The sequence below is a fragment of the Sphingobium olei genome (assembly GCF_042678845.1).
In the GTDB taxonomy this organism is placed as follows: Bacteria; Pseudomonadota; Alphaproteobacteria; order Sphingomonadales; family Sphingomonadaceae; genus Sphingobium; species Sphingobium olei.
This window is the reverse complement of record NZ_JBHTLS010000129.1, coordinates 1-107,777: the sequence shown is the minus strand read 5'-3', so window position 1 is coordinate 107,777 and position 107,777 is coordinate 1. Positions and strand designations below refer to the sequence as shown.

The window sequence follows — 107,777 nt, the reverse complement described above, 5'->3', positions numbered from 1 at the left end:
TGGTGCCAGACTAAAAGCGATTACCCCTCAGAAGTCCAGTTCCGCGCGCCAGCCGAGCACATCCACGCTATAATCGCGCCGCCCGCCTGCGGTGATCGCCGCGTCGGTATAGGCCAGATGCGCGTAGTTGAGGTTGAACCGTACATATTCGATCGGCGTCCACACCAGCGCCGCGATCACGCCATTCTGCGTTCCGCCCACGATCCCCTTGTCGTTGAGGCTGAGATAATCGTAGCGGACCGTCGCCTGCAACGCGCCCCATCCGCCGGAACCCACAGGGCTGTCCGGCTTCACCACGCCGAAAATGCCGTTTTTGTAACCGCGGCTTTCGCCGGTGAACACATAGCCGACCTCGCCATAGCCGCCGAAAAAGGTCGGATCGGACAGGCCCGGCCGCACCGCGCGCAGCCAGTGCGCCTCGCCCACCCACCAGAGCGGCCCGCGCTCGCCGGCGAACTCCAGACCGTAGCTCGTTTCGCGTTCGGCCAGGATGGGCGGCGTCGACAGGAACCGGCTGTTGGCGCTGTGCAGATAGGCACGCTGGCGATAGCGCTGCGGCGCCTCGCCCAGCCGCTGCAGGTCGCGCCAATGACCCGACGCGGCAAAATGCAGCTGCGTCTCTCCCAGCTTGGGCGCGAGCACGACCCGGCCGTCGACGCTGAAGCTGTTATTCTCGTCCCCGCCATTCGCGCCGTCGCTGGCGTTGGTCAGCGAATCGGCGCTGTCCGAAAAGACGCCCGCCTGCGCCAGCAGGATGCCGGATCGATATTGCGCCGACAGGCCCAGCCGCCGCTCGAAACCGAATGCGTCGGTAAATGCCGCCCGCTCCATCACCGCGCCGCCGGTGTCGCTTATCAGTTCGTCGAGCGACTGGAAGCTGTTGTGATTGCCCAGCGTCACCAGCCATGGCCCCTTCTCGTAAGTTATGAAGGTATCGACCAGTTCCACGCTGTTGTCCGACAGCTCCAGTTCCAGCTTATAGCCAAAGCCCGCTCCAAGTTTGCCTTCTCCGCCCAGCCGCAGCCGGCGCAGTTCGTTGGAATAGCCCTTCGCCCGGTCATTGACCCCGGCCGGCGTCATCAGCAGGCCCGCATCATATTGGATGCGGCCCTTCACATGGAAACTGGCGTCGCCGCGCGTGAAGACCGGCCCGCCCTTCCAGCCGATCGATGTGGACTGCTCGGCCTTCGGGGAGCTTGCCGCGGCGACCGCCATCGGCGTCGTTGCAGCCGGCGGCATCGGCGCTGCGGTCGGCGTTGTCGTGCCGGCGCCGTTCAGCCGCGCCTCCAGCCGGTCCACCTGTGCCTTCAGGGCCGCGATCTGCGCGCGCATCGCCGCGGCTTCCGTCGCGTCGATCGTCTGCGCCATGGCCGAAGCCGGAAGGATGGCGAGCGCCAACGCGGTGCCTTTGGCCAGTCGTGAACGGAGCGTCATCTGCTTTCCCTTTGCTGCTCCGCGCCGCCAATATGAATCTTTAGTTACGCCTAAGCGTCTTTTATATGTCTATTTTGTTACAACGCGCTGGATGCGATCGACGGTTGGCGCGCGCGCGATCGCGGGCTAATCCTGACGCTGGAATGACCATTTCCTCTCTTCTCCGCGTCCCACGCCGCCTGACAAGGATCGGGGCGCTGATCGCGCTTCTGGTGGGCGGCTGCTCGGACGAGGGGCGCGGGCCGGTCGCCGTCAGCGTGATCGGCGATCGTGACGACCTCGCGCGCCCCCTCCAGAATCTGCCCGATCCCGCCGCCAAGCTGATGCTGGAAGCGACGGCGCAGGGCCTCGTCGCGTTCGACGCCAGCGGCGACATCCTGCCCGCACTCGCCCAGCGCTGGATCGTGGAGGATGACGGGCGCAGCTACATCTTTCGCCTGCGCCGCGCCTTCTGGGCGGACGGAACCCGCGTCACGGCGCCGGATGTCGCGCGGATGCTGATGGCGCGGATCGTAATGCTGCGGCGGCTCGATCCCAACGGGCCGTTCGACGCGGTCGAGGCCGTGGTCCCGATGACGGGCGAAGTGGTGGAGGTCCGGCTCGCGGCTTCCCGCCCCTATGTGCTGCAGATGCTGGCCCAGCCGCAAATGGCGCTGCTGTCGCGCGAAGGCGGCACTGGCCCCTATCGTCCCGTCACGCAGGGCAACCGCCTGGTCCTGACGCCGGTCGACCGCAGCAGCGGCGACGATGGCGGCAACGACCAGCCGGTGCCCGAATGGCAGACCCGTCTGCTGCGCGCGGAAAGGCCGGCGCTCGCCATCATCCGCTTCCGCGAAGGCGACGCCGCGCTGGTGCTGGGCGGCCGCTATTCCGACCTTCCTTTCCTGGTCCCGGCTGGCATCGACCGCGACGATGTGCGGGTCGATCCGGTACGCGGTCTTCTGGGGCTCGCGATCACCGGCTCGGGCAAGCTGCTGGACGACGACAATGTGCGCGCGGCGATCAACATGGCGATCGACCGCAGCCAGTTGCCCGCCGTATTCCCTCTGGGCGGCTGGGCCACCAGCGAGCGCATCCTGCCCGACCAGATGGACCTTCCGCGCCCGCCGACCGATCCGGCCTGGTCCGCCCTCCCGCTGGAGGACCGGCAGGCGCAGGCGCGCGCCAGTATCACCCGCTGGCGCGCGGACAATGGCGATCCGCCGCCGCTCCGCATCGCGCTCCCGCAAGGCCCCGGATCGACCCTGCTCTTCGGCCTGCTGGCGCGCGACCTGGGCATGATTGGCCTTACCATCGAGCGAGTAAGCATGCGGGCAGCGGCGGACCTGAGGCTGGTGGACGAAGTCGCCGCCTATGACAGCGTCGTCTGGTATCTCGGGCGGGTCGGCTGCGCGCGAAAGGTGCATTGCAGCGATCTTGCCGACGCTCAGCTTCAGGCGGCCAGCCTCGCCAGCAACGCGGGCGAGCGCATGGCGCGCATCGCCGAGGCGGAGGCGCTGATGGTGGCGCATAATGGCTATATCCCGCTGGGCGCGCCGGTGCGCTGGTCGCTTGTGTCCAAGCGCCTCAGCGGCTTTCAGCCTTCCCCGCGTGCGCGGCACCCATTGAACCATCTCTTCCGCAGCACCAACTAACTGTCTCAAGGAGACAGATGGATGGCGATTTCGCAGGATCAGTTCGACCGCATCGTGCGCGACATGCCGGGCTTCGGCCGCGATCCCGCTTCGGTGCGCCGCCGGATCGAGGCGATGGAGCAGATGCTGGAGGGGCTGTTCGTCATTCCCGGCACCACGCGGCGCGTCGGGCTCGACAGCCTCGTTGGCCTCGTCCCCGTTGTCGGCGATATCGCGACAGCGGCCATGGGCGCGTGGATCGTATGGGAAGCCCGCAACCTCGGCATGTCGAAATGGCAGATCACCCGCATGGCCGCCAATGTCGGCTTCGACACGCTGATCGGCGCCATCCCGTTCGCGGGTGACGCCTTCGACTTCTTCTTCAAGTCGAACAGCAAGAATCTGCGCATCATCCGCAAGCATCTCGACCGCCACCATCCTTCGACGGTGACGATCGACGCCTAGCCCTTCGGCACGATCCGTATGCGGGTGGCGTCGTTGACCCCGCCCTGATGCGCCGGGCAGCGACTGTAGCGCAGCTTGCGGTCCATGCAGACCCACACTTCGCTCAGCGTCCCTTCGCGCGAGACGTTGAGGCGCATCATGTCGGCGCTCATGCCCTTGTTCGCAGCCGCGAAGGCCGTGGCGAACTCGCGCGCGGACAGCGTCGGCCGCGCCGCCAGTTCCTGCATGTCGGGGTAACGTAGCGCCTGATACAGCTTGCGCGACAAGGCGAGGAATTTGGTCGGCGTCGTCGGCAGGCAGGTGCCGTGCTTCACCCATTCATGCTGGATGAGCTGGACGGACGGCACGGCGCACAGATGATCGCGCACCACCTTGCGCGGCAGCACCGGAGCGGGCTTGCAATATTGCGGCCAGTCCTTGCCATAGCCGTCGGGCCAGAGGCCGTGCAGCGTGAAGCCGAAAACATTGCCCGACCGGCACTGGAAATCATCCTTCGCCCCGCCCTTCGACCGCGCGCAATAGTCGGGCGACCAGCTGACCGCGAGCGTATAGCTGCCGATGGGCAGGACGCGCTTGGGCTCCTGCTCGGTCGGTCCTTCCACCACGGGCCGGGGGATGACGCCCGGCAGACGGCACTGGCCCGCCTGCGCCAGGGCGGCGTTCGGCGCCGCCTGCGCCAGCACGGGCAGCAAGATCTTAAGCATAGGCGAAATCCAGTCCGATGTCAGCGGCGGGCGCCGATTGGGTGAGGCGTCCGACGCTGATATAGGTCACGCCCGTTTCCGCCTTCGCGCGGATCGTCTCCAGCGTCACGCCGCCCGAAGCCTCGGTCGGCACGCGTCCGCCGACCAGCGTCACCGCGCCGCGCAAAGCCGGTGCGTCCATATTGTCGAGCAGCAGGTGGGTGGCTCCGGCGGCGAGCGCGGGTTCGATCTGGTCGATCCGGTCGACCTCGACGATGATCCGCTCCACCCCGGCGGCAACGGCGCGGCGCACCGCTTCCTCGACGGAGCCCGCGACCGCGACATGATTGTCCTTGATCATCGCCGCGTCCCACAGGCCCATGCGATGGTTGGTCGCCCCGCCCATACGCGTCGCATATTTCTCCAGTATGCGGAGTCCGGGGATGGTCTTGCGCGTGTCCAGCAGGGTCGCGCCCGTTCCCAGAATCGCGTCTACATAGGCGCGGGTCATGGTGGCGATGCCCGTCAGATGCTGCACCGTGTTGAGCGCCGACCGCTCCGCCGTCAGCATTGCCCGCGCCCGGCCACGGATGCGCATCAGGTCGGTCCCCGCCTCCACCCTCTCGCCGTCCCGATGCAACTGCTCGATCTCCACCTGCGGATCGAGTGCGCGAAAAAAGGCGATGGCGATCGGCAAGCCCGCCAGCGTCACTGCGTCGCGGCTGTCCATCACCCCTTCGAACATCGCGTCGGCGGGAATCACCGCCTCGCTGGTCACGTCCCGGCCATCCGGGCCAAGATCTTCGGCGAGCGTAGCGGCGACGAAGGCGTCGATGTCGAACCCGGAAAGCGTGAACGTCACCGGATCAGGTCCGCGCGCCAACGTCGCCCTGTCCCACAGTTCCGCTCGCCATTTCCAGCATCCGGTCGAGGCTCTTCTTCGCCTGCAACCGCAGCCCTTCTTCCATTTCGATCCGCGGCTGCAGGTCGCGCAAGGCGAGATACAGCTTCTCCATCGTGTTGAGCGCCATATAGGGGCAGATATTGCAGTTGCAGTTGCCGTCCGCGCCGGGCGCGCCGATGAACTGCTTGTGCGGCACGCTTTTACGCATCTGGTGGATGATGTGCGGTTCGGTCGCGACGATCAGCGTGTCGCCCGGCATCGTCTTGGCGAAGTCCAGGATGCCGCTGGTCGACCCGACATAATCGGCATGATCGACGATATAGGGCGGACATTCGGGATGCGCTGCCACGGGCGCGCCGGGATGCTGCGCCTTCAGCTTCAGCAGCTCGGTCTCACTGAACGCCTCATGGACGATGCACACGCCCGGCCACAACAGCATGTCGCGATCGAACTTGCGCTTCAAATATCCGCCCAGATGCTTGTCGGGGCCGAAGATGATCTTCTGGTCCTTTGGGATTTGCGCGAGGATCTTTTCCGCCGAAGAGGACGTGACGATGATGTCACTGAGCGCCTTCACTTCGGCCGAGCAGTTGATGTAGCTCAAGGCGATATGATCGGGATGCGCCTCGCGGAACGCCTTGAACTGCGCGGGCGGGCAGCTGTCCTCAAGGCTGCAGCCCGCGTCCATGTCCGGCAGCACCACGATCTTTTCGGGCGACAATATCTTTGCCGTCTCCGCCATGAAGCGCACGCCGCAAAAGGCGATGACGTCCGCGTCCGTTTCCGCCGCCTTGCGCGACAGCTCCAGGGAGTCGCCCACGAAATCGGACAGATCCTGAATCTCGGGCGTCTGATAATAATGGCCCAGGATCACGGCGTTGCGCTCCTTGCGCAGCCGGTCGATCTCCGCGCGCAGGTCCAACCCCTGCAACGATCCGCCTATGCCGCCGCGTGCGTCCACCCTGTCGTCTCCGTCTCGCTTCTTGTGATCGCGCAGATAGGCCGGAGCGCTCCCAGGATCAAGGAGACACGATCAAGGAGACACGATCAAGGACGCAGGATCAAGGCTGTTGGGGCCAATAGCCATGGAGCGGCCGCGCCGCACCCGGCGTCCCGCCAGTCACGGCGTCACCGATGGCCCTGCCCACCGGACTGAAGGCAATGCCTTCCGCGGCCAGCTGGCCGCCGACCAGCAGGCCCAGGCCCCATTTATAGGCGGGATGGACGCGGCCAATCCGGCGCTTGTCACGGCGCATCCCGGCAAGGATGAACAGGGACGGAAAGATCACCGCCGCAGTCCACCAGGCGACCGGCATCAGCAGCGGCATCGGTAGCAGCCGGCCGAACCCCGGCCCGGTGATCGACGCCATGGCGCAGAACATCAGCCGATTGTGCCAGTCCGTGCTCCGGCGCAGGCTGATCGCCCAGAAAACGATGCCGGCGAAGGTCAGTATCCCAACCGGATTGCCGATCAGGAATTCGTCGCGGGCGAAGAAGAAGGGGCCGCCACTGGCCCGGATGGAAAAGAGGGTGATCGCCGTGCCCAGCCCCACCATCGCCGGCACCCACGCCAGCGCCAACCAGCCCAGCCGCTTGTGCAGCGCTCTCGATCCCGTCGCGGCGAGGCCAGTCTGCAACAGGTACAGCACCACCCAGCCGAAGAAGGTCACGGCATGGACATGAAAGAGGATCGGCGAATTGAAACTGGAGCGATGGAAGAGGATGTTGGTCGAAAATCCTGCCACCAGCACCAGCGCCATGATGCAGGCACTGGTGAAGAAGAAACGATGTTCCCGGTTAAAGGCGACTTCCGCCGCCGATGCCTGCGTCGCCATGATGTCCCCCGCGCGCTTTCCTGCTGGGTGGACGGATATCATCGTTGGCGGTGCAGCGTCAATTTGACGCCACCCTCTGCCTATTTATGCTTTTCCAGCACTTCGTTGATCGGCGTCGTCACGTCCCATCGCTCGCGATTATCCCCGCGCCGCTCGGGCGGAAAAGTCACCAGCACGCGCGCGTCGCCATAGCCCATGGCACCCAGCGGCGCGGCCATGATCTTCGCCACGGCGGCGCGACCATATTCGCGCGCCTGCGCCATGCGTTCGGGCGAGGTGGCGGACGCCTGCGCCCGCGCCTGCGCATGAGCGGACGCGCGCCGGCTCAGTTCCTCGCCCGCCTGGCGGGTGACGAACACCCCGTTGGTGCGCACCAGCGTCCGCCGGCTTTCATCGACATTGGGCTTGCCCGGCTTCACATCCGGCGCGTTGACGATCAGCGTCTGCGTTTGCGCATTCCATTCCAGATCGCGTGCCGTCAGGCCCGACAGATCGACGAAATAGTCGACCGAATAGGGCATTTTCACCACCTGATCCGATTTCAGCAGGCCGAAACCGCGTACATCCTGCGCCGTGCTCTGGATCGTTCCGCTGAGTTGCGACACGCGCAGGCTGCTCGTACCGCCGATCTTCTCGGCAATGATCTTCGTCACCGCCGACCCGTCATCCTCGACGCTCACCACATAGTCGCGATTGTAGCGCTGCCACCCGACCAGCATCGCCCCGCCTATGCTAAGGATCAGCAGCGCCGCCAGGATCGGCCCGGCATAGCGTTTCAGCGCATCCGCCATTGCCCGTCCCCGGCGGTCGTGACCACACCCCGGCCATTGAGGTCGATGAGGTGTGCCAACACCGACCGGCCGGCCGCGCCATGCAGGCGGGGATCGACGCCCTTGTACATCTCCGCGACCATGTCGGGGATCGCGCCTTCGCCGTTCCGCTCCAGGAAGCGCAAAATCTGGCCCTCGCGCTGCTTGCGATGGCCCATCATGCCGCGGACCAGCCGCTGCGGATTGTCGATCGGATCGCCATGGGCGGGATAGTAGATCGCATCCTCCCTATCCAACAGCCGCTGCATCGACGCCATATAGTCGGTCATGTCGCCGTCGGGCGGCGATATCACGCTGGTCGACCAGCCCATCACATGATCGCCGGTGAACAGCGCCCGCTCCTGCCGCAATGCGAAGCAGAGATGATTGGACGTATGGCCCGGCGTCGCCACCGCCTCCAGCGTCCAGCCCGACCCGGCCACCGTTTCCCCGTCGCCCAGCACGCGATCTGGACGATAATCAGCGTCGAAGGCGGCATCGGCGCGCGGGCCGTCATCCTCCAGCGTCAACGGCGCGCAACCCACGACCGGCGCACCCGTGGCCTTGCTCAAGGAACGTGCGGCGGGACTATGGTCGCGATGGGTGTGGGTGCAGAGGATCGCGACCACCCGCCGCCCGGCTATGGCAGCACTTAGCGCCGCCAGATGATCCGCATCGTCCGGGCCGGGATCGATGACGGCCAGATCGTCCGTCCCCACCAGATAGGTCTGCGTGCCGGTGTAGGTGAAGGGCGACGGGTTCGGGGCCAGCACGCGATGAACGAGGGGAGAGAGCGACGTCAGGATGCCGGTCGGCAGATCGGCCGGATCGAAGGGTGTTGCCATGCGTCCCATGTGCCCATTTGGCCGCGAAATTCAAGATGAAGGGTTAGCAGTGGCAGGCCGTGGCGCAGCGCTTTTGCTATTCTGCGCCGCCTGTGCTACATAATGCGGGCTATAGTCGCAAATCGACGGTCTTCGGCGCTTTGCTGCTCCCTCTTCCTTCTTTCCCTGCCCCTTTAGCGAACCGGCGCGTCCACACGGGATGCGTCGCGCAGAAAGAAAGGACGCTCATCATGAGCAGCATTACCGGCACCGTCAAATTCTTCAACGCGGACAAGGGCTATGGATTCATCGCCCCCGACAATGGCGGCTCCGACGCCTTCGTGCATATCAGCGCGGTGGAACGCGCCGGCCTCGCCACCCTGCGGGAAAAGGACCGCGTGTCCTATGACCTGGAACAGGACAAGCGCGGCAAGATGGCGGCCGTCAACATCGCCCACGCCGAATAATCGCGCTGGCGGCCGGCTTTGCAGCCGGTCGCCCTCGCCCACCCTATCGGCACAGGAGGCCACGCTGGCTAATCCCGACTACCGGGCGCTCGCCGCCCAGGCCCATAGCGACGCGGAATCCGCGACGCTCGACAATGTGCGCGACCGTTTCCTCCGCGCGGAATCCGCCTGGCTGACGATGGCGCGGCGGCAGGACGCGACCGACGCCGCCCGCGCCCGCCGTGACGCGGAAACGCACGCCCGCAATCCCACCGTCCCCGAAGAGGGCTGATCCGCTTCGCCCTGTCCTAGTAGCGCCCGGCTTGCTAGGCTCCGGCCCATGCTCGCCCGCGACCCCTCGTCCTTCCGCCTGTGTGCCTTTCGCACCAATATTTCCTACCGGCGCATCAAAAAGTCGATTTCTACGAGAAATATGCGAAGTTAAGCGCACGATGTCCTACAATGCCCCCGCCCTAATCGAACGCTGGCGCGCGCATCTGGCGCTGGACCGGCGGCGATCGACCCACACGGTCCGCGCCTATGTCGCGACAGCGGAGCGGCTGATCGCCTTTCTCGAAGAGCATCGCGGCGAACCCATGACCGACGCGCTGCTCGCCACGCTCGACCAAGCCGATCTGCGCGCTTTCCTCACGCGCCGGCGGCTGGACGGGATCGGCAACCTGTCCGCCGCCCGCGAGCTTTCGGCCGTGCGCGGCTTCCTGAAATTCACAGGTGGCGAGGACGCCCGCGTTCCGCAGTTGAAGGGGCCACGCGTCAAGCGCGGCCTTCCCCGCCCCGTCTCGCCCGACGAAGCCGTCGCGCTGGCCGGGGACATTGCGGAAACCGCGCGCGAAGGGTGGATAGGCGCGCGCGATTGGGCGGTGCTGCTGCTGCTCTACGGCGCGGGCCTGCGCATTGGCGAGGCGATGGGCCTTACCGGCGAGGTGCTGCCGCTCGGCGACACACTGCGCGTCACGGGCAAGCGCAACAAGACGCGCATCGTGCCCCTGCTCCCGCAGGTGCGCGCAGCGGTCGAGGCCTATGTCGACCAATGTCCTTGGCCCACGGCCCGCGACGAACCGCTCTTCCGCGGCGCGCGGGGCGGCCCTTTGTCCCCCGCCCTCATCCGCCGCGCGGTGCAGGGTGCGCGCGGCCGCCTTGGCCTCTCCGAACGCACCACGCCTCATGCGCTCCGCCATAGCTTCGCCACGCATCTGCTGGCGCGCGGCGCGGACCTGCGCTCGCTCCAGGAACTGCTGGGCCATGCCAGCTTGTCCTCGACCCAGATCTATACGCAGGTCGACGCCGCGCACCTGCTCGACATCTACCGCAACGCCCATCCCCGCGCCTGATCAACGTTCAGGCTTGGCCTCGCCGCGCGGCTTCCATGTCGCCAGCCGCCACAGATAGAGAATCACTGCGGCAACGACGCAGATGGTCGCCGCCGGTCCCACATATCTGTCGATCTCGCTGAAATTACGACCCAACAAATAGCCGGCATAAGCCAGGACGATGTTCCAGATCAGCGCCCCTCCGGCCGTCCACAGCAAGAAGCGGAGATGCCCCATACGAAACAGCCCGGCGGGCAGCGAGATCATCGTCCGGAATGCCGGCAGAAATCGAAAGACGAACACGACGATCTGTCCATATTTGCCGAACAGCCGGTCCAGCGCCTGCACGTCCCGCCACTCCAGCGTCGCCCAGCGGCCGTAGCGCTCCACCAGTGGCTTCAACCGCTCGAAGCCCAGCAGATGCCCTACCAGATACCAGAAATAATTGCCGATGGTGGTCCCCACCGTCCCCGCGAGCAGCAGCCATTCCATCGCCATCCGCCCCTGGCCGACGCGAATGCCGCCGATCCCCATGATGAGTTCGGACGGAATGGGCGGAAAGACGTTTTCCAGCACCATCAGCAGCCCGATGCCCCAATAGCCGCCGGCGTCGATCAGGCGCAGCACCCAGTCGGTCATGCTTTATGGCTCACTGGCAGAAGGGAATGGAGGCGATCACGCGACAACAACGCGCAACCGCCCGCTCCGTTCAGTCGGCTGCCCGTTCCGCCAGCCGCGCATCGATCGCGTCCCAGATCATGCCGCCCGTGTCCGTCCCGTCGAAGGCGTCGATCGACACGATCCCGGTGGGCGACGTCACGTTGATCTCCGTCAGCCACTCGCCGCCGATCACGTCGATGCCCACGAACAGCAACCCGCGGCGCTTGAGTTCCGGTCCCAGCGCAGCGCAAATCTCGCGCTCCTTGTCGGTCAGCTCGGTCTTCGCTGCCGATCCGCCCACCGCCAGGTTGGACCGGATTTCCCCCTTGCCAGGGATGCGATTGACCGCACCCGCGACCTCCCCGTCCACCAGCACGATCCGCTTGTCGCCTTCCGCGACGCCCGGAATGAAGGCCTGCACCATGAAGGGTTCGACCCAGCTCGCCTTGAACAGTTCGACCAGCGAGGCCAGGTTGGCGCCATTGCGACCGACATGGAACACCGCCACGCCGCCATTGCCATAGAGCGGCTTCACCACGATCTCGCCATGCTGCTCCAGGAAGCTCCGCACTTGCGAGAGGTCGCGGGTGATCATCGTCGGCGGCATGAACCGGGCATAGTCCAGCACGAACAGCTTTTCGGGCGCGTTGCGTACGCTCGCCGGATCGTTCACCACCAGCGTCTCGGACTGCACCCGCTCCAGCAGATGGGTGGCCGTGATATAGCTGAGGTCGAAGGGCGGATCCTGCCGCATCAGCACCACGTCCACATCGCGGCCCAGGTCCAGCATCTCTTCCGGGCCGAAGGCAAAATGATCGCCTACCACCTTCTGCACCTTCACCGGACGCGCCTTTGCCAGCACGCGGCTGTCGCGGAAGGTGAGATCGGGCGCGAGATAATGGTACAGCCTGTGCCCCCGCGCCTGCCCCGCCAGCATGATGTGAAAGGTGGAATCGCCTGCGATCTTGATCCCTTCCATCGGGTCCATCTGCACAGCGACGGTCAGCGGGTTGAATGTGGTCATGCGCTCGGCATCCTTCCTTATCCGTTCCGGAAATGTTGGGATCACCCCCCATGCCAGACGTTCGCCAGATGGCGCGGCGGGCGGCCGGGTGCAAGGAGGATCACGTCAATCCGCATGTCATCACCCGCTTTAGCAAGGTCGTGCCAGAGGATTTCGGCCGCGGCGGCGACCCGCGCCAGCCGCCGCTCATCGATGGCGAGGTCAAGCTCCGCCGCGCTACCCCGCGCCTTCACCTCGACGAAAGCCAGCATCGTGCCCTTTCGCGCGACCAGATCGACCTCTCCGGCAGGTGTGCGCAGCCGCCGCCCCACGATCTGCCAGCCCTTGAGGCGCAACCACCAGGCGGCGATGCGTTCGGCCTGCCGCCCGCGCTTTTCCGCCGCCTGCTTCTTCATCCCTTCAGTTCCATCGCCCGGTCATACAGGGCGCGGCGATCGAGCCCGAGCTTCTTTGCCACCTCGCCGGCCGCCTTCGAAACCGGCAGCCGGGTCAGCGCCTCGCGCAGCGCCGCGTCGGCATCCTCGGCGCTGGCCGGCGGCGCGTCTCCTGGCGGGCCGACCGTCACCACGATCTCGCCCTTTGGCGGAGCGTCGGCATAGCGCGCCGACAGCTGCAACAGCGTCCCCGTCGCCGTTTCCTCGAACGCCTTGCTGATCTCCCGGCTGACGGCCGCATCCCGGTCGCCCAGATGCGCCGCCATGGCCGACAGGCTTTCCGACAAGCGCGGCCCGCTTTCGTAAAAGACCAGCGTGGCGCGCAGCGCGGCGACTTCGTCCAGCGCATCGCCGCGCGCCTTTGCCTTGGCCGGCAGGAATCCCATGAACAGGAAACGATCGGTAGGAAGCCCCGACAGCGTCAGCGCCGCGATCGCCGCGCTGGGGCCGGGCAGCGTCGTCACCCTGCGCCCTGCCGCCCTTGCATCGCGCACCAGCTTGTAGCCGGGATCGGAAATCAGCGGAGTGCCGGCATCCGAAAGCAGCGCGACCGATTCGCCCACCATTCGATCGATCAGGCGCTGGCGCACCGCTTCGGCACTATGGTCGTGATAAGGGACCATCGGCCGGTCCGACCCGGCATGGCGCAGCAGCCGCGCGCTGACCCGCGTATCTTCGACCGCCACCACGTCCGCCCGGCGCAATATGTCGGCCGCGCGGGGCGTCAGGTCTCCAAGGTTGCCGATCGGCCCCGCGACGATGTAAAGCCCCGGCTCAAGAGGTTCTATTTCCATAAGGACGCCAGATGACAGAGACGGATGCCCCCCGGCAAGCAGATGTGTTCGCTTGGGCGAAGCGAAGCGCGCGCATCGCCTTCGCCGCCAGCGCGCTGGCGCTCGCCGCCTGTCAGTCCATCGTGCCAAAGGGACAGGCGCCGACCGCCCCCACTGCGCCCACCCGACCCAGTGGCCCGGAGGTGGTGCAGGGCCTTCCGACCGACACGGCGCGGCATCGTGTCGCGCTGCTGGTGCCGACCACCGGCCCCAATGCGGGCGTGGGCCAGTCGATCGCCAACGCCACCACGCTGGCCCTGATGGATACCAAGACCGACAAGGTGCGCATCACCACCTACGACACCGCCACCGGCGCAGCCGCTGCCGCGTCGCGCGCGCTGGCCGACGGCAACCGCCTGATCCTCGGCCCGCTGCTGGCGGAAGATGCGCGGATCGTCGGACCGATCGCCGCGCGCGCCAATGTACCGGTCATCAGCTTCTCCAACGACGCCAGCATCGCGGGCGAAGGCGTCTATGCGATGGGCTATAATCCCGGCCAGTCGATCGAGCGGGTGGTCAGCTTCGCCCGGGAAAAAGGGTTGAGCCGCTTCGGCGCGCTGGTGCCGCGCGGCGTCTATGGCGAACGGTCGGGCAACGCCCTGCTGCGCGCCGTCGAGCAGGCCGGAGGAACGGTCGTGTCGTTGCAGACATTCGACCGCAGCCCTGCGTCCATCACCGCCGCGGTCAAGAAGTTGCAGGCATCCTCCAGCTACGACGCTCTGCTGATTGCCGACAGCGGTCGCGTGGCGATCCAGATCGCGCCTATCGTCCGGAAGAATGGCGGAGCAAGCGCGCGGTTGCTGGGCACCGAATTGTGGAATGCCGACACCTCGCTCGCGGCGAGCCCAGTGCTGCGCGGCGCATGGTTCGCCAGCGTGTCAGATGGTCTCTACCGGCAGCTCGCGACCAAATATCGCGCCCGCTACGGCACCGCGCCGTTCCGGTTGTCGTCGCTGGGCTATGATTCGGTGCTGCTGACGGTTCGGATCGCGCAGGACTGGCGGCCCGGAACCCCCTTCCCCGTCGCCCGACTGCGGGACGCGGGCGGCTTTTCCGGCATCGACGGGGCGTTCCGCTTCGGCCGCAGCGGCGTCGCGGAACGTGCGCTGGAAGTGAACGAAGTGGGCGCCGGCACCTTCAGCATCGTCGATCCCGCGCCGCGCGGCTTCGGCGAGTGAGTTAAGGCCGGGCAGGCTGAACGCCCGCCCGACCCTTTCGATCAGAAGCGAACGCGCACCCCGCCATAGGCGGACCGGCCGTAGGTGCTGTAGCCAAAGGCCGTCGCATAATCCTCATCGAACAGATTATCGATCCGGCCATAAACTTCCAGATGCTCGCCGATCGGCAGCGACGCACGGATGCCTGCCAGCGCATAGCCATCGAGTCGGCGGGTATTGGCGGCATTGTCGAAACTGTCGCCGACCATGGTGATCGTCGCGCCAGTCGACAGGCCGAAGGACCAGACATAGTCGGCCGACACGCTCACCTGATTGACGGCGCGACGGGCGAGCCGGTTGCCAAAGGTCGCCGATCCCGCCGAACGATCGCGGGCGTCGATATAGCTGTAGCTGCCCGTCACCGTCAGCGCGTCCACAGGCCGCAGCGCTATCGACGCTTCCACGCCCTTGGCGCGCGTACGGTCGATATTGCCATAGGTGAAGGTGGCGTTGTCGTAATTGATCTGATCGCGCGTGTCCCGGCGGAAGGCAGTGAGCGATACGGTCGCGCGACCGCCGTCCAGGCTCTGATCGAACCCGATGTCATAGCTTTTGGACCGTTCGGGGCGCAGCGCCGCATTGCCGCTGAACGTGTCGTAAAGCTGGTAGAGCGACGGCGCCTTGAACCCTTCGCCATAGCTCAGGCGGACATTGGTCGCACCCGCATTCGGCGTATAATTGGCGTTGGTGCCGAACGTGGTCGCGCCGCCGAACTGGCTGTGATCGTCATGACGCACACCGCCGGTTATCGCGAGGCCCGCGAAGGGCTTCAGGATCGCAAGGCCATAGACGCTGTCGATGTTGATCCGTGCGGCGTCGGCCGATCCGAAGCCGAAAAAGTCATAATCGGGCCGTTCATGCTCATAGCCGACGATGAACCGCGCCGCATCGACGGGAGCGTAGACCCCCTCATATTCGAAGCGCAGGTTCGTGCCCTTATAGCCATAGTCCGGATCGGTCCCACGCACGAAATAATAGTCGCGGTCGTTGCGCAGATAGGTGACGGCGGCGCGATTGGTCAGCTTGCCGTCCAGCAGGGCAAGGTTCAGCCCGGCATAACCCACATATTGATCCAGCTTCGACACGTCGCTGCTGTCGGCCGGCGCGCCGAAGAAGCTGTCATAATCAAGGTCGGCATGGATGTAGTAGCCGCGCAGGTCCAGGCTCAGCGCGTCGCTGAATTTCAGCTTCAACCTGGCGTTGGTGGCGATATTCTCATAACCGTCGCGCTCGGTCCCGCCGGCGGCAGACGAGATGCCGTCCGTGCGGAAATAGGCCGCGCCGACGCCGCCGGAGGCGATCCCGCTGGTTGCCGATACGTCCGCCTTTGCGTTGACGGTGTCGCTATAGCCATATTCGGCGGACGCATTCGCCCCAAAGCCTTCCAACGGCGCGCCGGTCATGATGTTGACCACGCCGCCGATCGCCTGGCTGCCATAGACCACCGAATTCGATCCGCGCAGCACCTCGATCCGGCGGATATTGCCGGTCAGTAGCGGACCGAAATCATAGCCATCGCCAATACCGCTGGGATCATTGACCTTCACGCCGTCGATCAGCACCAGCGTCTGGGTCGTTTCCGCCCCGCGCAGCGACACGCCGGTCGCGCTGCCGACAGAGCCTGTCCGGTTGAAGCGGACGCCCGGCGTCGTAGCCAGCAGATCCACGACGTCGATCGCCTGCCGCGTCTTGATCGTATCGGCGTCGATGACGGTGATCGCTTGGCCCACTTCGTCGCGCGGCTGTTCTATGCCGGAAGCCGTCACGACAATCTCGTCATCCTGCGCCAATGCAGGCGCCGCGATGAGCAGCGCTGCGAGTGAAATTCCCCATTTTATCATGTTCATTGCCCTGAGCGTCAAAGCGACTGGTCAAGGCCGGAGCGTCCGCGCGAGCGGTCATGCCAGGCGAAGGGCGACGCCTCATGTCCCCGCGCGCGTCACGATGCGGCTCCGGCCGCATGGCGTCGCTCGACGGAAAACCACCGTGCCCCGGCCATCCCCTGGACCAGAGCAAGAGCGACCATGCGCCGGCAGGTCTCCTGGCTTGCGGGTCGTCGCGATGATGCTGCGGCCTTCCCGAACCGAAAGGTCCAGTGGCCAGCCCGTAAGGGGCCATGGCGCATCATGCTCGCCGCTCACAGTTGCAGGGACAGCCGTGGAATAGGGGACAAACGCCCCTCACCACATTCCCGTTTTCAGCCCTCGATGGGGCACCGGCGCGAGTCAGCGCGGCAGCTCAAAGCCGCCGCGTCCGCGCCCTTAGGCGAATGGGTGCTCAAAGCCAAGTGTCTCAACGCAGGTCGGCGCCCCGCGCGAGCATGGCGTCTGCCCGCGCCAGCACAACCAATGGCAGGCCCGCCTGTTCCGCACGCTCCACGGCGAGGCGGGTCGGCGCTGAGATGGTGACGAGCATCGGACAGTCGGCCAGCGCGGCCTTTTCGACCAGCTCGTAGGAGCAGCGCGACGACAGCAAAGCAAATCCACCATTCCACCCGACGCCGGCTGCGCGCATGGCGCCGATCAGCTTGTCGAAGGCATTATGTCGGCCGACATCCTCCCGCACCAGCCGGATGGCGCCCTGAGCATCGACCAGCGCGGCGGCATGGGCAGCGCCCGTCGCACGCCCGAGCGGCTGATGATCGTCTAGCGCGCCGAGAGCTCGAAAAATAGCGGCGCGATCCGCGCGGCTGCGGTTCGTCACCCGCGGCAGCGGCCGCATCGCCTGCTCCAGATTTTCGATGCCACACAAGCCGCAGGACGAATCCGTGGCGCGATGCCGCACGCGTTCCAGCAGTGTCGGAGTGCGTTCCGGCGACAGGGTGGCGCGTGCCACCACACCGCCCGCCACGGGATGCAGATCGACGTCCAAAAGCCGCTCCTCCGGTCCGGCCAGCCGTTCGGACAGCGCGAAGCCATTCACCAGGTCGGCAAGATCGGCAGGCGTTGCCATCAGTACGGCATATCCGACGCCATTAAACTCGATCGCGACCGGTCTTTCCTCGGCCAGGGGGCGGTCGACCGGCTCGGTCCCGCCGTCCGGCGTCAGCCGCTCCAGTCGCAACAGCGCAAAGGCATCGTCGGGCTTGTGCATCGCCCCCGCTATAGGCAGGGACGGAGGACAGGGACAGGGGTCGGAACGAGACGGATGCGGATATTGGGCGCGATCCTCGCTGGCGGGCGGTCCAGCCGCTTCGGCAGCGACAAGGCGGCGGCTTTGATGCCGGATGGCCGTACCCTGATTGCCCACGCCATCGCCTCTCTGCAACCCCATGTGGAAGCGGTCGTGATCTGCGGTCGCACGGGTGGTCTGCCAGATCGTCCCATGCCCGACATGGGGCCGCTGGGTGGGCTCAACGCAGCCCTCCATCACGCCTGGAAGAATGGGTTTGAGGGCGTGCTGACGACCGGATGCGACATGCCGGTCTATCCTGCGCACCTGCTCGATGCGCTTGTCGGCGATCGCGCGGCCATCGTCGACGGGCAACCCCTGATCGGCTGGTGGCCGGCCTCTCTGGCGCCTGTGCTGGACCGGCATCTGGCGGACGAAAACAGCCGGTCGATCCGGGGCTGGCTGGGACGGATCGACGGCCGGCTGGTCGACGCGCCGGGTCTGTCCCTGCCCAACATCAACCGGCCAGAGGATCTGAAGCGCATCTGACGGTTCGGCGGGGGTGACCGCCTCCGCCCTAGTGCGCTGCTGAGGTGTCTACGTCCGAGCGCGGCTTGGGAGCGATCCACACGATCACGGCGGCCGCGAACAGGATGATCGCCGACAGAAAGAACACATGGTCGACCGCAATGACGATCGCTTCCTGCTCGACCAGGTTGGATATGGTCTGCCGCGCCTGGTCGACCGACAGGCCCATGCCCGTCAGAACCGATTGCGTCTGGTCAGGCTGCAACACGCTTGCCATTTCGTTGCGGGACACGCGCTGGGAATCGCCCCATTCGGTCAAGACGAGGGATGTCGCGATTGCCGTCGCCATCGTCCTGACGAAATTCTGGAGGCCCGCTGCCGATGCGGTCTCGCTCGGCAACACCGATCCCAAGGTCAGCGTGGTCAACGGAATGAAGAAGAAAGGCAGGGCGAAACCCTGGACAAACTGCGGGATCGCCATCGTCCCGAAATCGATACCGCTGGTCCAGTGCGCGCGCACCAGTGACATGAGGCCGATCCAGGCAACGGCGCAAGAAATGAGCAGGCGAGGATCGACCTTGGTCATCATGCGGGCCGCGATGGGCGCTGTGAAAAGCGCCGCCATCGCCGTCAGCGCCGTGACGATGCCTGCCCATGTCGCGGTATAGCCCATCGACATCTGCAACCATTGCGGGATGACGACGATGCTGGCGAAGTAGGAGCCGAAGCAAAGCGACAGCGTGAAAAGGCCGGAACTGAAGCCGACATGGCGGAAGACGCGCAGATCGACGACCGGATGCTCCTCCGTCAATTCCCAGATGATGAAGACAAGGAAACCGATGAACGACATGACCGCGAGCGCCACGATCATCGGGTCGGCGAACCAGTCATGATCGCGCCCGATGTCCAGTACGATCTGGAGACAGCCGATCCAGAAGACCAGCAGGAAAAGGCCCACGCGGTCGATCGGCACCTTGGCAGTCTCGGTTTCGACCGGCCTCAGCAGCGCCTGCGCAGCAAAGACGCACAACGCCGCTATCGGCAGGTTGATGAAGAAGATCCAATGCCAGCTCCAATTATCGCTGATATAGCCGCCGACGATGGGTCCGAGCGCAGGCCCCATCAACGTCGTCATCGCCCACATGCCCATGGCCCTTCCCCGCGTTTCCGGCGGAAAGATGCGCATCAGCAGCGTTTGCGACATCGGCATTATCGGGCCGCCGCAAATGCCCTGACCGATGCGGCAGGCAACCAGCATGCCCAGGGTAGGTGACAGTCCGCACAGCAGCGAGAAGAGGCCGAAACCCGTCATCGCCAGGGTGAAGACGCGTACGACTCCGAACCGCTGCGCAAGCCAGCCGGTAAGCGGAACGCAGATCGCCTCCGCCACCGCGTAGGAAGTGATGATCCACGTCCCCTGATCAGGCGAGATGCCAAGGTTGCCGGCGATATGCGGGACCGACACGTTGGCGATGGTCAAATCCAGCACGACCATCAGGTTGCTGAGCGCCAGGACCAGCCCCGCCAAGGTGCGAGAACGCGGCGAAAGCCGGGAGAAGATGTCGTCATCGCCGCTCATGCTCAGGCGTCCTTATTCGGAAAGGTCGAGTTCGACTTCCATCGAAAGACCGACACGGAGCGGATGGGCGGCCAGTTCCTTGGGATCCAGCGCGATGCGCAGCGGCAGGCGCTGAACCACCTTGATCCAGTTGCCCGTAGCATTCTGCGCGGGGATCAGCGACATGGACGACCCGGTCCCACCCGCAAAGCCGACCACCTTGCCATGATAGACGACGTCGCTGCCATAGAGGTCAGAGGTAACCGTCGCCGGCATGCCGATCCGGACGCGGCGCAACTGCCGTTCCTTAAAGTTGGCGTCGACATAGACCTGCTGCAGCGGCACGATGGTCATTATGGCATTACCCTGCGCCACGCGCTGCCCGATCTGGACCTGCCTCCTCGTCACCACACCGTCGATCGGCGCGCGGATGATGGTGCGCTTCAGGTCAAGCTGCGCCGATTCCAGCCTGGCCTTGGCAGCCATGACCGCCGGATCGGTGTCGACGGTCGATCCGCGCACCAGGGCGTCGTTCGCCTGCAATTGACCGGTCGCGGCGCTGCGGGTCGCTTCGGCGGTGCGGACGCCTGCATTCGCCACGTCCAGCGCAGCGCGCGCGTTGGCGTAGGCCCTGCGAGCGGCCGTTAGCTCGTCGCCGGAGACGGCTCCGTCATTCACCAGCGCCTCCCTCCGTTGAAGATCGACGCGCGCCTTTTCAACGTCAGCCCGGGCGCTTGCCTGCTGCGCCCGCGCCTGCACGATGTCCGCCCCCCGCGCTTGAACCTGGGCGGACAGCGATTCGCTGGTGGCCGAGGTCTGGCGGAAACGTCGCCGCGCTTCGGCAAGGTCAGCCTCAGCCTGCGAGACGGCGATCTGCGCGTTTGTGGGATCCAGCCGAACGAGCAGATCGCCCTTCCGCACCGGCTGGGTGTCCGATACGCGCACGTCGATGACCTGCGCGGAAATGAGCGGCGTCACCTGCGCCATTTCCGCATTCACATAAGCATTGTCTGTGCTGACATGGTTGCGCCCGACGAGCAGATACCACAGGCCCCAGATCAGGCCCACAACCAGGACGGCGATCCCGAGCCGGATCAGCCACGTCCTGCGCGCGCCATTGCGCTTCTCCTGCGTCGCGTCCGGTGCGGCGTCATTGGTTTCAAGGGCGGCGTCAGCCATGCGGTTGATCCTTGAGAAGGGTGTCGCTGACGGCGAAGCCGCCGCCGAGCGCGCGGATGAGAGCAACGTCGGTAGAGAAGGCACTTGCCTCCAGCCCAGCAAGCGACTGGCGGGCGGCAAGCAACTGATCTTCGACATTCAACACGTCGAGGAAGGTGGAGAGGCCACCCTGATAGCGTTTCTGCGCGATCTGGTACGCGTCTTCCGAAGCCGCGACCGCAGCCCGCGCATCGGCCAGCCGCTGATCCAGCGTCCGGCGCGTCGTCACGGCGTCAGCGACCTCTTGATAGGCGTCGAGCACCGTCCGGTCATAACTGGCAACCGCTTCGTCATAGGTTGCCCGCGCGCCGCGATACTGGCCTTGCAGTGCCCCGCCATGGAAGATCGGCAGGCTGATCGCGGGCCCGACGGTCCCGAAAATCGAGTCCTTCTCGAACAGGTTGCTCAGGAACGACTGGGACGACCCGGCAGCGCTGCCGGAATTGAAGACCGTATTATAGCCCAACGACTGGACGCCGACGAGGGCGCTGAGGCGGATCGCCGGGAAGAAGTCAGCGCGCGCGACCTTGATGCGCTTGGCTGCGGCCTCCGTCCGCGCGAGGGCCGCGGCGATATCAGGCCGGCGGGCGACCAGATTGGTGGTGATGTCTGCCGGAAGGCCGAGCGGCGCCAATTGTCCGATATGCGGGCGGGTGATCGAAAGGCCGCGATCCGGCCCGGCGCCGATCAGCGCGGCAAGCTGATGCTGCCGCAGTTCGATCGCCATGCGCGCGCCCGCCAGCTGGGCGCGCGCCGAAGCGACGGTCGCGTCCGCCTGCCGCACGCTGCCGCGCGTCTCAAGGCCGTTCTGACGCCGTTCGGCGACCAGCTTTTGACTGGCGAGACGTATGTCCAAGGTACGCTGCGCGATCTCTGCCTCATCGTGGAGACGCGCGAGGTCTGCATAGGCGCTGGCGATGCCGGTCGTAAGCGCCAGCCTTGCCTGCTGCATGTCAATTTCCGCCGCGCGCGCCTCAGACGTTGCCGCTGCCAGCGCGGCGCGGTTGCGGCCCCAGAGGTCAAGGTCGAAGCCGAGGTCCAGCGCGACACGACCCGTGCCTAGCCAACCCTGGGGCACGAACTCCTTAGGCAGGCCCATATTATAGCTTTGCTTGGTGGCGGCAGCGCTTGCGTCCAGATCGGCCGATGGGAGAAGCGCCGCGCCTGCCTGCTGCGCCATGCCGGCCGCGCGGCGGAACCGCGCGCCAGCGGCTGCAACGTCGGGAGAGGCGCGCAGGCCTTCCTCGATCAACTGATTCAGTTGCGGATCGCCATAGGCGCGCCACCAGCCATCGCCCGGCCATGCTGCAGCTTGTGCGGCGAAGCTGCGCGAGGCCTCAACGCTGTCGGGCGATCGAACGACCGGCTGCGGCCCGAGCTTGGGCACGGCCGCGCAGGCGGCAAGGAGCAGGATGGAAGAGACCATGCCCCCTGTCCGGGCAGCAAAGGCGATGCGACTCAGCGACATATCTAACTGTACCACCTAGTATGGAAAGCGGCATTGCCGCTTGCGCAATAGCTTGTCAACAAATTTAGCGTACTATATGGTACGTTTTTATGACCAACGCCACCTGCTCTCCTTTCAGCCGACGCGAAGCCCGTCGTCAGGGCCGGCGGGACGCCATGCTGGCAGTGGCGCAGGACTATTTCCTTGCGCACGGCTATGCTGGCACCAGCATGTCCGAAATCGCAGCCAAGCTCGGCGGATCCAAGGGGACGCTGTGGAGCTATTTCCCCTCGAAGGAGGCTTTGTTCACCGCGGTTCTGGAAAAGGCGGTGAAAGCCTATCAGGCGCAGTTGAACGAAATTCTTCATCCAGACGGCAATATTCGAGACACGTTGCTACGCGCCTGCATCAATTTGATGGGCAAGATCAATTCGGCAGAGGCGATTGCGCTGCAACGGCTCATCATCGCAGAAGGTCGCCGCTTTCCCGAGTTGTCGCGCATCTTTTTCGACCTGGCACCCCACAGTACCCAGAAGCTTCTGGCGAGCTTCCTGAAGGGGGCAATGGACAGTGGGCAACTGAGGCAAGCCGATCCGGCTGATGCGGCGAGCGTTCTGACCGCCTTGGTTCGCTCCGGCCTGCACCACCAACTGTTGTTAGGCCGGATAGACACGCTGGACCTGACTCAGGTGGAGCGGGAAGCGGAGTTAATCGTCGATATCATACTGCGCGCCTACGCGCCTGAAACCACACCGGCCTCTCCCCGCGGACACAGTGCATAACCGCGTCCCTTGACTCTATGTAGCAAGGTAACGGGAAAGCCGCGGTCCACCTTGGCGCGCAATCAAGACATATGCACTTCCACGCTGTTGGTGCCGGATCGAAATCCAGCCCCGCAATCGAAACCGCAGGTGTAGTGGGATCCAGATCGGGGATGTCGTCGATATTCAGCTGCGTGATCTGTTCCGTCATCTGCTTGCCCTCTCGTCGGTGGGTGGAGGAGCAGGCTATGGTGGTCCACAATGGCGGGCCAACTAAATCACATTAACCGGCGAAACCGGAGTTAACCATTTGTTTGGACGGCAATCCTACCCTTTGTTGTAGGAAGGTAGAACATCATGCAGTTCTTCAAGCGGGTGCTGAGCCGCGACGCGAACGGCGGTTCCAGGACGAACGAATTCCCGCAGCGGCGATTACGCGTGCTGCTGGTGGACGAGAACAAGACGGCGCGGGCGGTGATCGCCCGGCGCCTGTCCCATCGCAACTATGATGTGGCGCTTGCGGATAGCGGCTTTGCGGCTCTCTCCACGCTTGTCACCCGGCCCGTGGATATCGTGCTGATCGATATGGATCTCACCATCCTGTCCGCCATCGCGACCATGCAGAAGATCCGAGCCGCGAACGTTGCGGGCACTGCCTGCTTCGTGATGATCGCCGGGCAGCACCAGTCCACGGTCGATGTGCTGGATGCCGGGGCGGACGACCACATCGTCAAGCCGTTCGACTTCGACGTTCTGGATGCGCGCTTGCGGCATTTGTGCCACCGTGCCGAGCAGATCGGTGCCCTGTCGCGATACAATGCCGAACTCGACGCCCGCATTGCCAGACGCGCGGTAGAACTGGGCGAGACGCGCGAGGAACTGCGCGAGATGCAGGCGGATCGCGCTCGGCTGGTGTCGTCGATCCAGGCGCTGCACGACAAGATCGAACGGCTGCAATCAGCCCAGACATAGCCAGAGGCAAAGGCCCTTCGCCGGGAGTGCGGGTGGAGCATCGGCCACGGTGCGGGTCGCGTCCGCCCGCGCCCGGTCGAGGATCGTGGCCGGCACGTCTGCGGCGTGATAGATATGATCCGCCTCCCCCAGCAGCCGTGCCCATCGCAACGTCAGGTCGTCCGGATCGGGTGAGGCTAGGCGGATTACCACCAGCCTGCTCTCACGATCGACGGTCCCCTCCAGCCATGCGGGCACCGCGCCGGCAGCATCGTCCTTCATCGGATCAATGATCCCCCCCGGCCTCAGCCCGGCGTCGATCGCGCGGCGGCGATCGCTGGCATCAGGCCAACGCGCGCGGATCGCCGCCCGACCGGCGAACAACGCCTGCGCGAGCGCTCCCAACCCGGCGGGCAGGATCGCTTCGAGTCGCTGGCGCAGCGCCTTGGCGAGGCCGGCCGACGCGCCGCCAGTGCCGATGGCGATCAGCACGGGATCGCGATCCACGATGGCCGGCAGGGTGAAGTCGCACAGCGCGGGATTGTCGGTCGCGTTGACCAGCACGCCCCGCGCCCGCAACCGCCCGGCAGTCGCTTCATCCCCGTCCGACACGATGGCGATGCGCGATTCGGGATCATCCTCGCACACGATCCGCGCGCCCGCTCGCTCCAGCAGGCGGCGCTTGGCCTCGGCCGCATCCCCATTGCCCGTCAGGATGACCGCCCGCCCCTCCAGACGGAGAAAGACGGGCAGGCTGTGCATCAGGCCGCAAGCCAGTCGGGAATGACGTCGCCGTCGATCAGCGCCTGGATCGGTGGCCTCTCCCGCACCACCGCCCATTTGTCGCCCGACACCAGAACTTCGGGCGTCAGCGGACGGCTGTTGTAGGTGCCCGCCATCGTCGCGCCGTAGGCGCCGGCAGTCATGAAGGTGACGAGATCGCCCGCCTCCACGACATCCATGTCCCGGTGCATGGCGAAGGTGTCTCCGGTTTCGCACACCGGGCCGACGACATTGGCGACAGCATAACTGCCCGTCGGCTTCACCGCGCGGATGTCGTGCCACGCGTCATATAGGCTGGGCCGCAACAGGTCGTTCATCGCTGCGTCGACGATGACGAAGGGGGCCTGCGCGCCCTGCTTCACCCGGACCACGCGCGACAGCAGCGCACCCGCGTTGCCCACGATCACGCGGCCAGGCTCGAACAGCAGGCGGACATTCCAGCCCTGCGTGACGCGCGTCACCATCGCGCCATAAGCGGCGGGGCTGGGCGGAACAGGTTGCGACGGATCATAGGGAACCCCAAGCCCGCCACCCAGGTCAGCGGTGCGGATGGCGTGACCGTCCGCGCGAAGTGCCTCCACCAGCGCGCCGACCTTGACGAAAGCCGCTTCCAGCGGCCTGAGATCGGTCAGTTGGCTGCCGATATGAACGGCGACGCCCTGCACGTCGAGGCCAGGGAGCGCCCGCGCGGCGCGATAGCTTTCGAGCGCGCGGTCATAAGGAATACCGAATTTATTCTCCGACTTACCGGTCGAGATCTTGGCGTGGGTGCCCGCATCAACATCGGGGTTGATGCGATAGGCAACCGGCGCCTTCTTCCCGATGGACAGCGCGACCTCGGACAGCATCTCCGCTTCCGGCTCGCTTTCCAGGTTGAACTGGTAGATGCCCTGCTCCAGGCCGATGCGCATTTCTTCCGCCGTCTTGCCGACGCCCGAAAACACGATGCGGTCGGCCGGAATGCCTGCCGCGATCGCCCGCAACAATTCGCCGCCAGACACCACATCCGCCCCGAGCCCCAGCCGGGCCAGCGTGGCGAGAACCGCAGCGTTGGGGTTCGATTTGACCGCAAAGGCGATCAGCGGATCGTCAAGTTGCGACAAGCCGTCACGGAACACGCCCACATGGCGTTCCAGCGTGGCGGTAGAATAGACATAGACGGGCGTGCCGACCGCCTGTGCGATCGCTTCCATCGGCACCTGCTCCACCTGCATGGCGCCGTCGACATAAGTGAAATGGTCCAAGGCGGCTTCCTGTGCGTTATTCGGGCTGTGCGTTGGGCGGCAGGTCGAATTCGTCGTTCCCGCGTTTTCGCGACTGGGTCAGCAGTTCAACATTGCGTCCTGGCCGCGCCTGGATCGACGGCTGCATCAGGTCCGCGGCGACAGGTGCCGTCGCCGCACCTTTCGGAATGGCGGGCAGCTTCTGCCCGGCCACCGGCTTCAGCGATTCCCGTCCGCCGCAGGCACTCAGAGCGAGCGAGGTCAGCGCCAGACAGCCAAGAGTTCTTGCCGCTCTCATCCCAGTTCCTCCTTCGCCTGCGCGATCCGGGCGCGCACCTGATCGGGCGCGGTGCCGCCATGGCTCTTGCGGCTGGCGACAGAGGCATCAACCGTCAGCACGGCATAGACCCGATCGTCGATCCGCGCGTCAATGGCGGTCAACGTCTCCAGCGGCAACCGGTCCAGCGGAACGCCGGCCGCCTCGGCCGCCGCGACGGCGCGACCAGTGATATGGTGCGCTTCCCGAAAGGGGATGCCGCCTTCGCGCACGAGCCAGTCCGCCAGGTCAGTGGCGGTGGCAAAGCCGCTTTCGGCAAGGCCGCGCATCCGGTCGGTACGAAACGTCACCGTCTCCACCATGCCGGTCATCGCTGCGATCGAGAGGCCGAGCAGGTCGTGCGCTTCGAAGACGGGCGGCTTGTCGTCCTGCATGTCCTTCGAATAGGCGAGCGGCAGCCCCTTCATCGTGACGCAGAGCGCATTCATGCATCCCAGGATCCGCCCGGCGTGACCGCGCACCAGTTCGGCGGCGTCCGGATTGCGCTTCTGCGGCATGATCGAGCTGCCGGTAGAGTAGGCGTCGGGCAGCTTGACGAAGCCGAAGGGCTGGCTTGCCCAGATGATGAATTCCTCCGCCAGCCTGGACAGGTGCAGCGAAGCCTGCGTTGCCGACATCAGATAATCGAGCGCGAAGTCGCGATCACTGACGCTGTCGAGGCTGTTGTCTGTCGGTTTGGCGAAGCCGAGCGCCGTCGCGGTCATATGACGGTCGGTCGGAAATCCGGTGCCCGCGAGCGCCGCTGCGCCCAGCGGACATTCATTGAGGCGGGCGCGGGCGTCGGCAAAGCGGCTGCGGTCCCGGCGGATCATCTCATAATAGGCCATGAGATGATGGCCGAGCGTCACCGGCTGAGCGGACTGGAGATGGGTGAAGCCCGGCATCACGGCATCTGCATGCTCCTCCGCCCGCGCCACCAGCGCGCGCTGAAGGCCGAGCAGTCCAACCTCCACCTCGTCGATGGCGTCGCGCACCCACAGGCGAAAGTCGGTGGCGACCTGATCGTTCCGGCTGCGCGCCGTATGCAGGCGGCCAGCGGCGGGGCCGATGAGTTCGGCCAGGCGCGACTCCGTGACCATATGGATGTCTTCCAGGTCGAGGTTCACCGGGACGCCATGCGCCTCATATTCCTTGGCGATTTGCTCAAGCCCTGCCCCGATCGCGTCCGCGTCGGTCTGGCTGACGATGCCCTGTTTCGCCAGCATCGCGACATGCGCGAGGGAGCCGGCGATGTCCTGCTTCCACAATCGCTTGTCGAACGGGATGGAGGCATTTATTTCGCGCATGATCGATGCCGGGCCGGCCGCGAACCGGCCACCCCACATGCTGTTGGAGCCTGCTTCCATGCTATCGTCGTCCCGCGCGCTAATGATATTGCTCCTGCTTGGCCCGTTGGCGGCTTGCGATAGGCAATCGCAGCCCAAGGAGCAAGCCAATGCGAGCGCCAGCGGCGAGGTCGCGGCGACGTCCGGCGAAGCCTCAGGCGGGACCAAAGCGCCCGAAGCGTTCAGTTACAAGCTAGACAAGAGCAAGGCGGGGACGCCGGCACCCGATTTCGCCTTCATGGACCCCGACGGCGGCGAGAAGACGCTGGCCGATTTCGCCGGTCGTCCCGTGCTCGTCAACCTCTGGGCGACGTGGTGTACGCCCTGCGTCGCGGAGATGCCGACGCTCGACCGGGTCGCGTCGGCGCACGGTGCCAAGGGGCTGGCCGTCCTCACCATTTCCCAGGACACGCAGGGCCTCAGTGCCGCCAAAGCCTTTTTCGCGAAACAGAAGCTCCCCCATCTCAAGGCCTATGCCGACCCGGAGAACAGGTTCGGATTCGCCTACGCGACGGGCTCGCTGCCGACCAGCGTCCTTTATGACGCCCAGGGCAAGGAGATGGTGCGCGTGATCGGAGCGATGGATTGGGAGGGCAAGGAGGCGAAGGCGCTGATCGACGCGGCTTTGCAATCCTGATTGTTCGCGGACGCACAATGTCGACACATATCGCAAGTGTTGGAAAAACCACCTGTTCCCAGCCATAAAATGTCGGAAATACGGCAGCAACATTAGCCAATATTGCGAATTTTGTGCGCCGCAGTAGCGGCTCTGCATCCCTGGTTCGTTCCCTTCTTCTGTCATCAAACGATCGCAGAACAGGGGGCATGAATGACACGCTTATCCGCACTCAAACTTTCTCTGGTCCTGGCCTCGTCCTGGTCCGCCTGCGCCATGGCGCAGGATATGCCGCAGGAGCCGCAGGCTGACGAAGGCGCCGCCATCATCGTCACGGGAACGCGCGCCGTTGGGGTCGAGGCCGCCGAATCCGCAGCACCCATCCAGGTCATTGGCGAAGAAGCGCTGACCAGGATCGGTCAACCCAACCTCAATCAGGCGCTGACCCAGCTGACGCCCTCCTTCCAGGCGCAGACCCAGGGCACCGACATGGCAAGCTTCTCGCTGAGCGCGCGCCTGCGCGGCCTTTCGCCCAATCACACGCTGGTGATGGTAAATGGCAAGCGCCGTCACGGTAACTCCATTCTTCAGGTCATCAATGGCGCGTTCGGCGGCTCCGCCGCCCCCAGCATCGACCTCATTCCGCCGGACATGGTCAAGCGGATCGAAATCCTTCAGGACGGCGCAGCCGCTCAATATGGCTCCGATGCGATCGCCGGCGTCATCAACATCATCCTGAAGGACGAGCGGGAGGGAGGCGCCATTCGCCTCAACGCCGGCGAATATTATGACGGCGAAGGTACGACCTACAGCGCCAGCGGCAATTTCGGCATGCCGCTGGGCGAGGATGGCTTCCTAGACATCTCGCTGTTTCACCGCAGAAACGATTATACCACGGTCGGCGATGGCCAGATGTCGGTGAAAAACTATAACGGTACGACCGTCACCAACGTTTCGGCCGCGTTCAAGCCTTTCCTGGACGCCTGCAATGCCGTCAATTGCACCGCCAACGTCAATGGTGGCCAGCCCAAGTCCAAGCTGACGCTGGGCTTCTACAATATGGGCTATGATTTCGGCGGGGTCGAACTCTACTCATTCGGCGACATTTCCTACCGGCACGGCGACGCGCTCCAGGGCTATCGCCACCCGACCCGTCTTTGCCGCACGCAGAACGCGCAGGGTGTCTGGGTCGCGACCACCACCGATCCAACAAATTGTTTCGGCACTTCCCGCCAGACCGGTTTGATCCCGCATATCGAGGTGAAACAGAATGAATTTTCCTTCACCGGCGGGCTGAAGGGCGAGCTTGGCGACGGATGGAACTGGGATCTGGCCGCCAGCTATTCGGAGGACGTGGCGAAGGTCTATACGACCCATTCGGTCAACGCCTCGTTGTTCGTCAACACGGGCCAGTCGCCCAGCGACTTCTACGACGGTAAGTTCCAGTTCAACCAATATGTGGGCACGCTGGACATCCGGAAGGAGTTCGACGTCGGCTTCGACGATCCGCTGACCCTGGCGTTCGGTGTCGAATATCGCCGGGAAAGCTATGAGATCGGTCAGGGCGATCCGCTTTCGCTCTATATCGAGGGCGGTCAATCCTTCCCCGGCTACGCCGCCAGCGACGCCGGCACAACGCGGCGCAACGCCAAGTCGATCTATGTCGATGTCGCCTTCAACCCCGTCCCGGAATGGACGGTCGATCTGGCCGGCCGCTACGAGGATTATAGCGACTTCGGCGATACGCAGATCGGCAAGCTCACGACGCGTTACGATTTCTCCGACGCGTTCGCGCTCCGCGCCACGGCCAGCACCGGCTTCCGCGCGCCGTCGCTCCAGGAATCGGGCTATTCGTCGACCAACGTCGGGCCGACCTCTGCGACCCTGCAACTCGCGCCCAGTTCGCCCGGTTCGGCGAGCGCTGGCTTCGGCGCGCTCGGCCCGGAAAAGTCGGTCAATCTGTCCGCCGGCCTCGTGTTCCGCCCGGTGCCCAAGCTGGCGATCACGCTCGACGGCTACTATATCAAGATCAAGGACCGGATCGTGTCTTCAGGCACCATTACCGGACAGCGCTTCAACTCGCTGACGACGCCGCCCACGCGTGTCCTGACGCCGCTGATCAATGGCCTTACGCCTTATGATCTGGTACGCGCGGCGATCGCGGCGAGCGGCAAGGCCCTCGACCCGACCGTGCTCAGCAACGGCGCGCTCGGCATTCAGACCTTCACCAACGGCATCGATACGGTGACGAAGGGGATTGAATTTGCCGCGCGCTATCCGGTCCAGCTCGACTTCGGCAAGCTCGACCTGACGGTCGGCGCCAACTACAACGTCACCAAGGTCACGAAGAACAAGCTGGGAACACTGTTCAGCCCGACGTCCGAACAGACGATCGAGGCGGCCAGCCCCAAATTCAAGGGCAATTTCAACGCGACCTTCACCAGCGGGCGGTTCGGCGCCAATGCCCGCGTCAACTATTACAGCAGCGTCTTCCAATATTCGCAGCCGAACGCCGCCTGCTCTGCCGGCTGCCAAGGCCCCGGATCAGGGCTGCCCGCTCCGATCCTGCTGTCGAACGGCCAATCTTATTACAATGCCGAAGTGAAGCCGGCGGCGATCGTCGATCTCGAACTCGACTATGACATCACCGATTTCGCCAACATCGCGATCGGCGCGAACAACCTGTTCGACAAGAAGCCGGAAATCCCGCCGCTGGTCGCCAATTATAATCCGGCGACCTGGCCGACCAACGGATCGTCGCCCTACATCAACAATTCGGGCACGATCAACGCGCCCTACGGGCACGGCGCCTATGGCACCAACGGCGGCTATTATTACGCGCGCGCCACAATCAAGTTCTGACCATCGGGACATGAAAGGGCCGGTCCGGTTAAGGACCGGCCCTTTTTCTTGGGAAAGCGAGGTCATGACGTTAGCCCGGACCATCAGCAAACGAACGATGATGCTGCCGGCTCGGTGCCGATTCGAGAAGATCGCTGCCCTGCCGCGGGCCTGACTTTTTTGGGAGAGAGTTATGAAGCGCTTGATCGCCTCCGCCCTGCTGCTGGCCGCCGGGCCGCTTGCCGCGCAGCCTGCACCCGCACCGCAGGCGATGCCGGCGAAACCGCCTTTCTCCCCCGCCGTGCGGGTGGGCGACATCCTCTACATGTCGGGCCAGATCGGACAGGTGCCCGCCGGCATGGACAGGCACAAGGAGGGGTTTGACGCAGCCGTGCGCAACGCGATGGATTCGATCGGCCGGATATTGAAGGACAACGGCGTGGGCTTCGAGCATGTCGTCAAATGCACGGTGATGCTGAATGACATGGCGGACTGGCCGCGCTTCAACGCCGCCTATGTCCCTTACTTCGAGGGCAAGCGCCTGCCGGCGCGCAGCGCCTTCGGCACGACCGGGCTGGCGCTCGGTGCTCCGCTGGAGGTGGAGTGCATCGCCGCGTTCAAATAGAGGTCAGAGCGGGACAGCCTCACGCGCCAGCAGCACCGGCACGCCGTCCCGCACCGGAAAGGCGAGACCAGCCGCATCGGAAACCAGTGCCTGACGCTCCGCGTCCCAGCGCAAGGGCGTGCGAGTGAGCGGACACACCAGTTTTTCGAGCAGCCAGGGATCGACGGGCGGCGCGACGTTCATTGCATGGTCGCGCCGCCGTCCCGCTCTATCCGGCCGACGATCTGCATCAACTGAATGATGCGATCCGCCCGTTCGGACAGCGTGTCGGCCTCCAGCAGCGTCTGCTTGGCGGCGGGATCGAAGGGCGCGATCTGCGCGATGCCGTTGACCAGCGCCAGATCATCGAGCCGCGACACCGCCGTCCAGTCGACGACATAGCCGAGCGAATCGGCGAAGCGGCGCGATTCCTGTTCCAGCGCGGCCCGCTCCACGGCCGCGAGTATGTCGTCGTCCTGCGGCGCCTGCTCCACCTCCGCCTCGACCTGGCGGAACTGGGTGGAGACAGCCAGTTCCCGCACCACGCGGAAGCGGGCAAGGCCGGTCAGGATGATGTTGAAGCGTCCATCCTCCAGCGCTTCGATATGGCTGACATGGCCCAGGCACCCCATGTCGAACAAGGGCGGCACGGCCCCTGCCCCGCGCGGCTGGATCATGCCGATCCGGCGGTCGCGCGCCATCGCATCATGGATGAGCGCCCGGTATCGCGGCTCGAAGATGTGCAACGGCAGTTCCATGCCCGGCAGCAGCAGCGCGCCGGACAAGGGGAAGATCGAGACGCGCGCCAGCGGCATCGCGGTTACGAGAAGAGGATTTGCGACAGCTTGCGACGCTGCCCGGCGACCCATGGGTCTTCCAGCCCGACCGCCTCGAAAATTTTGAGCAACTGCGCCTTGGCCGCGCCGTCCTTCCATTCACGGTCTCGTCGGACGATCTCCAGCAGCGCGTCGGCCGCCCCGTCGCGGTCGCCATTGGCCATCAGGCCGCCAGCCAGTTCGAACCGCGCGTCATGATCGTCGGGATCGGCGGCGACCTTCGCCTCTATGCCCGACAGGTCGGCCACGGGCTTTGCATCGCGGGCGAGCGCGATGGCGGCACGCGCCTGATCGACCGACGCATGTTTCGCGGCATCCATTGGTAGCGCCGCAAGCACGGCTTCGGCTGCGTCCAGTTGGCCCAGCGCGACCAGCGCGCGTGCCTGTCCCGACACGACTTCGGCATTGTCGGGGTCCATGTCCGCAATCTGCGAGAAGACGGACAGCGCGCGATCCGCCTCACCCCCGGCCAGCAGATCCTCGCCCATAGTGATCAGCGGGGCGACCTCCTCCGCCAGCGCCTTTTCGTCCGACTGGATCGGAAGCTGGGCAAGGATCTGATCAAGATACTGTTTGAGCTGCCCTTCGGTGCGTGCCTGGCTCAGGTCCGCGACGGGCTGGCCCTGAAAGACGGCATAGACGGTCGGGATGGACTGGACACGGAACTGGCTTGCGATGAAGCCGCTTTCGTCGACATTGACCTTGACCAGCTTGACGCCCTTGGGCGCATATTCGGCGCACACCTTCTCGATCACCGGGGCAAGCTGCTTGCAGGGGCCACACCATTCCGCCCAGAAATCGACGATCACCAGACTGGTGCGCGACGGATCCACCACATCGCGACGAAACGCCTCCACCGCCGCCTTTTCGGTGTCGCTCAGTCCAAGGGTCGCCACGCTTCAATCTCCTGCCGTTCATGCGGGTTCGCCCGCCCATAGACCGCAATATGGGGCGCGTCACCCCATGGGCGCAAGGGAAGGGTCCGTCGGATCGCCCGACCCGTCAGAGGAAATATTTGAGCCGCACATCCTGTTCCACGGCCGACCCTGCGACGGAGAAACTGGCCGCCTTGAAGCTGGGCGCGCCGAAGCGCAGGACCGGGTTGCGCGAGAAGCCGACACCTTCGCGCGGGATACCGGCAAAGGTGTCGAGTCGGCCGTTGCCATTTTCATCATGGATGATCGCGATCGCGTATTTACCCGGCGTAAGGGATCCGAGGCCGATGTCTCCCGCCTTGGCCGGCACGGAAAAATAGCGCCGGTCGGGATCCGCGCGGCAGTCGGGAAAATGATCGGGCCGGCGGGTGACGCAAACCAGCACCTTGCCCCGTTCCGACCGGAGGCCGAGCAGGTCCATGCTGAGCGGCTGCGGCAGATCGATGGGGGCGGCCCCGGTCAACGCCATCATCGCCGCGATCAGCGCCGCCCTGCCCGCCTTCATGCCTTCACCCCTTCAAAATTCCCCAGTCCCCGGTCGGTGCCGCATAGCCGATCCCAGACCCGGAAGTAGAGGCCGTAATTGCAGCGATACTGGTCATGATGCCGCTGATGATGGCTGGCGGTGATGAGCCAGCCGCCGATCGGCCCGCGCACCAGCCAGCGCGGAAACATCTCCCACCCCATATGATTGCTGACGCCCATGACCGTCATGATCGTCAGCACCATTCCAAGCGCGCCGACATGGATGGGGATGAGGAAGACGAGCGCCGGGATGACCACCGCGCCGGTCAGCGCCTCCCAGGGATGGAAGCTCATCGCCGCCCAGGCAGTGGGCGGGCGGCTGGCGTGGTGGACGGCGTGGGCGATGCGGAACAGGCGGGGCCGGTGCATCCAGCGATGCGTCCAGTAGAACCAGGTGTCGTGTGCCAAAAGATAAAGCAGGACGGAGACGGGCAGCCACCAGAGCGGATAGTCGCTCACCTGCGTGTAAATGCGGGTCCATCCCCGCGCCTGCCAGCCCCAGGCCACCACGCCCGCCGGAACGCCGTAGATCAGCGCGGAGAGCAAAGACCAGGCAACCTCCCGCCCCATTTGCCGCTCAAGACCGCGATAGAGGCCCGGCTGCCGGATCCGGGTCGCCAACGCGAAGCCGCCGCTCGCCAGCAGATAGCGCACGCCGACGATGACGCTCATGGTAAGGGCAGACAGGAGGATGGCGGCGACCATCGTCATTCTATAGCCCGGCCGCCGCGACGCGTCACGCTCAAGTGCGCGGACGGGCCTGTCGGTAGCTGCCGAGCTGACGAACCCATTTGGTGTGAAATTCCAGCTCTGCCAGGGCGCGATCGACCGCCGGATCACCCGGCATCCCTTCGATATCGCAGAAGAATTCCGTTGCCGCAAAGCTCGCGCCGCGCTGGTAGCTTTCCAGCTTGGTCATATTGACGCCATTCGTCGCGAAACCGCCCATCGCCTTGTAGAGGGCGGCGGGAATATTCTTCACCTCGAACAGGAAGGTGGTCATAACCGGGCCAACGTTCGCCTGTGGCATCCTGGGCTCGCGCGCCAGCACCAGGAAGCGCGTCATATTGTCGTCGCTGTCCTCGATATTCTCCGCGACGAGACGCAGCCCGTACAGTTCGGCGGCGAGGTAGGGCGCGATCGCCCCTTCGCCAGCAATGCGCGTTTCCGCGACCAGCGCCGCGGCGCCCGCCGTGTCGGCATAGGCGACAGGCTGAATGCCGCGCTCACGCAGATAATGGCGGCACTGGCCCAGCGCTTGCGGGTGGCTGATGGCGCTCTTCACAGGCGTCGTGTCCGGAGCCATCAGGCAATGGCGGATGCGCAGGAAATATTCGTCGACGATTCTGAGACCCGATTCGGGCAGCAGGAAATGCATGTCCGCCACGCGCCCGTGCAGGCTGTTTTCGATCGGGATGATGGCGCGCGCCGCCTGCCCCGTCCGCACGGCGTCGATCGCATCCTCGAACGCGAAGCAGGGCAGCGGCACGCAATCGGGCGCATAGCCGAGCGCGGCCAGATGCGAATTGGCACCGGGCGCGCCCTGATAGGCGACGGCGCGCGACGGATCGGCAGCGGCCTTTGCAGCGAGGTCCGCGACGATGGCGCGGGCGGGAGCGGGATAATTTTCCATGGGCGCCGGTGCGCTTAAGGTTTCCGCCGGGCCAGCGCAAGCAAGGCTGAACGCAAAGGGCGCAACGCGGCTTGCGCGCTCGCGTGTCCGCCATTATGGCAACCGGCAAGAGGGGGCACGACTGACAGCCGCCGACGAAAAGGTAAGGGAAGTCAATCGAGATGGGCGATCGTTTCAATACCGTGGCGGGCTGGGCTTTGTTTGCGGGGATCATCGCCCTGGGCGGTGGGATCGTCAGTTCCAAATATTTCGACGGACATCGGCCCGAAAAGATGGGCTATACGATCGAAGGCGTGGAAGCCGAAGGCGCAGGGGCTGCGAGCGGCCCGGGCCTCAACACGCTGCTGGCCAGCGCCGATGTCGCGGCGGGCGAGAAGGTCTTCGCCAAGTGCGCCGCATGCCATACCGTGAACCAGGGCGGCGCGAACGGCATCGGCCCGAATCTGTACGCCACGGTCGGCGAGCCGATCGGCCAGGGCAAGGGCGGCTTCGCCTTCTCCGACGCGCTCAAGAGCAAGGGCGGCGCCTGGACCTTCGAGAATCTGGATCACTGGCTGACCAGTCCGCGCGAATTCGCGCCCGGCACCAAGATGACCTTCGCTGGTCTGGGTAATCCGGCCGACCGCGCCAACCTGATCGCCTGGCTCAACACCCAGGGTTCCAACCTGCCGCTGCCCGCCGCCGACGCCGCTCCGGCCGATGCGAGCGCGAGCGCCGAGGAAGCCGCTGGCAATTCGACCAACGCGGCCGAAAGCGTCAACGGCACCGCGGCCGCCAACGCCGCGCCCGCTGGCGGTCCGGCCGCCCCCAAGAGCGAATGAGCGACACGCGTCGCCGGCGGCATCGGGTTGATTCTGCGGGCATCGTTGCGGGGCGGCCATGACGCCTGAAACACTGCTCGTCTCCACCTGCGCACCGATGTTGCGCACCCTGTCCGGCTGGCTCGACAAGGCGGGAGCGCAGGAGGGCATCGATGGCGACGCGCTGTCCGCCGCCCGCCTGGCGCCCGACATGTTCCCGCTGGCGACGCAGGTCCGCTTCGCCTGCGTCCAGGCGCGCGAGGGGATGCATCGGCTGAAGGGCGAGGATTTTCCCGCGTCGCTGACCGACCTGCTGAACGAAGGCCGCAATGCCGGCGAGCAGCCCGGCACGCTGGCGGACGCGCAGGCGCGGATCGCGCAGACGCTGGCGCTGCTGGACGGGTTCGAGCCGGGCGACGGCGATCCGCAGCGGCCGATCGCGCATGCGTTGCCCATCGGCATGACGTTCGACTTCACCGCCGATCAATATGTGCGCGACTGGGTGCTGGCCCAATTCTATTTCCATGTGATGATTGCCTACGCCATCCTGCGCGCACAGGGCGTGGTGCTGGGCAAGGGCGACTATGTCGCGCATATGCTGCCCTTCCTCCGCCCGACGGCCACGCAGGAGAGGTGAGCGGCAGTCCGCCCCTTCCCCCGTCGGACAAATCCCGATAAGGCCCGGCGATGACTTCGACGCCCGCGCCCATCAGCCGCTCGCTCTTCTTCTTCTCGATTTTCTATGGCGGCATGGTCTGCATCGCGGGCGTGCTGGGCAACAAGCAGGTCGCGCTTGGCCCCTTGTCCGGGATCGGCCCGATAGTCGGGCTCGGGCCGCTTGCGGTGGAGGCAGGCATCTTCGCCTTCCTGCTGCTGGTCACGATTTCCAGCGCGGTGGCGGAATTGCATGGGCGCGCGGTCGCCAATCGCCTGGTGCAGATCGGATTCCTGCCGCTGATCGCATCGATCCTGCTGTCGATTATCGTGCTGGCCGCCCCACCCGCAGGCGACATGGACCCGAAGCGCGCGGAAGCCTTTGCCATGATGATGGGAGGCACGCCGCGCATCTGGCTGGGCGGGATCATCGCCTACGGCATTTCCCAGACGCTGAACGTCACGCTGTTCGCTGCGCTCAAGGGGCGCGAAGGCGGGCGGCTGCTGTGGTTCCGGGCAGCGCTGGCCAGCATCCTGTCGCAGATCGTCGATACGCTGCTGTTCGTCAGCATCGCCTTTTACGGGGTATTCCCGATCGGCGAATTGCTGTTGGGGCAGATGCTGGCGAAGGTTGTGCTGTCGGCGCTGCTCGTGCCGCCGGTCATTTACCTGCTGGTGGCGTTGGGCAGGCGGCTAGATGCGCAGGCCGTTTAAAGAGACAACGAAGTAGACAGCCAAACGGCCCCACATATCATTAGATAGCTAACTAACGATATTTTTCTCTTTAAAAATAACATTTTATGCCATGGCTGTTGAAAGCCATATGCGGCCGAAACCGCGAATTTGCGTGTTACAGGCGCGGAAAGTCATCGCTGTCGATGCCAATTCCGTCTCTAATGGGGTCCGCGTCAACCTTGCGGCCATGCCCATATGGTCCTATCGCGCGCGCATGATCAGCAAGCACGCCCCCGATCCCGCGCTCCTCGCCAAGGCCGAAGTCCTGGTCGAGGCCCTGCCCTATATGCAGCGCTATGCGGGCAAGACCTTCGTCGTCAAATATGGCGGCCATGCGATGGGCGACCCGGAAGCGGCGCGCGACTTTGCCGAGGATGTCGTGCTGATGAAGGCAGTGGGCATCAATGTCGTGGTCGTCCATGGCGGTGGGCCGCAGATCGGCGCGATGCTCAAGAAACTGGGCGTCGAATCGCAGTTCGTGGGCGGCCTGCGCGTGACCGACGCCGAAACCGCGAAGATCGCGGAGATGGTGCTGGCGGGATCGATCAACAAGGAAATCGTCGGCTGGATCGCGGGCGCGGGCGGCCGGGCGGTCGGCATCTCCGGCAAGGATGGGGGACTCGTCCTCTGCGAGAAGGTGCTGGGCAAGCGCGAGGCCGATCCCAACAGCGGGATCGAGCGCAATGTCGATCTGGGCTTCGTGGGCGATCCCGTTTCGGTCGACCGGTCCATCCTCGACACGCTGACGCAGAGCGGGATCATCCCGGTGGTGGCTCCGGTGGGCATCGGCGCGGACGGCCATACCTATAATGTGAACGCCGATACCATGGCCGGCGCGATCGCGGCGGAGCTGAAGGCTTCTCGATTCTTCCTGCTGACCGACGTGGCCGGCGTGCTGGACAAGCAGGGGCAGCTGATGACCGACCTGGACCCCGCGGGCATCCATGAACTGGAAGCGGACGGCACGATCAGCGGTGGCATGATCCCGAAGCTGGAAACCTGCGTGCGCGCGGTGGAAGGCGGCGTGGACGCCGCCGTCATCCTGGACGGGCGGGTGCCGCACGCCATGCTGCTGGAAATCTTCACCGATCGCGGCGCGGGGACGTTGGTGCGGAAATAAAGGCTGCCGGTCGGATCAGCGCAGCAGCGCGGCCGGATCAGCCCAATGGATGCGCTTTTCGGGATAGGCCCGCCCGTCCGGTCCGGCTTTCTCGACATCCTCCACCTCCACGCCGCCGCGATGCGCGTAGAAGCCGCGCGCCGCGTGGTTTTCGGCGTAGCACCAGAGATAGACGCCCGCGCCCGGCCATCCGTCCAGCGCCCATTGCGCGGCGAGCGCCAGCAGCGCCGAGCCGATCCCGGTGCCGCGCGCTGCGGGCAAAGCGTGGAGATTGTCGACCAGCGTACCCCAGCGCGGATCGTCGCCGCCGGCCACGCAGACGAAGCCTAGGGGCGCGCCGTCCCGTTCCGCTAGGATGACCCGGCGATCCGGCCTCGGCGAGGTCAGCCGCGCGGTCCAGAGCGCAAGCCGTTCCGCCTCGATCGGGCCGCCGAGCCAGGCAGGGTCAAGGATGTGGGCATAGGCGCGCCGCCAGCTTTCGACATGCATGGCGGCAACGAGCGGCGCGTCGGCGGCGGAGGCGTCCCGGAAGTGCATGGCCCCTGCTATAGTCTCCGCATCCGCCAGCGCCATCCCCGCTCGCCGATTTTCCATGTCGCTGGTGGAAGAAGCGGCGCTCAACGCTTGTGGCGGGGGGGCGGCCTCGGCTAGAGCGGCACGACGTGCTTATCGGAGATCGCCGTGGCCTACGCGCTGTACCAGATTATCGACATCCTGCTGACCGTCCTGCTGTGGATCATCATCGCGCACGGGATCATGAGCTGGCTGGTGGGCTTCAACGTCGTCAACCTGTCCAACGATTTCGTCCGCGCGGTGTGGACGGCGCTCGACCGGATCACCGCGCCCATCTATGCGCCGATCCGCCGCATCATGCCGGACCTGGGCGCGCTGGACCTGTCGCCCATGGTCGTGCTGATCGGCATCCTCATCATCCGCCGCGCGATCCTGCCGCCGCTGTTCCTGATGTGACCGCCTGGCGCATCGCCGGGAACGACATGCTGGTCGGCATCCGCCTGACGCCCGGATCGGCGCGCGAGAGCCTGGGCGGCCACTGGACCGACGAGGCGGGCGCATGCTGGCTGGCCGCCCGCGTCCGCGCGGTGCCGGAAAAGGGCAAGGCCAACGCCGCGCTCATCGCCCTTCTGGCTGGCGCGCTGGATTGGCCCAAGGGGGCGATTTCGCTGGAATCGGGCGACACCAACCGGCTAAAGCGGTTGCGGATCGCGGGCGCGGCCCGCGATGCAGCGCGTCTCTCGCCACTCCTCCAGACCTGGGTAGACATGACATGACCATCGGCAAGATCATCGACGGCAAGGCGTTCGCGGCCGGGCTGCGCGACAAGGTGGCCGAGGGCGTTTCCGCCTTCGTCGAGCAGACGGGCCGCAAGCCCGGCCTGGCGGTCGTGCTGGTGGGCGAAGACCCGGCGAGCAGCGTCTATGTCCGCTCCAAGGGCAAGATGACCGTTGCGGTCGGCATGGAGAGCTTCGAGTTCAAGCGGCCCGACAGCATCGGTGAGGACGACCTGCTCGACCTGATCGAGGAACTGAACCAGGACGAACGGGTGGACGGCATCCTGGTTCAGTTGCCGCTGCCCCGGCATATCGACGAGGCGGCGGTGATCGGCGCGATCGACCCCGCCAAGGATGTCGACGGGTTCCATGTGGTGAACGCCGGCCGGCTGGCGACGGGGCAGGAAGCGCTGGTCCCCTGCACGCCGATGGGGTGCATCATGCTGTTGAAGGACGAGCTGGGGGACTTGAGCGGCAAGGAAGCGGTGGTCGTCGGCCGGTCCAACATCGTGGGCAAGCCGATGGCGCAGCTGCTGCTGGCGGAAAATGCCACCGTCACGATCGCGCACAGCCGCACCCATGACCTCGCCAGTGTGGTCCACCGCGCGGATATCGTCGTGGCGGCGGTCGGCCGGGCGGAGATGGTGCGGGGCGAATGGATCAAGCCGGGCGCGACGGTGATCGACGTCGGCATCAACCGCGTGGCGGATCCCGACGATGCGACGAAGAGCCGGATCGTGGGCGACGTCGCCACGGCCGAGGCGCTGGCCCATGTCCGCGCGATCACGCCCGTTCCTGGCGGGGTGGGTCCGATGACCATCGCGGTGCTGCTGCGCAATACGCTGGTCGCGGCGCATGCGCGGGCGGGCCTTGCCAAGCCGGAGGGGCTGTGACCCGCGCCCGACTTGCCCTGCTGGCGGTCGGAGCGGTAGCGCTGGTCGCGGCCAAGCCGCCGCTGCGCTTCTCGCCCGATCCCAGCAGCGTGATCGCGGCGGAGATCGCCTTCAACCGGCTGGCGCAGCAGAAGGGGCAATGGACCGCCTTTCGGGAGACGGCGGCGGACGACGCGGTGATGTTCGTGCCGCAGAAGGTGGTGGCGCGCGATTGGCTGAAGAAGAAAGCCGATCCGCCGGCTTCGGTCACATGGTCGCCCTCCATCGTCTATGTGTCGTGCGGCGGCAGCCTGGCGGCGAGTACGGGCAACTGGAAGCGGCCGGACGGGTCGGTCGGCTATTTCACCACCATCTGGCGGCGCGACAGGAAGGGCGCGTGGAAATGGGTGCTGGACCATGGCGACACGCTGAGCGCCGCGCGGCCCGTCCCCGATTTCCTGACCGGCAAGGTCGCGACCTGCAAGCGCGGCACGCCCCCTCCCCCGCCGCCGCCTGGAACCAAGCCCGGCGACATGCCGCCCCCACCTGACGAGAGCCTTGTCTGGTCGGCCGATGTCGCGGCGGACAACAGCCGGCGCGTGACGGTGAAGATGTGGACCGGCGAGGCTTATGAAACCGTGATCGACGACAAGGTTGCGGCGTCATGATGGCGCTGTTCCTGTCCGCCTTCGTCACCCTGTTCGTGGTGATCGATCCGCCCGGCTGCGCGCCCATCTACGCCAGTCTGACGACCGGGGCGAGCCAGGCGCAGCGGCGTGCGATGGCGATCCGAGCGGTCGGCATCGCGACGGCGATCCTGCTGATCTTCGCGCTGTGGGGGAAACAGCTGCTGGGCGTGCTAGGCATCCAGCTCGACAGTTTCCGCATCGCGGGCGGCGTGATGCTGTTCATCATCGCGATGGACATGGTGTTCGAGAAGCGGACGCAGCGGCGCGAGGACCGCGCTCAGAAGATCGCCGAGACGCCCGAGGTGGAGGATGTCTCCGTCTTCCCCATGGCGATGCCGATGATCGCGGGGCCGGGATCGATCGCGACCGTCATGCTGCTGATGTCGCGCGCCGACGGCTTTGCCGAACGCGGCGCGGTGCTGGGCGCGGTGATGCTGACGCTGGTGCTGATGCTGGGATCCCTGCTGGCGGCCGGACCGATCATGGCGCTGCTGGGCGCTAAGATCGAGGCGGTCATCACGCGGTTGCTGGGCGTGCTGCTGGCGGCGCTAGCCGCGCAGTTCGTGATCGACGGGATCAAGGCGAGCTTTTGATAGAAGCGGGGCGAGCCGCACCGGCCCGCCCCTCGATGCCCTTCAGCCGCGCACGTCGCCTTCGGTGACGGGCGCGATCTTGATTTCGACGCGGCGGTTGGCGGCCTTGCCTTCCTCCGTCGCGTTGGACGCGATCGGCTGGGTCTCGCCAAAGCCGCGCGTCGCGATGCGGGCGGACTGAACACCCTTGCCCACCAGATAGTCGGCAACCGACTGAGCGCGCCGTTCGGACAGCGTCTGGTTGTAGGCGTCCGACCCGTCGCTGTCGGTGTGGCCATAGACGTCGATATAGGTCTTGGGATATTGCGACAGGACCGACGCGACGTCGTTCAGCGTCGGCTGGAACTGCGGCTGCACGTCCGCCTTGTCATAGGCGAAGGTGATGCCGGAGGGCATGCGCAGGAGGAGGTTGTCACCGTCGCGGATCACGTCCACGCCGGTGCCGGCGGTTTCCTCCCGCAGCTTGCGTTCCTGCGCGTCCATATAGGCGCCGATGCCAGCGCCAGCGACCGCGCCGATGCCCGCGCCCAGGATCTTTTCGGTCCGGTCGCGCCGGCCGCCAACCAGATCGCCGAGCAGATAGCCGCCCAGCGCGCCGCCGATGCCGCCGATCGCCGCCTTCGACACGCGTCGCTCGCCCGTGTTGGGATCGGTGGTGCAGGCGGCGGTGGTGGCAAGCATGGCGGCCAGGCCAGCCGCGCCGATGATGCGATGAGAAATCTTCATGATGCGTGTCCCTTGTTATCGCGCTGCCGTCAAAAAGGCCGAGCGAGCGGCTTTGTTCCACCCCCGAACTGAACTCTTGCTGATGGCGATGTTGTGAAATTGAAAGAATAGCGGTTATAGCGAGTCGCTGACCGCCATGGCCACGATCCCCCCTTCCCCCCTGACGCCCTTTCCGTGGGGTGACCTGCTCATCATCCTCGTGCTGGTGGCGCTGAACGGCGTGTTCGCCATGTCGGAGCTCGCCGTGGTATCAGCGCGGCGACCACGATTGCAGGCTCTGGAGAAGGCGGGACGCAAGGGCGCGGGTGCGGCGCTGTCGCTGGCGGCGGACCCCGGCAAATTCCTGTCCACCGTCCAGATCGGCATCACCCTGATCGGCATCGGCACGGGCGCCTATTCGGGCGCGAGCCTGGGCGGGCCGGTGGGCGAGCGGATCGCGGCACTGGGCGTCGCGCCGAATTTGGCGGAAAATATCGGGTTTGCGGTGGTCATCGGCCTCACTACCTATGCCTCGCTGATCGTCGGCGAGCTTGTCCCCAAGCAGTTCGCGTTGCGCGCGCCCGAGCCGATCGCTCTGGTCGTCGCCCGGCCCATGATGGGCCTTGCCAAGGTCACTGCCCCCATCGTGTGGGTACTGGACGCGTCGAGCAGCCTCATCTTCAAGGCGCTGGGGCTGGCGCGAGAATCGGAAAGCCATGTGACGGCCGAGGAATTGCACCTGATCGTGGCGGAAGCCAGCCGATCGGGCGTGATCGAGGAAAGCGAGCGGGCGATCATATCGGGCGTCGTGCGGCTGGCCGACCGGCCGGTGCGCGAGGTGATGACGCAGCGGATGGACGTGGACTGGATCGACATCGGCGCGGACGAGGAGACGATCCGCGCCAAGTTGCTGGCCACGCCGCACACCCGCCTGCCGGTGGGCCGAGGGTCGGTCGAGGACATTATCGGCATCGTGCAGGCGCGCGACATCATGACGGCGCTGTTCCGGGGCGAGCCGCTGGTGATGGACACGCTGATGCGGCGGGCGGAGATCGTGCCCGATCAGGTGGATGCGATGGACGCGCTGGAAGTGCTGCGCAAATCCGACGTGCCGATGGTGATGGTGCATGACGAATATGGTCATTTCGAGGGGATCGTGACCCCCGCCGACCTGCTGTCCGCGATCGCCGGCCACTTCGCCTCCGACCGCGACGCCTATGACGAGCCGGATGTGGTCGAGCGGGAGGATGGCAGCCTGCTGGTGTCGGGCCAGATGCCGATCGACCAGCTGGCCGAACGGATCGAGATATCTCTGCCCGAGGATCGCGACTATGCGACGGTGGCGGGCCATGTGCTGTGGTTGCTCAAGCGCCTGCCCGAGGTCGGCGATTTTGCCGAGGACCAGGGATGGCGGTTCGAGATCGTCGACATGGACGGGCGCAAGATCGACAAGCTGCTGGTAGCGGCGCGCTGATCATGGCGACATCGGCCGCGCTTGAGGCCGTGGTGGCGCTGGCGGGGCGGCTGGTGGCGCCAGGCGCGAGGCTGGCGGTGCTGGGCATCGCGGGGGCGCAGGGCAGCGGCAAATCGACGGTTGCCCAGGGGATCAAGGCGCGGATGGATGCCAGAGGGGTGCCATGCGCGCTGCTCTCTATCGACGATCTTTACCTGCCCCTTGCTGAGCGCGAACGGCTGGCGGCGGAGGTGCATCCGCTGCTGCGCACACGCGGGGTGCCCGGAACGCATGACGTGGCGCTGGGGCTGGCGGTGATCGACGCGCTGACGCGGGGCGAGCCGGCGCCCCTGCCTCGCTTCGACAAGGCAAGGGACGATCGTGTGACGGAGGCCAATTGGCCGCGCGCGCCCGGGGCTACGAGGCTGTTGATCCTGGAAGGCTGGTGCGTCGGCGCGCGGCCGCAGGCGGAGGAGGATTTGGCCGCGCCCGTCAACCGGCTGGAGGCGGAGGAGGATGCGGACGGGCGCTGGCGGGCTTATGCGAATGCGGCGCTTGCGGGGGATTATCAGGCGCTGTTCGGACGGATCGATGCGCTTGCCTTCCTGGCCGCGCCCGATTTCGCAGTCGTGGAACGGTGGCGCGGCGAGCAGGAAGCGGCGCTGCGGCGGCAGAGCGGCGATGGTGCGGGCGTAATGGACGCGGCGCAACTGTCGCGCTTCATCCAGCATTATGACCGGATTACGCGACACATGCTGGCGGAGACGCCGGCACGGGCGGATGTGGTGGTGAGATTGCGCGAGGATCGGTCGGTGGCGGGCGTCGCAGATCGGGGATCTCGAGATAGAGTTCCAACTGACCCACAGAGATAAGCCGTCACCCCGGACTTGATCCGGGATCCCGCTCCCTTGCCGATACAAGCGCTTAAAGAAAAAGCCGGACCCCGGGTCAGGCCCGGGGTGACGAGAAAATAGGATTCTTCATTCCAGCGGCACAAAAAAGGCGGCCCGAACCGGACCGCCCTTCCCTGTCTCGCAATGGCCGATCAGTTCGCGGCGGCGACGCCCTGGTCGGTCATCAGCTGCTGCAGTTCGCCGGCTTCGTACATTTCCATCATGATGTCGCTGCCGCCGACAAATTCGCCCTTCACATAGAGCTGCGGGATGGTCGGCCAGTCGGAATAGGCCTTGATCCCCTGACGGATGCCCTGGTCCTGCAGCACGTCGACCGTGTCATAGGCGACGCCCAGATGGTCGAGGATGGCGATGGCGCGGCTGGAAAAGCCGCACTGCGGGAAAAGCGGGGTGCCCTTCATGAAGAGCACGACATCATTGCCGTTGACGATGTCGGCGATCCGCTGCTGCACGGCGTCGGTCATGTTTCTGGTCCAATCTGTCTGGCGCGCCTGCCGGCCACGCGGAAATGTCTGTGGCCGGTTAGTTGGGAACGGCGGTGGTCAGTTGCAAGGCGTGGAGCACGCCCCCCATGCGTCCGCCGAGCGCGGCATAGACAGCGCGCTGCTGCGCGACACGGCTCAGCCCTCGAAAGCTTTCCGCCACGACGCGCGCGGCATAGTGATCGCCGTCGCCCGCAAGGTCGGTGATCTCAACCTCCGCATCGGGAATGGCGGCGCGGATCATGTCCGCTATGTCGTCTGCTGCCATCGGCATGGGATGCGTCCTATTCGATGAACATGCGGCGCGCGATCACCGCCTGCTCTTCCAGCGCGGCGCGCACGCCCGCTTCGTCGATGTCGATGCCGGCCTGGGTCATGTCACCCACCAGCTTGCGGATCACATCCTCGTCGCCCGCTTCCTCGAAATCGGCCTGCACCACAGCCTTGGCATAGGCGTCGGTTTCCTCGGGCGTCAGGCCCATCTTCACCGCGGCCCATTCGCCCAGCAGGCGGTTGCGGCGCGCCTGGATGCGGAATTCCATTTCCTGATCGTGGGCGAACATATTTTCGAACGCCTTTTCGCGATCGTCAAAAGTGGTCATGCGTGTCGAGCCCTGTCTGATGCGGTGCCGTTATCCTGTGATAGGAACTACGGACGCATTACGCAACGGCGGCGGGGACGATCCAGGGCTGTTCCTGTGCCTGTCGCGCTTCGTAGCGGTCGATCACATCGACTTCGCCCAGCGTCAGGCCGATCTCGTCCAGCCCGCCCAGCAGGCAATGCTTGCGGAACGGGTCGATATCGAACGAGAAACGGTCCTGGAACTGGGTGGTGACGGTCTGCGCTTCCAGATCGACATGGATCGGATCGGTCCTGGCGACCTCCAGCAGCCGGTCCACTGCTTCCTGCGGCAGGACCACGGTGAGGATGCCGTTCTTGAACGCGTTGCCCGAGAAGATGTCGGAAAAGCTGGGGGCGATCACGACCTTGATGCCGAGGTCGGCAAGCGCCCAGGCGGCATGTTCGCGGCTGGAGCCGCAGCCGAAATTGTCGCCCGCGATCAGGATCGGGCTGCCGGCATAGCGCGGATCGTCGAAGACGTTGCCCGGCTCCTTGCGCAGCACTTCGAACGCGCCCTTGCCCAGGCCCGATCGCGAGATGGTCTTGAGCCAATGAGCGGGGATGACGATGTCGGTATCGACATTCTTCATCCCGAACGGATAGGCCCCGCCTTCGACGACAGTCAGCTTGTCCATCAATGCGCCTTCTTCGCCTGCGCCTGCGGCGAGTCTTCGGCACGGCCGAGCGTCGCGGCCATCGCCGCGCTGGCGAGCGCGCCCAATGTCAGCAGCCAGAATATCTTTTTCATCGCGATCCCCTCCCTTATTATGACAGCAATTCACGCACGTCGGTCAGCCGGCCGGTGATGGCGGCGGCGGCGGCCATGGCGGGCGACACCAGATGGGTGCGCGATCCGGGGCCTTGACGGCCCATGAAATTGCGGTTGCTGGTCGATGCGCAACGCTCGCCCGCCGGCACCTTGTCCGGGTTCATGCCCAGGCACGCGGAGCAGCCCGGCTCGCGCCATTCGAAACCGGCGTCGAGGAAGATGCGGTCCAGCCCCTCCTCTTCCGCCTGAGCCTTCACCAGGCCGGAGCCGGGGACGACCATGGCGTGCTTGACGCCCGGCGCGATGTGGCGGCCCTTCAGCAGCGCGGCGGCGGCGCGCAGATCCTCGATCCGGCTGTTGGTGCAGCTGCCGATGAAGATATGTTCGATGGCGACATCCTGCATCCGCTGCCCGGCGGTGAGACCCATATAGTCGAGCGACTTACGCGCGGCGGCCTGCTTGGAGGGATCGGCAAAGCTCTCCGGATCGGGAACGACGCCTGTCACCGGCACGACATCCTCGGGGCTGGTGCCCCAGGTGACGCTGGGCACGATATCGGCGGCGTCGATGACGACGGTCTTGTCGAAGATCGCGCCTTCGTCGCTGTGCAGCGTCTTCCAATAGGCGACCGCCGCGTCCCACTCCGCGCCCTTGGGAGCCATCGGGCGACCCTTGAGGTAAGCGAAAGTCTTCTCGTCGGGCGCGAACAGCCCGGACCGGGCACCCGCCTCGATCGACATGTTGGCGACGGTCAGCCGCCCTTCGACCGACATGTCGCGGAATACGGAGCCGCGATATTCCATGACATGGCCGGTGCCACCCGCCGTGCCGATGCGGCCGCAGATGGCGAGCGCCACATCCTTGGGCGTGACGCCGGGCGCCAGTTCGCCCTCGACCACGACTTCCATCGTCTTCGATTGTTTGAGCAGCAGCGTCTGCGTCGCGAGCACATGCTCCACCTCGCTGGTGCCGATGCCGAAGGCCAGCGCACCCAGAGCGCCGTGCGAGCTGGTATGGCTGTCGCCGCAGACCAGGGTGGTGCCCGGCAGGGTGAAGCCCTGTTCCGGCCCGATCACATGGACAATGCCCTGTTCGGGGTCGGCGTCACCGATCAGTCGGACGCCGAATTCGGGCGCGTTGCGTTCCAGCGCGGCGAGTTGCTGCGCGCTTTCGGGATCGGCAATGGGGATGCGATTGCCCGCAGCGTCCCGCCGCGCGGTGGTGGGCAGGTTGTGATCCGGCACCGCGAGCGTCAGGTCGGGCCGGCGCACCTTGCGCCCCGCCATGCGAAGTCCCTCGAACGCTTGGGGACTCGTCACCTCATGCACGAGGTGGCGGTCGATATAGATGAGGCAGGTTCCGTCCGGGCGGCGCTCCACGACATGCGCGTCCCAGATCTTCTCATAGAGGGTGCGAGGCTTAACCATGATGGATCAGCCCCTAGACCCGTTCGAAGAATCAGGAAAGAGGGCGGGCGAACGATTTGCCCTGTTTTTCCTATCGGCCAGGCAAGAAAGTTACACCGCCCTATAGTCCGCCACGATCCGGCCCGCCGCGCCGATCTCCGCCTCATGGCTGTCTTCCCGCCATGTTTCAGCGAGCGCTTCTGCTTCCCACTGTTTCATGGCGGCATGATCGAGCATGTGATCGACCCACGCTTGCCCCACCGGCCCCACGTCGAGGCCGTAGGTGCGGACGCGGAAGGCGACGGGGGCGTAGAAGGCGTCGATCGCGGTGAAGACCTTCCCCGCCAGGAAGGGGCCGCCAAACCGGTCCAGCCCCTGTTCCCACAGCTCGCGCAGACGCGCGATATCGCGGCCCAGCGCGGGCGAATGCATGTGCGGTTCGACCCGGACGCCGACATTCATGGTGCAGTCGCTGCGCAGCGTGGTGAAGCCGCTGTGCATTTCGGCGGCGGCGCACTGGGCGAAGGCGCGCGCGACCTCATCCGCCGGCCACACACCGGGATGCCGGTCCGCCAGATAGAGGGTGATGCCGAGCGAATCCCAGACGGTGCGGTCGCCGTCCACCAGCGCGGGCACTTGCCCCGTAGGCGAGAAGCTGCGGAAGGCGGCATAGTTGGCGGCTGATGTGAAGGGTTCGATCCGGTCCTCGAACGGGATGTCCAGCGCCTTCATCAGCACCCAGGGGCGGAGCGACCAGCTGCTGTAGTTCCGGTTCGCGGTGATGAGGGTGTAGGTCATGCGTCAGTCCTCCGTGCCTTGCGGGCGCGGCATAGCCGATGGGGCGGCAGCGATACAGGCGCAACGATCGATCAAGCTCACAAGCTGGGCTTATCGATCGGGCAAAGCGCAGGCAGGGTCTAGCCAAGTCCCTGTCTTCACGGCACAAAGGGGCATCCACAGGCGGCGCTTGACGCCCCTTTCCCATGATCATGGAGCCATAGTCGTGAACCGACGCCAGTTTCTCGTCACCAGTGGCGCGTCCGCCATCGCCGCTGCTACTCCCAATGTCTTCGCCCAGGCAAGCGACGCCGATGCCCGGTTCCGCGCGATGCTGGACCAGTTCTTCTACGACCGGCTGGCGGATTCACCCGAAAGCGCGACGCGGCTGGGCCTAGACACCGGACCGCGCGCGGCGTTGCGCGGCAAGCTGAGCGACACCAGCGCGGCGGGCGTGGCGCGCGACCTTGCCCGCACCAAGGCGCAGGCGAAGCAGCTCGCCGCCGTCGACCGCGCGACGCTGAGCGAAGCGAGCCGGATCGACTATGATGTCGTCGCCTACCAGTTCGACCGGGCGATCGGCGGCGAGCAGTTCGGCTATGGCGAGACGGCTGGCCGCTATGCGCCCTATATCCTGTCCCAGCTGACCGGCAGCTATCGGGAGGTGCCCGACTTCCTCGATTCGCAGCATCGGGTGAAGGACGCGGCGGACGCCGACGCCTACCTGTCGCGTCTGGAAGCCTTCCCGGCGGCGATGGACGGGGAACTCGCCCGGCAGCAGGTGGACGCGGGGAAGGGCGTCTTCGCGCCGGACTATATCCTCGACACAACGATGAAGATGCAGGCGGCGCTGCGCGATCAGCCGGCGGGGCAGACGGTGCTGGTCACGTCCTTCGCGAAGAAGCTGGCCGACGCGGGCCTGCCGCCCGAACGCGCCACGCAGGCCGAGCGGATCGTGGCGGAGAAGATCTTCCCCGCCGTCGATCGTCAGCGCGCGCTGGTGCAGCAGCTACGAGCGAAGGCCAGCCATGACGCCGGCGTGTGGCGGCTGCCCGACGGCGAAGCCTTCTACGCCGCCGCCGCCGAAGCCGCGACCACGACCCGGCTGACCGGCGACGAAATCCACCGGATGGGGCTGGACCAGGTGGCGAGCATCTCCGCCCGGATCGACACGATCCTGAAAGGCCAGGGCATGACGCAGGGCAGCGTCGGGGACCGGCTGGTGGAACTCAACAAGCGGCCCGACCAGCTCTTTCCAAACACCGATCCGGGGCGCGAGGCGCTGCTGGCGCAGCTCAACCGCCAGATCGTGGCGATGAGCAAACGCCTGCCCGAAGCCTTCTCAGCCCGCACATTGCCCAAGGCCCCTGTGGAGGTACGCCGCGTGCCGGTCACGATCCAGGCGGGCGCGCCGGGCGGCTATTATCAGAACGCCTCGCTCGACGGATCGCGGCCGGCCATCTACTTCATCAACCTGCGCGACACGTTCGACCGGCCGAAATTCGGACTTGCAACGCTGACCCATCATGAAGCGGTGCCGGGCCATCACCTGCAGGTTTCGGTGGCGCTGGAATCCGATGCCATTCCGATGATCCGGCGGCGGGGCGGCTTTAGCGGCTATACCGAAGGCTGGGCGCTCTATTCCGAACAGCTGGCGGACGAGATGGGAATGTACGACGGCGATCCGCTCGGACAGGTCGGCTATCTCCAGTCGCTGCTGTTCCGCGCCACGCGTCTGGTGGTGGACAGCGGCATGCACGCCAAGCGCTGGAGCCGGGAAAAGGCGACCGATTATCTGATCGCGACCACCGGCATCGCGCGTGGCCGCAGCCAGGGCGAGATCGACCGTTACACCGTCTGGCCGGGCCAGGCGTGCAGCTATAAGATCGGGCACACGGTGTGGAACGACCTGCGCGAAGAGGTGAAGAAGAAGCAGGGCGCGGCCTTCGACCTCAAGAAGTTCCACGAGGTGCTGACGCTGGGCGCGATGCCGCTCGACATATTGAAGCAGACGGCGCGGCAACGGGCGGGCATCGCATAGACCATTAAAAAAAACGGCCCGGCGAGTGTCCCGCCGAGCCGTCAAGTCCTTCCACCCAAGCGCGTGGCGAGTGTCGCAGTCTCCACGCGATGGCCCTGATCGCGGCTCGCCGGCCGCGAAATTCTTTTTGCGCCCCGCCTCCCCGGCGGCATCGGGCTTTCTGCCGGGGAGGCGGGGCGCTCCGCGGTCCGCACACCGCGAAGCCGTTCGTCGGCGTCAGGCTGCGAACTGGTTCATCGTGTTGTGCGCGCCGCCGGCCTTCAGTGCCGCTTCGCCCGCGAAATAATCCTTATGGTCGTCGCCGATGTCGGAGCCGGCCATATTCTGGTGCTTGACGCAGGCGATGCCCTGCCGGATTTCCTCGCGCTGGACCTGTTTGACATAGCCCAGCATCCCTTCCTCACCGAAATAGCGCTTCGCCAGATTGTCCGTGCTGAGCGCGGCGGTGTGATAGGTCGGCAGGGTGATGAGATGGTGGAAGATGCCCGCTTCGCGCGCCGCGTCTTTCTGGAAGGTGCGAATCCGCTCGTCCGCTTCGACGCCAAGCTCGGTACCGTCATAATCGACGCTCATCAGCTTCGCACGATCATAGGCGGAGAGGTCGCGGCCTTCCTTCTCCCACGCGTCGAACACCTGTTGGCGGAAGTTCAGCGTCCAGTTGAAGCTGGGCGAATTATTGTAGACCAGCTTGGCGTTCGGAATGACCTCCCGGATGCGGCTGACCATGCCGCCGATCTGGCCGATATGCGGCTTTTCCGTCTCGATCCACAGCAGGTCCGCGCCGTTCTGAAGCGCGGTGATGCAATCGAGGACGCAGCGGTCCTCGCCGGTGCCGGCGCGGAACTGGTAGAGGTTGCTGGGCAAGCGCTTGGGACGCAGCAACTGGCCGTCGCGGCTGATGAGCACGTCGCCATGACCGATCGCGGCGGGATCGACGGGATCGCAGTCTAGGAAGCCGTTATAGAGGTCGCCAATGTCGCCGGCCTGTCGGGTGTAGGCGATCTGCTTGGTGAGGCCAGCGCCCAGGCTGTCGGTGCGCGCGACGATGATGCCGTCGTCCACGCCGAGTTCCAGGAAGGCGTAGCGGACGGCCCGGATCTTCGCGAGGAAATCCTCATGCGGGACGGTGACCTTGCCGTCCTGATGCCCGCACTGCTTTTCGTCGGACACTTGGTTCTCGATCTGGATGCAGCAGGCGCCCGCCTCGATGAACTTCTTGGCGAGCAGGTAGGTCGCCTCCGCATTGCCGAAGCCCGCGTCGATATCGGCGATGATTGGGACGATATGGGTTTCATATTCGTCGATCTTGTGCAGCAGCCGGTGCGTCGCGACAGCGTCGCCCGCCGCCTTCGCTGCATCCAGCTCGCGGAACAACATGCCCAGTTCGCGCGCGTCAGCCTGACGCAGGAAGGTGTAGAGTTCTTCGATCAGCGCGGCGACGCTGGTCTTTTCATGCATCGACTGGTCCGGGAGCGGCCCGAATTCGCTGCGCAGCGCGGCGACCATCCAGCCCGACAGATAGAGGTAGCGCCCCTTGGTCGTGCCGAAATGCTTCTTGATGCTGATCATCTTCTGCTGGCCGATGAAGCCGTGCCAGCAGCCGAGCGACTGGGTGTAGGCTGCGGGATCGCCGTCATAGGCAGCCATATCGGCGCGCATGATCTGCGCAGTATAGCGTGCGATGTCGAGGCCGGTCTGGAACCGGTTCTGAAGGCGCATGCGGGCGACGGATTCGGCCGCGATGCCGTCCCAGTTGGCTTCGGTGCCGATCCGGTCGCCGGCCGCCGCGATTTCACTGTGATAGGTCATGTCTGCATCCTTGGGTGGTTGGATGGACAGCGAAGTAGACAGCCAGATCGCGCTTGCGCAGGGCTATCGCGGTTCAGTTGTCGATCTTTACAGATTTATGCTGTAAAGTTGTAAATAGATGCACAGGAGGATGTCGTCATGAGCAGGGACCGCCCCGTCTATATGGGTCCGCGTCTGCGGCGGTTGCGCCGCGACCTTGGCCTGACGCAGGCGGACATGGCGGCTGACCTTGAGATTTCAGCTTCCTATGTCGCACTGCTGGAACGCAATCAGAGGCCGTTGACGGCCGACATGCTGCTGCGCCTGGCCCGCACCTACAAGCTCGACATGGCGGAGGTGGCGGGCGACGGCGGAGCGGAGCAGACGGCGCGGCTGCAGGCGGTGCTGCGCGATCCAATGTTTGCCGACATCGACCTGCCGGCGCTGGCGACCGGAGACGTGGCGGTCAACTATCCGGGCATCGCCGAAGCGCTGACGCGGCTCTACACCAGCTATCGCGAAGAGCATCTGGCGCTGGCGGATCGGAATGCCGGCGACGCGCCGCGGGAGGAAGCGGCCGATCCGGTGGCAGAATCGCGCCGCTTCCTCGCCGCCCGGCGGAACTGCTTCCCGGCGCTGGACGATGCGGGGGAAAAGCTGGCGGCGGAGGTGGAGGCGGAAGGCGGCCTGGCTGGCTGGCTGCGTGCGCGGCACGGGCTGCGGGTGCGGCGGCTGCCCGGCGACGTCATGGCCGGGTCGATGCGACGGCTGGATCGGCACCGCGACGCCGTGCTGCTGGACGACGGGCTGGACGGAGCGAGTTCGCAGTTTCAGCTTGCGCTGCAGATTGCCTATCTGGAGATGCGAGCAACATTCGACAATCTGCTGAAAGACGGTCAGTTCGCCAGCGAAAGCGGACGGCGGCTGGCGCGGCGCGCGCTGGCAAGCCATGGCGCGGCGGCGATCCTGATGCCCTATGGCGCCTTTGCGAAGGCGGCGGAGGCGAAGCGATACGATGTGGAGGCGTTGGCGCGGCAGTTCGGCACCAGCTTCGAACAGACGGCGCATCGGCTGACCACGTTGCAGAAGCCGGGTCAGGAGCGCGTCCCCTTCTTCTTCCTGCGCGTCGATCCGGCGGGGAATGTGAGCAAGCGGCTGGATGGCGCGGGTTTCCCCTTCGCGCGGCATGGCGGCTCCTGCCCGCTCTGGTCGGTGCATCGCGTGTTCGAGCGGCCGCGCGAAGTGGTGACGCAGTGGCTCGAGCTGCCCGACGGGCAGCGCTTCTTCTCCATCGCGCGCACGGTGACGGCGGGCGGCGGCGGATGGGGCGCGCCAAAGGTGGAGCGCGCGATCGCGCTCGCCTGCTCGGCGGAACATGCGCACCGACTGGTCTACACGCAGGGACAGGCGCAGGAGGAGCCGACGCCGATCGGCGTCACCTGTCGCCTCTGCCATCGCCCCCGGTGCATGGCCCGCTCCGCGCCGCCCATCGGCCGCGAGATGCTGACCGACGATCATCGGCGGACGCGCGAGCCCTTCGGGTTTGAGGGGTGAGTTTCAGCCCTCGACGAAATCCAGATAGGCGACCACGTCATTGTCGGTGGCGAGGAAGAGGCCTTCCTGGACTTGGGCGGGCTGCTGCTCCGCCGCGAGCAGGGCCTGGCTCAGGGGGCCGTACATGATGGTGGTCGCGCCGCCGTCATCGCCCAGATGGTAGAGGCGGACGGTCGCGCTGTCATAGGTGGTGCGCATTGCGCCATGGTAGCGCAAATGCGCGGCCGAGTCAGCGGCGGTCCTTCACCTTCATCGACGGAGCGAGTTGGTTCGCGCCGATCTTTACCGGATCGTCGGTGAAGTTGGCGACGAAGGTCGATCCGCGCTCCAACCCCGGAACGAAGCCGGCCTTGTTGCCTTCGATCACCAGGCCTGCGCTCGAATGTTCGCGGCCTTCCGGCGCGACGGTGATGAAGGCGGACCAGTTATCCTTGTCCTTGCCCTGCACCATTTCGTTACCGGAAATAACGCCGCTCGCGCCGTTGCTGAGGTCGATCATGTAATTGGTGAGATGGCCGCCGCTGTCGTCGAAGCTGTTGCCGGTGATGGTCACACGCGCCGTGCGGGTCTTGAGATAATGGCCGCCGTCGCCCTGGTCGAAGCGGCTGTTGGTGACGGAAAGGCTGGTGAGACGGCCGATATAGACGCCGTGCGCGCAGTCGAGATCGCGGTCGCACCGGCCTAGCTTGCGGAAGGTGGACTTGTCGATCCGCACCTGACCGCCATCGAAGTCGCCGGTCAATATGCCTTCCTCGCTGTTGCGGAACAGGCTGTTGCCGACGGTCAGGTTGCCGCTTTCCAGCCGGATGCCCGCGCCATTGCCGTCTGGCACGCGGATATTCTGGAAGATGATGCCGTCGACACTGCTTGAGCGGCCGCGCAGCACCAGCGCCGCCTTGCCTTCGCACGGCACGCCGTCGAAGATGACGGTGCCGGACGTCGCGGCGCGGATCGTCACGTCGCCGCCCTGTTGCACGGCGCATTGGCGGTAGGTGCCGGGCGCGACGAGGATCGTGCCGCTGCCGTCGCCGACCGCCGCCAGCGCGTCGCGTAGCGTGGCGAAGGAGCGGCCGGATTCGGCCAGCGTGAAGGGCGCTGGCGTGCCTTGCGCCAACGCGGCGGAAGCAATCGCGGCGGCGGCGAGGAGGCTGGTCGAGAGGATGCGCATGGGCGGCAGGATAGGCGCTGGGGCCATGCCCACCAAGGCGGGAACAGGGTTAATGCGCCGCTGACCCGATATGGGACAGGCGGCGCGCCAATGGCTTAGGCGGGAAAGAGGTCGATCCGCTCCGCCTCGGGCAGAACGGCGTCCAGCAACAGCGAGCGGTGGCAGCCGGAGGGGTCGCGCTCGAAGCAGAGCAAGGCGGTGGGCGTGTCGCGCGCCATGTCTTTGAGCTGTTCCGCCTGCACGATGGCTTCGGGGAGATCGAGCTGGCGCGCGTAGATTTCGGCGAGCCGGGCGTGATTGCCCTTGCGCGCGGCTTCGCGTCCTTCGGCCGGCGTGCCAAGCGCCTTCAACCCGACATAGTCGATCCCTGCTTCCCTGAGGCCGGCGGCGAGGATGTTCTTGGAAAAGCCCGGCCGACGCGACAGCGGCACGGCGCGGACATCCGCGAGCAGGCGCACGCCCGCTTCGCGCAGTGCTTCGATCAAGGCCGCTTGCGTGGTGCCCTCATAGCCTATGGTGAAGATTTTCATGAGGCACAGATAGGAAGCGGACGGCCATTTCCCATGACCGGCGCTGTTATTCCTTGCGCGCCGCAGCGACCATCGCGTCCCAGCTTTCCCAAGGAATCGAGCGGCCGGGATAGGCGACTTTCGCGAAGGGCCAGTCCTTCCCTATCCACTGCACGACCCAATCATATAGTTCGGCGTCGAAGCCGGCGTCATATTCGGCCTTGGTCACCCACAGCCTGGCCACCGCGTCATATCCCGCGACCGTGCCGGGATAGACATAAACGCAGCCACGCTCACGGCGGCCATCGGGAGTCAGCACGGCGTAGGCGAAGGATTCGCGCTTCTTGAACCGCGCCTCTTCGGCCTCCATGTCGCGCATCGCGTCAGCCGATGAAATGCCCGCATGGGGCCAGTCGGTGCTGCGCGTGAACGTCTTCTGCAGATGCTCGATCGACGACATGTAGGCGTCGAAATCAACTTTGACCAAGGCCGGGCCGAGCGGGACCAGCTTGAACGTGGCGGTCCGCACCAGCATCGGAGGGCTAAAATCAGACGGGATGAAGGAAGCCGTCGACGTCTCGGCAGCGTATGGCGCAGTCGCTGCCGCCGAAGGAACCGGACCAGCGGCCAGCATCGTCATGGCGATCGTCAGACATGCACGCGCGGCGTTCCGGTTCTTCATCTTTCGTCCCCAAAGGCCCCTGGCGGCCGCTGCCGCATATCACCGCGCTCAGCGGCGGCGCGTCAATCCAGATTCGGCCGCAGATAGCGCTCCGCCGTGTCGAGATCGATGCCGCGTCGCTGCGCATAATCCTCCAGCTGGTCGCGGCCCACGCGGGCGACGCCGAAATATTCGGCCTGCGCATGGCCGAAATAGAAGCCGCTGACCGCCGCTGTGGGCAGCATCGCGAAACTCTCCGTCAGGCTGATGCCGGTCGCGTGATGGGCGTCCAGCATCTCGAACAGGATGGGCTTGAGGCTATGTTCCGGGCAGGCGGGATAGCCGGGCGCAGGGCGGATGCCGCGATACTGCTCTTTGATAAGTGCTTCGTTGGTGAGCTGCTCGCCCTCCGCATAGCCCCAGAGCGCGGTGCGGACATAATGGTGCAGCCGCTCGGCAAAGGCTTCGGCGAGGCGGTCGGCCAGCGCCTTGAGAAGAATGTCCGAATAATCGTCGATCGCATTCTTGAATCGCGCCAGATGCGGTTCGATGCCGTGGATCGAGACGGCAAAGCCGCCCATCCAGTCGCCGTTGGGGCTGATGAAGTCGGCCAGGCACATATTGGCCCGGCCTTCCCGCTTGGCGATCTGCTGGCGCAGCATGGGCAGGCGATAATGTTTCTCGTCCTCCACATGGACGATAATGTCGTCACCCACTCGGCGGCAGGGCCACAGGCCGGCAACGCCCCGCGCGGTCAGCCACTTGTCCTCGACGATCCGCTCCAGCATTTTCTGGGCGTCGGCGAAGAGGCTGCGCGCGCTTTCGCCCACGACCGCGTCGTCCAGGATCGCGGGATAATTGCCCGCCAATTCCCAGGCGCGGAAGAAGGGGGTCCAGTCGATATAGTTGACCAGATCCTTCAAGTCCCAATCCTTGAAGACATGGACGCCGGGCAGGCGCGGACGCGGGGCTTTGAGGCTCTCGTCCATCTCGAAGCCGTTGGCGCGCGCGTCCTCGATCGACAGGAGCTGGCTCTGCCCCTTGCCCTCGCGCGCGGCGCGGACATGGGCGTAATCGTCCTTTGTCTTCTGCACGAAGTCGGTCTTCTGCGTGTCGCTGACCAGCGCGGTGGCGACGCCGACGGCGCGGCTGGCGTCCAGCACATGGACGACCGGGCCTGTGAAGGCGGGATCGATGCGCAGGGCGGTGTGGACCTTCGACGTCGTCGCGCCGCCGATGAGGAGCGGCATCGTCATGTTGGCGCGCTGCATTTCCGCCGCGACCGTCACCATCTCGTCGAGCGAAGGGGTGATGAGGCCGGAGAGGCCGATCATGTCGGCGTCATTTTCGTTCGCGGCCTTGATGATGTCCTGCCAGGGCACCATCACGCCCATGTCGATGACCTCGAAGCCGTTGCACTGAAGCACGACGCCGACGATATTCTTGCCGATGTCGTGGACGTCGCCCTTGACCGTCGCCATGACGATCTTGCCCTTGCCCTTGGCGCCCGGCTCCTTCGCCGCCTCGATATAGGGGAGAAGATGGGCGACGGCCTTCTTCATGACGCGGGCGGATTTCACCACCTGCGGCAGGAACATCTTGCCCGCGCCGAACAGGTCGCCCACGACGTTCATGCCGTCCATCAGCGGGCCTTCGATCACCTCGATAGGGCGGGCGGCGGCGAGGCGGGCTTCTTCCGTATCCTCGACCACATACATGTCGATGCCCTTGACCAGCGCATGTTCCAGCCGCTTGGCGACCGGCCAGCCGCGCCATTCCTGCGCGGCCTTTTCGGACGCCGCGTCCTTGCCCTTGTAGCTTTCCGCCAGCGCGACGAGGCGGTCGCCGGCTTCGGGGTCGCTGTTCAGCAGCACATCCTCGCACGCCTTGCGCAACGCGGGGTCGATCGCGTCATAGACGTCGAGCTGGCCGGCGTTGACGATCGCCATATCCAGCCCGGCGGGGATGGCGTGGTAGAGGAAGACGCTGTGCATCGCCCGGCGCACGGGTTCGTTGCCGCGGAAGGAAAAGGAGAAGTTAGAGAGGCCTCCCGAGATATGGACGTGCGGGCAGCGGGCCTTGATCTCGCGGCAGGCTTCGATGAAGTCCACGCCGTAATTGTTGTGCTCCTCGATCCCCGTCGCCACCGCGAAGATATTGGGATCGAAGATGATATCCTCGGGCGGGAAGCCGATGGTCATCAGCAGCTTGTAGGCGCGCTCGCAGATTTCGACCTTGCGCGCTTTCGTGTCCGCCTGCCCCGTCTCGTCGAAGGCCATGACGACCACGGCGGCGCCATAGGCCATGCATTTGCGGGCATGTTCCAGAAAGATCGCCTCGCCTTCCTTCATGCTGATCGAATTGACGACCGGCTTGCCGGAGACGCATTTGAGGCCGGCTTCGATCACTTCCCATTGGGAACTGTCGATCATGACGGGCACGCGACTGATGTCCGGTTCCGAAGTCATGAGCTTGAGGAAAGTGGTCATCGCCTCGACCGCGTCGAGCAAGCCTTCGTCCATGTTCACATCGACGATCTGCGCGCCATTCTCCACCTGCTCGCGCGCAATGTCGATCGCGGCGGCATAGTCGCCCGCCATGATGAGCTTCTTGAACTTGGCCGATCCGGTGACGTTGGTGCGCTCGCCGATGTTGACGAAGGTGGCGGTGGAGGTCGTGGTCATTTTCTTACCTTCTCCCCTCCCTTTAGGGAGGGGGCGGGGGAGGGCATGTCGGAGGGCGAGCCTTTACAGGCCCTCCCCTAACCCCTCCCGCAAGCGGGAGGGGAACTAAAGATCAAGCCGCGATGTGCATCGGCTCCAAACCCGCAAGCCGCGTCACGACCGGCAGCTCAGGCACGGCGCGCGGCTTTTCGCCCGTCAGCGCCCGCGCCACCGCGCCGATATGCGCCGGGGTCGTGCCGCAGCAGCCGCCGACCATGTTGACCAGCCCCTCGTCCACCCAGTCGCGGATCAGTTTCGCGGTGGTTTCGGGCAGCTCGTCATATTGGCCAAGCTCGTTGGGCAAGCCGGCATTGGGATAGGCCAGGATCAGCGTGTCGGCATTTTTCGAGAGTTCGGCCAGATAAGGCCGCAGCAGGTCCGCGCCGAAGGCACAGTTCACGCCGATCGTCAGCGGCTTCAGGTGCCGCAGCGAATACCAGAAGGCGTTGATCGTGTGGCCCGACAGGTTGCGGCCGGACATGTCGGTGATGGTGAAGCTGAGCATCAGCGGCACCGGACGGCCTGCCGCAGCTTCCGCTTCGCGCGCGGCCATGCCCGCCGCCTTTGCGTTCAGCGTGTCGAAGCAGGTTTCGACCAGCAGAAAATCGACGCCGCCCGCGATCAGCGCGTCGCACTGTTCGCGATAGTCGGCCTTGAGCGTGTCGTAATCGACCTCGCGATAGGCCGGATCGTTGACGTCGGGCGAGATCGACAGCGTCTTGTTCGTCGGGCCAATGGAGCCGGCGACGAAGCGGGGCTTGCCGTCCTTTGCCGTGGCTTTCTCACAGGCCGACCGGGCGAGCGTCGCGGCGGCGACATTGATGTCCCACACCAGATGTTCGCACCCATAATCTGCCATCGCGATCTTGGTGGACGAGAAGGTGTTGGTCTCCACCATGTCCGCGCCCGCCTCCAGATAGGCGGCGTGGATGCCCTCCACGATGTCGGGCCGGGTGAGGCAGAGAAGGTCGTTATTGCCCTTTTGGTCCTTGGGCAGGTCGAGATCGCCGCGATAGTCGGCTTCGGTCAGGCCATGTTTCTGGATCGACGTGCCATAGCCGCCGTCGAAGATCAGGATCTTCTCGGCGGCAAGTTGGCGGAGTTGGTCTTCGGCGGTCATTTTCTTGTCCCCTCGTCCCGTTCGGTTCGAGCTTGTCGAGAACCCTGCGCGTTAGGGTTCTCGACAAGCTCGAACCGAACGGAAGGGCGGTTTATATTCAGGCGTCTACCGCCTCGGCCTTCACCTTCGAACGCAGGCCGAGCAGATGGCAGATCGCATAGCTCATTTCGGCGCGGTTGAGCGTGTAGAAATGGAAGTCGCGCACGCCGCCCTCGTGCAGCTTGCGGCACAGTTCCGCCGCGATCGTGCTCGACACCAGTTGGCGGGCGGCGGGCAGGTCGTCGAGGCCATCGAACAGCCGGGCCATCCATTGCGGGACATCGGTGTTGCACATGGCGGACATGCGCTGGACAGCGGCAAAATTGCTGACCGGCATGATGCCCGGCACAATGTCCGCGTCGATGCCCTGCCCGCGCACCTTGTCCATGAAGCGGAAATAGGTGGCTGGCTCGAAGAAGAATTGCGTGATGGCGCGGGTGGCACCGGCGTCCAGCTTGCGCTTGAGATTGTCGAGGTCGCCCTGCGCGCTCGCGGCTTCGGGATGCACTTCGGGGTAGGCGGACACGCTGATCTCGAAATCATGGCGCTTCCTGAGCCCCTCCACCAGTTCGGCTGCACCCCTGTAGCCGTCCGGATGCGGCTCGAACCGGCCGCCCGCTTCCGGCGGATCGCCGCGCAGGGCGACGATGTGGCGCACGCCCGCTTCCCAATAGGCGTCGGCTATGTCGTCGATCTCCGCCTTGCTGGCCGCGACGCAGGTCAGGTGCGCAGCGGCGGCCAGTGGCGTTTCCCGCGCAATACGGGCGACGGTATTGTGGGTCCGCTCCCGCGTCGATCCGCCCGCGCCATAGGTGACGGACACGAATTGCGGCCCAAGCGGCGTCAGCGTCTCGATCGCCGACCAGAGCTGCGCCTCCATCTTCTCCGTCTTGGGCGGGAAGAATTCAAAGCTCACGCGGGCGTCGCCGCCCAGGTCCGCAAAATGCGGTACGGCGGGATCGATGTTCGTCATGCGGAAATCCGTCCTTCGATGGGCAGAACCTGCGCGCCCGTGCGCCGGCCCAGCCAGAGTTGTACCGTCAATTCCTGGCCCGGCAGCGTTTCCACCCGTTCCAGCGCAAGGCCCGCTTGCGCAAACCAGCCGGCGATCTGATCGTCGGAAAAGCCGAGGCGCGCATGCTGGTCCCGCGTGCGCAGCTCTTCCCGTTCGTGCGCGGCGAAGTCGGCGATCAGCACCCGGCCGCCCGACGCCATCACCCTCGCCGCTTCCGCAATGACGGTTTCGGGCGCCTGCGCATAGTGCAGCACCTGATGCAGCAGCACCGTATCGACGCTGGCGGGGTCGAGCGGCAAGTCGAGGAAATCGCCCAGCAACAGGGCATATTTGTCGCCCGCATCCTGCGGCAGCTTGGCGCGGGCGAGGCGGAGCATGTCGGGGCTGCGATCCAGCGCCGTCACCGCGTCCGCCTGCCCCCCGAACAGTTCGATCATGCGCCCGGTGCCGGTGCCGATGTCGAGCATACGTCCGATGGGTTCGCGGGCAAGCAGCGCGATCATCGCGGCTTCGACATCGGCTTCCGCGACATGGAGCGAGCGGATCGCGTCCCATTGTTCGGCATGTTCGGCGAAATAGCTCTCCGCCGCGCGGGCGCGATCGGCGCGCACGGCGGCCAGGCGCGCCAGATCGGCCGCCTGCCAAAGCGCTTCGGCCGCGGACGGCTCCAGCCGGTCGAACAGGGTGAGGAAAGGGGCGACGGGCGGCGTGCGGGAGAGGCGCAGGAAAACCCAGTTACCTTCCTTGCGCCGTTCCACCAGCCCGGCTTCGGCCAGTATGCGGACGTGGCGCGACACGCGCGGCTGGCTCTGCCCCACAACCTGCGCGATCTCCCCCACGGCCAGTTCCATGGCACGCAGGAGATGGACGATGCGCAGCCGCGTGGGATCGCCAAGTGCCCGGAAAATGTCGAGTGCCGCGTGCATGGAAGGATCATATAAAGAAATCTTTATATGCGTCAATGGGCAGGTGTTCGGGGTAGCCATGAGGCGGTTTTGTGCCCCCTCTCCCTTTGCGCCACGTTAAAAACGGATTGCGTTGGATCGCCCAACTCATTACGAATCGGCGCGCAGGCGCAATGGGGGGTGAGCTTTTCTCCGAGAGTGGTCTGCAATTTGTTTTTCTCAGAGAGGGGTTTAGCCCATGACCAAGTCGATTGCTCTTTCGTTCGTTCTCGCTGCTTCGCTCGGCCTCGCTGCTTGCTCGGGCGGCCATGAAAACGCCACCAACAACGCCGCGAACGCCGCTGAAAACGCTTCGAACGCTGCCGACAACGCCATGAACGCTGCGCTGAACGCCGCCGACAACGCCGCGAACGCCGCGTCGAACGCGACGAACAACGCCGCGAACGCGATGTAAGTCCCACCGGGGATTTCGAGTTTAGGGAGGGGGTCGCACCGGAAACGGCGCGGCCCCTTTTCCTTTGGCGGGAGGATCAGCGCGATGCGGATGGGATGGGCCATGTCCCTGCTGGCGATGCTGACTGCCTGCGGGTCGGGCGATCAGGACGGCGTCGGCGGCGTTAGCGCCGGCGACGCCAAAGCGCTCAACGAAGCCGCCGCCCGGCTGGACGCGGAACCGCGCGGATCGGCGGATGCCGGCCTCAATCCTGCCGCGACCAGCGCCGCGCGCGCGGATCGCGAGAGACGACCGCCGAAGGGCATTCCGCGCTGAACCGCGAAAAGGCCGCCCCTCTTGTGAGGAGCAGCCTTTCCCTTGGTCGTATAAGACGGGATATCAGCAGTTGCGGTCGATCGCCCGACCGGCCAGCGCGCCTACGCCCGCCCCGACGATCGCGCCGGTGGTGCCATCGCCACGGCGGTAGCCGTACCGGTCACGCCCGCCCTTGCCGATCTCGTTCCCCAGCAGCCCACCGGCGATCGCGCCGATGATGGTGCCGCCCGTGCCATTGTCCCGGCAGCGATAGCCGCCGCGATAGCCACGATAGCCGCCGCGATAATAATCGCCGCGATAGCCACGGTCATAGCCGCGATAATAACCGCCACGGTCGCCGCGATAACCGCGATAGCCGCGGTCGTAACCGCCGCGATAATAGTCGCCCCGTTCATAGCCGCCGCGATAATATTGGGCGCTGGCAGGGGCCGTAGTGGCGACGAAGGACGCAGCGCCCATTGCCAGAGCGGCTCCCATATTCACAAGAAACTTCATCTTCATGGCGTTGCTCCTCCAATAGCCATCCTCTTGGGCGGCGTCCCTGGACAGAACGGGATTGCCCATCGATTGATCCCGTTATGCCCGAGTCGGTTTGAGCCGAGCCTGAATGGCGGTGACAGCGCTCGTTCATGCTGGCGCATCTTGTCACGCAACTGCTGCACCTTGACCGATAATCGCCTATGCCGGGCCGCGATGCAGCGAATCCTGATCGTCCTGGCGCTGGCCGTGCTCCTTCTGCCTGCTCCCCCTGTCAACAAGCCGGCCATTGTTCATGCGGGCGCGCTGCTGGTCCATGCCCACCCCGTAGCGCTGGACAGTGCAGATCCCGAAAGGCGCACCTTGGGCGCGCTTACCTATTTGGGCGGATGGTCGCTGGAAAGCGATGCTCCGGGGTTCGGAGGCATGTCGTCCCTGCTGGTCGACGGAGACGGACAGGTGCTGGGCCTGAGCGATTCCGGCACCCTTACCGGGTTCCATGTGGGGTCCGGCCCGGATCGGCGACGCCCCTTCATCGCGCCGCTGCCGATCCGCCCGCAGGACAGGCATCGCGACTGGTGGATGTGGGATTCGGAATCGATGACCCATGATCCGGAGAGCGACCGCTATTGGGTCGGCTTCGAGATGCTGCAGGCCATCTGTCGCTATAGTCCGGGGTTCGCGCGGGTGGAGGCGTGCCGCACCTGGCCGGAGATCGTCGCCTGGCCGGAGACCGGGTCGATCGAGTCCCTTGCCCGCCTGCCGGACGGGCGCTTCATCGCCATTGGCGAGATGGGGATGACACCGGACGGGCGGCATGACGTGCTCCTCTTCGCACGCGATCCTGCCGAAAAGGACACGCCTGCCCCCATCCATCTGCGCTATGCGCCGCCGCAGGGCTATCGCCCCACCGACGCTGTGGCGCTCGACGCGCGACACCTGCTGGTGCTGAACCGGCGGCTGACGGTGCAGGACCTGTTCAGCGCCACCATCGCCATCGTGGAGTTGCCGAAGCGGATGGAAAGCGGGACGGTGTTGAAGGCGCGCACCCTCGCCCGGCTCGCGCCTCCGCTACTGGCCGACAATTTCGAGGGGATCGCGATCACGCGGGAAAAAGGGCGGTGGGTGATCTGGGTCGTGTCGGACGACAATCACGAATTTTTCCAGCGCACGCTGCTGCTGAAATTCGGGTTGGCGGCGCTGCTTTGAAATGCGCCCCGCGGTGAAGGGAGGAAACGCAAAAAAGCGGCCCGGTGAGGGGCCGCTCCTTATGCCGAAACGAATCGGGGAAGGTCAGGCCGCGACGGCGGCCTTCTTCTTGAGGATGTCGCGCTTCAGGCGACGGGCCTTGAGCGACAGCTTGTCGTCGCTGGTCTTGACCAGCCAGTTGTCCAGGCCGCCATTATGTTCGACCGAACGCAGGCCGTGGGTCGACACGCGCAGCTTGACGGTGGTTTCCAGCGCCTCGGAGATCAGCGAGACATTCTGGAGGTTCGGCAGGAACACACGCTTGGTCTTGTTGTTGGCGTGGGACACATTGTGACCCACCTGGCGGCCCTTGCCGGTCAGCTCGCAGATGCGCGACATAGTCAATCAACCTTTGAATTCGGGTTCGTTCGGAAAGCCGCGCCGATAACGGGATTCGGCCGAGCCGTCAACCCGCAGCAGCCCCTGGCGCGCAACCCTTTCGCGCGCCGCGGCGTTTGTTCTTCCATATACCCGAGGAGGCGACAATGAAAGCCATAGGCGGCGTGCTGATCGTGATTTTGCTGATCCTGGCCGGCGGGATCGCCACCGGCTTCATCGACCTGCAACGCACGCAGGCCGGAAGCCTGCCGGAGGTGCAGGTAAAGCCCGGCGAACTGCCCAAATATGAAGCGAGCGTCGCCAAGGTCGAAGTGGGCACGCGGAACGAGACCGTTCAGGTGCCGACGGTGGATGTGAAGAAGCCCTGAGATTTGCGGCGCGGGCGGACTGTTGTAAGGGCGGGGCATGGCTGCTCCGCCCTTTCCCTTGCCCGCCCCCATGCGTCGCGCGCTCGACCTTGCCCGGGCGGCGGGGGAAGCGGGCGAAGTGCCGATCGGGGCGGTCGTGACGAAGGATGGCGCGATCCTTGGCGAAGGACAGAACCGCAACCGCCGCGACAATGACCCCACCGCCCATGCCGAAATCGTCGCTATGCGCGCGGCAGCGGCGGCGCTCGGCGATTTCCGCCTGACGGGGTGCGACATCTGGGTCACGCTGGAGCCATGCCCGATGTGCGCGGGGGCGATTTCCCATGCGCGGATCGCGCGGCTCTATTATGCCGTGTCCGATCCGAAGGGCGGCGCGATCGAACAGGGGCCGCGCCTCTTCACCCAGCCGCAATGCCTGCATCGGCCTGAGGTCTATGGCGGGCTGGCCGAGGCGGAAGCCTCGGCTCTGCTGCGCGACTTCTTCGCCGTCCGCCGTTAATAGCGGATCCGGTAGAGCTGGTAGGGCAACGTCATGCCCGTCCTGAGCGGCACCGGCTCCAGCCAGTCAGGCCGTTCGCCCCGCATCAGCCCCGCATAGAAGCCCCTCGGGCTGCGCGCCTGATAGATGGTGCCTTCAGGGAAAGCCGGGCAGATCAGCAGATAGGTCGCATGATGCTTCGCCGCGATGGGCCGGAAGGCGCTCGCCGGCCCGTCGAAGGCGTGGTGGATGTCGAGAATCGCGGCGCCATTGCGATGATAGGGGCCGGCGATGGCGCTGTGGTGCGTGGTGGCGATCAGGCGCGGGCCGAGATCGACCATGGTGAAGATGGTGGCGGGCGGCAGCTGGTCCAGCACCTCCAGCGCGGGCAGCGTGCGGCACCGGCCGTTCGCCTTGTTGATCGCATCGGTGCGCGCCTTGGCGGACGGCCGCCAGGGCTTTAGCGTGGTGCCGGTCGCTTGCTGCCAGAGCGCCAGGGCCGGCGCATAGAGGGGCGATGCCGCTGCCGCGAGCGCGATCAGCGCCGCGCCGATGCCCGCCGCGATCCGCGCCCGCTTCGTGCCGGTGAAGAGCGCCGCGACCAGCCGGTGCGCGGCCCAGGCGGCGGGCGGGATCGCCAGCAATTGCGCCGCCGGCCCTGCGCGCAACTGCCAGAAGAGCAGCGCGGTCGAGAAGAGCATCATGAGGCCCACCGTGGCCCAGGCCCAGAGCCGCTCGCTGTCGTGTCGCGAATCCCATAATGCCCAGAGCAGGCCAAGGAGGCCTGCGACCGGCATCGCCATCAACGGCACGACCAGGCTTTGCGCCTGCGCCGTGATCGGTTTTGCCTCACGGATGTTGACCAGCCACAGCCGCTGCAGTTCGGGCGAGATTTGGTAGGGGCTGAGGCATTGGGGCCAGTTCAGGTAGAGAAAGGCCGCGACCGCGCCGCCGACGACAGCGCCCGCCGCCATCCGCATCGGCCATCCGCGCAGGGGCAACAGCGACAACAGCACCATCCCCGCCCCCGCCGCGCCGAACACCGCCACCCATATGGGCGAGATCGCGTCGCAAACCATCGCCCGGTTGGCGTAGCTGGCGAAGAGCAGATAGAGGATGGAGGTCGCGCCCGCCAGGCTGATGCCATAGGGCAGCATCCGCCGCTCCGCGCCCGGTCGGAATACCCAGCGCAGCGCGATCAGCGCGCCGCCCGCCGCCAGATAGACGATCATCTCCATGCCGATGGCGACGGACAGCGCGCTGCTGACCCCCGCCATGATGCCGCCGCGCACCCGTCGCTCGTCGATCACCCCGGCCAGCGTCGTCAATGCGAGCGCCAGTTGCCAGCCATGATGATCGATCCGCATCGGTGCATACATGGCGAGCGCCATCTGCGTCGCGAAGGGTGCCAACACGGCGGGCAGCCAGCCGTTCGGCCCCGCCAGCCGCCGCCCGATGAAACCGAGGCTCAGCATCAGCAGCAGCAGCGGGAACAGCGGCGCAATGCCGCAGGCCAGCCGATCGGCCAGCCCCTGGTCCAAGAAGGCGCGGAAGAACAGCATCAGGCCAGCGATCGGCAGGTCCACCAGCCGCGACCAGTGGATGTTCGCGCCCACAGGCGGGTCCAGCCGATACTGGCGCAGGTCGAACCAGCCTTGCCCTGCCAGCCAGTCCTTCACCTGAAGATAGCGGATATTATCGTCCGTATCGCCCAGCACCAGCCAGTGGATCGCGGGCCAGCGCACGGTCACATAGCCGACAGCCGTGGCGATCCAGATCAGCAGGGTCAGCCATTTCCAGTGGCGCTGCGCCTGGTCCAGCAGGATGCGTGCCCACACAAGGGCGCGGTTTCGCACGCTATGGCCGCTATGCAATGTCATGCCGCTCGATTAGAGGCTCCGCACCAAAGCGCAACGGGGACCGTCATGAAATATCTGTCACCTTTGTCGCCGGAGCATCAGGCGCTGTTCTGGCAGATCCTGCGCTATGGATTGACGGGGCTGTTCGTCACCGCGTGTCAGGCGGCGATCTACTGGGTACTGGCCGCGCTGGCAGGGCTGCATGTGCAGCTTGCCAATTTCATCGGCTATCTGGCGGCGGTCGCGATCGGTTATGTGTCGCACAGCCTGTTCACCTTTCGCGGCCATGGCGGCGAGGCGAACCATGCCGCGCGCGGGCTCCGCTTCGTGGCCGTTTCGGTCATCAGTTATGCGCTCAACGCGCTATGGGTGTTCCTGTGTGTTACGCACCTGCGCTGGCCCGACTGGTCGCCCATTCCCGCCATGATCTTCGTGACGCCCGCGCTGGTGTTCGTGCTCAACCGCCAATGGGTGTTCCGCTGACGGGCTAGATCGCCAGCGCTACCTGTGGCCGGGCGCGCAGGCGGCTGAGGTCGCGCTGGGGCGGCGCGCCAAAGAGGCGGCGATATTCGCGGCTGAATTGGGAGGGGCTGTCATAGCCGACGCGGAAACCCGCCTCCGCCGCGTCAAGCCGGTCGGCCAGCATCAGGCTGCGCGCTTCCTGCAGCCGCAACTGCTTCTGATATTGCAGCGGCGTCATGGCGGTGGCGCGGCGGAAATGGTCGTGGAAGCTCGACACGCTCATGCCGGCAATCTGCGCCAGCATCGGGCCGCTGAAAGGCTCGCGGAAATGCGCTTTCAGCCAGGCGATGGCGCGCGCGATCTGGCCCGTGCGGCTCTCGCCAGCGGCGATGGCGCGGACGATGCCGCCGCTGGGGCCGGTCATCAGGCGCACGAGCAGTTCGCGCTCGATCAGCGGGGCGAGCAGCGGGGCGCTATCCGGCTGCCCCAGGAGCGCGGTCAGGCGCGTCGCGGCATCCAGCAATTCGGGCGTCACCGGTTGCAGGGACATGGCCGGGCCGTCCTGCACCGGGCTTGGCGGCAGCGCGAGCGCGATGTCCGACAGGATCGGCGGGTCGAGATAGAGACAGAAGCAGAGATAAGGCTCCTCCCTGCTCGCCTGCATTACCGTGCCGGTGATCGGCAGGTCGAGCGACGCGACGAGATAGCTTGCCGGTCCATATTCGATAACCGCCTCCCCCATCAGGACGCGCTTGGCACCCTGCGCGATGATGCAAAGCGCGGGGCGCTGGACCATGTGCACTGGCTCGCCCTGGCTGGACCAGCGGACGACGCCGAGGCGCGGAATTTCGGTTTCGAACAGGCCGTCCGTTTCGGCATATCGGGCAATCAGATCGGCCAAGGCCTGATGGGACATGCGGCATCTCCTTGCGCCCTTCCTATACCGCCGCTGCCAGCGCTTTTCCACGCCCAGCCAGTGGATATCGGAAAATCGTGTAATCTTTCCGGACGACCATTCTACCGTCCTTGCCGCCTGTCGCGGCATTTGGGGGTCATCGGATCGAGAGTCGATCCGCCGGACACAGGAGAAGCTATCATGACGATGGAGAACAAGGTCATTGCGATCACCGGCGCCAGCAGCGGCATCGGCGAGGGAACGGCGCGGCTGCTGGCGGCGCGGGGCGCGAAGCTGATGATCGGCGCGCGGCGCACCGACCGGCTGGAGCGACTAGCGGAAGAATTGAACGCGGCGGGCGGATCGGTTGCCTTCCGGTCGCTGGATGTCACCGATCGCGCCGATTTCGAGGCGTTCGTCGCCGCCACCGAAGCCGAATATGACCGCATCGACGTGCTGGTGAACAATGCGGGGCTGATGCCGCTGTCGCGTTTCGACAGCCTGAAGGTCGATGAATGGGACCGGATGATCGACGTCAACATTCGCGGCGTGCTGCACGGCATTGCGGCAGCCCTGCCCCGGTTCAAGGCCCAGGCCAGCGGCCAGTTCGTCAACGTGTCGTCGATCGGGGGCTATGCCGTCTGGCCGACCTGCGGCGTCTATAGCGCGACCAAATATGCGGTGCGCGCCATATCCGAAGCGCTGCGCATGGAGCATGTCGACATCCGCGTCACCATCATCGCGCCGGGCGTGGTGGAGTCGGAACTGGCCGACACGATCACCGACCCGGTCGCAGCGCAGGCGATGGTGGATTTCCGCTCTATCGCCCTGACCCCGGACGCGATCGCCCGCGCCATCGCCTATGCGGTGGAGCAGCCGGCCGATGTCGATGTGGGCACGCTGATCGTGCGGCCGACGCGGTCGACGATCTGACAAGGTCGGGACATAGGCTGTACCTTGACCGTTCGGGCTGAGCCTGTCGAAGCCCTGCTCTTCTGCTCCATCAAAAGAGAAGAGAGCGCTCTTCGACAGGCTCAGGGCGAACGGAGATTTTGAAGCTACCCGGCAACGTTCAATGCACGAAGCGGGCCACCACGTCGCGGTAGGAGCGGCTGACCTTTACCTGGGCGCCGCTTTCCAGAACCAGGAAACATTCGCCGTTGGTGTGGGGCTTTACCTGGCGGACCTGGCTCAAGTTGACGATGGTGGAGCGGTGGACGCGCTGGAAATTGCGCGGGTCGAGGCGCTTTTCCAGATCCTTCATCGTTTCGCGCAGGATCAGCGAATTGTCGGCGGTGTAGATGCACATATAGTCGCCCGCCGCGTCGATCCGCTCGATCGAATCCACGTCGACGCGGAATATCTGCCCGCGATCCTTGATGTTGATGAGTTTTTCGAACCGGTTGGCGGCCGGCGTGTCGTCGTCCGCCGCAAAATCGCTCATCGCCTGGGGGGCGACCTCGGCCAGCACTTCGCGCAGCTTCTCGGCCTCCTGCACCTGCCGTTTTTCGGACAGGCGCTGGCGCACGCGGTCGAGCGCATCGGCGAGCCGGCCATCCTCGACCGGCTTCATGAGATAATCGACCGCCTGCGCCTCGAACGCGCGGATCGCATAGTCGCCATAGGCCGTCACGAAGATGAAGAGCGGCGGCTCGACCTCCATCATGCCCTGGACGACGGAAAAGCCATCGAAACCGGGCATTTGAATGTCAAGGAACACAAGGTCGGGTTTGTGCGTCTTTATGGCGCGGATCGCTTCGCGGCCGTTGGTGCAGGTTTCGATGATTTCGACATCCTCATGCGCTTGGAGACGCAGCTGAAGGCCTTGAATAGCCAGGCTTTCGTCGTCGACGAGGATTGTTCTGATGGTCATGCGGCCACTTTCGATGTTTCATCCATGTTAAGCGGAAATTCGATAATGACCGAAAATCCGCCCGGCGTGGAACGCGTTTCGAAGCTCTGTCGTTCCCCGAAGGCCTGAATTAACCGGTCCCGGATGTTCGGCAGTCCAACGCCCGTCCCCTCGCTCATGGGAATGTGCGGCTTCATTCCGCCTTCGTTCAATCCCGGTCCGCTGTCCGATACGATGATCCGGACGTTTTCACCGGCAGGCTGCGCGCTGACCGAAATATCTGCGCCTTCCTCCTTGGGCGTGACCGCATATTTGATGGCGTTTTCAACGAGCGGCTGAAGCAAGAGAGACGGAAGCCGCGCCTTGGCTACGGCAGGATCGATGCTGAAGCTGGTGCGCAGCCGATCCTCGAACCGCATCTTCTCTATCTCCAGATAGAGTTTCAGCGTCTCGATCTCCTGCTCGATCGTCACCTGAGCCGTGGGTTCGTTGATGAGCGTGTAGCGCAGGAAAGAGGACAGGCGCGAGAGCATCGCGTTCGCCCGGTCGGTCTGTTTCAGCAGCACCAGCGTCGAGATGCTGTTGAGCGTATTGAACAGGAAATGCGGGTTGAGCTGGTAGCGCAGCATCGCGAGCTGAGCGTTCGCCGCCTGATTTTCGAGGCGCAGCAACTGGTCCGCCTGCTCCTCCACCGTCAGGTAGAAGTTGATGGCGTAATAGAGCGCGGACCAGGCCCCGATCAGCGTCACCGAGAGGTAGAAGGCACCCAGGAACAATTGCAGGCCCGCCGTCTCGCTCGCGCGGTTCTGCGTGGAAAAGACCCAGGCGTCGATGAAGGCGACCAGCCCCGCCGCCAGCACAACCGTCAGGATCGACACGCCCCAGGTGATGATGGGCCGCTGCTTGAGCAGGAAGCGGAAGACGACCGCGATCAGCAGCGTCACCGAATAGCCGGTAACGGTGGATATCAGCACCGGGATCAGGCTGGAAAAGGGCTGCCCATTGGCGACGGTGGACGAGCCGCGCAGCAGGAAGGCACCCGCCCACCCCAAGGATTGGAGATTCCAGAAGGCGCGGTTCTTGTCAGCAAAGAAGGGCTGAGGCTGGATACGGGTCACGGACATTGCGGCAGAGCCTAGCTCGCCACGCGCCGGATGGAAACACTCCGTTCATGAAGGGCGGCCGCTGCGCCTGTACCCCAGTGCGCTTATGCGGCCTGAGCCGGCTCCTGCGCCATCGGAGTTACCTCATCCGTACACACCCAGACGAGATCGGTGAGATCGAGCGCCCGGCCGTCATGCGCCTGGATCGCGACCCCGCGGATCGGCTTGCGGTCGCGCTTGTCGGCCAGCACCTGGCAGGAGGCGGGCGCGCAGCCCCATTTTTCGCCCCATTGGCGCAACGCGATCATGGCGGGGGCCAGATCCTGCCCCTTTTCCGTGAGCCGATATTCGACCTTTCGGCGGTCGCACATCATCGGCTGGCGCAACATGATGCCATTTTCCACCAGCCGGGCGAGCCGGTTGGCGAGAATGTTGCGGGCGATGCCCAGCGTCGACTGGAACTCCTCGAAATGGCGGATGCCAGACAGCGCGCCGCGCAGGATGAGGAAGGACCAACGCTCCCCCATCGCTTCCAGCGCGGCGGGAAGCGCGCATTGTTCCAGATCCTGGGCCAGATTATGCTTCATGACATTGTCATATAGCGCAAAGCCGCCCCCGTTGCAAAAAGCGCGGCGCTAAATGACCCATGATGGGATTTTTTTGTTGCGCGGCAAGGCGGTTCTCTCACAATCGGGCAACGATGCTGCGTCAATATGAACTTGTCGAACGGGTGAAGCGCTACGATCCGGATGCGGACGAGGCGATGATCAACCGCGCCTACGTCTTTTCCGTCCAGAAACATGGCAGCCAGAAGCGGGCCAGCGGCGACCCCTATTTCAGCCACCCGATCGAGGTCGCGGGCATCCTGACCGACTTCAACCTGGACGACCAGACCATCGTCACCGCGCTGCTCCACGACACGATCGAGGACACGCTGGTCACCTATGAGGAGATAGAGAGCGCCTTCGGCCCCGACGTCGCGCGGATGGTCGATGGCGTCACGAAGCTCAGCAAGATCGAGGCGATGAGCGAGAATGAGCGGGCTGCGGAAAATCTCCGCAAGTTCCTGCTCGCCATGTCGGACGACATCCGCGTGCTGCTGGTGAAGCTGGCCGACCGGCTGCACAATATGCGCACGCTGCACTTCATCAAGAATCCCGACAAGCGCCGCCGCATCGCCCGCGAGACGATGGACATCTACGCCCCGCTGGCCGAGCGGATCGGCATGTACGACTTCATGCGCGAAATGCAGCTGCTCGCCTTCCGCGAGATCGAGCCGGAGGCCTATGACAGCATCACCCGCCGTCTGGAGCAGCTGAAGGAAGGCGGCCATGACAAGGTCGACCGGATCGGCGCGGAGCTGCAACTGCTGCTGGCGGGCAAGGGCCTTTCGGTCAGCGTCTCGGGCCGCGAGAAACACCCCTACTCCATCTGGAAGAAGATGCAGGAGCGGCACATCAGCTTCGAACAGCTGACCGACGTCATGGCGTTCCGCGTCATCACCGAGACGGTGGAGGATTGCTACCGCGCGCTCGGCATCATCCACCAGACCTTCAAGATGGTGCCCGGCCGGTTCAAGGATTATATCTCCACGCCCAAGCGCAACGGTTATCAGTCGCTGCACACCACCGTCATTCACCAGGATAATGCCCGGATCGAGGTGCAGATCCGCAGCCGGGCGATGCACAATGACGCGGAAATGGGCCTTGCGGCGCACTGGGCCTACAAGCAGAAGGGCGATGCGGCCGATCATCATGCCGCCTGGCTGCGCGACCTCGTTGAAATCCTGGAACAGAGCCAGGACGCGGACGAACTGCTCGAACATACGCGCATGGCGATGTATCAGGACCGCATCTTCGCCTTTTCGCCCAAGGGCGAGCTGCACCAGTTGCCCAAGGGGTCGACGCCGGTCGACTTCGCCTATGCGGTTCATACCTCGCTCGGCAACCAGACGGTGGGCGCGAAGGTCAACGGCCGTGTCGTGCCGCTGCGCACGAGCCTAGAAAATGGCGATCAGGTCGAAATCCTGAAATCCGAAGGACAGGAGCCGCAGCCGGGGTGGCTGACCTTTGCCATCACAGGCAAGGCGCGCGCCGCGATCCGTCGCTATATCCGCCAGAAGCAGCGGGGCGAGGAGATCAAGCTGGGCGAGAAACTCTATGAGGAGATCGTCGGCCGCTTCTCTCCCGACCTTGCCAAGGAACTGGGCGACAAGGCGCTGGCCGCCGCGCTCAAGCGGTTGAAGCTGGAGGACCGCGCGGCGCTGATGGTCGCGATCGCCACGCACCGCGTACTCGACAGCGAAGTGATGGAAGCGCTGATCCCTGGCTCCACCACGGCGGAGGGGATGGAGGAAGCGCATCCGCGCCAGCATGAGCCGGTGTCGATCCGCGGCCTCACCCCCGGCATTGCCTACAGCCTCAGCGATTGCTGCCATCCGGTGCCGGGCGACCGGATCGTGGGCGTGCGGCGGACCGGCGAGCCGATCGAGGTTCATACGATCGATTGTCGATCGCTGGAGGTGGATCAGGACGACGACTGGGTCGACCTTGCCTGGGACAGCAAGTCGAAGGGCGGCACCGCCCGCCTGTCCGTCATCGTCAAGAACCAGCCGGGCGCGCTCGCCGCTGTCGCCAACGTGTTCGGCGCGACGAAGGCGAACATCCTGAACCTGCAACTGGTGAACCGCGAAGGCCCGTTCCACACCGACATCATCGACCTGGAAGTCGCGGACGCGCAGCATCTCAACCGTATCCTGTCGGCGCTGCGGGCGCTGGACATCGTGGTGCAGGCGGACCGGGTCTGATCGCGGCCGGCGTCACTCGGCGCTATCTGGCGGAACCAACCTTGTAGGAAAAGTGCCGAGCGGCCGGCCGCTTTCGCGGTCAATCACCACCGCGGCAACCAGCGCGCCCGTCTCAGCGTCTGCGATCCGGCTGGTGCCGCCCTCCCCATGATGCCTTTCCCCCCAGGCACCAATGGCGGCGAGGATGGGCAGGAAATCCCGGCCCTTGGCGGTCAGAATATATTCGTCGCGCGGCGGATGCTGCGAATAGCGCCGCTTTTCCAGCAAACCATCCGCCGTGAGCGCCGCCAGCCGCCGCGTCAGGATGTTCGGCGCGATCCCGAGCGACTGACGGAACTGGTCGAAGCGGGTCGCGCCATAGCCAGCGTCGCGCAGGATCATCATGCTCCATGCGTCCCCCACCCTCAGCAAGGCGCGAGCGACGGGGCAAGGCCCCACCGAATATTTTTCAGCATCCATTGCATTATGATAGCCACTTAACTATCAATATGCAAGTGACTCGTTGGATCGAGTCAATGGAGACAAGCAATGAGCATCACCCAAGGCACCGTCCTCATCACCGGGGCGTCGAGCGGCATCGGCGCGATCTATGCAGATCGTTTTGCCAAGAGGGGCCACGATCTCGTCCTGGTAGCCCGCGACGCCGCGCGCATGGAAACGCTGGCCGAACGCCTGCGCAGCGAAACGGGCGTGGCGATCGAGATCATTCCCGCCGACCTTACCGCGGACGCAGACGTCGCGAAAATCGAGGCGCGGCTGGCGCAGGGCGATGTCGGCATCCTCGTCAACAACGCCGGCATGTCGCTGAACGGCAGCCTGCTGGAAAACGGACCCGAGAATATCAGCCGGATCATCGCGCTGAACATCACGGCGCCGACCCGGCTCGCGGCGGCGGCGGCCAAGGCTTTCGTGGCGCAGGGCAAAGGCGCGGTGGTCAACATCGCCTCCGTGCTGGCTCTGGCGCCCGAAATGTTCGATGGCATCTATAGCGGCACCAAGGCGCATCTGCTGAACCTCAGCCAGGCGATGTCGGCGCAGCTTTCCGCGCAGGGCATTTATACGCAGGCGGTGTTGCCGGGCGCGACCCGCACGGAAATCTGGGAGCGGTCGGGCAAGGATGTCGACAGCTTTCCAGCCGACATGGTGATGGACGTCAACGAGCTCGTCGATGCGGCTCTGGTCGGCTTCGACCGCCGCGAGACGGTGACGATCCCCCCGCTGGCCGATATCATCCAGTTCGACGCGATGCAGGCTGCCCGCGCCGCAATGCGCCCAAACCTGTCGAAGAAGGCGGTGGCGGAGCGCTATCGCGTGTCGGAGACGCTCTGACCCGAAGTCCGCCTGTCAGCGCAGGGACAGGATCACCGGCGCGCCGGCATAGTCGAGGGTTCGTCCTTCGGCGCGGTCGAGCGCACCGCCCTCGCCCGTCATGGTGTGAACAGTGATCATTCGTCGTGGCTTCATCCCCACGAAGCTGCCGGTGCGCTGCCCGATCGTCAGTCGCCGGGCTGCATCGTCCCAGTTGAGCGCGGTGCGCGCGGATGCACCCTGCTCATAGCGGTAGGACGTTCCGTCATCCTCATAGAGGAAGGCCGATCCATTCCGTCCGGGCCAGACCAGCAGGTCGAGGTCTCGACCAAGAAGCCCGGCGGTCGATTGGCCCAGCGGCCCCAGCGGCAAAATGCTGCCCGCCCGGACATGCAACGGTATGCGGTCGATCGGCGCGTCGACCCGGTGGACCTGCCCGCCCTCGCGGCGTGCGCCGGTCCAGAAATCATACCAGCCGCCATCCGAGCGGGGCAGATAGACGTCCCATTGCCGGGCATCGGCCGCCAGCACCGGGGCGACATGCAGGGCCGGGCCGAACATATAGCTGTGCGCCTGGTCCAGCGCCGCAGGGTCGTCGGGGAAGTCGAAAACGAGCGGGCGGATCAGCGGCACGCCGCGCGTCGATGCATCGGCCGCCAGAGCATAGCTGTAGGGCAGCAGCCTGTAGCGCAGTTCCAGAAACCGCCGCGCTACCTGTTCGACCTGATCGCCATAGCGCCAGAACTCGGTGTCGGTCATATAGCCATGGACGCGCGTCATCGGTAGGAAGCAGGCGAACTGGAACCAGCGCAGGAAGCGCTCGCGATAGGTGGGGTCATCATATTGGTCTTTGCCGGGGCGGAAAAAGCCGCCGGCATCAACCGTCCACCAGGGCTGGCCCGCCGCCGCCATGTTGAGGCCGGCCGGGATCTGACGCTTCAGCGTTTCCCAATCATTGCCGATGTCGCCCGACCATGTCGCCGCGGCATAACGTTGCTGCCCCGGCGCGGCGGAGCGGGTCAGGATCATCACCCGTTTGTCCGGGAAGGCGGCGCGCTGCGCCTCATAGACCGTCCGGCTGACCTGAAGCGGATAGACGTTGCGGCGCATCTCGCCCGGCTGGGTGCGCCCACCCGCCGCATAGATGGTGCGGCCGGCCAGATCGTCATTTTCCGGCTCAGTCGCGTCCTGCCACCAGGCGTCGATGCCTAATCGCCCCAGCCGCTGCGTCTGGTTGTCGGCATAGAAGCGCGCGGCGGCCGGGTTGAAGAAATCGACCCATTCGGTGCCGGGGATGTAGAAATTGCGCACGGCAACCTGCTTGCCCAGTTCGGTGTCCTTGCCGACCTTCGACCAGACCGAAAGCATCAGCCCCATGTCCATGGCATGGAGGTCGCGCACCAGTCCGGCGGGATCGGGATAGTTGGCCTCATCGAAGCGCATGGCGTTCCAGCCATATTTGCCCCAATATTGCCAATCCTGTACCATCATGTCGCAGGGAAGCCGCCGCCGCCGGAATTCGCGTGCAGTGGCGAGTATCTCTTCCGACGAATGGAAGCGCTCACGGCAATGGATGTAGCCCAAGGCCCAGAGCGGCAGCATCGGTTGCGGCCCCAGCAGCGCATGATAGCCCGCCATCACCTCTTCCGCCGCAGGGCCGGCGATGACGACATAGTCGATCCCGTCCGACACCGGCGAGGTCCATGTCGTGCGATCCTCCACCGGCGCGAAGGCGAGCATGGGCGCGTCCTCGTCCCCGGCGCGGATCAGCACCCGATGCTCGCCGGGCGTCAGATCGCGCAGGAAGCTCGCCGTCGGAGGCAGCCACAGATTGGCAAGATCGGTGGCGGGCTGGCCGTCAATCTCGACATAATGGCGGGAGGACATCTTGCGGCCGAGGTCGAGGAAGAAGGCGTGGGGTCCGCCCCGCTCCACCGAGAAGCGGCCGGTGAACTCCGCATCGCGCCGCTCCACCCGCGCATTGCCGGTGCTGGTCGTCACGTCCGCCGCCTTGGCCGCGCCGGCGACGGCCGTACGCTCCAGGGGGATCGGCCGGTCGGGCCGATTGATCTCCGCCATGCCCGGATTGTGCCACAACAGGCCATAGCCTTTGCTCGACAGGATGAAGGGCTGGCTGATCTGGGTGTTCACCTGCGTCAGCCGGCGCGGCAGGCCGCGAATGTTGAGGTGCCCGTCCTGGAAGCAGCCTGTGCCGTAGAGTCGTTCCTCGGGCGGGCTGGCGAAGCCCTGGGTCGCAGTCAGCGTGGGCGTGCCGCGCACGTCGGCAGGCGTTACGCGCCGCGATCCTGGGCTCTCTGCGAGCAGCATCCGGCCTGCGCCATCGTAGAAGGACAGGGTGGCGGTCGCCGGATCCCATTCGCACTTCGCATGCGTCACGGTAAGGCTGGTCTTGCCGCCAGAACGGCTTTTCCGCACCAGCGGACGCCGCGCGGAGGGCGCGAGCATCTCGCTAACCGGCATGGAGTCGCCGGGACGCGGCGTCACCCGCACGCGGAAGGCACGGTCGCTGAGCGCGTCCACCATGATGATGAGGTCGCCAGACCGCACCGTCAGGTCATGAACGACCGTCCGGGCCGCCAGCCGGGGCGCAGCGGCCAGCGCGGCCGCGCCGCCCGACAGCAGCAGCGAGCGCCGCGACAGCGCCCAGGCCGGGCCAGCTGACGATCCCTTCATACACCCTCCTCCAATTGTTCGTCTTCTACATCCAGGCGCCAAGCTGCCACGGAACGAACTCGAAATCGCCCAGGCCCAGTGCCTCCGACTTGGTCGGTGCGCCCGATGCGGTCGCCAGCAGCCTGTCGAAGATCATCCGCCCCGCCTCCGCCACCGACAGACCGTCCAGCACGGGCGAGCAGTCGATGTCGATATCGTCCGCCATGGACCGCGCCAGCGCCGCGTTGGACGCCAGTTTGAGGCAGGGCGTAGGCTGCGCCCCGAACACTGATCCACGCCCGGTAGTGAAGGCCAGAAGATTGGCACCGGACGCGATCTGGCCCGTTGCCGAACAGGGATCATAGCCGGGCGAATCCATGAAATTGAGGCCATTGACCCGCCGTTGCTCGCCATAGAGCAGGACGTCGGCCAGCGGCGCGGACCCGGCCTTGGCGATCGCGCCCAGCGACTTTTCGAAGATGGTGGTCAGGCCCCCCGCTTTGTTGCCCGGCGACGGGTTGTTGTCGAGGTTGGCGCTGTTGCGCGCGGCATAATCCTCCCACCAAGCGATCCGCGCCTCCAAGGCGAGCGCCACTGCCGGGTTGGTCGCCCGGGCGATCAAGAGATGTTCCGCGCCGTAGATTTCCGGCGTTTCCGACAGGAAGGCGGTGCCGCCCGCCGCGACCAGCAGGTCAGTCGCCGCGCCGAGTGCAGGATTCGCCGTGATACCGGACCAGCCGTCCGAACCGCCGCACTGCAACCCCAGCACCAGGTCCGACGCTGGCCGCGTCGTGCGCCGATCGGTCGCCGCTTCCTCGATCAGTTCAGCGACGATGGCGCTGCCCCGCTCGATCGCCTGCGCCGTGCCGCCCGCGCCCTGAATGGTCAGCGTGCGCAGGCGCGAGCCGGCGGTCAGGCCCTGCCGCGCCATCATGTCGTCGATCTGCGCCACTTCGCAGCCCAGCCCGATCAGCAGCACGCCGCCGAAATTGGGGTTCCGCGCATAGCCAGCCAGCGTCCGTTCCAGCGTTTCGAACCCGTCGCCCGATTTGGGCATGCCGCACCCGCTGCCGTGCGTGAACGGCGCGACCGTATCGATGCCGGCGGGCAGTTGCCCCTCATATTGTCTGGCGATGCGGCGCACGACCGTCGCCGAGCAATTGACGCTGGCGATGATGCCGATCGCGTTGCGGGTGCCGACCGAGCCGCTAGCGCGCAGGTAGCCTTCAAACGTGGCATCCTTCAGGTCAGCGGCGGCGCTGGCTCTCGCGGCCGGTGCCGGCACGCCCCCGCCGCCCTGATGGTCGCCCACCTCCAGATTGTGGGAATGGACATGCTGGCCCGGCGCGATGTCGCGCGTCGCCGCGCCGATGACCTGTCCATATTTGCGCACGATCTCGCCCGCCGCGATGGACCTCAACGCCAATTTGTGCCCGCTTGGGATGGCATCCCGCGCCGCAATGCCCAGCACGTCGTCGCCGGGCGCTGCGTCGTCTATCAGGATCGCCACATCGTCCGCGTCCGTTATCCGCAACGCCCTTACCATTATCTTCTGTCTCCATAGCGCGCCGCAAGCGCGCGCAAATGCGGCATCGGCACATGACAATCGCTACCGTCAACCCAGTCGACAAACGCCCCGATCCGTTTCACGACCTTGGCGGGATGATGGGCGTGGATGTCGGACAGCCGGTGTTCCAGATAGGGGTTGGCGAAACGGTCCAGCGTCATCGCGACATAATCGCGCGCCTGGTCCGCCCAGCCCATGACCGCGAAGCCCGGCACCACCTCATCGGCATAAAGGCGTGCGAGTCGGGCGGCCGATGCTTCGTCCTGCATCATCGAAAGCACGGTGACGGCGGGGTCGCCGCCCGCCTGCGCCCATTCTTCGGCCAGCCAGCTATGGCCGAGATTGAGGATGTGCAGCTTCAACCGCTCATAGCGCTGGAGGTCGTCCACGATGGCGACGGACGGGTGAGCGAAGGGCATGACCAGTGTCGGCTGCCGTTCGACTGCCCATAGGGCATTGGGTTCCGCGGCGGCGCCCGCAGGCTCCAGCGGCGCGCTGACGATCCGGTCGACCAGCGTGTTGACCCACAGGCATTCCGTATCCAGCCAGACTATGAAGTCCGTTTCCAGGCCCTGCTCCATCGCAAGACCATGCAACGCCCGTCGCAAGGTCGCGCCATTTGCCGAGACCAGCTCGCACGGCAGCAGCGTGACGCCCGGCCCCCCTGCCATCCAGCGACGATGAAGCAGGTTCAGGAGGATGCCGCAGAAGCTGCATGGCGGACCGCCGTCTGTCGGCGTGCGATCGGCATCGGCTATGTCGTAGCCAGCGTCGCCGCTGTTCGACACGATATAGGCCGCCCGGTCGACGAAAAGGTCGCAGAGCGCCGCCCAGTCGCGGCTTGCTGACAGGCCGCGCTTCACGCTGCGGACCTGCACCTGCCGCTCCACGGGCACGCCCTGCTCCAGTCCGCGCACAATCACGGGAAAGCCGGCGGGATCGTTGAACGCCTGAAGCCGGCCTGCCCGGCTGGCGTCGCCGCTCACCTGGACGATGGCGATGTCCGGCACATCCTGCCCGACCTGCGCCGCCTCCCACGCGAAGAGATCGACATGGGCCTGGAGGAAACGGCTGGTGCCGAATTGCAGGATCATGGCTGCCGCGCTTTCAGCGCATAGGCGCGCGCAGCATTGCCCCCGAAAATGGCGGCTTCGGCGTCGGGGCAGTGGCGCGCGACATAATCGGCGATCAGGTCGTGGACGGCACCATAGGGGGCGGCAAGCAGGCAGACCGGCCAGTCCGATCCCCAGATCAGCCGATCGGGTCCGAACGCGGCGAAGATATGATCGAGATAGCGCTCCATATCTTCGGCCCGCCAGTGTCGATGATCGGCTTCCGTCACCAGCCCCGACACCTTGCACCAGACGTTCGGCAGGCGAGCGACAGCCGTCAGATCGTCGGCCCAGGGTTGCCAGCTGCCATGGGCGATGTCGGGCTTGGCCGCATGGTCCAGCACGAAGCGGCCCGGGCCAACCCGCTCGAGGAAGGCGGGCACGGTCGCGAGCTGCGCGTGATTGACGAGCAGATCATAGGTCAGGCTCCGCTGGACCACGGCCCTGACACCCTGGATGAAGGCATCGCCCAGCAGGAAATCGGGATCGGCCTCATCCTGCACCACGTGGCGGTAGCCGACGATCAGCGGGTCCGCCCGCGCATCGAGCAGCGCTTCGATGTCTGGCGCGCGGAGGTCGATCCAGCCCACTACGCCAACAATGCGGCCGAACCGCCTGGCCGCGTCGAGCAGGAAGTCGGCTTCCTCCGCGCACTGCCGCGCCTGCACCGCGATGGCGCCGTCGAATCCGGCTGCTTCAAGGTTCAAGGCCAGATCGTCCGTCGCGAAGTCGCGGGCGATCGTTGACGCCGGATCGATCCAGCCGAATGCGGCAGGATTATAGCGCCAGAGATGATGATGAGCGTCCATTCGCATATGCGATGCCTAACTTGCATATATGAGAATGATCGTCTAGGCCCTTGGACGGCAAGGGATTGCCGGGGCAAGGAGTGCGTCATGAAAGCGATCGTCTGTCGCGAACCCTACAGTATCGCGATGGAAGAGCGGCCCGAACCCATAGCGCAGGAGGGCCAAGTGCTAGTTCGCATTCGGCGCGTGGGCCTGTGCGGCACCGACTATCATATCTTCGCCGGACGCCACCCCTTCCTCGCCTATCCGCGCGTGATGGGGCATGAACTGGGCGGGGAAGTCGTGGAGGCCGGACCGAATTCCGCCTTCCGTGCCGGCCAGACGGTGGCGATCAATCCCTATCTTGCCTGCGGCCATTGCGTCGCCTGTCGGCGGGGCAAGCCCAACGCCTGCATGAACATCAGCGTGCTGGGAGTCCATGCGGACGGCGGCATGACCGAATTGATCGCTGTGCCCGAACGCGCGGTGATCGACGCCACTGGCCTCAGCATTGACCAGGCGGCAATGCTGGAGTTCCTGGCGATCGGCGCCCATGCAGTGGCGCGGTCGCGGGTCGGCGCGGATGACCGGACGCTTGTGGTGGGCGCAGGTCCGATCGGCGTCGCGGCGGGGCTGTTCGCGCGGCTGAACGGTGCGTCCGTCACGCTGACCGATACCCGCTCCTCCCGACTGGCCTATGCTCGCGACCGGCTGGGCTTCACCGATGTCGTGGAGGCTGGGCCAGACCTCGCGGGCGAGCTTGCTGCCCGCACGGACGGGGAAATGTTCGACATGGTGTTCGATGCCACGGGATCGCTGCAGGCGATGGCCCAGAGCCTGAACCATGTCGCCCATGGCGGCGCGCTGGTGCTGGTCGGCGTGGCGCCGGGCGATCTTGTTTTCCCCGATCCCGAATTCCACAAGCGCGAGACGACCCTGATCGCCAGCCGCAATGCGCTGTCCGCCGATTTCGACCGGGTAAAACAGGCGATGCTGGGCGGCAGCATCCCGACTGAGGCGCTCCACACCCACAGCCTGTCGGCGGAGGACATGCCGACGCAGATCCCCCAGCTGATCGCAGAGGCGGATCATGTGTTGAAGGCGATCGCACGCTTTTGAAGGGATGAGAGGTCGGCAACGGCGTCGGTAGGTTCCTCCGCCAAAACATGATACGGCATCCAGAAGGCCGCCCAGGACCGGCCGGTTCATGCGCGCCGGAGGATTTGCCCGTCCAATGAAGACCATAGGCCTTGTGGAATTGGCAAAGATAGCGGGGGTCCACGTCTCGACGGTGTCGCGGGCGCTGGACGACAATCCCCGCGTTTCGGCAAAGACGAAGGCGCGCATCAGGGCCCTTGCGGAAGAACATGGCTTTCGCCTGAACCAGACCGCGAGTTTCTTCCGCAAGCGCCGCACCGGCGCGGTCGGCGTGGTCTTCCCGCTGGGTCATGAAGTGCAGCAAAGCCTGTCCGACCCCTTCTTCATGGGCCTGCTTGGTCCGTTGGCCGATGCACTGGCGGAGCAAGGCTATGACCTGCTGCTGTCACGGGTGGTGCCGGGCGATGCAAGCTGGCTGGAGAATATGGTCCTGTCCGGCCGCGTCGATGGCATCATCCTTATCGGACAATCGGACCAGACCGATGTCATAGAAGGCGTGGCGAAGCAGTTTGCGCCGCTGGTCGTGTGGGGCGCAAATCGCCCGGACCTGGTTCAGATCACCGTCGGCACCGACAATCTGACGGGCGGCGAAATCGCCGCGAGGCACCTTATCGCCATTGGCCGCCGCAGGCTGGCGTTTCTGGGCGACCCGGCGGTTCCCGAATTCGCCGATCGCTATGCCGGTTTCCACCGCGCGATCGATCAGGCCGCGGAGGTCGAGGAGATCCTGTTGCCGCTGCACCTGACGGACCAGGACGCCTATGAGGACATGGCGCGTTACCTGGCAGGTCATGCGTCGCCCGACGGCATCTTCGCCGCGTCCGACGTGATCGCCATGAGCGCCATGCGGGCAGTTGCCGACCAGGGGCTGCGTGTGCCGCAGGATGTCTCGATCGTGGGCTATGACGACATCAGCATTTCGGCGCACACCGTCCCGCCGCTGACCACCGTTCGGCAGGATATGCGCAATGGCGCGCGGTTGCTGGTCGACCTCCTCATGCGCCGCATGGCGGGGGAGACCGTCACGTCCGTGGCGATGAAGCCCGAACTGATCCTGCGCGGGTCGGCATAGGTCAGCGCGCGCTGGCTGTGCCCGTCCCGCCTTCCTTCACGCGCAGGGTCGCCGCGGCCGCGACCAGCATCATGGCGCCCGACAGGAGCAGGACATTGCGGGGATCCCCGCCCAGCAGGGGCCGATAGATGAGCGGCATAACCAGCGTTTCGATCATCATCGGGACGACGATGAACATATTGAAGATGCCCATATAGACGCCGGTCCTGGCGGGGGGAATTGCGCTGGCCAGCATGACATAGGGATTGCCCATCAGGCTGGCCCAGCCGATGCCAATGCCGATCATCGCGGGAATGAGGCCCAGCCTGGTCGTGACCAGACAGAGCGACAGCATGGCGAGGCCCGAGAGCAGCATCGCCCCGGCGTGGACGGACCTGGCGCCCACGCGCCGGACGAGCGGCATCATCGCGAAGGCGGCGATGAACGCGACGAAATTGTAGAGCGCGCCGGCCTGGCCCGTTGTCAGAACCGCCTGTCGAAAGGCGGCGCTGCCCGCGTCCGCCGTGGCGAACAGGGATCGGCCAAGGGCGAAGGCGATATATTGCCAATAGGCGAACATGGCGAACCACTGGAAAAGCATGGCGACAGCCAGTTGCCGCATAGGACGCGGCATGTCCCGAAGTGCCGCCGCAAAGTCGCGCAATGCGGAGCCGGCCGTGAACGCTTCACCGGCGATGTGCGCGCGGTCTTGCGGGTCGAGGGGCAGTTCCGGAACGCGCAGGACCGAATAGAAGATCGTCGTGATCGACAGGACCGCGCCGATGAGAAAGGCGATCCGCGTAATCTCCGGAATGCCGTTGCCGTCGATCAGGTCCGCACTGACGCCCGCCTGGACCAGCAGCGTCGGCGCGAGATAGGCCAGCGTTTGCGCAAGGCCGGTAAAGGCCGATTGCATCAGGAAGCCCGCGCCCTGCTGGGCCGGATCGAGCCGGTCGCTCACATAGGCGCGATAGGGTTCCATGGCGACGTTGTTGGCCGCGTCCAATATCCAGAGAAGCGAAGCAGCGACCCACAGGACAGGGCTGTAGGGCATGGCGAAAAGGCAGATGCTGCAAAGCGCGGCCCCGATCAGGAAATAGGGCGCGCGCCTGCCGAAGCGGCTGTTCGTGCGGTCGCTGAGCACGCCGACCAGCGGCTGCACGAGGAGGCCGGTGATGGGTCCGGCCAGCCAGAGCAACGGCATCGACGCTTCGTCGGCGCCGAGGAAGCTGTAGATGGGACTCATGTTCGCCTGTTGCAGGCCGAACGAGAATTGCAGGCCGAAAAAGCCCAGATTCATTTCGGCGATCCGAATGGCGCTCAGACGTGGCTTGGGTCGAAACAACACGGGCCTTCCCTCTCCCAAAACTTGCCGGATTCGCTGCGATTTCCGGTCTCTCGATCATTGTCATAGCCGATTGCGCAAACGTTTGCCAAATAATTCTTGGCAAACGTTTGCGCACGGCCTATTCCAATCATGCATCGAGTCGGCGCAACCGACCTTTTGGGGAGTGATGACATGAAAGCCTTTGGAATCCTGCTGGCAACGACCGCGTTGGTGATGCCGGCTTCGGCCCTGGCCCAAAGCGACGCGGCGGACGCCCAGCCTGCTGGAACCGACGCATCCGAAATCATCGTGACTGCCGTCGCGCGCGGACAAAACAAGCTGGACAGCTCGGTATCCGTCAGCTCGCTGAGCGCCGAGGCCATCCAGCAATCCGCGCCGCGCTCGGTCGCGGAGATATTCCGCAACATTCCCGGCATCCGGTCGGAATCCTCGGGTGGCGAAGGCAACGCCAACATCGCGGTCCGCGGCCTGCCCGTCGCGTCCGGTGGCGCGAAATTCCTGCAGTTGCAGGAAGACGGCCTGCCGGTTCTGGAATATGGCGACATCACCTTCGGCAACGCCGACATCTTCCTGCGCGCCGACTTCAACGTCCAGCGGGTCGAAGCCATTCGCGGCGGCTCCGCATCCACCTTCGCATCCAATTCGCCCGGCGGCGTCATCAACCTTATTTCCAAGACCGGTGAAACCGAAGGCGGCGCGATCCAGGCCTCGGCCGGCATCGACTATAGCGATTACCGGCTCGACGTGGATTATGGCGGCAAGCTGGCGGACGACCTGCGCTTCCACATCGGCGGCTTCTACCGGCAGGGGACCGGCCCGCGCGCGGCCGGATATGACGGCAACAAGGGCGGACAGGTCAAGGTCAACATCACCAAGGATTTCGCGGGCGGCTACATCCGCTTCTACGGCAAATATCTGAACGACCGGGCCATCGGCTACCTGCCCAGTCCGGTCCGCGTGACGGGCAGCAACAGCGACCCCAAATATAGCAACATCTCCGGCTTCAGCATCAACCAGGACACGCTGCATTCGCGTTACATCACGCGCAACGTGACGCTGGACGGCAACAACAACCCGGTCGTCGATGACATTCGCGACGGGCAGCACCCAGTCGTCAAGTCCTTCGGGCTGGAGAGCCAGGTCGAGATCGCCGACGGCTGGCAGGTGACCGAGCGGTTCCGCTATTCGGACGTGTCGGGACGCTTCATCTCGAACTTCCCCGCCAATGTTGATTCCGCGACGTCCATTGCTGCCGCCATGGGCGGCGTCGGGGCGACGCTCAGCTATGCCAACGGCCCCGAAGCCGGCCAGGCGATCGCGAATCCGTCGGCTCTCAACGGCAACGGCCTGCTCGCTCAGATCGTCGTGTTCGACACCAAGCTCAACAGCCTGAACAACGTCACCAACGACATCCGCCTGACCCGCGATTTCGATATGGGCAGCGGGAAGCTGGGCCTGACCGTCGGCTTCTACAAGTCGCGCCAGACGGTAGACACGGAATGGCTCTGGACGTCGTTGCTGTCCGACGTGGTCGGCGGGGGCAAGGCAGCGCTCGTCAATGTGCGATCGGCAGGCGGCCAGTTGGTGACGCAGGACGGCGTCTATGGCTATGGCGCCAGCTACTTCGGCGGCTGCTGCCGGCGCAGCTACAATGTCGATTATAACACGAATGCGCCGTTCGCCTCGCTCAGCTGGACATCCGACAAGCTTACGCTGGACGGCAGCATCCGCTACGATTTCGGCGACGCCAGCGGTTCGATCGCGGGGGCAGACCTGGGCGGAGGCCGGGTCGGCACCATATCCCGCGACATCAATGGAGACGGCCTGATATCGAACGCCGAGACACGCGTGTCGGTCATCCCGCTCACCAGTCCGGCCCCCGTGAACTATGATTTCAACTACTGGTCCTACTCGCTGGGTGCCAATTATCGCCTGACCCCCGATCTGGCGCTGTTCGCGCGCTACAGCCGGGGTGGGCGTGCCAACGCCGACAGGCTCTTGTTCGGCCCCGCCGTCAGCACGGTGGACGGCCATCTGGTCGATGACAACGCAGCCGTCGACATCGTCAAGCAGGCTGAAGGCGGCGTCAAATATCGCACGGGAGGCCTCGCCCTTTACGCCACGGCCTTCTGGGCCCGCACCGAAGAGCAGAATTTCGAGGCCACCACGCAGCGCTTCGTCGATCGCAAGTACCGCGCCTATGGCCTGGAACTGGAGGGCAGTTACCGCGCCGGCATCTTCAGCCTGACCGCCGGGGGCACCTGGACGAAGTCGAAGATCGTGAGCGACGCTCTGACCCCCGCGGTGGTCGGGAACGTGCCGCGCCGACAGGCCGAGTTCGTATTCCAGGCTACGCCGCAGGTCGATGTCGGGCCGGTTACGGTGGGTGCAAACGTCATCGGGACGACGTCCAGCTATGCGCAGGACAGCGACCAGTTGAAGCTGCCGGGCTACACGACCGTCAATGCTTTCCTGCAATACCGGCCCATCGAGAGGGTACAGCTGTCGCTGAACGCCAACAATCTCTTCAACGTGAAGGGCTTCACCGAAGCGGAAGAGGGAGCGATCCCCGCCAATGGCATCGTGCGTGCCCGCTCGATCAACGGCCGCACCATCTCCGCCGCTGTAAGGGTGGGCTTCTGAGCTATGACATCGGCGGCGACATCGGGAAACGGAGTTTCGACTGGGGTGGACAGACGCACCTTCCACTGGACTGCGGCCCATGTCGCCGCCATCGGCGATGACCATCATGCGCCGGTGATCAAGGAGTCCGCTCCGGTCCTGCCCGGAACCGACCTGTGGGATCATTGGCCGATCATCGACAGGCAGGGACGGACGGTCGATTTCCCCGGCGGCCCGCTGGTCGTCGCCCTGACGGCGCCAGTGATGCCCGATCCGGAGGCCCGACACGCCGTGGCCCGCCTCCGGCTGATGCAGAAGCGGTCCGAGGGCTGGCTGGACTTCGGTCCTCTTCTGCCTGATGATTTTAATCCGGGAAGCAGGGAATGGGCGGGGACCGCCGTGCTGGAAGACGACGGCAAGACGCTGTCGCTCTACTATACTTCGGCGGGGGTTCGCGGGGAGGCAGAGCCCACTTTCCTCCAGCGGATGCTCGTCACCCGCGGCACGCTTCGGCTGTCCGACGCCGGGGCCATCGTTGATGACTGGACGGCGCTCGAGGAGTTGTTCGTGCCGGACGACCGCCTCTATCAGTCCGATATGACCGGAGGCGGCGCCGTGGGCACCATCAAGGCATTCCGCGATCCCTTCCCGGTCATTGATCCGACGACCGGCGAAGAGTTCATCCTGTTCAGCGCGTCCAAGCCAGGCTCGAAGTCCGACTGGAACGGGCTGATCGGGGTCGCCCGGCGGGAGGGAGGGGTCTGCACGTTTCTCCCCCCGCTGGTCGATGCCGATGGACTGAACAACGAGCTTGAGCGGCCGCATATCGTTCGCCATGGCGGGCGCTTCTACCTTTTCTGGTCGACGCAGGCGAAGGTCTTTGCCGCTGGCGGCCCAAGGGGACCGAACGGGCTTTACGGCGTGGTGAGCGACAATCTGCTGGGGCCCTGGCGACCACTCAACGGCACGGGACTTGTTATCGGCAATCCCATCGACGCGCCGTTCCAGGCCTATAGCTGGCTTGTCCTTGACGATCTGAGCGTCTGGAGCTTTGCGGACCTGGTCGGCCTCGCCACCCCTCCCCGCAATCAGGCGGAGGCCAGATCCGCCTTCGCCGGATCGCCGGCGCCGGTGCTGCAACTGGCGCTCGACGGCGACAGCAGTAGAATCGTCGCATGATCGGGAATCCCATCGTCGCTTCGCTTGAACTGGGCGGCACCAAATCCATCGCTTCGTTGACGCAGGGCACGCGCATCCTGCAGCAAGAGCGCATCGCTACGGGCGACCGTCCAGAGGCGGTACTGGCCTTCATGATCGAGACGCTTCAACGGTGGATGCGCGAGACGCCGTTCGCGGCGATCGGCGTCGCGAGTTTCGGACCTGTCGGCCTCGACGCGGACCGTGAGGATTTCGGCTATATATTGACAACGCCAAAGCCCGGCTGGTCCAACTTCAACCTGCTGCCGCGCATCAGGGACAGCTTCGACTTGCCGATCGGCTTCGACACCGATGTCGGCGGCGCAGCCCTGGCCGAAGGCCTGTGGGGGGCGTCGTCGGGCTGCCGCACCCATGCCTATCTGACCATCGGAACGGGCGTGGGATTGGGGCTGATCGTCGATGGAAAGGTCCACCATGGCGCATTGCATCCCGAAGCGGGCCATGTCCGGCTCCGCCGATCGCCAGGCGACACGTTCCAAGGCATCTGCCCTTTCCATGGCGATTGTCTCGAAGGCCTGATAAGCGGCCCCGCCCTTATCAGCAGAGCAGGCGGGCCGGTCGATCAGCTCCCCGCGAGCGATTCGATATGGGCGCATGTCGCGCACGACCTCGCCGAATTTCTGACGATGCTTCTTCTGGTCACATCTGCCGAGCGTATCCTTCTAGGCGGCGGCGTCGCGCTGGGACGACCGATGTTGCTGCCGGCCATCCACGCGGCAGTCGCGCAGCGCCTCAACGGTTATCTCCACAAATGCGCGCCGTCCGATCTCCAGACGCGCATCCGCTTCGCCGGGCTGGGCGCGGATGCCGGACCCCTTGGCGGGTCGGCGCTGGCCCTTCAGGCATTGCAACGGCGGTGAGCGGGACCGGCGATGGGCGCGGGCTCCCTCATCGCCGCGGCCGCCTTGCTGGCGCTGCGCCCGGGCAAATCGTAAATGCAGCCCGAGGCCCTAGGCTGAAGGTCAGGAGACGGGGGAACGCGGGTCATCGGCGACCTGCAAATGGCGGTCTTGCGCCGGCCTGCGTCCCCTATGCCGCGTATAGAATCTCGAAAAATAGGAACTGTCGGCAAAACCCAATTCCTCGGCTACTTGCGCTACGCCAGCATTGGTGAAGCGCAGCAGGCGCCTCGCCTCCAGCAGCAACCGCATGTGGATCAGTTCCATCGGCGTGCAATCCAGACGGCGTCTGCAAGTCCGGGTCAATGTCTTGGTGGTGATGTTGAGGCGGGCGGCATACCAGTCGAGGCTATGGTGCTCGCGCAAGTTCGTTTCGATCAATCGGCGGAAGGCTGCGAGCCGTTCCTCGTCGGCACATTCCGCCTGCGCAGGCGCGGGCAGCGATCGCACAAGGGCCTCGGCCAGGGCCAGGAACAGCGGCTGCGGCGCGCGCCAATCTGCCTGGCATTCGATCATCTCCTCGCAAAGCGATGTCACCCGGCGGAGGTTGGCTTCCGGGATAGCGCCGCATGTTCCCTGGGTAAGCAGGCGCAAAAGGGGATCCTCGTTTCCTGTCGCGCGGGATGTGAAGCCCGCCGATAGCGTCAGGACATATCCCGAACTTTCCGGCGTGAAGCTGAAACCATGCACGCTGCCGATCGGCACGATCATGAAGCAAGGCGCGCCCAGTTCCCTGACCAGATCGTCGCAGCGAAACCGAACCTGTCCTTGAAACAAGAGTAGCGCCTGTACGCTGCGCAGATGGCGATGCGCGTTAATCTCCCAATCATAGAGTGCGCTTCGGGTGGCGATAGCCTCTATGTGGGCGAATTCCGCCGCATCGTTATCAAGCTTTTCCCCATAGAGCACGAAATCGGGGATGGAGGCGCTTTGCATTGGTATGTCCCGAAAGTACCTGCACTATGACCGTAGCGTCTCTTCCGCCGATGGTCGGCGGCTGTCAATCTCGAGCTCGCGAACGCTCCTACCCAGAGTGCGCGACCGGAGAGATTAGGCATGAAAACACAAGTCGTGATCGTCGGTGCGGGCCCCGCCGGGCTGCTCCTTGCCCATTTGCTCAAAGCTGAAGGCGTCGATTGCGTTGTCCTCGAACGCCAGAGTGGTCCCTATGTGCTGTCGCGCATCCGCGCCGGCGTTCTGGAACAGATCACCGTAAGCCTGATGGAACGGCTGGGTCTCGACGCGCGGATAAAGGCCGAAGGACTGCCCCACGACGGCTTCAACCTGGCCGACGGCGAAAGGCTGATCCGCATCGACATCAAGGCGCTGACCGGCAAGCAGGTGATGGTCTATGGCCAGACCGAACTTACCCGCGATCTGATGGATGCGGCCGGACCGCGCGGGCTGCACCTGATCTACGAGGCCGGCGACGTCACGCTGCATGATGTCGAAAGCGATGCGCCCTTCGTGACCTACACCGTCGAGGGCGCCGAACAGCGGATGGATGCGCGTTTCATCGTGGGTTGCGACGGCTTTCACGGCCCTTCGCGCCAGTCCATCCCGGCGAGCGTGGCGCGTTCCTTCGAACGCGTCTATCCCTTCGGCTGGCTCGGCATCCTGGCCGACGTTCCGCCCTGCAATCATGAACTGATCTACGCCAATCACGATCGCTTCGCCCTTGCGTCGCAACGCAGCCCTGTGCGCAGCCGCTATTATATCGATGTCCCGACGACCGAAAGAATCGAGGATTGGAGCGACGACCGCGTCTGGGACGAACTCAACATCCGGCTCGGGCCGGAAGCCGCCGCCCATATCACGCGCGGCCCCTCTATCGAAAAGTCGATCGCGCCTCTGAGGTCGTTCGTGTTCGAGCCGATGCGCCATGGCAGCCTGCTGCTGTGCGGCGATTCTGCGCACATCGTGCCGCCGACCGGCGCAAAAGGCCTGAACCTGGCGGCGAGCGACGTTCATTATGCGTCAGAGGCGCTGGTCGCCTATTTCCGGAAAAACGATGCGGACGCTGTCGTCGCCTACTCGGACAAGGCGCTCGCCCGCGTGTGGAAAGCAGAGCGCTTCAGCTGGTCGCTGACCAAGCTGATGCACCGCTTCCCCGATGACGGACCGTTCGAGCGTCGGATGCAGGTCGCCGAGCTGGATTATATCGCGTCGAGCGAGGCGGCGCAGCGGTCCATCGCGGAGAACTATGTAGGCCTGCCGGTCTGACTCGCGGGCGCAGGGCCCTTTCCGTTGAGCCCTGCGCACCGACTTACATCTCTTCGGGCCAATAGAGGCGCATCGGGTTGGCGACGAGCAGCTTGTGCTGCAATTCCGCAGTCGGCGCGATACGCGGGATCATGTCGACAAGATGCCCGTCATCGGGAATGGCGTCCTGCATGTTGGGGTGCGGCCAGTCCGTGCCCCACAGCACCCGGTCCTGATAGTCCGCGACCAGCGGCGCAACCGCGTCTGCGAAGGCATTCCATGGGTCGCCCGAGGGATCGAGGCGATCGGGGCAGGTGGCCTTGAACCAGATGTCCTCGCGGCTGTCCAACAGGGCTCGGAACGCCTTCATGTCCGGGCCAGCCGGCCCCTGGGCGACATCGGGGCGGCCCATATGGTCGATCACCAGCGGCACGGGAATGGCATCCATGAAGGGGCGCAGTTCCTCCAATATGTCGGCCTCGAAATAGATGACGACATGCCAGCCTGCCGGCAGGCGCCTGGCGACTTCCAGGAACCTGTCCCTGGGCGCGTCGTCGACCAGTCGTTTGAGGAAATTGAAGCGGATGCCGCGCATCCCGCCGGCATGCAGCGCCGCCAGCTCCAACTCGGAAATCCCCGGATCGACGACAGCGACGCCCCGCGCCTTCCCTTCGCTTTTGGCGATGGCGTCCAGCGTAGCCGCATTGTCGGTGCCGTGGCAGCTGGCCTGCACGATCACGTTGCGCGCGAAGCCCAGATGGTCGCGCAGGGCGAACAGCATGTCAGGCCCCGCATCCTCCGGCAGATATTTGGCTTTCGCGCTGAACGGGAACTGCGCCATCGGGCCGAACACATGGCAATGCGCGTCCACGGCGCCTGCCGGCGGGACATAGGTCGGCTTCGACGGCGCGTCGTGCCAGGATATGATGCGTTCAGACATAGACTATCCCATCCATCAGCTTGCGCGCGGTGCGCAGCAATGCGGCGCTGACGACAGCGCCATCTTCGTCCGTTTGGAGCACGCAGGTCATCTCACCCGTCGGATGCTCCACGGATAGCGCCTTGCGCGCGCCATCGGGAATTTGAGCGACTTCCGCCGCCGGCGATCCTTCCAGCAGGCAGGCCGTCGCCACGGAGACCGCGCCGAGGACACCGATGGTCGCGTGGGCGCGGTGCGGTATGAAGCTGCGAACCGTCACCGCCCCGCCCTTTTGCGGCGGCGCGACCAGCATCATCTTGGGCACGGACTTGTCGCTGACGTCACCCAGGTTCATGCGCTCGCCTACTGCCAGGCGGATGGCTTCGATCCGTGCCTTGAGCTGCATATCGGCGTCCAGCGTGTCGCGGTCCTCGTATCCGGTCACGCCCACATCCTGCGCCTTCATCACCACGCACGGCATTCCGTTGTCGATCAGCGTGACGGGCGTCCCATTCACCACGTCGACGCTGTTGCCGGTCGGCAGCAACGCGCCGCAGGACGACCCGGCGGTGTCACGGAACTCGAGCGGCACCGGCGCGTGGGTGCCGGGCACGCCGTCGATGGCGGCATCTCCCTTGTAGGACACCGCGCCGCCGGGCGTCTGCACGGTCGCCACCGCCACCTGCCCGCTATTGTCCATGTGGATCGCCACCTGCGTTTCATCGCCGGTGACGGCCACGAGCCCGCGCTCGATGGCGAAGGGGCCGACGCCGGCAAGGATGTTGCCGCAATTCTGGGCGTCCGTGACGATGGCCTTGTCCACGAACACCTGCAGGAACAGATAGTCCACATCGATCCCATCGCGGGCAGACCTGGACACCACGGCAACCTTGCTGGTCAGCGGATCGGCACCCCCCATCCCATCGATCTGGCGGGGATCGGGCGATCCCATGACGCCGAGCAGGAAAGCGTCCCGCGCGGCGATATCGGCCGGCAGATCGTCCTTCAGGAAATATCCGCCCTTCGATGTCCCTCCCCGCATCCACATGCAGGGAGCCTCAGACATATTTGAGGCCTTCCCGCTCCAGCCGCTCGCGCATCTTGTACATGTCGAGGCCGAGGATGCCCTGCGCCAGCAGGTCGCGCTTTTCCGCCTCTTTTGCCTCGCGCACCTGTGCCGCAACCAGCACATCGGCGGCCTTTTCGCGGGGAACGACACACACGCCATCATCGTCTGCGACTATCACGTCGCCCGGATTGACCAGCGCATTGGCGCAGACCACCGGCACGTTCACCGAGCCCAGCGTATTCTTGACCGTCCCCTGCGCGTAGATCGCCTTGGACCAGACCGGAAACGCCATTTCAGTAAGGTCGCGCACGTCGCGTACGCCCGCGTCGATGATGAGGCCCCGGCACCCCCGCGCCTGCGCGCTGGTCGCGAGGAGATCGCCGAAATAGCCGTCTTCGCACGGGCTGGTCGGCGCAAGCAGAAGGACATCGCCCGCCTTCAACTGCTCGATCGCGACATGCACCATCCAGTTGTCGCCCGGCGCCGCGCTGATCGTCACGGCCGATCCGGCGATGCGCGCCCCGCCATAGATCGGCCGCATATAGCTTGCCAGCAAGCCGGTGCGCCCCTGCGCTTCGTGGACGGTCGCCACCCCGCACCGGGCCAGCCCGTCGATCACATCCGGGCCGGCGCGATCGATATTCTGAACGACGATACCACTCATGTCCTGCACTCCTGTTTTCCATTGGATGGCGGAGGTCCGCGTCCGACGGAAAGAGAAGTTTGGAAAGGGTGATTGGATTTGGCTAAGAGTGGACGCATGGACATATGGGCGCTCAACCTTCGCCACCTCCACGCGGTGGAACGAATTGCGCGTCTTGGGACGGTCAACGCCGCCGCCGCTGCGGTCAATCTGAGCCAGCCGGCAATAACCCAGGCGTTGAGCCGGCTTGAGGACATGCTGGGGCTGCCCCTTTTCGAGCGTCGCCACGATGGCATGATCCCAACCGATGCAGGCGACATCCTGGCGCCCCGCATTGCCGCCGCGCTTCACCACATCCGCAGCCCGCATGTCACCATGTCGCGAATGCGCGCGATGCTCGCGGTGGCCGAAACCGGCAGCTATACGGGCGCAAGCCAGGCGACGGGACTGTCGGTGCCCTCGATCCACCGGGCGGTCGGTGATCTGGCCCTCGCCCTGCGGCGGGCGTTGGTCACGCGGCGCGGCAAATTCGCGATGACGACGGAGGCAGGCAACCAGCTTGCGCGCGAATTTCGGCTGGCGCAGGTGGAACTGGAAGCCGGATTGTCCGAAGTGATGGCGTTGCGCGGGCACGAGACGCGGCGGATAGCTATCGGCGCGATGCCGTTGTCCCGCGCGCGCATCCTGCCTACCGCCGTCGCCCGCTTCCTCGCGCGCAGGCCGCAGGTGCGGCTGACCATCGTCGAAGGGTCACGGGCCGAACTGGTGGAGCCGCTGCGCAGCGGATCGATCGATGTGATGGTGGGTGCGCTGCGGGAACCGCTGACGGAGTCCGATCTGTTACAGCATCGCCTGTTCGACGACGTTCCCGCCTTTTATGCGCGCCATGATCATCCGTTGGCGGGCAAGGCGCCTGCCGGCGCAGAAATGGCCGCCTTCCCCTTCACGCTTGCTCCCAGGGGCACGCCGCTGCGCGACAGTTTCGAAGGCTATTTCACCGAACTCGGGCTGGCGTTGCCGCCCGTCCCCATCGAATCGGGATCGGTCATGATGATCCGGCAGGTGCTGATGGGCACCGACTTCATCACCCTGCTTTCGCCCGATCAGGTGGCGGTGGAGGTCGAGGCGAAATGGCTCCGTCCGCTTGCGCGGCTACCGGAACGTTTTGCACGCACCATCGGCATGACGACGCGCGCCTCCCTGCTTCCCACGCAGGTCCAGGCGGAGTTTTTTGCCGATCTCGAAGCAGCCGCCCAGGCGTGCGGCGCCCCCCAGAATTAGCGCAGTCTTATCGTCATTCGCCAGTTCCGATTTGATGCGGGACGCCCGCCCCCGCACAGCAGGCGAGATGAAAGGAACCATCGCCCTGATCGGCTTCGGCGAGGCCGGATCCACTTTCGCCGGCGTGGCTGGATGGGCGGCGCGCGCCGCCGCCTATGATATCGCTGCCGCGCGCCATGCTGCGATGGAGCAATCCGGCGTCAAGCCATGCGACAGCGCGGAGGCGGCCGTTGCCAACGCGTCGCTTATCCTGTCGCTTGTCACCGCCGACCAGGCGCTTGTCGTTGCCCGCCAATGCGCCCCCCTCTTATCGCCCGACGCCATATTCTGCGACATGAACTCGGTCGCGCCAGGCACCAAGCGCGAGGCCTCCCGCGCCTTTGCCGAGGCGGGAACCCGTTATGTCGATGTCGCGGTGATGGCCCCGGTCAATCCCGCCCGCATGGCGGTGGCGCTCGCCATTTCTGGTCCCGACGCGGACCGCGCCGAAGAATTGCTGCTCGATGCAGGCTTTACCAACACCACTATCGTAGGTGACGCCATCGGTCGCGCGTCCGCGATCAAGCTGGTGCGTTCGGTCATGGTCAAGGGGATGGAAGCCCTCACCGCCGAAATGATGCTCGCCGCCCATGCCGAAGATGTTGCCGACGCGGTGCTGGCATCACTCGACGCCAGCGAGCAGAGGATAGGCTGGACCGAGCGCGCCGACTATAACCTCGATCGCATGCTCGTTCATGGTCGCCGTCGCGCCGCCGAAATGGTGGAGGCAGCCCGGATGCTGCGCGATCTCGGCATCGCGCCCTCGATGACCGAAGGTACGGTCCAGCGCCAGCAGGCACTAGGAGACCTCGGCATCAATCCGCCGCCGGTCGGCTTCCCCGCAAAGCTGGCCGCCATCACCGCTTCATTCACGGAAGAAAGCTGAGCCATGTCGCTCGTCATCGATTGTCACGGTCACTACACCGTCCTGCCCAAGGCTCATGACGCGTGGCGCGAAGCCCAGATCGCCGCCTTCAAGGCGGGCGAGCCGATCCCGCCCTATCCCGATATCTCCGACGAGGAAATTCGCGAGACGATCGAGCAGAATCAATTGCGGCTCATCAAAGAGCGCGGCGCGGACTTGACCATCTTCTCCCCTCGGGCGTCCGCCATGGCGCATCATGTCGGCGACCAGGCGATATCGGAAGCGTGGGCGTTCCGCTGCAACAACCTGATCGCCCGGGTCGTGAAGATGTTCCCCGAAACCTTCGTGGGCGTGTGCATGCTGCCGCAATCGCCGCAGGCGGACCTGACGGCGTCCGTCAAGGAACTGCGCCGCTGCGTCGAGGAATTGGGCTTCATCGGCTGCAACCTCAACCCGGACCCAAGCGGCGGCCATTTCGAGCATCCCCCGCTGACCGACGAATATTGGTTCCCCATCTATGAGGTGATGGAGGAGCTTGACGTCCCGGCGATGATCCATGTTTCCGGCTCCTGCAACCCGGCGATGCACGCCACCGGCGGCTTCTACATCGCGGCGGACACGGTGGCCTTCATGCAACTGATGCAGGGTGACCTCTTTGCCAGATTCCCCAGGCTTCGCTTCATCATCCCACACGGCGGCGGCGCCGTTCCCTATCACTGGGGCCGCTATCGGGGTCTGGCGGATATGCTGAAGAAGCCGAGCCTCGACGACTATATCATGAACAACGTCTTCTTCGACACCTGCGTCTATCACCAGCCGGGCATCAACCTGCTGGCGGACGTGATCGACAACAAGAATATCCTGTTCGGATCGGAGATGGTCGGTGCGGTGCGGGGGATCGATCCGACCACCGGCCATTATTTCGATGATACCAAACGCTATATCGATGCGCTCGACATCAGCGATGCGGAGCGTCACGCGATCTTCGAAGGCAATACGCGCAAGGTGTTTCCGCGCCTTGACGCCATCCTCAAGGATCGTGGCCTGTGACCAGGCCGCGCGACATCCACGATTATCTCGATGCGTTCGACGACATCCCGGGCACGCGGGTCTACACCGCCGCGCGCGCACGCATGGGCTATCACCTCAACCAGTTCGCAATGAGCCTGATGAAGGCCGAGAACCGCGCCCGCTGGTTGGCTGACGAACGCGCCTATCTCGAAGAATGGCCGATGACGGAGGAGCAGAAGCAGGCCGTGCTGGCGCGCGACTATAACCGGCTGCTCGATCTTGGCGGGAACATCTATTTCCTTGCAAAGCTGTTCTCGACCGATGGCCTGAGCTTCCTTCAGGCGGTTTCGACCATGACGGGCATGAGCGTCGAAGACTATAAGGCCATGATGGACGCGGGCGGACGCTCCCCCAAGGGCGTAAGGTCGATCAAGGCAAACAGGGAGGCCCAAGGGGCAGCTAAAGAGGAGATTCGCTGACATGGCGCGCATTACCGCAGGGATCGCTTCGAGCCATGTCCCGCTGCTCGGCGTGGCCGCCGATACGGGCAAGGATCGCGACGCCTATTTCGGCCCCATCTTCGAAGGCTATGACTGGACGCGCAAATGGATCGCTCGGCCGGAGAACAAGCCGGACGTCGTGATCCTGGTCTATAACGACCATGCCAGCGCGTTCGACATGAAGATCATACCGACCTTCGCCATCGGCTGCGGGGAACGTTATCGACCGGCCGACGAAGGCTGGGGTCCGCGCCAGGTGCCCGATGTCGAAGGCCACCCGGATCTCGCTTGGCACATCGCCCAAAGCCTGATCCTCGACGAATTCGACATGACCATCATCAACGAGATGGACGTCGACCATGGACTGACCGTCCCGCTGACGATGATGTACGGCGCACCGGATGCCTGGCCCGCGAAGGTCATCCCGCTGGCGGTCAACGTCGTCACCTATCCGCCGCCTTCGGGCAATCGCTGCTGGGCGCTGGGCGAAGCCATCGCCCGCGCAGTGCAGTCTTTCAAAGGCAAGGATTTGAAAGTCCATATCTGGGGCACCGGCGGCATGAGCCACCAGCTTCAGGGCACGCGCGCGGGCCTCATCAATGCCGAGTGGGACAACATGTTCCTCGACAGCATGATCGGCACGACGCAGGCGCTGCGGTCGATCCCGCACATCGAATATCTTCGCGAGACGGGCTCGGAAGGGATCGAGATGGTCATGTGGCTCATCATGCGCGGGGCGCTGGGCCGCGAAACCCGGGCGCTGCATCGCCATTATCACGTGCCCTGCTCCAATACCGCGATAGGGCATATCGTCCTCGAACCGGTGGACGGCACCGTGCCGGCCAGCCCGACGCTGGAAGGCAACAACGCGGCCGCACAGGGCGCGATCTGACACTGTTACCTGTTCCAAGGAGAATAACATGCGCATTGCCCTTGTCGGCGCAGGTGCCTTCGGCGAGAAGCATCTCGATGGCCTCAAGAATATCGACGGGGTCGAGATCGCCTCAGTCATAAGCCGGTCGGCCGAACAAGCTGCCGCAGTCGCCGCTAAATATGGCGCGCCGCATTCCGGCACTGACCTGTCCGAAGCGCTCGCCCTGTCAGACGTGGACGCGGTGATCCTTTGCACGCCGACCCAGATGCACGCGGCGCAGGCCATCGCCTGCATGGATGCGGGCAAGCATGTTCAGGTGGAAATCCCGCTGGCCGACAACTGGGCCGATGCCGAAGCGGTCGCGGCCAAGCAGAAGGAGACGGGGCTGGTCTGCATGGTCGGCCATACCCGCCGCTTCAATCCATCGCACCAATATGTGCATAACAAGATCGTCGCGGGCGACCTGACCCTGCAACAACTCGACGTGCAGACCTATTTCTTCCGTCGCAAGAACATCAACGCCAAGGGTCAGCCGCGTTCATGGACCGACCATCTGCTGTGGCATCATGCGGCGCACACCATCGACCTGTTCGCCTATCAATCGGGCAAGATCGTGGCCGCCAATGTGCTGCAAGGGCCCAAGCATCCGGACCTCGGCATCGCGATGGACATGTCTATCCAGCTGAAGGCGGAGACCGGCGCGATCTGCACCCTTTCCCTGTCGTTCAACAATGACGGGCCGCTCGGCACCTTCTTCCGCTATATCGGGGACAATGGCACCTATATCGCGCGCTACGACGATCTTGTGAACGGGAAGGAAGAGCCCATCGACCTGACCGGGGTGACCGTTTCGAACAACGGCATCGAATTGCAGGACCGCGAGTTCATCGCGGCGATCCGGGAAGGTCGCGATCCCAATTCATCAGTCGGCCAGGTGCTCGACTGCTACCGCGTGATCGGTGAACTCGCCGCGAGCCTTGAAGCACAGGACGGCTGGTCCTGATGACAACCCGCATCCTCGCCGGGCGGCAGGTTCGATCCGTCGGCCTTGGCTGCATGAATGTGGCCTGGGCCTATGGGAATCCGCCCCCGCGCGAGGATGCGGTCGCTCTTTTCCGCCACGCACTTGATGCGGGGTGCGACCATTTCGACACCGCCAACATCTACGGTGGCGGCGTCAGCGAAGAGATACTCGGCGAAGCGATCATGGATCGACGCGACGAATTTCTGCTTGCGACCAAGACCGGCATCATCGTGGATGGTCCTCGCAGAGGGGTGGATTGCAGCCCTGCCTCGATAACGGCTTCCCTCGATGCCAGCCTGAAGCGGCTCGGCACCGACCATGTCGACCTGTTCTACATGCATCGTTTCGACCCCAAGGTGCCGATCGCGGAGTCCGTGGGTGCCATGGTCCGCGCGATAGAAGCGGGGAAGATCCGCGCCTATGGCGTGTCCGAATGGTCCGCCGCGCATGTGCGGGAGGCGCACGCTGTCCACCCCATGGCGGCCGTCCAGACCGAATATTCGCCCTGGACCAGGAATGTGGAACTGGGTGTGCTGGAAACGACACGCGCCTCGGGGATCGCGCTGGTCGCCTTCTCACCCCTTGCGCGCGGCGCGCTGGGTGGTGAATTGCGAGACGTGGAAACATTGACGGAAAAGGATCTGCGCCGGTCGCATCCTCGCTTCTCCGCTGAAAACTGGATTCATAATCGCAGGCTTATCGATCGTTTCGATCACCTGGCTGCAGAGGCGGGGGTGACGCCTGCACAATTATCCCTGGCTTGGGTTCTCTCGCGCGCCAGCCACGTCCATGCCATTCCCGGCACCCGGTCGCGCGCCCATTTCGATCAGAACCATGCGGCAAATGACGTGATCGTGCCAACCGACATTCTGGAACGCGTGAGTGCGCTCATCAATCAGGGCAGCGTTGCCGGCCACCGCTACCCGCAAGTGATGCGCGGCACGATCGACACCGAGGATTTCGGCCAGCTGAGTCTTTGATCCGAACTGGCTGTCGCTCGTTTGAAATTGCGTCCATTGTTACCGGCGCGCCGCCCTGCCTATGAACGGGACGGTGCCGCTTACGTTGTCTTGGCCCCTCAATCCACTCGGCGGGCAAACCAGATGTGGTGGAACTCGTCTTTGCTGCCTGTGAACGCCGGAACGCCCCGCTCTTCGACCTCGAAGCCGGCGTGTTCAAGCCTGATGCCGAAGTCCGCGGCGGGATAGGCCGACCAGATCGCCAGCATTCCTCCGCACTTCAGTGCGGCGTGGGCTGAGCGCAGGCCCCAGTTGGAGTAGAGCCGTTCATTTTCCATCTGGATCATGCCATCCGGGCCATTGTCCACATCGAGCAGGATGGCGTCGAACCTATCGGTGGATGAAGCCAGAACGTCAGTATCGCTCCGGTGAGGGCCGCCTTGCGGTGATCGGCTGATATTTCGAGATGGCACCGGTGCAAGCGCTGGTGTTTGCACCGGTACTAGGGACGGTGCGATGAGTCAGATCACGGTAATTTCAGGCCCGGAGCGGCGGCGGGTATGGACCGACCAGCAGAAGCGCGAGTTGGTCGCTGCGGTTTCGGCCCCCGGCGCGAACGTGGCGGAGATTGCTCGCCGTGCTGATCTGCGGCCCAACCAGATCTACAGATGGCGGCGGCAGATGGGTCAGGCAGCACAGGGCTTTGCCGAGGTGCAGGTACATCCTGACCCGGCACCGGCTACTGGGGCGGCGATCATCGTGGAGTTTGAGCGGGCGATCGTGCGCATTCCCGCTGGCGCATCACCTGGGCTGGTGTCGGCAGTGCTGCGGTCGGTCAAGCCGTGATCCCAGTTCCCTCCGGCGTTCGGATATGGATCGCAACGGGGCACACGGACATGCGACGCGGCATGCGCAGCCTGGCCCTGCAGGTGCAGCAGAGTTTCGGACGTGATCCCTTCGCCGGGGATCTCTACATTTTCAGGGGACGCCGCGGCGACCTCTGCAAGATCATCTGGCATGATGGTGTCGGCATGTCGCTTTATGCCAAGCGTCTCGAGCGCGGGAAGTATATCTGGCCTTCGGCCGTGGATGGCGTGATTGCCATTTCCCCCTCGCAGATGGCCTGCATGTTGGAGGCGATCGACTGGCGTAATCCGCAGGCCACATGGCGTCCGACATTGGCCGGATAAAAGCCCCGGCATGACCTAAGAAGCTAGGGATTCCGATGCTTTTTGGCTATGTCATTGGCCATGGGGACCGAAGCGCAAGCAGAGATCGACAGCCTTCGCGAGCGACTTGCCGCTGCCGAGGCTGTCGCCGCTGAAGTCGCCCGCATCAAGGCCATCAACGCCGACCTGGAAGCCCGCAACGCCCTTCTCGAACTGCAGAACGAGAAGATGCGCCGCACCCTTTTCGGCCAGCGCTCCGAGCGCACGCGCCATCTGCTCGACCAGATGGAACTGACCTTCGAGGAGTGCGAGACCGCTGCCAGCGAAGATGAGCTCCTGGCGGCGCTGGCAGCTGCGAAGACCAACGTCGCGCCCTTCGAGCGCAAGCGGCCCGCACGCAAGCCCTTGCCCGAGCATCTGCCGCGCGAGCGCGTCGTCATCGCTGCACCCGAAGCCTGCCCCTGCTGCGGCTCGGATCGGCTGTGCAAGCTGGGCGAGGATATCACCGAGACGCTCGAGGTGGTGCCGCGCCAATGGAAGGTGGTCCAGACCGTTCGGGAGAAGTTCTCCTGTCGCGATTGCGAGAAGATTACCCAACCGCCGGCGCCGTTCCATGTGACGCCTCGCGGACTCTTCGGTCCCAGCTTCCTGGCCATGCTGCTGTTCGAGAAGTTTGGCGCGCATCAACCGCTTAACCGCCAGCGTGATCGCTATGCCCGGGAAGGCGTCGACCTGAGCCTTTCCACCCTGGCCGATCAGGTGGGCGCCTGCGCCGCCGCGCTGATGCCGCTCTATCTGCTGATCGAAGCCCACGTCCTTGCCGCCGAACGACTGCATGGCGACGATACGACAGTGCCGGTTCTGGCCAAGACGAAGACCGATACGGGCCGGATCTGGACCTATGTCCGGGATGATCGACCTTTTGGCGGACCTGCACCACCAGCGGCGATCTTCCATTATTCCCGCGACCGGCGGGGCGAACATCCCGTGAGCCATCTACGCAACTGGAGAGGCATCCTCCAGGCGGATGCCTATGCTGGTTACAATGCGCTGTTCCATGGCGATCGCGTGCCGGCGCCGCTGACCCGTGCTCTATGCTGGAGCCACGCGCGCCGTTACTTCTTCGAGCTGGCCGATGTCGCCGCACAGCTCAAGAAGCGTCGCAAAAAGGCCGTCATCTCGCCGCTGGCAGTGGAGACGGTCCGCCGTATCGACGCGATCTTCGATATCGAACGCGCCATCAACGGCAGATCGGCGCAGGATCGTTTGGCTCTGCGGCAGGAGCACAGCGCCCCGCTGGTTGCCGATCTGGAAGAATGGATGCGCGACAATCGGTCGAAGCTCTCGAAGAACAGCGATGTGGCCGAGGCTATGGATTACATGCTCAAGGCATGGCCCGCCTTCGCCGCGTTCCTCGATGATGGCCGCATCTGCCTGACGAACAACGCGGCGGAACGGGCGCTCAGAGGTATAGCCCTGGGCAGAAAATCATGGCTCTTCGCTGGCTCAGATCGCGGCGGTCAGCGCACTGCCTTCATGCTGAGCCTCATTGGCACGGCGAAGCTCAACGACATCGATCCGCAGGCTTGGCTTGCCAACGTTCTCGCGCGCATCGCCGACATTCCCCAGAACCGTCTCCATGAACTGCTTCCCTGGAACTGGGGCGCTCCCGAAGATCAACGCGAAGCCGCCTGATCCGCGGCCTTCACCGAAGGCCTACGTAGGTGCCAGCATTCACCGTCAGCTTGCGGGCAAGTGCGACCGCCGCCACCTGATGGCCTCGCTTAGCTCGGATGCGCACAAAGAAGGCGTGTAACGGCCCAGGCGTCTTGGCGGCTGCCCAGGCCGCTTCGACCAGCATCGCCCTGGCGTGACTGCGGCCGGCCTTGCTGATCCGACCATGATGCGCCGCGCCCAGGCCTGACTGACGTACACGCGGATTAAGACCGAAGTAGCTCACCAGCTTTTGCGGGCTCGAGAAGCGATTGATGTCGCCGATCGCCGCCATGATCCCTGCCGCCACGGTCAGATTGATGCCCGTGATGGTCAGCAACCGAGCAATGGCATCATCGTCGAGCGCGTCGCTGGCGATCTCTTTGTCGATGACCGCCAGATCCTCGGTTAGCCGGTCGATCTCGCGAATGTGTCGTTCGATCGCATCCCGTTCGTCTGCGGGCACGGGCTGTCGCAACAGCCAACCTCGGCCGACAGTGCTGAACAGATCGGCATGCGGACAGCGTGGAATAAGGTGCGCATGTAGGATTGCATGCACCTCGTTCTTGATCCGCGTACGGTGACGGACAATTTGAAATCGCCGGGCAGCAAGCCTGCGCATGCGCTCCGTCGCTGCATCCGGCGTCCAGATTTCCGGCAGATAACCCGCCGCGTGCAGGCTCGCCAGGGTGCCTGCATCGATCTTGTCCGTCTTCACATGGGCATGGGCAATCGCCTTCACCTGAAGCGGATTGGCGATCACCACGCGCGCAACGAACGGCGAGAGTACTCGCGATACCGCCATGCAGTTGCCGGTCGCTTCGATAACCACCTCATCGGTCGATCGCAGTCCCCTGCCGAAACCCTCCACCGCCGTTCGGGTCATATCGACCGTCCGGAATGTCTGAGCCGACCTTCTTCCCAGATCACCACCTCACCGAAGGTCCGGTGGATGTCGATACCGATCACGCGTCGCATATAGGCACCTCCTATCAGCATGATGACGGGAGCAGCGGGCGACACGACAACTACGGATCCGCGCTCGCAGCGCAACCGGGTGAGTCGCAGAGGCGGCCAGCTACAAACACGAGCTCACAGCTCATCGTATAAGATCGGCCTGCCCGCACTTTCGTGCTCCCGGTGCCTCTGTCCCGGATGGTCGCACCATATACCAAGACATGGAGTCGCGGCAGAGACTTCGGCACCGCCATCCTCATACCGCTTACAAATTCGATAGAAGCCTTGAACTCCAAGCTTCGCCGCGCTGTTCGTGCCCGGGGCCATTTCCCCAATGATGAGGCCGCCACCAAGCTGCTCTATCTGACCTTGAACCGATCGGAAAAAGAGTGGAAAATGCCGCCGCGCGAATGGAACATGGCGAAGGCGCAATTTGCCGTGATCTTCGGCGAGAGGTTCGTCATCTGATGACGATAACCTCGGCAAACTGGGGTGGCGCTCCCGGCCTCTCGGGTGCTGCGCCCACCAGCATCCGCCGCCACTTGTAGATCAGCGAAACATCGACATCCGCAGCGCGGGCGACCTTCCCGATCGACGCGCCTGGCGCCATCGAGGCCACCACCATCGCCAGCTTCTCATCCAAACTCCACCGCCGCCGCCGCTGCGCGCCGGAAAACACCGTCACCTGACCCACTGCACATCCCGTAGCCATGTGGCAAACCTCAGCGCTTGCCACATGGCTAACCTCTCAGGACGTGCCGATCAGCAACAGAGGGCCTTCGCCGGATGCGTACGAACGTCATGCACGTCGCTGACTTCGATGGTGAGGCGCGGATCGGACAGATGATCGCGGAAGATGTGCGCCAGCGGACCTCCGGCCTGTCAAACGGCGCGCAAACGGGACCCCGTATCGGCGTCGAAGAGGGACCCCCTTTTCGAGATTAGGCGGACGGTTGTGGGGAGCGCCCTGCGCTGGGTGCGGTGGAGGTCGGGCGTAGCCCGGCC

The 107,777-nt window shown here is 65.1% G+C and carries 113 protein-coding genes, 1 pseudogene and 1 riboswitch; of the genes and pseudogenes, 51 read left to right on the top strand and 63 right to left on the bottom strand.

Annotated elements, in window-relative coordinates; all coding sequences use genetic code 11:
• Positions 1-27: 27 nt before the first annotated feature.
• Positions 28-1,434 carry an OprO/OprP family phosphate-selective porin gene (locus tag ACFQ24_RS14100; RefSeq protein ID WP_380912253.1) on the bottom strand — a complete coding sequence of 469 codons (1,407 nt, stop codon included), beginning with the start codon at positions 1,432-1,434 and terminating at the stop codon, positions 28-30.
• A 143-nt stretch (positions 1,435-1,577) separates the two neighbouring features.
• Here ACFQ24_RS14100 and ACFQ24_RS14095 point away from each other — a divergent pair, with 143 nt between their 5' ends.
• Both ACFQ24_RS14095 and ACFQ24_RS14090 read left to right on the top strand, forming a co-directional pair.
• On the top strand, positions 1,578-3,068 hold the full coding sequence (locus ACFQ24_RS14095; protein WP_380912251.1) for an ABC transporter substrate-binding protein: 1,491 nt from the start codon (positions 1,578-1,580) through the stop codon (positions 3,066-3,068).
• Between the two features lie 21 nt (positions 3,069-3,089).
• Positions 3,090-3,512: a DUF4112 domain-containing protein gene (locus ACFQ24_RS14090; RefSeq protein WP_380912249.1), complete on the top strand. Its 423-nt coding sequence runs from the start codon at positions 3,090-3,092 to the stop codon at positions 3,510-3,512.
• On the opposite strand, the gene ACFQ24_RS14085 is transcribed toward ACFQ24_RS14090, so the two are convergent.
• From ACFQ24_RS14085 to ACFQ24_RS14060, 6 genes are all read right to left on the bottom strand, one after another.
• A complete protein-coding gene (locus ACFQ24_RS14085; RefSeq protein ID WP_380912247.1) occupies positions 3,509-4,216 on the bottom strand; it encodes a ribonuclease T2 family protein in 708 nt (235 codons plus the stop codon). The two genes, ACFQ24_RS14090 and ACFQ24_RS14085, sit on opposite strands and share 4 nt — an antisense overlap.
• Complete coding sequence (nadC, locus tag ACFQ24_RS14080; protein ID WP_380912245.1) at positions 4,209-5,057, bottom strand: carboxylating nicotinate-nucleotide diphosphorylase; 849 nt, start codon at positions 5,055-5,057, stop codon at positions 4,209-4,211. Before nadC ends, ACFQ24_RS14085 begins: the two co-directional genes overlap by 8 nt.
• A 4-nt stretch (positions 5,058-5,061) precedes the next feature.
• Positions 5,062-6,060: a quinolinate synthase NadA gene (gene nadA / locus ACFQ24_RS14075; protein WP_380912243.1), complete on the bottom strand. Its 999-nt coding sequence runs from the start codon at positions 6,058-6,060 to the stop codon at positions 5,062-5,064.
• Between the two features lie 100 nt (positions 6,061-6,160).
• The gene (locus ACFQ24_RS14070; RefSeq protein ID WP_380912241.1) at positions 6,161-6,934 is read right to left on the bottom strand and encodes a hypothetical protein; all 774 of its coding nucleotides are present in this window, start codon (positions 6,932-6,934) and stop codon (positions 6,161-6,163) included.
• A gap of 80 nt (positions 6,935-7,014) precedes the next feature.
• A complete protein-coding gene (locus ACFQ24_RS14065; protein ID WP_380912239.1) occupies positions 7,015-7,725 on the bottom strand; it encodes a DUF4230 domain-containing protein in 711 nt (236 codons plus the stop codon).
• Positions 7,710-8,588: an MBL fold metallo-hydrolase gene (locus ACFQ24_RS14060; protein ID WP_380912237.1), complete on the bottom strand. Its 879-nt coding sequence runs from the start codon at positions 8,586-8,588 to the stop codon at positions 7,710-7,712. The genes ACFQ24_RS14065 and ACFQ24_RS14060 overlap by 16 nt, the downstream gene beginning before the upstream one ends.
• 230 nt (positions 8,589-8,818) lie before the next feature.
• Here ACFQ24_RS14060 and ACFQ24_RS14055 point away from each other — a divergent pair, with 230 nt between their 5' ends.
• The 3 genes from ACFQ24_RS14055 (at position 8,819) to ACFQ24_RS14045 (ending at position 10,365) form a co-directional block, all read left to right on the top strand.
• Complete coding sequence (locus tag ACFQ24_RS14055) at positions 8,819-9,034, top strand: cold-shock protein (RefSeq protein WP_066771467.1); 216 nt, start codon at positions 8,819-8,821, stop codon at positions 9,032-9,034.
• A complete protein-coding gene (locus ACFQ24_RS14050; protein WP_380912235.1) occupies positions 8,973-9,305 on the top strand; it encodes a hypothetical protein in 333 nt (110 codons plus the stop codon). The genes ACFQ24_RS14055 and ACFQ24_RS14050 overlap by 62 nt, the downstream gene beginning before the upstream one ends.
• Before the next feature lie 160 nt (positions 9,306-9,465).
• Positions 9,466-10,365 carry a tyrosine recombinase XerC gene (locus tag ACFQ24_RS14045; RefSeq protein WP_380912233.1) on the top strand — a complete coding sequence of 300 codons (900 nt, stop codon included), beginning with the start codon at positions 9,466-9,468 and terminating at the stop codon, positions 10,363-10,365.
• Here the strand turns inward: ACFQ24_RS14045 and ACFQ24_RS14040 are convergent, their stop codons facing one another.
• From ACFQ24_RS14040 to rsmI, 4 genes are all read right to left on the bottom strand, one after another.
• Positions 10,366-10,983, bottom strand: a complete 618-nt coding sequence (locus tag ACFQ24_RS14040) for a DedA family protein (protein WP_380912231.1) — start codon at positions 10,981-10,983, stop codon at positions 10,366-10,368. It lies immediately after the preceding gene.
• Positions 10,984-11,053: 70 nt separating this feature from the next.
• Complete coding sequence (gene gshB / locus ACFQ24_RS14035) at positions 11,054-12,028, bottom strand: glutathione synthase (RefSeq protein WP_380912229.1); 975 nt, start codon at positions 12,026-12,028, stop codon at positions 11,054-11,056.
• Positions 12,029-12,069: 41 nt separating this feature from the next.
• Complete coding sequence (locus ACFQ24_RS14030) at positions 12,070-12,423, bottom strand: YraN family protein (protein WP_380912227.1); 354 nt, start codon at positions 12,421-12,423, stop codon at positions 12,070-12,072.
• Positions 12,420-13,256, bottom strand: a complete 837-nt coding sequence (gene rsmI / locus ACFQ24_RS14025) for a 16S rRNA (cytidine(1402)-2'-O)-methyltransferase (protein ID WP_380912225.1) — start codon at positions 13,254-13,256, stop codon at positions 12,420-12,422. Before rsmI ends, ACFQ24_RS14030 begins: the two co-directional genes overlap by 4 nt.
• An 11-nt stretch (positions 13,257-13,267) precedes the next feature.
• Here rsmI and ACFQ24_RS14020 point away from each other — a divergent pair, with 11 nt between their 5' ends.
• A complete protein-coding gene (locus tag ACFQ24_RS14020) occupies positions 13,268-14,473 on the top strand; it encodes a penicillin-binding protein activator (protein WP_380912223.1) in 1,206 nt (401 codons plus the stop codon).
• Between the two features lie 41 nt (positions 14,474-14,514).
• On the opposite strand, the gene ACFQ24_RS14015 is transcribed toward ACFQ24_RS14020, so the two are convergent.
• Together ACFQ24_RS14015 and fdhD are read right to left on the bottom strand one after the other, a co-directional pair.
• Complete coding sequence (locus tag ACFQ24_RS14015; protein ID WP_380912221.1) at positions 14,515-16,353, bottom strand: TonB-dependent receptor plug domain-containing protein; 1,839 nt, start codon at positions 16,351-16,353, stop codon at positions 14,515-14,517.
• Positions 16,354-16,526: 173 nt separating this feature from the next.
• A riboswitch (cobalamin riboswitch) is annotated at positions 16,527-16,747 on the bottom strand.
• Between the two features lie 57 nt (positions 16,748-16,804).
• Positions 16,805-17,605 carry a formate dehydrogenase accessory sulfurtransferase FdhD gene (gene fdhD, locus ACFQ24_RS14010; RefSeq protein WP_380912219.1) on the bottom strand — a complete coding sequence of 267 codons (801 nt, stop codon included), beginning with the start codon at positions 17,603-17,605 and terminating at the stop codon, positions 16,805-16,807.
• Positions 17,606-17,659: 54 nt separating this feature from the next.
• Between fdhD and mobA the strand changes: the two genes are divergently transcribed.
• Complete coding sequence (gene mobA, locus ACFQ24_RS14005; RefSeq protein WP_380912217.1) at positions 17,660-18,172, top strand: molybdenum cofactor guanylyltransferase; 513 nt, start codon at positions 17,660-17,662, stop codon at positions 18,170-18,172.
• 28 nt (positions 18,173-18,200) lie between these two features.
• Here the strand turns inward: mobA and ACFQ24_RS14000 are convergent, their stop codons facing one another.
• The 3 genes from ACFQ24_RS14000 to ACFQ24_RS13990 are packed head-to-tail and all read right to left on the bottom strand — an operon-like array spanning position 18,201 to position 22,395.
• Positions 18,201-19,730, bottom strand: coding sequence for a DHA2 family efflux MFS transporter permease subunit (locus tag ACFQ24_RS14000; protein ID WP_380912215.1), 1,530 nt, complete (start codon positions 19,728-19,730; stop codon positions 18,201-18,203).
• A 12-nt stretch (positions 19,731-19,742) separates the two neighbouring features.
• A complete protein-coding gene (locus ACFQ24_RS13995) occupies positions 19,743-20,888 on the bottom strand; it encodes an EmrA/EmrK family multidrug efflux transporter periplasmic adaptor subunit (RefSeq protein WP_380912212.1) in 1,146 nt (381 codons plus the stop codon).
• The gene (locus tag ACFQ24_RS13990) at positions 20,881-22,395 is read right to left on the bottom strand and encodes an efflux transporter outer membrane subunit (protein WP_380912210.1); all 1,515 of its coding nucleotides are present in this window, start codon (positions 22,393-22,395) and stop codon (positions 20,881-20,883) included. The genes ACFQ24_RS13995 and ACFQ24_RS13990 overlap by 8 nt, the downstream gene beginning before the upstream one ends.
• An 89-nt stretch (positions 22,396-22,484) precedes the next feature.
• Here ACFQ24_RS13990 and ACFQ24_RS13985 point away from each other — a divergent pair, with 89 nt between their 5' ends.
• Positions 22,485-23,156, top strand: a complete 672-nt coding sequence (locus ACFQ24_RS13985; protein ID WP_380912208.1) for a TetR/AcrR family transcriptional regulator — start codon at positions 22,485-22,487, stop codon at positions 23,154-23,156.
• Positions 23,157-23,492: 336 nt separating this feature from the next.
• Entirely contained in the window at positions 23,493-24,107 is a 615-nt protein-coding gene (locus ACFQ24_RS13980; RefSeq protein WP_380912206.1) for a response regulator transcription factor, read from the top strand.
• Here ACFQ24_RS13980 and ACFQ24_RS13975 read toward each other — a convergent pair.
• From ACFQ24_RS13975 to argH, 4 genes are read right to left on the bottom strand one after another with little or no spacing between them, the layout of a single operon-like run.
• Entirely contained in the window at positions 24,093-24,848 is a 756-nt protein-coding gene (locus tag ACFQ24_RS13975) for a precorrin-2 dehydrogenase/sirohydrochlorin ferrochelatase family protein (protein ID WP_380912204.1), read from the bottom strand. The two genes, ACFQ24_RS13980 and ACFQ24_RS13975, sit on opposite strands and share 15 nt — an antisense overlap.
• The gene (gene lysA / locus ACFQ24_RS13970; RefSeq protein WP_380912202.1) at positions 24,848-26,113 is read right to left on the bottom strand and encodes a diaminopimelate decarboxylase; all 1,266 of its coding nucleotides are present in this window, start codon (positions 26,111-26,113) and stop codon (positions 24,848-24,850) included. Before lysA ends, ACFQ24_RS13975 begins: the two co-directional genes overlap by 1 nt.
• A 16-nt stretch (positions 26,114-26,129) precedes the next feature.
• Positions 26,130-26,390: a hypothetical protein gene (locus ACFQ24_RS13965; protein WP_380912200.1), complete on the bottom strand. Its 261-nt coding sequence runs from the start codon at positions 26,388-26,390 to the stop codon at positions 26,130-26,132.
• Positions 26,387-27,754 (bottom strand): argininosuccinate lyase, encoded by a 1,368-nt coding sequence (gene argH / locus ACFQ24_RS13960; RefSeq protein ID WP_380912318.1) that lies wholly within the window; start codon positions 27,752-27,754, stop codon positions 26,387-26,389. The genes ACFQ24_RS13965 and argH overlap by 4 nt, the downstream gene beginning before the upstream one ends.
• Before the next feature lie 19 nt (positions 27,755-27,773).
• Between argH and ACFQ24_RS13955 the strand changes: the two genes are divergently transcribed.
• From ACFQ24_RS13955 to ACFQ24_RS13945, 3 genes are all read left to right on the top strand, one after another.
• A complete protein-coding gene (locus ACFQ24_RS13955; protein WP_380912198.1) occupies positions 27,774-28,391 on the top strand; it encodes a TlpA family protein disulfide reductase in 618 nt (205 codons plus the stop codon).
• A gap of 192 nt (positions 28,392-28,583) precedes the next feature.
• The gene (locus tag ACFQ24_RS13950) at positions 28,584-31,232 is read left to right on the top strand and encodes a TonB-dependent receptor plug domain-containing protein (RefSeq protein WP_380912196.1); all 2,649 of its coding nucleotides are present in this window, start codon (positions 28,584-28,586) and stop codon (positions 31,230-31,232) included.
• Between the two features lie 172 nt (positions 31,233-31,404).
• Positions 31,405-31,836: a RidA family protein gene (locus ACFQ24_RS13945; protein ID WP_380912194.1), complete on the top strand. Its 432-nt coding sequence runs from the start codon at positions 31,405-31,407 to the stop codon at positions 31,834-31,836.
• Positions 31,837-31,839: 3 nt separating this feature from the next.
• Here ACFQ24_RS13945 and ACFQ24_RS13940 read toward each other — a convergent pair whose 3' ends face one another.
• The 6 genes from ACFQ24_RS13940 to ACFQ24_RS13915 form a co-directional block, all read right to left on the bottom strand.
• Positions 31,840-32,019, bottom strand: coding sequence for a Trm112 family protein (locus ACFQ24_RS13940; RefSeq protein WP_380912192.1), 180 nt, complete (start codon positions 32,017-32,019; stop codon positions 31,840-31,842).
• Positions 32,016-32,630: an LON peptidase substrate-binding domain-containing protein gene (locus tag ACFQ24_RS13935; RefSeq protein WP_380912316.1), complete on the bottom strand. Its 615-nt coding sequence runs from the start codon at positions 32,628-32,630 to the stop codon at positions 32,016-32,018. Before ACFQ24_RS13935 ends, ACFQ24_RS13940 begins: the two co-directional genes overlap by 4 nt.
• A 5-nt stretch (positions 32,631-32,635) precedes the next feature.
• On the bottom strand, positions 32,636-33,547 hold the full coding sequence (locus ACFQ24_RS13930) for a tetratricopeptide repeat protein (protein ID WP_380912190.1): 912 nt from the start codon (positions 33,545-33,547) through the stop codon (positions 32,636-32,638).
• Between the two features lie 106 nt (positions 33,548-33,653).
• Positions 33,654-34,091, bottom strand: coding sequence for a DUF2141 domain-containing protein (locus tag ACFQ24_RS13925; protein ID WP_380912188.1), 438 nt, complete (start codon positions 34,089-34,091; stop codon positions 33,654-33,656).
• Positions 34,088-34,816 (bottom strand): sterol desaturase family protein, encoded by a 729-nt coding sequence (locus ACFQ24_RS13920; RefSeq protein ID WP_380912314.1) that lies wholly within the window; start codon positions 34,814-34,816, stop codon positions 34,088-34,090. The genes ACFQ24_RS13925 and ACFQ24_RS13920 overlap by 4 nt, the downstream gene beginning before the upstream one ends.
• A 37-nt stretch (positions 34,817-34,853) precedes the next feature.
• The gene (locus ACFQ24_RS13915) at positions 34,854-35,744 is read right to left on the bottom strand and encodes a prephenate dehydratase (RefSeq protein ID WP_380912186.1); all 891 of its coding nucleotides are present in this window, start codon (positions 35,742-35,744) and stop codon (positions 34,854-34,856) included.
• 161 nt (positions 35,745-35,905) lie between these two features.
• On the opposite strand from ACFQ24_RS13915, the gene ACFQ24_RS13910 reads away from it, so the two are divergent.
• The 4 genes from ACFQ24_RS13910 (at position 35,906) to argB (ending at position 39,053) form a co-directional block, all read left to right on the top strand.
• Positions 35,906-36,565, top strand: coding sequence for a c-type cytochrome (locus ACFQ24_RS13910; RefSeq protein WP_380912184.1), 660 nt, complete (start codon positions 35,906-35,908; stop codon positions 36,563-36,565).
• A 58-nt stretch (positions 36,566-36,623) separates the two neighbouring features.
• Complete coding sequence (locus ACFQ24_RS13905; protein WP_380912182.1) at positions 36,624-37,181, top strand: DUF1993 domain-containing protein; 558 nt, start codon at positions 36,624-36,626, stop codon at positions 37,179-37,181.
• Between the two features lie 50 nt (positions 37,182-37,231).
• On the top strand, positions 37,232-37,912 hold the full coding sequence (locus ACFQ24_RS13900) for a queuosine precursor transporter (RefSeq protein ID WP_380912180.1): 681 nt from the start codon (positions 37,232-37,234) through the stop codon (positions 37,910-37,912).
• Positions 37,913-38,147: 235 nt separating this feature from the next.
• Positions 38,148-39,053, top strand: coding sequence for an acetylglutamate kinase (gene argB / locus ACFQ24_RS13895; RefSeq protein WP_380912178.1), 906 nt, complete (start codon positions 38,148-38,150; stop codon positions 39,051-39,053).
• Between the two features lie 15 nt (positions 39,054-39,068).
• On the opposite strand, the gene ACFQ24_RS13890 is transcribed toward argB, so the two are convergent.
• Positions 39,069-39,590, bottom strand: a complete 522-nt coding sequence (locus tag ACFQ24_RS13890) for a GNAT family N-acetyltransferase (protein WP_380912176.1) — start codon at positions 39,588-39,590, stop codon at positions 39,069-39,071.
• Positions 39,591-39,734: 144 nt separating this feature from the next.
• Between ACFQ24_RS13890 and ACFQ24_RS13885 the strand changes: the two genes are divergently transcribed.
• Genes ACFQ24_RS13885 through ACFQ24_RS13865 form a run of 5 tightly spaced genes read left to right on the top strand, consistent with a single transcriptional unit; the run spans position 39,735 to position 42,496 of the window.
• Positions 39,735-40,022 carry a YggT family protein gene (locus ACFQ24_RS13885; RefSeq protein WP_066771571.1) on the top strand — a complete coding sequence of 96 codons (288 nt, stop codon included), beginning with the start codon at positions 39,735-39,737 and terminating at the stop codon, positions 40,020-40,022.
• Positions 40,019-40,342 carry a DUF167 family protein gene (locus ACFQ24_RS13880; RefSeq protein ID WP_380912173.1) on the top strand — a complete coding sequence of 108 codons (324 nt, stop codon included), beginning with the start codon at positions 40,019-40,021 and terminating at the stop codon, positions 40,340-40,342. The genes ACFQ24_RS13885 and ACFQ24_RS13880 overlap by 4 nt, the downstream gene beginning before the upstream one ends.
• On the top strand, positions 40,339-41,235 hold the full coding sequence (folD, locus tag ACFQ24_RS13875) for a bifunctional methylenetetrahydrofolate dehydrogenase/methenyltetrahydrofolate cyclohydrolase FolD (protein WP_380912171.1): 897 nt from the start codon (positions 40,339-40,341) through the stop codon (positions 41,233-41,235). Before ACFQ24_RS13880 ends, folD begins: the two co-directional genes overlap by 4 nt.
• The gene (locus ACFQ24_RS13870; RefSeq protein ID WP_380912169.1) at positions 41,232-41,882 is read left to right on the top strand and encodes a YybH family protein; all 651 of its coding nucleotides are present in this window, start codon (positions 41,232-41,234) and stop codon (positions 41,880-41,882) included. The genes folD and ACFQ24_RS13870 overlap by 4 nt, the downstream gene beginning before the upstream one ends.
• Positions 41,879-42,496 (top strand): MarC family protein, encoded by a 618-nt coding sequence (locus ACFQ24_RS13865; RefSeq protein ID WP_380912167.1) that lies wholly within the window; start codon positions 41,879-41,881, stop codon positions 42,494-42,496. The genes ACFQ24_RS13870 and ACFQ24_RS13865 overlap by 4 nt, the downstream gene beginning before the upstream one ends.
• A gap of 42 nt (positions 42,497-42,538) precedes the next feature.
• Here the strand turns inward: ACFQ24_RS13865 and ACFQ24_RS13860 are convergent, their stop codons facing one another.
• Entirely contained in the window at positions 42,539-43,222 is a 684-nt protein-coding gene (locus tag ACFQ24_RS13860; protein WP_380912165.1) for an OmpA family protein, read from the bottom strand.
• Positions 43,223-43,358: 136 nt separating this feature from the next.
• Here ACFQ24_RS13860 and ACFQ24_RS13855 point away from each other — a divergent pair, with 136 nt between their 5' ends.
• A complete protein-coding gene (locus ACFQ24_RS13855; protein WP_380912163.1) occupies positions 43,359-44,675 on the top strand; it encodes a hemolysin family protein in 1,317 nt (438 codons plus the stop codon).
• 2 nt (positions 44,676-44,677) lie between these two features.
• Positions 44,678-45,526, top strand: a complete 849-nt coding sequence (locus ACFQ24_RS13850; RefSeq protein ID WP_380912161.1) for a kinase — start codon at positions 44,678-44,680, stop codon at positions 45,524-45,526.
• Positions 45,527-45,699: 173 nt separating this feature from the next.
• Here the strand turns inward: ACFQ24_RS13850 and grxD are convergent, their stop codons facing one another.
• The 6 genes from grxD to ACFQ24_RS13820 form a co-directional block, all read right to left on the bottom strand.
• Positions 45,700-46,032 (bottom strand): Grx4 family monothiol glutaredoxin, encoded by a 333-nt coding sequence (grxD, locus tag ACFQ24_RS13845; protein WP_380912159.1) that lies wholly within the window; start codon positions 46,030-46,032, stop codon positions 45,700-45,702.
• A gap of 58 nt (positions 46,033-46,090) precedes the next feature.
• Entirely contained in the window at positions 46,091-46,324 is a 234-nt protein-coding gene (locus ACFQ24_RS13840; RefSeq protein ID WP_380912157.1) for a BolA/IbaG family iron-sulfur metabolism protein, read from the bottom strand.
• A gap of 10 nt (positions 46,325-46,334) precedes the next feature.
• Complete coding sequence (locus tag ACFQ24_RS13835) at positions 46,335-46,652, bottom strand: DUF1476 domain-containing protein (protein ID WP_380912155.1); 318 nt, start codon at positions 46,650-46,652, stop codon at positions 46,335-46,337.
• 58 nt (positions 46,653-46,710) lie between these two features.
• On the bottom strand, positions 46,711-47,307 hold the full coding sequence (gene leuD / locus ACFQ24_RS13830) for a 3-isopropylmalate dehydratase small subunit (RefSeq protein WP_380912153.1): 597 nt from the start codon (positions 47,305-47,307) through the stop codon (positions 46,711-46,713).
• A 130-nt stretch (positions 47,308-47,437) separates the two neighbouring features.
• A complete protein-coding gene (gene leuC, locus ACFQ24_RS13825) occupies positions 47,438-48,868 on the bottom strand; it encodes a 3-isopropylmalate dehydratase large subunit (RefSeq protein WP_380912151.1) in 1,431 nt (476 codons plus the stop codon).
• A gap of 90 nt (positions 48,869-48,958) precedes the next feature.
• Positions 48,959-49,645 (bottom strand): glutathione S-transferase family protein, encoded by a 687-nt coding sequence (locus tag ACFQ24_RS13820; protein ID WP_380912149.1) that lies wholly within the window; start codon positions 49,643-49,645, stop codon positions 48,959-48,961.
• Between the two features lie 205 nt (positions 49,646-49,850).
• On the opposite strand from ACFQ24_RS13820, the gene ACFQ24_RS13815 reads away from it, so the two are divergent.
• Positions 49,851-51,665, top strand: coding sequence for a DUF885 domain-containing protein (locus tag ACFQ24_RS13815; RefSeq protein ID WP_380912147.1), 1,815 nt, complete (start codon positions 49,851-49,853; stop codon positions 51,663-51,665).
• 216 nt (positions 51,666-51,881) lie between these two features.
• On the opposite strand, the gene ACFQ24_RS13810 is transcribed toward ACFQ24_RS13815, so the two are convergent.
• Complete coding sequence (locus ACFQ24_RS13810) at positions 51,882-53,474, bottom strand: isocitrate lyase (RefSeq protein ID WP_380912145.1); 1,593 nt, start codon at positions 53,472-53,474, stop codon at positions 51,882-51,884.
• 138 nt (positions 53,475-53,612) lie between these two features.
• On the opposite strand from ACFQ24_RS13810, the gene ACFQ24_RS13805 reads away from it, so the two are divergent.
• A complete protein-coding gene (locus ACFQ24_RS13805; protein WP_380912143.1) occupies positions 53,613-55,007 on the top strand; it encodes a helix-turn-helix domain-containing protein in 1,395 nt (464 codons plus the stop codon).
• A gap of 3 nt (positions 55,008-55,010) precedes the next feature.
• On the opposite strand, the gene ACFQ24_RS13800 is transcribed toward ACFQ24_RS13805, so the two are convergent.
• From ACFQ24_RS13800 to ACFQ24_RS13765, 8 genes are all read right to left on the bottom strand, one after another.
• Entirely contained in the window at positions 55,011-55,205 is a 195-nt protein-coding gene (locus tag ACFQ24_RS13800) for a hypothetical protein (protein ID WP_380912142.1), read from the bottom strand.
• A gap of 31 nt (positions 55,206-55,236) precedes the next feature.
• The gene (locus tag ACFQ24_RS13795) at positions 55,237-56,175 is read right to left on the bottom strand and encodes a right-handed parallel beta-helix repeat-containing protein (protein WP_380912312.1); all 939 of its coding nucleotides are present in this window, start codon (positions 56,173-56,175) and stop codon (positions 55,237-55,239) included.
• A gap of 95 nt (positions 56,176-56,270) precedes the next feature.
• Positions 56,271-56,705 (bottom strand): DUF488 domain-containing protein, encoded by a 435-nt coding sequence (locus tag ACFQ24_RS13790; protein ID WP_380912140.1) that lies wholly within the window; start codon positions 56,703-56,705, stop codon positions 56,271-56,273.
• Between the two features lie 46 nt (positions 56,706-56,751).
• Positions 56,752-57,366: a twin-arginine translocation pathway signal protein gene (locus ACFQ24_RS13785; RefSeq protein ID WP_380912138.1), complete on the bottom strand. Its 615-nt coding sequence runs from the start codon at positions 57,364-57,366 to the stop codon at positions 56,752-56,754.
• Between the two features lie 62 nt (positions 57,367-57,428).
• The gene (gene metH / locus ACFQ24_RS13780; protein ID WP_380912136.1) at positions 57,429-60,029 is read right to left on the bottom strand and encodes a methionine synthase; all 2,601 of its coding nucleotides are present in this window, start codon (positions 60,027-60,029) and stop codon (positions 57,429-57,431) included.
• A gap of 112 nt (positions 60,030-60,141) precedes the next feature.
• A complete protein-coding gene (locus ACFQ24_RS13775) occupies positions 60,142-61,188 on the bottom strand; it encodes a homocysteine S-methyltransferase family protein (protein WP_380912134.1) in 1,047 nt (348 codons plus the stop codon).
• 97 nt (positions 61,189-61,285) lie between these two features.
• Positions 61,286-62,200 (bottom strand): methylenetetrahydrofolate reductase, encoded by a 915-nt coding sequence (gene metF / locus ACFQ24_RS13770; protein WP_380912132.1) that lies wholly within the window; start codon positions 62,198-62,200, stop codon positions 61,286-61,288.
• Positions 62,197-63,168 carry an ArsR/SmtB family transcription factor gene (locus ACFQ24_RS13765; protein ID WP_380912130.1) on the bottom strand — a complete coding sequence of 324 codons (972 nt, stop codon included), beginning with the start codon at positions 63,166-63,168 and terminating at the stop codon, positions 62,197-62,199. Before ACFQ24_RS13765 ends, metF begins: the two co-directional genes overlap by 4 nt.
• Positions 63,169-63,385: 217 nt before the next feature.
• Between ACFQ24_RS13765 and ACFQ24_RS13760 the strand changes: the two genes are divergently transcribed.
• Positions 63,386-63,601, top strand: coding sequence for a circumsporozoite protein (locus tag ACFQ24_RS13760; RefSeq protein ID WP_380912128.1), 216 nt, complete (start codon positions 63,386-63,388; stop codon positions 63,599-63,601).
• Between the two features lie 84 nt (positions 63,602-63,685).
• Positions 63,686-63,916 (top strand): hypothetical protein, encoded by a 231-nt coding sequence (locus ACFQ24_RS13755; protein WP_380912126.1) that lies wholly within the window; start codon positions 63,686-63,688, stop codon positions 63,914-63,916.
• A 63-nt stretch (positions 63,917-63,979) separates the two neighbouring features.
• Here the strand turns inward: ACFQ24_RS13755 and ACFQ24_RS13750 are convergent, their stop codons facing one another.
• Positions 63,980-64,417, bottom strand: coding sequence for a glycine zipper 2TM domain-containing protein (locus ACFQ24_RS13750; RefSeq protein WP_380912124.1), 438 nt, complete (start codon positions 64,415-64,417; stop codon positions 63,980-63,982).
• Between the two features lie 192 nt (positions 64,418-64,609).
• Here ACFQ24_RS13750 and ACFQ24_RS13745 point away from each other — a divergent pair, with 192 nt between their 5' ends.
• Positions 64,610-65,602, top strand: a complete 993-nt coding sequence (locus ACFQ24_RS13745; protein ID WP_380912122.1) for an esterase-like activity of phytase family protein — start codon at positions 64,610-64,612, stop codon at positions 65,600-65,602.
• An 84-nt stretch (positions 65,603-65,686) separates the two neighbouring features.
• Here ACFQ24_RS13745 and rpmB read toward each other — a convergent pair whose 3' ends face one another.
• The gene (gene rpmB, locus ACFQ24_RS13740) at positions 65,687-65,980 is read right to left on the bottom strand and encodes a 50S ribosomal protein L28 (RefSeq protein ID WP_066767868.1); all 294 of its coding nucleotides are present in this window, start codon (positions 65,978-65,980) and stop codon (positions 65,687-65,689) included.
• Between the two features lie 146 nt (positions 65,981-66,126).
• Here rpmB and ACFQ24_RS13735 point away from each other — a divergent pair, with 146 nt between their 5' ends.
• Positions 66,127-66,348, top strand: coding sequence for a hypothetical protein (locus tag ACFQ24_RS13735; protein WP_380912120.1), 222 nt, complete (start codon positions 66,127-66,129; stop codon positions 66,346-66,348).
• A 37-nt stretch (positions 66,349-66,385) separates the two neighbouring features.
• Positions 66,386-66,847 carry a nucleoside deaminase gene (locus ACFQ24_RS13730; RefSeq protein ID WP_380912118.1) on the top strand — a complete coding sequence of 154 codons (462 nt, stop codon included), beginning with the start codon at positions 66,386-66,388 and terminating at the stop codon, positions 66,845-66,847.
• Here the strand turns inward: ACFQ24_RS13730 and ACFQ24_RS13725 are convergent.
• A complete protein-coding gene (locus ACFQ24_RS13725) occupies positions 66,844-68,706 on the bottom strand; it encodes a hypothetical protein (RefSeq protein WP_380912116.1) in 1,863 nt (620 codons plus the stop codon). The two genes, ACFQ24_RS13730 and ACFQ24_RS13725, sit on opposite strands and share 4 nt — an antisense overlap.
• Before the next feature lie 45 nt (positions 68,707-68,751).
• Here ACFQ24_RS13725 and ACFQ24_RS13720 point away from each other — a divergent pair, with 45 nt between their 5' ends.
• A complete protein-coding gene (locus tag ACFQ24_RS13720) occupies positions 68,752-69,168 on the top strand; it encodes a GtrA family protein (protein WP_380912112.1) in 417 nt (138 codons plus the stop codon).
• Between the two features lie 4 nt (positions 69,169-69,172).
• Here ACFQ24_RS13720 and ACFQ24_RS13715 read toward each other — a convergent pair whose 3' ends face one another.
• Entirely contained in the window at positions 69,173-70,063 is an 891-nt protein-coding gene (locus ACFQ24_RS13715; protein ID WP_380912110.1) for an AraC family transcriptional regulator, read from the bottom strand.
• Between the two features lie 180 nt (positions 70,064-70,243).
• Between ACFQ24_RS13715 and ACFQ24_RS13710 the strand changes: the two genes are divergently transcribed.
• Positions 70,244-70,975: an SDR family oxidoreductase gene (locus tag ACFQ24_RS13710; protein WP_380912108.1), complete on the top strand. Its 732-nt coding sequence runs from the start codon at positions 70,244-70,246 to the stop codon at positions 70,973-70,975.
• 139 nt (positions 70,976-71,114) lie between these two features.
• Here ACFQ24_RS13710 and ACFQ24_RS13705 read toward each other — a convergent pair whose 3' ends face one another.
• The 3 genes from ACFQ24_RS13705 to ACFQ24_RS13695 form a co-directional block, all read right to left on the bottom strand.
• Positions 71,115-71,915 carry a LytR/AlgR family response regulator transcription factor gene (locus ACFQ24_RS13705; RefSeq protein WP_380912106.1) on the bottom strand — a complete coding sequence of 267 codons (801 nt, stop codon included), beginning with the start codon at positions 71,913-71,915 and terminating at the stop codon, positions 71,115-71,117.
• Positions 71,912-73,018, bottom strand: coding sequence for a sensor histidine kinase (locus ACFQ24_RS13700; RefSeq protein WP_380912104.1), 1,107 nt, complete (start codon positions 73,016-73,018; stop codon positions 71,912-71,914). Before ACFQ24_RS13700 ends, ACFQ24_RS13705 begins: the two co-directional genes overlap by 4 nt.
• An 83-nt stretch (positions 73,019-73,101) precedes the next feature.
• Positions 73,102-73,584 (bottom strand): winged helix-turn-helix transcriptional regulator, encoded by a 483-nt coding sequence (locus ACFQ24_RS13695; protein WP_380912102.1) that lies wholly within the window; start codon positions 73,582-73,584, stop codon positions 73,102-73,104.
• Positions 73,585-73,697: 113 nt separating this feature from the next.
• Between ACFQ24_RS13695 and ACFQ24_RS13690 the strand changes: the two genes are divergently transcribed.
• On the top strand, positions 73,698-75,803 hold the full coding sequence (locus ACFQ24_RS13690) for a RelA/SpoT family protein (RefSeq protein WP_380912100.1): 2,106 nt from the start codon (positions 73,698-73,700) through the stop codon (positions 75,801-75,803).
• Between the two features lie 12 nt (positions 75,804-75,815).
• Here the strand turns inward: ACFQ24_RS13690 and ACFQ24_RS13685 are convergent, their stop codons facing one another.
• Positions 75,816-76,262 carry a winged helix-turn-helix transcriptional regulator gene (locus ACFQ24_RS13685; protein WP_380912098.1) on the bottom strand — a complete coding sequence of 149 codons (447 nt, stop codon included), beginning with the start codon at positions 76,260-76,262 and terminating at the stop codon, positions 75,816-75,818.
• Positions 76,263-76,331: 69 nt separating this feature from the next.
• On the opposite strand from ACFQ24_RS13685, the gene ACFQ24_RS13680 reads away from it, so the two are divergent.
• Positions 76,332-77,132: an SDR family NAD(P)-dependent oxidoreductase gene (locus ACFQ24_RS13680; protein ID WP_380912096.1), complete on the top strand. Its 801-nt coding sequence runs from the start codon at positions 76,332-76,334 to the stop codon at positions 77,130-77,132.
• 15 nt (positions 77,133-77,147) lie between these two features.
• On the opposite strand, the gene ACFQ24_RS13675 is transcribed toward ACFQ24_RS13680, so the two are convergent.
• Genes ACFQ24_RS13675 through ACFQ24_RS13660 form a run of 4 tightly spaced genes read right to left on the bottom strand, consistent with a single transcriptional unit; the run spans position 77,148 to position 83,278 of the window.
• Complete coding sequence (locus ACFQ24_RS13675; RefSeq protein ID WP_380912094.1) at positions 77,148-79,805, bottom strand: glycoside hydrolase family 31 protein; 2,658 nt, start codon at positions 79,803-79,805, stop codon at positions 77,148-77,150.
• Between the two features lie 25 nt (positions 79,806-79,830).
• A complete protein-coding gene (locus ACFQ24_RS13670; protein ID WP_380912092.1) occupies positions 79,831-81,330 on the bottom strand; it encodes a UxaA family hydrolase in 1,500 nt (499 codons plus the stop codon).
• Entirely contained in the window at positions 81,330-82,445 is a 1,116-nt protein-coding gene (locus tag ACFQ24_RS13665; protein ID WP_380912090.1) for a mannitol dehydrogenase family protein, read from the bottom strand. Before ACFQ24_RS13665 ends, ACFQ24_RS13670 begins: the two co-directional genes overlap by 1 nt.
• A complete protein-coding gene (locus ACFQ24_RS13660) occupies positions 82,442-83,278 on the bottom strand; it encodes an amidohydrolase family protein (protein WP_380912088.1) in 837 nt (278 codons plus the stop codon). Before ACFQ24_RS13660 ends, ACFQ24_RS13665 begins: the two co-directional genes overlap by 4 nt.
• 81 nt (positions 83,279-83,359) lie before the next feature.
• Here ACFQ24_RS13660 and ACFQ24_RS13655 point away from each other — a divergent pair, with 81 nt between their 5' ends.
• Both ACFQ24_RS13655 and ACFQ24_RS13650 read left to right on the top strand, forming a co-directional pair.
• Positions 83,360-84,370: a zinc-binding alcohol dehydrogenase family protein gene (locus ACFQ24_RS13655; RefSeq protein ID WP_380912086.1), complete on the top strand. Its 1,011-nt coding sequence runs from the start codon at positions 83,360-83,362 to the stop codon at positions 84,368-84,370.
• Positions 84,371-84,485: 115 nt separating this feature from the next.
• Positions 84,486-85,481: a LacI family DNA-binding transcriptional regulator gene (locus ACFQ24_RS13650; protein ID WP_380912084.1), complete on the top strand. Its 996-nt coding sequence runs from the start codon at positions 84,486-84,488 to the stop codon at positions 85,479-85,481.
• 1 nt (position 85,482) lies between these two features.
• On the opposite strand, the gene ACFQ24_RS13645 is transcribed toward ACFQ24_RS13650, so the two are convergent.
• Positions 85,483-86,760, bottom strand: coding sequence for an MFS transporter (locus ACFQ24_RS13645; RefSeq protein ID WP_380912082.1), 1,278 nt, complete (start codon positions 86,758-86,760; stop codon positions 85,483-85,485).
• 219 nt (positions 86,761-86,979) lie between these two features.
• Here ACFQ24_RS13645 and ACFQ24_RS13640 point away from each other — a divergent pair, with 219 nt between their 5' ends.
• Genes ACFQ24_RS13640 through ACFQ24_RS13630 form a run of 3 tightly spaced genes read left to right on the top strand, consistent with a single transcriptional unit; the run spans position 86,980 to position 91,508 of the window.
• Positions 86,980-89,451 (top strand): TonB-dependent receptor domain-containing protein, encoded by a 2,472-nt coding sequence (locus ACFQ24_RS13640; protein WP_380912080.1) that lies wholly within the window; start codon positions 86,980-86,982, stop codon positions 89,449-89,451.
• Between the two features lie 45 nt (positions 89,452-89,496).
• Complete coding sequence (locus ACFQ24_RS13635) at positions 89,497-90,609, top strand: glycoside hydrolase family 68 protein (protein WP_380912078.1); 1,113 nt, start codon at positions 89,497-89,499, stop codon at positions 90,607-90,609.
• The gene (locus ACFQ24_RS13630) at positions 90,606-91,508 is read left to right on the top strand and encodes an ROK family protein (RefSeq protein ID WP_380912076.1); all 903 of its coding nucleotides are present in this window, start codon (positions 90,606-90,608) and stop codon (positions 91,506-91,508) included. The genes ACFQ24_RS13635 and ACFQ24_RS13630 overlap by 4 nt, the downstream gene beginning before the upstream one ends.
• A gap of 102 nt (positions 91,509-91,610) precedes the next feature.
• Here the strand turns inward: ACFQ24_RS13630 and ACFQ24_RS13625 are convergent, their stop codons facing one another.
• Positions 91,611-92,483 (bottom strand): helix-turn-helix domain-containing protein, encoded by an 873-nt coding sequence (locus tag ACFQ24_RS13625; protein WP_380912074.1) that lies wholly within the window; start codon positions 92,481-92,483, stop codon positions 91,611-91,613.
• A gap of 120 nt (positions 92,484-92,603) precedes the next feature.
• Between ACFQ24_RS13625 and pobA the strand changes: the two genes are divergently transcribed.
• Complete coding sequence (pobA, locus tag ACFQ24_RS13620; RefSeq protein ID WP_380912072.1) at positions 92,604-93,770, top strand: 4-hydroxybenzoate 3-monooxygenase; 1,167 nt, start codon at positions 92,604-92,606, stop codon at positions 93,768-93,770.
• Between the two features lie 43 nt (positions 93,771-93,813).
• Here the strand turns inward: pobA and ACFQ24_RS13615 are convergent, their stop codons facing one another.
• The 3 genes from ACFQ24_RS13615 to ligK are packed head-to-tail and all read right to left on the bottom strand — an operon-like array spanning position 93,814 to position 96,401.
• On the bottom strand, positions 93,814-94,689 hold the full coding sequence (locus tag ACFQ24_RS13615; RefSeq protein ID WP_380912070.1) for an amidohydrolase family protein: 876 nt from the start codon (positions 94,687-94,689) through the stop codon (positions 93,814-93,816).
• On the bottom strand, positions 94,682-95,734 hold the full coding sequence (locus ACFQ24_RS13610) for a 4-oxalomesaconate tautomerase (protein WP_380912068.1): 1,053 nt from the start codon (positions 95,732-95,734) through the stop codon (positions 94,682-94,684). Before ACFQ24_RS13610 ends, ACFQ24_RS13615 begins: the two co-directional genes overlap by 8 nt.
• Positions 95,727-96,401: a 4-carboxy-4-hydroxy-2-oxoadipate aldolase/oxaloacetate decarboxylase gene (ligK, locus tag ACFQ24_RS13605; protein WP_380912066.1), complete on the bottom strand. Its 675-nt coding sequence runs from the start codon at positions 96,399-96,401 to the stop codon at positions 95,727-95,729. Before ligK ends, ACFQ24_RS13610 begins: the two co-directional genes overlap by 8 nt.
• A 96-nt stretch (positions 96,402-96,497) precedes the next feature.
• Between ligK and ACFQ24_RS13600 the strand changes: the two genes are divergently transcribed.
• From ACFQ24_RS13600 to ACFQ24_RS13570, 7 genes are all read left to right on the top strand, one after another.
• Positions 96,498-97,661 (top strand): LysR family transcriptional regulator, encoded by a 1,164-nt coding sequence (locus ACFQ24_RS13600; RefSeq protein WP_380912064.1) that lies wholly within the window; start codon positions 96,498-96,500, stop codon positions 97,659-97,661.
• Between the two features lie 67 nt (positions 97,662-97,728).
• The gene (locus ACFQ24_RS13595) at positions 97,729-98,586 is read left to right on the top strand and encodes an NAD(P)-dependent oxidoreductase (RefSeq protein WP_380912062.1); all 858 of its coding nucleotides are present in this window, start codon (positions 97,729-97,731) and stop codon (positions 98,584-98,586) included.
• 3 nt (positions 98,587-98,589) lie between these two features.
• Positions 98,590-99,615: an amidohydrolase family protein gene (locus ACFQ24_RS13590; protein WP_380912060.1), complete on the top strand. Its 1,026-nt coding sequence runs from the start codon at positions 98,590-98,592 to the stop codon at positions 99,613-99,615.
• Positions 99,612-100,055 (top strand): protocatechuate 4,5-dioxygenase subunit alpha, encoded by a 444-nt coding sequence (gene ligA, locus ACFQ24_RS13585; RefSeq protein WP_380912058.1) that lies wholly within the window; start codon positions 99,612-99,614, stop codon positions 100,053-100,055. Before ACFQ24_RS13590 ends, ligA begins: the two co-directional genes overlap by 4 nt.
• A 1-nt stretch (position 100,056) precedes the next feature.
• Positions 100,057-100,968, top strand: a complete 912-nt coding sequence (locus tag ACFQ24_RS13580) for a class III extradiol dioxygenase subunit beta (protein ID WP_380912056.1) — start codon at positions 100,057-100,059, stop codon at positions 100,966-100,968.
• A 28-nt stretch (positions 100,969-100,996) separates the two neighbouring features.
• Positions 100,997-101,953, top strand: coding sequence for a Gfo/Idh/MocA family oxidoreductase (locus ACFQ24_RS13575; protein ID WP_380912054.1), 957 nt, complete (start codon positions 100,997-100,999; stop codon positions 101,951-101,953).
• Positions 101,953-102,954 carry an aldo/keto reductase gene (locus tag ACFQ24_RS13570; RefSeq protein WP_380912052.1) on the top strand — a complete coding sequence of 334 codons (1,002 nt, stop codon included), beginning with the start codon at positions 101,953-101,955 and terminating at the stop codon, positions 102,952-102,954. The genes ACFQ24_RS13575 and ACFQ24_RS13570 overlap by 1 nt, the downstream gene beginning before the upstream one ends.
• A 98-nt stretch (positions 102,955-103,052) precedes the next feature.
• Here the strand turns inward: ACFQ24_RS13570 and ACFQ24_RS13565 are convergent, their stop codons facing one another.
• Entirely contained in the window at positions 103,053-103,280 is a 228-nt protein-coding gene (locus ACFQ24_RS13565; RefSeq protein ID WP_380912050.1) for a hypothetical protein, read from the bottom strand.
• A gap of 169 nt (positions 103,281-103,449) precedes the next feature.
• Between ACFQ24_RS13565 and tnpA the strand changes: the two genes are divergently transcribed.
• The 3 genes from tnpA to tnpC are packed head-to-tail and all read left to right on the top strand — an operon-like array spanning position 103,450 to position 105,797.
• A complete protein-coding gene (gene tnpA, locus ACFQ24_RS13560) occupies positions 103,450-103,779 on the top strand; it encodes an IS66-like element accessory protein TnpA (RefSeq protein ID WP_069336334.1) in 330 nt (109 codons plus the stop codon).
• The gene (gene tnpB, locus ACFQ24_RS13555) at positions 103,776-104,123 is read left to right on the top strand and encodes an IS66 family insertion sequence element accessory protein TnpB (RefSeq protein WP_030541462.1); all 348 of its coding nucleotides are present in this window, start codon (positions 103,776-103,778) and stop codon (positions 104,121-104,123) included. The genes tnpA and tnpB overlap by 4 nt, the downstream gene beginning before the upstream one ends.
• Before the next feature lie 60 nt (positions 104,124-104,183).
• Positions 104,184-105,797 (top strand): IS66 family transposase, encoded by a 1,614-nt coding sequence (gene tnpC / locus ACFQ24_RS13550; protein WP_380912310.1) that lies wholly within the window; start codon positions 104,184-104,186, stop codon positions 105,795-105,797.
• A gap of 10 nt (positions 105,798-105,807) precedes the next feature.
• Here the strand turns inward: tnpC and ACFQ24_RS13545 are convergent, their stop codons facing one another.
• Positions 105,808-106,701, bottom strand: coding sequence for an IS110 family transposase (locus tag ACFQ24_RS13545; protein WP_380912047.1), 894 nt, complete (start codon positions 106,699-106,701; stop codon positions 105,808-105,810).
• A 329-nt stretch (positions 106,702-107,030) separates the two neighbouring features.
• On the opposite strand from ACFQ24_RS13545, the pseudogene ACFQ24_RS13540 reads away from it, so the two are divergent.
• Positions 107,031-107,240: pseudogene (locus tag ACFQ24_RS13540) on the top strand (transposase); the annotation flags it as partial.
• Here ACFQ24_RS13540 and ACFQ24_RS13535 read toward each other — a convergent pair.
• Positions 107,233-107,484, bottom strand: coding sequence for a transposase (locus ACFQ24_RS13535; RefSeq protein ID WP_380912045.1), 252 nt, complete (start codon positions 107,482-107,484; stop codon positions 107,233-107,235). The pseudogene ACFQ24_RS13540 and the gene ACFQ24_RS13535 sit on opposite strands and share 8 nt — an antisense overlap.
• Positions 107,485-107,777: the final 293 nt, after the last annotated feature.

Excerpts from the sequence above, each read along its gene's own strand:
- ACFQ24_RS14100 (WP_380912253.1), bottom strand. The coding sequence starts at position 1,434 with ATGACGCTCCGTTCACGACTGGCCAAAGGCACCGCGTTGGCGCTCGCC.
- ACFQ24_RS14095 (WP_380912251.1), top strand. The coding sequence starts at position 1,578 with ATGACCATTTCCTCTCTTCTCCGCGTCCCACGCCGCCTGACAAGGATC.
- ACFQ24_RS14090 (WP_380912249.1), top strand. The coding sequence starts at position 3,090 with ATGGCGATTTCGCAGGATCAGTTCGACCGCATCGTGCGCGACATGCCG.
- ACFQ24_RS14085 (WP_380912247.1), bottom strand. The coding sequence starts at position 4,216 with ATGCTTAAGATCTTGCTGCCCGTGCTGGCGCAGGCGGCGCCGAACGCC.
- ACFQ24_RS14070 (WP_380912241.1), bottom strand. The coding sequence starts at position 6,934 with ATGGCGACGCAGGCATCGGCGGCGGAAGTCGCCTTTAACCGGGAACAT.
- ACFQ24_RS14065 (WP_380912239.1), bottom strand. The coding sequence starts at position 7,725 with ATGGCGGATGCGCTGAAACGCTATGCCGGGCCGATCCTGGCGGCGCTG.
- ACFQ24_RS14060 (WP_380912237.1), bottom strand. The coding sequence starts at position 8,588 with ATGGCAACACCCTTCGATCCGGCCGATCTGCCGACCGGCATCCTGACG.
- ACFQ24_RS14055 (WP_066771467.1), top strand. The coding sequence starts at position 8,819 with ATGAGCAGCATTACCGGCACCGTCAAATTCTTCAACGCGGACAAGGGC.
- ACFQ24_RS14050 (WP_380912235.1), top strand. The coding sequence starts at position 8,973 with ATGACCTGGAACAGGACAAGCGCGGCAAGATGGCGGCCGTCAACATCG.
- ACFQ24_RS14045 (WP_380912233.1), top strand. The coding sequence starts at position 9,466 with ATGTCCTACAATGCCCCCGCCCTAATCGAACGCTGGCGCGCGCATCTG.
- ACFQ24_RS14040 (WP_380912231.1), bottom strand. The coding sequence starts at position 10,983 with ATGACCGACTGGGTGCTGCGCCTGATCGACGCCGGCGGCTATTGGGGC.
- gshB (WP_380912229.1), bottom strand. The coding sequence starts at position 12,028 with ATGACCACATTCAACCCGCTGACCGTCGCTGTGCAGATGGACCCGATG.
- ACFQ24_RS14030 (WP_380912227.1), bottom strand. The coding sequence starts at position 12,423 with ATGAAGAAGCAGGCGGCGGAAAAGCGCGGGCGGCAGGCCGAACGCATC.
- rsmI (WP_380912225.1), bottom strand. The coding sequence starts at position 13,256 with ATGGAAATAGAACCTCTTGAGCCGGGGCTTTACATCGTCGCGGGGCCG.
- ACFQ24_RS14020 (WP_380912223.1), top strand. The coding sequence starts at position 13,268 with ATGACAGAGACGGATGCCCCCCGGCAAGCAGATGTGTTCGCTTGGGCG.
- ACFQ24_RS14015 (WP_380912221.1), bottom strand. The coding sequence starts at position 16,353 with ATGATAAAATGGGGAATTTCACTCGCAGCGCTGCTCATCGCGGCGCCT.
- fdhD (WP_380912219.1), bottom strand. The coding sequence starts at position 17,605 with ATGCACAAGCCCGACGATGCCTTTGCGCTGTTGCGACTGGAGCGGCTG.
- mobA (WP_380912217.1), top strand. The coding sequence starts at position 17,660 with ATGCGGATATTGGGCGCGATCCTCGCTGGCGGGCGGTCCAGCCGCTTC.
- ACFQ24_RS14000 (WP_380912215.1), bottom strand. The coding sequence starts at position 19,730 with ATGAGCGGCGATGACGACATCTTCTCCCGGCTTTCGCCGCGTTCTCGC.
- ACFQ24_RS13995 (WP_380912212.1), bottom strand. The coding sequence starts at position 20,888 with ATGGCTGACGCCGCCCTTGAAACCAATGACGCCGCACCGGACGCGACG.
- ACFQ24_RS13990 (WP_380912210.1), bottom strand. The coding sequence starts at position 22,395 with ATGTCGCTGAGTCGCATCGCCTTTGCTGCCCGGACAGGGGGCATGGTC.
- ACFQ24_RS13985 (WP_380912208.1), top strand. The coding sequence starts at position 22,485 with ATGACCAACGCCACCTGCTCTCCTTTCAGCCGACGCGAAGCCCGTCGT.
- ACFQ24_RS13980 (WP_380912206.1), top strand. The coding sequence starts at position 23,493 with ATGCAGTTCTTCAAGCGGGTGCTGAGCCGCGACGCGAACGGCGGTTCC.
- ACFQ24_RS13975 (WP_380912204.1), bottom strand. The coding sequence starts at position 24,848 with ATGCACAGCCTGCCCGTCTTTCTCCGTCTGGAGGGGCGGGCGGTCATC.
- ACFQ24_RS13965 (WP_380912200.1), bottom strand. The coding sequence starts at position 26,390 with ATGAGAGCGGCAAGAACTCTTGGCTGTCTGGCGCTGACCTCGCTCGCT.
- argH (WP_380912318.1), bottom strand. The coding sequence starts at position 27,754 with ATGTGGGGTGGCCGGTTCGCGGCCGGCCCGGCATCGATCATGCGCGAA.
- ACFQ24_RS13955 (WP_380912198.1), top strand. The coding sequence starts at position 27,774 with ATGCTATCGTCGTCCCGCGCGCTAATGATATTGCTCCTGCTTGGCCCG.
- ACFQ24_RS13950 (WP_380912196.1), top strand. The coding sequence starts at position 28,584 with ATGACACGCTTATCCGCACTCAAACTTTCTCTGGTCCTGGCCTCGTCC.
- ACFQ24_RS13945 (WP_380912194.1), top strand. The coding sequence starts at position 31,405 with ATGAAGCGCTTGATCGCCTCCGCCCTGCTGCTGGCCGCCGGGCCGCTT.
- ACFQ24_RS13940 (WP_380912192.1), bottom strand. The coding sequence starts at position 32,019 with ATGAACGTCGCGCCGCCCGTCGATCCCTGGCTGCTCGAAAAACTGGTG.
- ACFQ24_RS13935 (WP_380912316.1), bottom strand. The coding sequence starts at position 32,630 with ATGCCGCTGGCGCGCGTCTCGATCTTCCCCTTGTCCGGCGCGCTGCTG.
- ACFQ24_RS13925 (WP_380912188.1), bottom strand. The coding sequence starts at position 34,091 with ATGAAGGCGGGCAGGGCGGCGCTGATCGCGGCGATGATGGCGTTGACC.
- ACFQ24_RS13920 (WP_380912314.1), bottom strand. The coding sequence starts at position 34,816 with ATGGTCGCCGCCATCCTCCTGTCTGCCCTTACCATGAGCGTCATCGTC.
- ACFQ24_RS13915 (WP_380912186.1), bottom strand. The coding sequence starts at position 35,744 with ATGGAAAATTATCCCGCTCCCGCCCGCGCCATCGTCGCGGACCTCGCT.
- ACFQ24_RS13910 (WP_380912184.1), top strand. The coding sequence starts at position 35,906 with ATGGGCGATCGTTTCAATACCGTGGCGGGCTGGGCTTTGTTTGCGGGG.
- ACFQ24_RS13905 (WP_380912182.1), top strand. The coding sequence starts at position 36,624 with ATGACGCCTGAAACACTGCTCGTCTCCACCTGCGCACCGATGTTGCGC.
- ACFQ24_RS13900 (WP_380912180.1), top strand. The coding sequence starts at position 37,232 with ATGACTTCGACGCCCGCGCCCATCAGCCGCTCGCTCTTCTTCTTCTCG.
- argB (WP_380912178.1), top strand. The coding sequence starts at position 38,148 with ATGATCAGCAAGCACGCCCCCGATCCCGCGCTCCTCGCCAAGGCCGAA.
- ACFQ24_RS13890 (WP_380912176.1), bottom strand. The coding sequence starts at position 39,590 with ATGCACTTCCGGGACGCCTCCGCCGCCGACGCGCCGCTCGTTGCCGCC.
- folD (WP_380912171.1), top strand. The coding sequence starts at position 40,339 with ATGACCATCGGCAAGATCATCGACGGCAAGGCGTTCGCGGCCGGGCTG.
- ACFQ24_RS13865 (WP_380912167.1), top strand. The coding sequence starts at position 41,879 with ATGATGGCGCTGTTCCTGTCCGCCTTCGTCACCCTGTTCGTGGTGATC.
- ACFQ24_RS13860 (WP_380912165.1), bottom strand. The coding sequence starts at position 43,222 with ATGAAGATTTCTCATCGCATCATCGGCGCGGCTGGCCTGGCCGCCATG.
- ACFQ24_RS13855 (WP_380912163.1), top strand. The coding sequence starts at position 43,359 with ATGGCCACGATCCCCCCTTCCCCCCTGACGCCCTTTCCGTGGGGTGAC.
- ACFQ24_RS13850 (WP_380912161.1), top strand. The coding sequence starts at position 44,678 with ATGGCGACATCGGCCGCGCTTGAGGCCGTGGTGGCGCTGGCGGGGCGG.
- grxD (WP_380912159.1), bottom strand. The coding sequence starts at position 46,032 with ATGACCGACGCCGTGCAGCAGCGGATCGCCGACATCGTCAACGGCAAT.
- ACFQ24_RS13840 (WP_380912157.1), bottom strand. The coding sequence starts at position 46,324 with ATGCCGATGGCAGCAGACGACATAGCGGACATGATCCGCGCCGCCATT.
- ACFQ24_RS13835 (WP_380912155.1), bottom strand. The coding sequence starts at position 46,652 with ATGACCACTTTTGACGATCGCGAAAAGGCGTTCGAAAATATGTTCGCC.
- leuD (WP_380912153.1), bottom strand. The coding sequence starts at position 47,307 with ATGGACAAGCTGACTGTCGTCGAAGGCGGGGCCTATCCGTTCGGGATG.
- leuC (WP_380912151.1), bottom strand. The coding sequence starts at position 48,868 with ATGGTTAAGCCTCGCACCCTCTATGAGAAGATCTGGGACGCGCATGTC.
- ACFQ24_RS13820 (WP_380912149.1), bottom strand. The coding sequence starts at position 49,645 with ATGACCTACACCCTCATCACCGCGAACCGGAACTACAGCAGCTGGTCG.
- ACFQ24_RS13810 (WP_380912145.1), bottom strand. The coding sequence starts at position 53,474 with ATGACCTATCACAGTGAAATCGCGGCGGCCGGCGACCGGATCGGCACC.
- ACFQ24_RS13805 (WP_380912143.1), top strand. The coding sequence starts at position 53,613 with ATGAGCAGGGACCGCCCCGTCTATATGGGTCCGCGTCTGCGGCGGTTG.
- ACFQ24_RS13800 (WP_380912142.1), bottom strand. The coding sequence starts at position 55,205 with ATGCGCACCACCTATGACAGCGCGACCGTCCGCCTCTACCATCTGGGC.
- ACFQ24_RS13795 (WP_380912312.1), bottom strand. The coding sequence starts at position 56,175 with ATGCGCATCCTCTCGACCAGCCTCCTCGCCGCCGCCGCGATTGCTTCC.
- ACFQ24_RS13790 (WP_380912140.1), bottom strand. The coding sequence starts at position 56,705 with ATGAAAATCTTCACCATAGGCTATGAGGGCACCACGCAAGCGGCCTTG.
- ACFQ24_RS13785 (WP_380912138.1), bottom strand. The coding sequence starts at position 57,366 with ATGAAGAACCGGAACGCCGCGCGTGCATGTCTGACGATCGCCATGACG.
- metH (WP_380912136.1), bottom strand. The coding sequence starts at position 60,029 with ATGACCACGACCTCCACCGCCACCTTCGTCAACATCGGCGAGCGCACC.
- ACFQ24_RS13775 (WP_380912134.1), bottom strand. The coding sequence starts at position 61,188 with ATGACCGCCGAAGACCAACTCCGCCAACTTGCCGCCGAGAAGATCCTG.
- metF (WP_380912132.1), bottom strand. The coding sequence starts at position 62,200 with ATGACGAACATCGATCCCGCCGTACCGCATTTTGCGGACCTGGGCGGC.
- ACFQ24_RS13765 (WP_380912130.1), bottom strand. The coding sequence starts at position 63,168 with ATGCACGCGGCACTCGACATTTTCCGGGCACTTGGCGATCCCACGCGG.
- ACFQ24_RS13760 (WP_380912128.1), top strand. The coding sequence starts at position 63,386 with ATGACCAAGTCGATTGCTCTTTCGTTCGTTCTCGCTGCTTCGCTCGGC.
- ACFQ24_RS13755 (WP_380912126.1), top strand. The coding sequence starts at position 63,686 with ATGCGGATGGGATGGGCCATGTCCCTGCTGGCGATGCTGACTGCCTGC.
- ACFQ24_RS13750 (WP_380912124.1), bottom strand. The coding sequence starts at position 64,417 with ATGAAGATGAAGTTTCTTGTGAATATGGGAGCCGCTCTGGCAATGGGC.
- ACFQ24_RS13745 (WP_380912122.1), top strand. The coding sequence starts at position 64,610 with ATGCAGCGAATCCTGATCGTCCTGGCGCTGGCCGTGCTCCTTCTGCCT.
- rpmB (WP_066767868.1), bottom strand. The coding sequence starts at position 65,980 with ATGTCGCGCATCTGCGAGCTGACCGGCAAGGGCCGCCAGGTGGGTCAC.
- ACFQ24_RS13735 (WP_380912120.1), top strand. The coding sequence starts at position 66,127 with ATGAAAGCCATAGGCGGCGTGCTGATCGTGATTTTGCTGATCCTGGCC.
- ACFQ24_RS13730 (WP_380912118.1), top strand. The coding sequence starts at position 66,386 with ATGGCTGCTCCGCCCTTTCCCTTGCCCGCCCCCATGCGTCGCGCGCTC.
- ACFQ24_RS13725 (WP_380912116.1), bottom strand. The coding sequence starts at position 68,706 with ATGACATTGCATAGCGGCCATAGCGTGCGAAACCGCGCCCTTGTGTGG.
- ACFQ24_RS13720 (WP_380912112.1), top strand. The coding sequence starts at position 68,752 with ATGAAATATCTGTCACCTTTGTCGCCGGAGCATCAGGCGCTGTTCTGG.
- ACFQ24_RS13715 (WP_380912110.1), bottom strand. The coding sequence starts at position 70,063 with ATGTCCCATCAGGCCTTGGCCGATCTGATTGCCCGATATGCCGAAACG.
- ACFQ24_RS13710 (WP_380912108.1), top strand. The coding sequence starts at position 70,244 with ATGACGATGGAGAACAAGGTCATTGCGATCACCGGCGCCAGCAGCGGC.
- ACFQ24_RS13705 (WP_380912106.1), bottom strand. The coding sequence starts at position 71,915 with ATGACCATCAGAACAATCCTCGTCGACGACGAAAGCCTGGCTATTCAA.
- ACFQ24_RS13700 (WP_380912104.1), bottom strand. The coding sequence starts at position 73,018 with ATGTCCGTGACCCGTATCCAGCCTCAGCCCTTCTTTGCTGACAAGAAC.
- ACFQ24_RS13695 (WP_380912102.1), bottom strand. The coding sequence starts at position 73,584 with ATGAAGCATAATCTGGCCCAGGATCTGGAACAATGCGCGCTTCCCGCC.
- ACFQ24_RS13690 (WP_380912100.1), top strand. The coding sequence starts at position 73,698 with ATGCTGCGTCAATATGAACTTGTCGAACGGGTGAAGCGCTACGATCCG.
- ACFQ24_RS13685 (WP_380912098.1), bottom strand. The coding sequence starts at position 76,262 with ATGGATGCTGAAAAATATTCGGTGGGGCCTTGCCCCGTCGCTCGCGCC.
- ACFQ24_RS13680 (WP_380912096.1), top strand. The coding sequence starts at position 76,332 with ATGAGCATCACCCAAGGCACCGTCCTCATCACCGGGGCGTCGAGCGGC.
- ACFQ24_RS13675 (WP_380912094.1), bottom strand. The coding sequence starts at position 79,805 with ATGAAGGGATCGTCAGCTGGCCCGGCCTGGGCGCTGTCGCGGCGCTCG.
- ACFQ24_RS13670 (WP_380912092.1), bottom strand. The coding sequence starts at position 81,330 with ATGGTAAGGGCGTTGCGGATAACGGACGCGGACGATGTGGCGATCCTG.
- ACFQ24_RS13665 (WP_380912090.1), bottom strand. The coding sequence starts at position 82,445 with ATGATCCTGCAATTCGGCACCAGCCGTTTCCTCCAGGCCCATGTCGAT.
- ACFQ24_RS13660 (WP_380912088.1), bottom strand. The coding sequence starts at position 83,278 with ATGCGAATGGACGCTCATCATCATCTCTGGCGCTATAATCCTGCCGCA.
- ACFQ24_RS13655 (WP_380912086.1), top strand. The coding sequence starts at position 83,360 with ATGAAAGCGATCGTCTGTCGCGAACCCTACAGTATCGCGATGGAAGAG.
- ACFQ24_RS13650 (WP_380912084.1), top strand. The coding sequence starts at position 84,486 with ATGAAGACCATAGGCCTTGTGGAATTGGCAAAGATAGCGGGGGTCCAC.
- ACFQ24_RS13645 (WP_380912082.1), bottom strand. The coding sequence starts at position 86,760 with ATGAATCTGGGCTTTTTCGGCCTGCAATTCTCGTTCGGCCTGCAACAG.
- ACFQ24_RS13640 (WP_380912080.1), top strand. The coding sequence starts at position 86,980 with ATGAAAGCCTTTGGAATCCTGCTGGCAACGACCGCGTTGGTGATGCCG.
- ACFQ24_RS13630 (WP_380912076.1), top strand. The coding sequence starts at position 90,606 with ATGATCGGGAATCCCATCGTCGCTTCGCTTGAACTGGGCGGCACCAAA.
- ACFQ24_RS13625 (WP_380912074.1), bottom strand. The coding sequence starts at position 92,483 with ATGCAAAGCGCCTCCATCCCCGATTTCGTGCTCTATGGGGAAAAGCTT.
- pobA (WP_380912072.1), top strand. The coding sequence starts at position 92,604 with ATGAAAACACAAGTCGTGATCGTCGGTGCGGGCCCCGCCGGGCTGCTC.
- ACFQ24_RS13615 (WP_380912070.1), bottom strand. The coding sequence starts at position 94,689 with ATGTCTGAACGCATCATATCCTGGCACGACGCGCCGTCGAAGCCGACC.
- ACFQ24_RS13610 (WP_380912068.1), bottom strand. The coding sequence starts at position 95,734 with ATGTCTGAGGCTCCCTGCATGTGGATGCGGGGAGGGACATCGAAGGGC.
- ligK (WP_380912066.1), bottom strand. The coding sequence starts at position 96,401 with ATGAGTGGTATCGTCGTTCAGAATATCGATCGCGCCGGCCCGGATGTG.
- ACFQ24_RS13600 (WP_380912064.1), top strand. The coding sequence starts at position 96,498 with ATGGACATATGGGCGCTCAACCTTCGCCACCTCCACGCGGTGGAACGA.
- ACFQ24_RS13595 (WP_380912062.1), top strand. The coding sequence starts at position 97,729 with ATGAAAGGAACCATCGCCCTGATCGGCTTCGGCGAGGCCGGATCCACT.
- ACFQ24_RS13590 (WP_380912060.1), top strand. The coding sequence starts at position 98,590 with ATGTCGCTCGTCATCGATTGTCACGGTCACTACACCGTCCTGCCCAAG.
- ACFQ24_RS13580 (WP_380912056.1), top strand. The coding sequence starts at position 100,057 with ATGGCGCGCATTACCGCAGGGATCGCTTCGAGCCATGTCCCGCTGCTC.
- ACFQ24_RS13575 (WP_380912054.1), top strand. The coding sequence starts at position 100,997 with ATGCGCATTGCCCTTGTCGGCGCAGGTGCCTTCGGCGAGAAGCATCTC.
- ACFQ24_RS13570 (WP_380912052.1), top strand. The coding sequence starts at position 101,953 with ATGACAACCCGCATCCTCGCCGGGCGGCAGGTTCGATCCGTCGGCCTT.
- ACFQ24_RS13565 (WP_380912050.1), bottom strand. The coding sequence starts at position 103,280 with ATGATCCAGATGGAAAATGAACGGCTCTACTCCAACTGGGGCCTGCGC.
- tnpA (WP_069336334.1), top strand. The coding sequence starts at position 103,450 with ATGAGTCAGATCACGGTAATTTCAGGCCCGGAGCGGCGGCGGGTATGG.
- tnpC (WP_380912310.1), top strand. The coding sequence starts at position 104,184 with ATGGGGACCGAAGCGCAAGCAGAGATCGACAGCCTTCGCGAGCGACTT.
- ACFQ24_RS13545 (WP_380912047.1), bottom strand. The coding sequence starts at position 106,701 with ATGACCCGAACGGCGGTGGAGGGTTTCGGCAGGGGACTGCGATCGACC.
- ACFQ24_RS13535 (WP_380912045.1), bottom strand. The coding sequence starts at position 107,484 with ATGGCTACGGGATGTGCAGTGGGTCAGGTGACGGTGTTTTCCGGCGCG.